This is a genomic window from Microbacterium sp. NPDC058345, from assembly GCF_042723855.1.
Lineage (GTDB): Bacteria > Actinomycetota > Actinomycetes > Actinomycetales > Microbacteriaceae > Microbacterium.
Genome location: NZ_JBHXIG010000001.1, coordinates 845457 through 959100, shown reverse-complemented (window position 1 = coordinate 959100; position 113644 = coordinate 845457). Strand labels below are relative to the sequence as shown.

The window sequence follows — 113644 nt, the reverse complement described above, 5'->3', positions numbered from 1 at the left end:
ACCACCTCGTGCTCATGGGGCACTTCCTGATCGTGGGCTGCCTGTTCACCGCGGCGATCGTGCCGGTCGACCCCAGCCCGCACCGCTCGTCCATCCGCATCCGCGTGGTCGTGCTCGTTCTCACGCTCGCCGCGCACGCCGTGCTGGCGAAGCTGATCTACGCGTATCCGCCGTCCGGTGTCGGCGTCGGCGAGGCCGAGACCGCCGCTCAGCTGATGTACTACGGCGGAGACGCCGTCGACCTCGTTCTCCTGTTCCTTCTGTTCGCTCAGTGGTACCGCGCGACGGGACGGCGGTTTCTCCGGCCGTCGATCTCGACGCCGGCGGAGAAGGCATGATGAGCGGGGCAGTCGACCACGACAGGGCGGATGCCGCGCGCCGCGGAGTCGTCTTTCGCAACCGATCGTTCTGGGCGGCCGTCCTTCTGGGTGTCGCCTCCATGGCGGCCATCGACGAGATCGTCTTCCATCAGATCCTCGGGTGGCATCACTTCTACGATCGATCCTCCTCTGAGATCGCCCTCGTATCCGACGGGCTCCTGCACGCCGGAGAGCTGCTCGCCTTCGCCGCCGGGTTCTTCCTCATGCTGGATGCCCGTCGCCGGGGCGTCTTCTCGCGCGGCATCGCCTGGAGCGGGTATCTGTGCGGACTCGGCACCTTCCAACTGTTCGACGGGGTGGTCGCTCACAAGGTGCTCCGTGTGCACCAGGTTCGCTACGGCGTGGAACTGCTGCCCTATGACCTCGCCTGGCTTCTCGCCGCGTGCGTTCTCATCGCCGCGGGACTCCTCATCGCCGTCTACTCCGTCCGCAGGGGTCGCCGTGCGCGAACGCTGACGCGAGACCAAAACGGCGGATTCTCGCCCTCTTGATCACAGATGCAACCGTAGGGTTGCATTCTGGCGAAGTAAGTGCAACACTGAAGTTGCAGATGGCCGATCGGCCACTGACATCCATTCAGAAAGGCACCATCATGGTGAACATGACAGACAGCTCCTCCTCGGTCGTCGACGAGGAGACCTTCTCCGTGCGGCGCACGATCCACATCGCGGCATCCGTCGACAAGGTCTGGCGCGCCGTCACCGAGCCCGAGTACATCTCGCGCTGGTTCGGCCGCACCGTCCTCGATGGGGCGGGCGTCGGTGCGTCGGGCACCATGACCTTCTCCAACGGGGCCGCGATCCCGCTGCGGGTCGAGGCGAAGGACGAGAACCGGCTCGTCGCCTACGCCTGGAGCAACGACGACGCGCTCGGCGACGTGCCGGCAGAGCTCGACGAAGCCACCGCGACGGTGTTCACCTTCACCCTCGACGAGGTCGACGGCGGCACCCGCCTCACGGTCGTCGAGTCCGGCTTCGAGCGCACCTCCGATCCCCTCGCCAACCTCGAGGATCACCGCACCGGCTGGGACTCCGAACTCGACAAGCTCGTCGCCCTCGTGGAAGGAGAGGCGTGACCGCAGGTGCTCTGATCCCCATGTTCGCTGCGCTCGCCGACGAGACGCGGTGGAGCATCCTGACGGCGCTCGGCGAGGGGGAGGCCTCGGCCTCGGCCCTCGCCGGGCGGCTGCCGGTCTCTCGCCAGGCGATCGCCAAGCACCTCGCGGTGCTTCAGGAGGTCGGGCTCGTGGAACCCGTGCGGGTCGGCCGCGAGGTGCGGTTCCGGGTGATCGGCGCGGAGCTCGCCGCCACCGCCCGGGCGCTCGACGCCATCGGCCGGAAGTGGGATCGCCGCCTGGCCGAGATCAAGGAGATCGCCGAGGGGCTGTAGGCCGGGTTGCCGGCTCAGCTGTCGTCCGGCTCGGGGACGTAACGCAGCAGGTCGCCTGGCTGGCAGTCCAGCGCCTCGCACAGGGCATCCAGCGTCGTGAAGCGCACCGCCTTGGCCCGTCCGTTCTTCAGCACCGCCAGGTTGGTGGGGGTGATGCCGATGCGCTCCGCCAGCTCGCCGACCGCCATCTTGCGGCGCGCGAGCATCACGTCGATGTCGACGATGACCGGCATGTCAGATCACCTCACCGAGCTCGTCGCGCAGAGTCCTCGCCTCGGTCTCACGGTCGATCGCCTGGCGCAGCAGCATCTTCATCACGACGACCAGCAGCGCCATGCCGCCGAGCACCAGCGAGCCGCCGCAGACCAGCCCCACGATGCCCGGCGCGACCCGCGTGGGTGCCAGGATCGCCGCGAACGCGAATGCGAGCAGGGCGGCTGCGGCGATCGCACCGATGATCACGTCGACGTACCGGAACGACGACGTCTGGAAGATCGAGCCGCGGCGCACCTTGGTGAGCAGCATCCACACGCAGACCGCGAACACCTGCATCGTCGCGACGCCCAGCACGGCGATCACGACGAAGCTCACGCGGAACCAGGTCGGCGCCTGATCGAGGTCGATCCACAGCAGCGGCACGATCACCGTCTGCACCACCAGTGACCCCGCGAGCGCCAGCGCGATCACCACGCGCAGCAGCAGAATCGTCGTCTTGCCCATATCCTCGCCTCTCGTCGTGTGACGATGACAATCTATCGTTAATCGTTCGATTTGAGAAGCGCCGCTGCCGAGGTAACTCAAGACAGCGGGTCGGAGACACACTGCAGGCATGAGGCGGCACGTCGTCGAGTGAACGGCGCCGATGGGTCTTGTCGAACGACATATAGCGACATATCGTTAACCATCGTTCGCCAACAGGAGGTCATCATGAACGGTTCGTTCCCCGGCGGCTTCGGCCACATCTTCGGCGACGGCGGCAAACCCGGCGCCGGCATCTGGGAGGCCATGGACAAGCTGCGTGCCGAGTTCGAACAGCGCAACGGCGGCTCGCGCATGGCCCGTGGCGACGTGCGGGCGGCGGTCATCGCCCTGCTCGCCGAGAAGCCCATGCACGGCTACCAGATCATCAGCGAGATCGGCGAGCGCTCCGGAGGCGCCTGGAAGCCGAGCGCCGGATCTGTCTACCCGACCCTGCAGCTGCTCGCCGACGAAGGGCTCATCACCTCTCAGGAGCAGGGCGGTCGCAAGACGTACTCGCTCACCGAGACCGGCATCCGCGAATCCGAGGCCGCCGCCGACAAGTCCGCCCCGTGGGAGAACCTCGGCGCGCGCTCGGGTAGCAACATGACGGCGATCCCGAAGGCCGGCATGGAACTCGCCAGCGCCGCCGCGCAGGTCGCTCGCACCGGCACGCCGGAGCAGGTGCAGCAGGCGGTGGAGGTGCTCGACGAGGCGCGTCGTAGGCTGTACTCGATCCTCGCCGACGGTTGACGCCGACGCCGAAAGAAGGGGCCTCGATGGCGGACCACGACTCCGAGGCCTCATGGCAGGCCGAGCGCCCCGCCGCGCGTGACGCGCGCACTGACGATGCCGCAGCCGGCTGGCGCGGAGGCCGCGCCCGGTACCGCCGCATCCTCAACTTCGCCGCCCGCGCCTTCGTGCAGACGTGGTGGTACGAGCTCGTGCTGCCGAAGCTCGGGATGTCGCGGATCGCCGAGAGCACAAGAGACGCACGGATGCTGCGCCTCGCCCGGCGCTTCCGCGACCTCGCGGTCGACCTCGGCGGCCTGATGATCAAGGTCGGCCAGTTCATGTCGTCCCGCCTCGACGTGCTGCCGCCGGAGATCACCGCCGAGCTCGCCGGCCTGCAGGACGAAGTGCCCGCCGTCCCGTTCGAGCAGATCCGCGCGCTCGCCGAGGCACAGCTCGGCGTGCCGCTCGAGCGCGCCTTCGCGTCGTTCGACCCGGTGCCCGTCGCCGCGGCATCCCTCGGGCAGGCGCACCGCGCGACCCTCTCGGAGACGGATGCCGCCGACACCGGGCTCGAGCGCGTCGTCGTCAAGGTGCAGCGCCCGGCGATCGACCAGATCGTCGCGGTCGACCTGGCCGCCCTGCGCCGGGTGGCGGGCTGGCTGCGCCGGGTGCGCGTGGTCTCCGACCGCGTCGACGCTCCGGCGCTCGTGGAGGAGTTCGCGCAGACCTGCCATGAGGAGATCGACTACCTGCACGAGGCGGCGAGTGCCGAGCGGTTCGCCGAGTGCTTCGCCGACGAACCGCGGGTGAGCGCGCCGGCCGTGGTGTGGGAGCGCACCACCCGGCGGGTGCTGACGCTCGAAGACGTCACCGCGATCAAGATCAACGACACCCGGGGACTGCGCGCGGCCGGCATCGACCCCGCCGACGTCGCGCAGGTGTTCGCCGAGGTCATGCTCGACCAGGTGTTCACGCATTCCTTCGTGCATGCCGACCCGCATCCCGGCAACATCTTCGTCACACCGCACGACTCGGGCGCCGGGGGATGGCACCTGACCTTCGTCGACTTCGGCATGATGGCCGAGGTGCCCGACCGGCTGCGCGACGGTCTACGCAGCCTCATCATCGCCGTCGCCTCGCGCAACAGCCGCGGTCTCGTCGCCGCCGCGCAGGAGATCGGCGTGCTGCTGCCGTCGGCGAGCACGGCCGAGCTGGAGCGGGCGCTGACCGTGCTCTTCGCACGGTTCGGCGGCATGGGCTTCAACGAGCTCCGCGACGTCGACCCGCGCGAGTTCCAGGCCTTCGCCGTCGAGTTCGGCGACACTGTGCGCGCCCTGCCCGTGCAGCTGCCCGAGAAGCTGCTGCTGCTCATGCGCGCCGTCTCGCTCACGTCGGGAATGTGCAGCTCGCTCGATGCGACGTTCAACATCTGGGAGCCGGTCGAGCCCTATGCGACCCGGCTGCTGCGCGCCGAGAGCGGTAACTTCGCGCAGGATGTGGCAGGGCAGATGCTGTCGAACGCCGGCGTGCTGTGGCGGCTGCCCGCCGAGATCGACTCGGTGCTCACCCGCCTCGACCAGGGCGCGCTCACGTTCGACACCTCACGCCTGGAGCGCCGCCTGGACCGGCTCGTGCGCATCGGCAAGCGTGCGGTCTCGGCGGTGCTGTTCGCCGCGATGCTCATCGGCGGCATCCTGCTGCTCGGCCCGCTGCCCGTGCTGGGAACCATCCTCATGTCGGTATCCGCCATCCCCCTGCTGCACGCCGTGTTCAGCGGCGTCGGCGGGCGGTGAGCCGCACCGAAAGCATCCGTTCGGGTCGTTCCGGCGGCACGAATTCAGGACGCGTTCAACTCTGAAGGATGCTGTCGCGCTGAGCATCCTTCAGAGTTGCGATCGTCCTCCGAAGTTAAGCCCGTGGACGTATCCAGAGCTCGAGATCAGCTCATCGTGATTGGGACAAGGCATCAATCGTTGTCGTCCCGCTCGATCTCGACCGACAGCACGCCAGGAACGTCAGCAATGGATCCCAGGAGCTCGGAAGGGCTCACACCAGACCTGCTGCGGAGGCTGATCGCGGCCTGGAAGCGGGGCGATTTTCCGGGCTTCGATATGTCCTTCGTTTCGGTGACCAACGCCTCGAACCCCGCCTGACTCGCCGTCGACAAGGTGTTGCGCAACGCCCCGTTCCCTTCGCGATAACGGATGATGAACGTTGCATTGTGCGGCGCTCGCCGGACGAAGATACCCAGTCTCCCGAGCAGGGTCACTGTGAGAAGGTGGAGACCGGTAGCGAGCAACGCGAGGATAGGCGCGCCGGCCCCACACGCCATCCCGATGGCCGCAGTAAGCCATATGGAGGCCGCGGTCGTCAGTCCTGAGACGGCGTTTTGGCGTACGAAGATCACGCCGGCCCCGAGAAAGCCGATGCCCGAGACGATTTGAGCGGCGATCCGAGATGGATCGACGAGCGTGTCGGGTCCGACGACGCCCTGGAAGCCGTACGCCGACACGAGCGTGAAGACCGCAGAACCGACGCCCACGAGGGTGTGAGTGCGGATGCCCGCGCTCTTCAATTTTCGATGCCGCTCGATTCCGATAACCGCCGAGAGGACGAATGCGAGCACAAGAAGCGCGCTCTCAGTCAGTGTCGTCGGTGTCACCCATTGGATCTGCACTACGGCTCCACCCCACTCATCGAGTTCCACTGATCAATGCGTCGAGAACTCCAGGGCGACCCGGACGGATTCATCGCGGACATGATCGTCATCGACTGCTCAGGACTGATGAGCGGGCTGCCGCCAGCGCCGCGCAGATCAGTCGTTCATGCCCGAGACCGGTAGTCGAGGACGACTTGGAGGGCTGCCTGAGGAGACGTGTCCAGCATCTCGAACGCGCTAGGGGCGTTCTCGGCGGGCATCGTGTGCGTGATGAGCGACTGCAGGTCCAACTTGCCGTCGCGGGCAAGCTCGAGGGCCGTCGTGGACATGCGCAGCTCGTTCCAGCGGTGCTGGAGGGCGGGCGCGACCCCGGAGATTTGTGACCCGACGACGGACACCCGGTTGTGGTGGAATTCCTCGCCGAGCCGGATGGCCGTGGCAGGGCCCTGGAAGAATCCGGCCGCCACGACCCGCGAGCTATAGGCGGCCGTGCGGATCGCCTCGTTGAGCGCGTGATAGCTGCCGCTCATCTCGATCACGACGTCGGCGCCGCGGTTGTCGGTGAGCGCGCGGACGCGCTCAGCCACGTCGACCGCCGTCGGGTCGAGGGCGAGCGAGGCGCCGAGGGTTTCGGCGAGCTGCCGGCGTTCCCGAACAAGATCGACGCAGATGACCCGGGCGCCGTTGAGGCGTGCCAGCTGGGCGACGATCTGCCCCGGGACGCCCGCGCCGAAGACCACGGCCGTCTCACCGACGTGGATATCGGCGTCGAGGACGGCGTTCAACGCGATGGCGCCGATTTTGGCGAAGATGCCGAGGATGGGGTCGAGTCCTTCCGGCATGATGCGCTCGCGTACCCACTGAGCGGGGCGGACGATGGAGGAGCGGTGCCCCCAGGTTCCCCATACCAGCGCGCCCTCGAGGTCGGGGTCCACGCCGGCGCCGATCTCGACGACGCGTCCCACCTCTTCGTAGCCCCACGCATCGAGGGGGTAGGCGTGCGTCGACTCGCCGGGCACGAACAGGCGCCGCGCGGCATCCCATTCGTTGCTCAGGTAGGGATTGCTGCCTCGATAGGCCGTCAGCTCGGTCCCGGCGGAGATGCCTGAGAAGAGGGTCTCGAGGCGCACTTCGCCGTTCTCGACGGAAGGCTCGTCGAAGTCGACGACCTCGGCTGCACGGGGGGAGGAGAAACGAACAAGCCGTCCCATGGTCAGTTCCTTTCGGTGGTGCGCGAAGCGGAGTCGCCGTCCACGGCGACGAGGCGGAAGAGCAGTGCCTGCTCGGGGTACAGCATGGGGGCTTGAAGGCCGACCCGGTTCAGGACGCCCCCGGTCACGGTGAGCGATTCCGTCCACCATGACGGTGGACCGCCGGCCACGGGTACGAGCGCGGACGCGGACAGCTCGATCGGCTCGATGCGGTACGCGAGGTCGTCGCGCAACCCTGGGATGCGCATGCGGCCGGGGTGCACCGCGACGCCCGTGGCCATCGCAACGAACGAAATGATCGCGCGCTTCTGGTCGGGGGCGACGTAGCCGTGAGCCCAGTACGAGTCGTCGGGGTAGTCGATGTGGAAGGCGGTGCCGGAATGGATCAAGCGGCGCTCGGCCTTGTAAAGCTCGATCCAGGCGGCGAGCTCGTCGAGCTCGTCCGGCGACGCCGTACGCAGGTCCCACTCGATCCCGAAGTGACCGAAGAGGGCGGTGGCGGCCCGGAACGCCAGCGCGTGCGTGCGGTGCGTCGTGTGCGCGCGCGGCGCGCCCACGTGGGAGCCGACGAGTTCGGGCGGCAGCAGCAGGCCGGTCCACCGCTGGATCTGCTGTCGTTCGAGCGCGTCGATGCAATCACTGGCCCAGACACGCTGGGTGCGCTCCAGGATCGCCAGGTCGACGCGGCCACCTCCCGAGGAGCAGGACTCGATCTCGAGGTTCGGATGTCGCCGATGCAGCTCGTCCATCAACGCGTACGTTGCGAGAGTCTGGGCGTGAACACGCGGAGCTCCCGTCGCGCGATCGCCGGCCTCGACGAGGTCGCGATTGTGGTCCCACTTGACGTAGTCGATGTCGTACTCGGTGATGAGCGCGCTCATCGACTCGAGGATGTAGTCGAAGGCCTCCGGGATCGTGAGGTTCAGCACCTGCTGCCATCGGCCGCTGATCGGCAGCCGATCGCCCGGGGCGAGGATCCAGTCCGGGTGCGCCCGGGCGAGGTCCGAGTCCTCGTTGATCATCTCGGGTTCGAACCAGAGCCCGAAGTCCATGCCGAGAGACCGCACCGTATCGACCAGGGCGCCGAGACCATCCGGCCACACATCCCGTGCCACCCGCCAGTCGCCCAGGCCGGCTCGGTCACCGCGTCGGTGGGCGAACCAGCCGTCGTCGAGTACGAATCTCTCCACGCCAACGCGTGCTCCCAACCGCGCGAGCTCGGTCAGCGAATCGAGGTCCTGGTCGAAGTACACCGCCTCCCACGTGTTGAGCACGACCGGCCGTGGGGTCTTCGGATGGGCCGGGTTTGTGCGCAGGTGCCGATGGAATGCCGATGCGACCGCGTCGAGGCCGACCCCGTAAGCCGCGTACACAAACGGGGACATGTACGTCTCTCCCGGTTGCAGCACCACCTCGCCCGGCAGTAGGAGCTCTCCGGCGCCGAGAACCCGCGCCCCGGTGAGGCCCATCTCCGCGAAGGTCGCGTGATTGCCGCTCCACGCGTTGTGCACTGCCCATACCTCGCCCGAGCCGAAGCCGAATCCGGGCGTGCCGGCGGCGAGCAGAATGCTGGCGTCCGAGCCGGTCCGCCCCCGCCGTCCCTCGCGCAGGTGCGTCCCCGAGACGAACGGATGCCGTTGTGGACTGCGCTCGCGAAGATGCCGGCCGGTGAAGTCCAGCAGCTCGGCGGCCTCGGCCGGTACCGGCACCGTCAGACGCAGCGCATCCAGCTGATACGGACTGTCGGCGGCGGTGTTCGTCACCGCTGCAGCTAGGCGCAGAAGGCCGGACGGAAGTAGTTCGACGGTCGTAGTCAGAGCCAGCTTCGCCTCGGCATCCGTTCCGTCGACCGTGAGCAACTGCGCGCCGTCGACGCCGCGCTCCTGCCGCCAGTCCACGAGCGTGAACGACGACGAGAATGTCGTCCCATTGCGGTGACCCTCGAGGCCCGGCGTGCCCATCCACCCCGCGGACTGCTCGGGCAGCACCGAGGGCGATCGGCGCACCTCCAGGATGTCGGCGCCGCCCTGGGTCTGCGCAAGGGAAAGCAAGTATCCGTCGTCGTCCGGGGACGCGTCCACGCGTGCCCCCCAGTGCAGGATGCGCGGAATGCCGGAGGACACCTCCAGCACGACCGACGTTTGGCCGGCACTCAGCGTGATCGGCCGCGTTACTGGCTCCCGCGTCGGTACACTCATCCGAACTCCCTCGTCCTGCCGTTCATCTTTCGCGCTGAAACCAGTACAGTCAACCATGCGATATGCCGTTCCGGCCACTTCGGTCGTACCGCGCAACGTCGGGACGCGTTCGAAACAGATCGGAAGAGCCTATGAGCAACGGAAACGCAGAGAGGGAAACGCTGCTTTCGGAATCGTCCAAAGCGGTCGCGGTGGAGATCCTCGTGCACGGTGCGCAGTCGCGGGCGCGATTGGCGCAGCGCATGGGCTTGTCGCCCGCGACTCTTACGCGCTCCGTCCGTCCACTGGTCGACGCCGGCGTCCTGATAGAGGCCGACGCCGTCCGCAACCCGGGTCGTGGCCGTGCCTTCCTACCCCTCGATGTCGTGCCGGAGAGGTTCCGCTTCATCGGCGTCAAGCTCACCGACAAGGCGATCTACGCTGTCGTCACGGACGTCCGTTCACGCGTACTTGACCAAGTGACCGTCGAGCTCCGCTCGCTGCAGGTCGGCGATGTGGTCGACGCAGTCACGGCGGTCGTCGGCGACATCAGATCGCGCAGCGAGCAGCCGGTGACGGCGGTGGGCGTCACCGTCGGTGGCCGTGTCGAGGACGGTGAACTGGTTGCGAACTCGCCCTTTCTGCACTGGCGCGACGTCCCCTTGCGTTCCCTTCTCAGCACCGCGATAGGCCTCCCTGTGCATCTCGACAACGACGTGGTGGGGCTCACCAAGTCGCAGCAGTGGTTCGGGCATGGCAAGGGCTTCTCCAGCTTTGCGCTGCTCACCGTTGGAGCGGGCGTCGGATACGGCCTCGTGATCAACGACGTCATGGTGCCCACCTTCGTGACTCCCGTGAGCCACTACCCGGTGGACCCGTCCGGACCGCTGTGTCCCCTCGGACATCGCGGATGTATGACCGCCTTCCTCTCGTCCCAAAGCATCGCTTCGGCTGTGTCGGCTGCCCACGGTCGCATCATCGGCTACGACGACGTGCTGGAGATGGCCAAGGGCGGTGACCCGACCGCCGTCCGGGTCGTCCGCGAGGCTGCACGAGCCTTGGGTCGGGCCACATCCGCCATCACCGCGCTGACCGGAGTGAGTCGGATCATCCTCTCGGGAGAAGGCGTTCATCTCGTTGATGTCGCGTGGCCTAGCGTCGAGGAAGGCCGGGCGGAGTACGACATTGATCGCGCCCTGCACGGCGAGCTCATACTGCGTCCGATGGATTTCATCGAATGGGCGCGCGGCGCTGCCGTGATCGCCATCCAGCAGGAGTTCCCGGGGACGCAGATGGCGATTCAGTGAACTATGCCAGGAAGATCTTGACAGTTCACGTTTCAGGCTGAAATTATATCGGCGATGAAAGACGGCAGGTCATGACCCGCTTCGAACGCCGCGCCCGGCAACGGCGTACAGGTTCACCCCCGAGCTAAGGAATCGCAATGACGCACAACTCATCCCTCCGTCTGTCCATGGTCGCGGTCGGCGCCGCCACGGCTCTGCTTCTCGCCGGCTGCACAGGGGGCGCTCCCGCCTCCGGCGACGACGAGACGCTGCGTTACCTGATTGAACAGCCGGAGGATCCGGCAGCAGTGGAGGCTCTGCAGGCCCATCTTGACGAGTTCACCGAGGAGAGCGGCATCAAAGTGAAGGTCGAGGCGATGCCGTTCGACACCATGCGCACGGTGCTGCAGACGCAGTTGCGGTCGGGCGATGGGCCGGACGTCTTCAACTGGGGCTCCGGACCCGGGTTCGGTGGCGTTCTCGCCGAGGCCGGACTGCTCTACGACCTCACTGACGCCTACGCCGAGTATGAGTGGCCGATCTACGAGTTCGCCAAGGAGCGGGTCGATTTCGATGGGATGCTGTACGGCATCCCCGGCGAGATGGAAACGATCGGTCTGTTCTACAACAAGGACCTGTTCGCCGAGCTGGGCATCGCAGAGCCGCAGAATCTGGTCGACCTCGAGGAGGCCGCCGCTTTGGTCGCCGAGGCCGGGATCGTTCCCATCGCCGCGAGCGACCAGGAAGGCTGGCAGGGCGGACACCTCCTGAGCATGGCGCTGTCCAGCCGAGTCGGCTCGTCCGGCATGGAGTCTCTCGTCAGCGGCGAGACCTCGTGGAACTCGCCGGACGTCATCGCGTCCCTGCAACTGTGGAAGGACTTCCTCGATTCCGGGTACCTGCCGGAGTTCCCCACGTCGCTCAGCTACGACGGCGCCAACGCGCTGTTCTACTCCGGTGACGCCGCGATGGTGCCCACCGGCAGCTGGCTGGTCGCGGAGATCGACGACAACGTCGACTTCGAGGTGGGCTACATTCCGTTCCCCGCCGAGGACGGTCCGGGGATCTTCGCCGGCGGGCTGGGTTCCGGTCCGATGATCTCAGCCAACACCACCAAGCCTGAGGCCGCCCTCGAACTTGTGAACTACCTGGCTTCCTCCGAGCACGGGCAGTGGACGGTGGAGAACCTCAACGTCATCCCGCCGCAACCGATCGACGCGGAGAGCGTGGACGTGTCGCCCCTGTTCCGTCAGGTGCTCGACGACACCGCCAAGTTCTCCGAAGGCAGCGGCGACTTCGGATTCAACATCGACGTCCTCACGAGCGACGTCTTCAACGAGGCGATGCTCGACGGGATCGCGGCGATCCTCTCCGGTCAATCGACGGCTGAGGACGTGGCTTCGCAGATGCAGGCGGCGTCGGAAAAGTGACCGTTGGGATCTCGCTCGGGACTCAGGCGGTCGCGGAGCCGTCTGAGCCCGTCGCGAAGGCGAAGGGCCGCAGAACGCGCCGGCCGGCGCTCGACACTCCGCCGTCGACACGGCGCGCTCAGATGCGGCTGGGTATCCTGCTGATCGCGCCCCTGATGATCCTCGTCGTCACCTTCTTCATCGTGCCGCTGGGCAGCGCGATCTATTACGCGTTCGTGGACTTCAACGGCGTCAACCCCAATCCGCCGTTCGTCGGGCTCGCGAACTTCATCGAGCTGTTCCAGGACCCGAAGCTGTGGCCGGCGCTGCGGAACAACGCCATCTGGATCGTCATCGGCACGATCTCGCCGTTGCTGATCGGTCTCGCGCTGGCCCTGCTGATGTGGAACGTCGGCCGCGCCGGCGTACTGTACCGAGTCGCCTTCTTCCTCCCGTTCATCCTTCCTCAGGTCGCCGTCGGCGTGGTGTGGGGATGGATCTTCGACCCGGTCCGCGGCTGGCTCAACCAGGCCCTTGAGGCGGTCGGTCTCGGGTTCCTGCGCACGGGATGGCTCGGCAACCCGGACACGGCGCTCTATGCGGTGCTCGCCACGGCGGTGTGGGCGACGTCAGGGTTCATCTTCGTGATCCTCCTGGCGGCGCTGCGGAATGTCGACACGGAGCTCGTGGACGCCTCGCGTCTCGATGGCGCCAACGGCATGCAGCGACTCTGGTACATCATCCTTCCGCAGATCATGCCGGTCTTCCTCATGGTGACCACCATCACCCTCGTGGGCGGTTTCAGCGTGTTCGACATCATCTTCGTGATGACCGGCGGCGGTCCCGCCGGAGCCACCGATGTGCTGGGCACCCTCGCCTACAGCAACGCGTTCCAGCTGAACCGCATCAGCTACGGCACCACCATCGCCCTCGTCATGACGATTCTGGCCATCCCCTTCGCGGTGTGGCTCAACCGACTCCAGCGACGGCTCTCACTGCAGGGGATGGGCGCATGAGCATTCCTGACAACACAGCATCCCCGCGCGTCCGCGCGTGGCGCATGAGCAAGCACGGTCTGCTGATCATGCTGTCGCTGCTGGCGGTGTTCCCGATCATCCTCACCATCTCCACCGCGCTGAAGACGGATGCCGACGTGACGGTCAATCCGTTCGGCCTGTTCTCGTCGTTCTCGTCCGAGAACATCGAGACGGCTTGGGTCGAAGGCAACTTCAGCGACTACGTGCTGAACAGCTTCCTGATCTCGGTGCCGAGCACGATCCTGGTCGTGGTCATCTCCATGATGGCGGGGTACGCCTTCGCGCGCCTGCCGTTCCCCGGACGTGGCTTCGCCTTCTACCTCGTCATGCTGGGCCTGCTCGTCCCCTTCTTCACCTACATGATCCCGCTGTACTTCCAGCTGCGCAGCCTGGGCCTGCTGGACAGCCTGCTGGGTGTCAACCTCGTCCTCGCGACGTCGGGTCTCGCCTTCGGAACGTTTTTCATGAGGGCGTTCTTCTCCGACCTCCCGATCGAACTCGAGCAGGCCGCGCGGATCGACGGCGCCTCGGAATGGCAGATCTTCCTGAAGGTGATGGTGCCGCTGGTGTCGTCGGGCGCCGGAGCGCTGGCGGTGTTCACGTTCCTGCAGAACTGGAACAACTTCCTCGTCCCGCTGCTCTACGTCCCCGGTGGGCAATTCAGACCTCTCACCACCGGGCTCTACCTTTTCCTCGGCGGTCGTTCGATCGACATCGGTCCCCTCGCGGCCGGCACACTCATCACCATCATTCCGGTCATCGTGGTCTTCGTCGTGCTGCAGAAGCAGGTCACGCAGGGATTCCTCTCCGGTGCCGTCAAGGGCTGAGCGCCCGCCCGATCTGAAAGAGAGCTGATGCACGACGTTCTCGACCCCCGCGACTACGTCCCTGACGAAGCCGAGCAGCTGCGACTGAGCGGCTACGACGTCGGCGCGCTGGAAGCCGACGCGCGCGCCGCGGCTCAGCGCGACGACATCTCCGAGCTCCTCAGGATCGAGGAGCAGATGCGTCGGCTCGAACGCGCCGACGGATGGATGTACGAAGAGCCGGACGACGAAGCAGCCCTCGAGGCGCTTTTCGCTGCGGTGCCCAAAGTCGAAGTGGACGCGGGTCGGCTGCCGGATCGCGTGCGGGGCGCCTGGCTCGGCCGCACGGTGGGGAACACTCTGGGGAAACCCGTCGAGGGGCTGACCCGCACAGAGCTCGAGAAATACCTCAAGGCCGCAGGACACTGGCCGTTGCGCGGCTACCTGCCGCTGCTGGACCCGCTTCCCCAGGGCGTCGCCCGCCTTCACCCATCCGCGGCGTCCGCGACGGCGGGCCGCTTCACCGACGTGCCGCGAGATGACGACATCGACTGGACGATTCTCGCGATGCATCTGCTCGAGCGCTATGGCCGCCACCTCACCACCGAGCAGGTCGCCGCGGAGTGGCTCGACCGAGTGCCCTTCACGCAGACCTACACCGCGGAACGGGCGGCCTACCGAAATCTCATCCACGGGGTCAGGCCGCCTGAGACGGCCACCCGCAGCAATCCGTACCGGGAGTGGATCGGCGCCCTTATCCGGGGTGACGCGTTCGGTTTCGCTCTTCCCGGGGACCCCGGCGGCGCGGCTCGACTTGCGCTCGTCGATGCGCGGCTCACCCATACCGCGAACGGCCTGTATGGCGAACTGTGGGCCGCTGCGCTCCTCGCCGCTGCGCTCGCCGCAGTGGATCCCGAGGATGCGATCCGGCGTGCGACGGCGGTGGTACCGGGCACGGCACGACTCTCCGAGGCCATCCACGGGGTGCTGGAGCTGCGCGACCGCGGTGCGACCCGCACTGATGCGCTGGACTGGGTGGACGAGGCGCTGGGACAGTATCCGTGGGTCCACACCATCAACAACGCGGCGCTTATCGCGATCGGTTTGCTGTGGGGTGAAAGCTTCATCGACGCGGTCGGCATCACGATCAGCGGCGGCCGCGACACCGACTCCAACGGCGCCACGGTGGGCTCGGTCTTCGGCGCGCTCCACGGCGCGTCCAGCATTCCGGCGACGCTCGTAGGCACGACGCACGTGCACGTGCGCAGTGCGATCCGCGACTTCGACCGCATCACCATCGATGAACTCACCGAACGTACGATGCGGTTGGTCGAGACGTTCTCACTCGGAGTCGAGCGGGAGCTGAGGTAAGCAGATGCGGTATCCCCCCTTCTCCGTCGTCGGGCACCGTGGTGCCATGGCGCACGCTCCGGAGAACAGCGAGGAGTCCTTCCGTCGCGCTGAGGAAGCCATGGTCAGCGAGATCGAACTCGACGTACGATGCACGAGCGATGACGTCCTCATCGTCCTCCACGACGACACTCTGGACAGGGTGGCGGCGGACCCGCGGGACCGAGGGCTCGGTCCGGTCGCCCTACTGTCGTTCGACGATGTTCGCGCGGTGATCTTGAACTCCGGCCGACCCGTCCTCACGCTGGCGGAAGCATTCGCTGCCACGACCGTGCGCCTGCAGGTCGAGATCAAAGAGCGGCGCGCCGTGCCGGCGTTGGCAGAGTTCATGCGTGCCCACCCCGGCCACGCCGACCGCACGATCTTCACTACGTTCGACGCTACTGCCCTCGAAGAGGTCTCGCGCCTCGCCCCGGGCATCCCGCGCGGCATCATCGTGTCCGACTACCCCGACGGTGCTGAGGCCAGACATGCCATCGACGCGCTGCTGGCCCGTGCGGGCTGCGACATCTTCCACTGCGGCTGGCAGGGACTGACCGCAGAGGTCGTCGATCGTTTCCACGAGGCCGGCCTCGGTGTGCGGGGATGGCCCGTCCGCAACCAGGATGACATGCGCAGAGCCCTCGCTCTCGGGGTGGACGGCATCACGAGCGACGATCCTGAGCAGGCGTGGAGTTGGTACCGCGAAGAGGTGGAACTCGTTCAATAGTCGTACCCGGCGCAGCACATCCGGACCGGTGATCCTCGCCCCGCCGCCTCGAGAGCAGCTAGCTCCGATCTACGACTGGCTCTCGCACGCCGCGTCACTTCGTAGGCCGGTTGTGTCACCGCAACGCGTTCTCGACGAGAAAGTCCTTGACACCGGCATCCGCACGTCCTAACGTACAACCAAATGGTTGTACAAACAGAACTCAGCGAAGCGGAGATCGACCGTGTGTTCCATGCACTGGCGACGGCGACCCGGCGTGACATTCTGCGCCGGACGATCGATCGCGAGCAGTCCGTCTCCGAGCTGGCCCGCGACTACGAGATGTCGTTCGCCGCGGTCCAGAAGCACGTGGCCGTGCTCGAAGAGGCACGGCTCATCGTCAAGCGCGCCGAGGGACGCGAGCGGCTCGTCCGCGCGAACCCCGAGATGATCGCCCGCGCGCGGGCGCTCCTCGCCCGATACGAAGAGCTCTGGCGGGCACGCATCGCCCGGCTCGACGATCTGCTGGCCGAACCGCCGGCATCCGACAAACCACGCAATGAAGCACCGAAACAAGGAGACTGACATGCCTGTCACCGACGTCGCCACCGACACCGAGAACCTGACGATGACCGTCACGGCCGACTTCGCCGCCCCGGTCGAGCGCGTGTGGAGCGCCTACAGCGACCCGCGCCAACTGGAGCGGTTCTGGGGCCCTCCCGGATGGCCGGCGACCTTCACCGCCTGGGACCACACCGTCGGCGGCCGGGCGAACTACACGATGAACGGTCCGCGCGGTGAGCGCTCCTCGGGGTACTGGGAGTTCCTGGCCATCGAGGCGCCGCGGCGCTTCGAGGTGCTCGACGGCTTCACCGACGAGCAGGGCGCACCGAACGAGCAGTTTCCGCCGATGCGGATGGACTTCACCTTCGCACCCACCGCCGACGGCACCCGCATGGTCACCACCAGCCACTTCGTCTCGCTCGAGTCGCTCGAGCAGGTCGTCGCGATGGGCATGGTCGAGGGCACCAAGATGGCGATGGCACAGCTGGATGCCGTGCTGCAGGATCTGCGCGAATACGCCCAGGGCAAGGGCACCCGCGTCGAGCTGCTCGACGACACGCATGTGCGCATCACCCGCCTCGTCGAGGGGCCGCGCGAGCTGGTCTGGCGCGCGCACACCGAGCCCGAGCTCATCAAGCGGTGGATGCTCGGCCCCGACGGGTGGGAGATGACCGAGTGCGAGGTGGGGCTCGCCGCCGGCGATCGCTACCGCAACTCCTGGGCGCCCGTCGGCGACACCGAGGGCGAGCCGTTCGGCTTCGAGGGCGAGATGCTGCTCGTCGACGCCCCGCGTCGGGCGGTGCAGCTCGAGCGGATGCAGGGCACCGACGGCCCCGACGTGCTGAACGACGTGAACTTCTACGAGGAGGACGGCGCGACCCTCGTCACGGTGCTCATGGAGTTCCCCGACAAGGACACGCGTGACGAGATCCTCGCCACCGGCATGGCCGAGGGCATGGAGCAGTCGTTCCGCCGTCTCGAGTCGGCGGTGCTCACCGTCTGACACCGCGGCCAGGCAGAACTGCACAGCGTCGCAAAATCCACGCGGATTCCTGCGACGCTGTGCATTCCTGCGTTCGGGCGGCATCCGGGGGCCGCGAGAGGAGCACCCCTGGGGACGGGCGGCTTCAGGCCCGGCAGAGGTGCGGGTCATAAGGTGGGGCGATGGCCTTCGAATGGGACCCCTGGATCGAAACCGCGGTCGCGCTCGTGATCGCCGTCGTCATCGCCGTCGCCGTGCTCGTCGCGGTGAGACTGATCGTCGCCCTCGTCGGTCGCAGGGTCGAGTGGCTCCGCGACCTGGGCCGACGGGTGCGGACCGCCCTGTGGGCCGCCGCGCTCATCGTCGCCGTCTGGATCGCCTGCGCCGTGTCGGCCCCCGGCGAGCAGAGCTGGTGGCCGGGTGTCTCACGGCTGTTCCTCATCGCCACGATCACCGCCGGCGCCTGGCTGCTCGCCGCGCTCGTGTCGTTCGGATTCGAGACCATCATCGCCCGGGAGGATGCCAGTCTCGGCGTCGAGGGCCGTCGCCGGCGCACCCAGCTGCTCGTGATCCATCGTCTGGTGCTGGTGATCATCGCCGTGATCGCCGTCGGCGCTGCGCTGTTCAGCTTCCCCGAGATGCGGGCGGTCGGCACCAGCCTGCTCGCCTCCGCCGGAATCGCGAGCATCATCGCCGGTCTCGCCGCGCAGTCGATCCTCGGCAACCTCATCGCCGGCATCCAGGTCGCCTTCACCGACGCCATCCGCGTGGGCGACGTCGTGGTCATCGAGGGCGAGTGGGGCCGCATCGGCGAGATCAATCTCTCCTACGTCGTGGTCTACATCTGGGACGAACGCCGACTCGTGCTGCCGTGCAGCTACTTCACCACCAACCCCATCGAGACGTGGACCCGGCGCTCCGACCGGATCCTCGGCACCGTCTACATGGATCTCGACTGGCGGGTGCCGATGGACGCGCTGCGCGCCAAGTTTCAGGAGATCATCGAGGCATCCAGTGCGTGGGATCGCCGCAGCGCGAGCGTCGCGGTCACCGGCTCCGAGGGCGGGCACGTCACGGTGCGCTTCGTGATGTCGTCGAAGAACTCCGATGACCAGTGGACGCTGCGCGTGACCGTGCGCGAGCAGCTGATGACCTGGCTGCAGCGCGAGCATCCCGAGGCGCTGCCGCGCATGCGGGTGTCGACGGACGGGTAGCCGGCGGGTCAGTCGTCGCCGCTGGAGTGCAGGCCCCGTCGCGCCGACAGCAGGGTGATCTCGGGATGCTGCTCCGCCAGCATCCGCTCGGCCTGATCGAGCACGTCGCGCACGTGAGTCGCGTGTGTGGCGACCACCGACACGCCGATCGTGCTGCGTCGGTGCAGATCCTGCGCGCCGACCTCCGCCACGGCGGCCTCGGTGCGCCGGCTGAGGTCGGCGATGATCGGCCGGATCACACTGCGCTTCTGCTTGAGCGAATGCACGTCGCCGAGCAGGATGTCGAACTCGATCCACCCGATCCACACGCGGCCAGTCTGCCACCCCGTGCGTTCAGGTGGCGCGAATGGTCGCCTCAAAGGGGCGGAGGCGGCGAGATGCGCCACCTGAAGGAGCGGGCTTGCCGTGCGGTGCGTTCGGGTGGCGCGAATGATCGCCTCGCGAGGGGTGGATGCGGCGAAGTGCGCCACCTGACGGAGCGGGCTCGCCGTGCGGTGCGTTCGGGTGGCGCGAATGGTCGCGTCGCGGGGGGCGGATGCGGCGAGATGCGCCACCTGAAGGAGCGGACGCGCCGTCAGATCAGCCGGCGCAGCGCCTCCTCGAGCGAGATGCCCTGCGCGTCGGCGCGATCGCGCAGCCGCGCGTGCTCGGCGGCGGTCAGCGCGAGGCTCAGCTCGATGGGATCGGATGCGGCGCCGCCGTCGAGTCCGTCGAGCAGGTCGGAGGCCTCGGCCCAGAGCGGAGTGGATGCCGGATGCGGCGCCGCACCGGCGGGCTCGGCGACCCCGGTACCCGAAACCTCGCCGCCCGCGGCGGCGACCACGGCGGCGCCGGCGACGGCTGCCCCGGCATCCGAGGCGCTGAGGAAGCCGGGACCACGGCGCGGCTCCTCACCCTGCTGATACGCCTTCGCGGCGGCGTTCGCCCGTTCGTCGGCGGCTTCGTTCAGCGGATGTCCGGCGTGACCCTTCACCCACGAGAACGACACCGCGCGTCCGCGCATCGCCTCGTCGATGCCCTCGAGCAGGTCGCGGTTGAGCACCGGCCCGCCGTCGGACTTGCGCCAGCCCCGGCGCTTCCATCCCGGCATCCACTTCGTCACCGAATCGATCACGTAGCGGCTGTCGCACTCGATGACGAGCTCCTCGTCGGTGCCGGCGGTGGCGCGCAGCAGCTCGAGCACGGCCTTCAGCTCCCCCTGATTGTTGGTGCCGTGCGGTGATCCGCCTGCCGCCCAGCGGTCGTCGTCGATGTACCAGGCCCAGCCGTTCGGTCCCGGATTGCCGAGGGCGGAGCCGTCTGCGGCGGCGGTGATCGTCATCCCTCCACCGTACGGTGTCGCGCCGCCGTGTCCGTGCGAGTGCCGCGGCATCGGCGTTCCGCACCGGCTGCCTGTACCGTCGAGGGGTGACCGCCTTTCTCGTCAAGATCGCCCTGGTGCTGCTCGCGGTGGCGCTGGTCGTCGTGGTGGTCGCACGAGCGCGCAAACGGCCGAACCGCTCGAAGGAGCATCCCGACCGCATCCGCATGCCCCGGCTGGTCGTCATGATCGGCGCCGCCGTGCTCGTCGTCGGCTTCTTCATGGGGCTGATGGCGTTCACCGCCGAGGAGAACCCGCAGACGCCGGGCGCTCTGCTGCCGATGCGGATCGCCGCCGTCGTGATGTTCCTGGTGGGCGGGCTGTTCGTGGCGATGTACCTCAACTGGTACGTCTCGCCGGGGCTCGACGAGGTGCGATTCCGCAGCGTGCTCGGGCGTGAGAAGACGATCGCCTACGCCGACATCGTGGACTACCGGACGACGTCGGCGAACGGGCAGCCGAGGCTGCGCATCCGCGCCGCCGACGGAACGAGGCTGGCTCTCAACCCCGCGACGTTCGACATGTCGCCGCTGATGACGGCGATCGCCTTCAAGGAGCGCACCGGCCGCTGGCCGCTGCGCGGCGAAGCGCGCTGACGGCGCGGCCGGGGCGGCTCAGGCGGCGCGGAACGTGAAGAACGCCTCGACGCCGCCGTGGTTCACCACGCCTTCGCCTGTGCTGAAGATGCGCGCGGATGTCGTCGCGCCGCTCTCGACGAAGACGTATCCGGTGTGCTCGAGTCGCCAGCCGACCTTCTCGACCTCGCTGAGGAACCAGCCGACATGATCGTCGCGCAGCATGCGGTTGTCGGCAGACCCCCACGACGAGCTGTCGCCGGTGAGTTGGGCGATGTCGAACTGCAGGTGCAGCAGGGCGTCGCCGCGGGTGCGTGCCTCGCTCGCGAGCTGCAGCAGGCGGGCGGCTTCGTTCTGGGTGGGCATGGGGCGAGTGTAGAGGGTCAGCCCTCGGCATCCGCCTCGTCGGCATCCGCCTCGTCGGCATCCGGATCGCGGCCGGGCTCACCGTCGGTGGCATCGGCGGCCTCGGGCGCGGGCGGCGCGACCGGGAACACCATGGTGGAGTACTTCGCGCCGACGCCGATGTCCATCAGATCCATCGCGGGCGCGTCATCGAGCCGCTCGGCCGGGTTCTCGATGTCACGCGTCTCCGACGGCAGACCCGCCCACGCGTTCTGCTCTTCCTCCGGTCGCTGCTGGAACAGTCCCATACGTCCATTGTCGCGCTGGATGCCAGGTGCGCGGCACCGATGCCGGTCAGAAGTCGGCGATCACGAGCTTCTTCATCTGCAGCATGCGCTCGTAGGCGCCGGGCCGGGCCATCAGCTCGGCCATGTCGTCCGGCACGATCTGCCAGCTGACGCCGAAGCGGTCGGCCAGCCAGCCGCACTGCTCGGCCTCAGGGACGGCCGAGAGCGCATCCCAGAGCCGGTCGATCTCGGCCTGATCGCGGCAGCGCACCTCGAGCGAGACCCCGGGGGAGAAGCCGAAGTCGTGGGCGACGTTCGAGTCCATCATCGCGAACCACTGCTCACCGATGCGGAACTCCCCGAACATGACGCTTCCCGCGGCGGCGGTGCCGGTCTGCTGTGCGTAGTCGACCACCGTGCCGAGCGCCGCGTCGTCGAAGAGCGAGGTGTAGAACTCCGCGGCCTCACGCGCCCTGTCCTGCACGTCGCCGGCGAACATGATCTGCGGGATCACGAACGGGCGAGGCTCGCCAGAGGGGTCGGTCAGCATGAGCTGCCAGCTCACGCCGTAGCGATCCTGCACCCAGCCGTACCTCGGGCTGAACGGATACTCGTCGAGCGGCATCAGCGCCGCACCGCCGTCCGACAGGGCGGTCCATGCCGCATCGATCGCCGTGCGGGCGCCCTCCTCGCCGCCGAACGCCAGCGGATCGAAGTTCAGCAGGAACGAGATCGACGGATTCGGCCGGAACTCCGGGCCGGCGTTGATCAGGCTGATCCGCATCCCGTCCACGACGACGTCGACCACGAGCGGCTCGCCCGCGAAGCCGGCCTGCCAGTCGGGCACCTCGTCCGGATACCGGGCGACGACCTCGGTCGTCGTATGCGGCAGCGCGGAGGCGTAGAACGACCCGGCCTCCTCGGCGTTCCGGTCGAACCAGAGATTGGGCACGATCTTCTGCGACATGGTCGCTCCTTCCGTTCAGCTTCGGGGGACGTCCGGTTCGGCGTGGGGTCCGCCACGCGCGGTGCGCGGCTCACCGCCGCCACGCGAGGTTCGCGGCTCGTCGTCTCTGCTGCCGGCCTCGCGCACCGCCTCGACCAGCTCGCGCCACGCTCCGGTCAGCGCGGACTCGGGCAGTTCCCGCTCCAGATCGGCGGCGGGCGTGCGGGCGCGCACGGTCCAGATGAAGCGGTCGGCCCCGGCATCCGGATGCTCGGGCGGAGCGTCCCACGGGCAGCGATCGACGAGAGTGGTCCACCGTGATTCCTCGACCGGATCGGGCTCCACGCGCCAGCGCCGGCTGATCCCGGCGAAACCGCCCGAACGCACGACGATGATCAGCACCCCGGCGGCCTCGCCTCGCGGTGCCTCGCTGTCAGCGCTGTTCTCGTGCTCCGGCATCCTCGATCACTCCGACGGCGATCCACGCCTCGCGCACCGCCGACTCCACGGTAGACCCGAGACCACCCGCCGCCGCAAGAGTCGCCTCGGCGAACTCGGTGAACGTCGCCGTGGCGGAGAGCCCGCCGGTCAGCGCGCGGTACCACACCGTGCCGGCGTCGCCCCAGGCGTTGCCGCCGAGCGTGGTCGCGGTGAGGGCGAAGGCGCGGTTCGGGATGCCGGAGTTGATGTGCACCCCGCCGTTGTCGTCCTGCGTCTGGACGTAGTCGCGCATGTGTGCGGGCTGCGGGTCCTTGCCCAGTTCGTCGTCGTCGTAGGCGGTGCCCGGCTCGATCATCGAGCGAAGCGCGCGGCCCTGCACGGCTTCGGTGAAGATCCCCTCGCCGACCAGCCAGCTCGCCTGGTCGGCCGTCTGCCCTTTGAGGTGCTGTTCGGTGAGCGCGCCCAGCACGTCGGCGATCGACTCGTTCAGGGCGCCGGACTGCCCGCGGTACTCGAGACCGGCGGTGCTCTGGATGACGCCATGCCCGAGCTCGTGCCCGATCACCGACACCGACCCGGTGAAACCGCGGAACACCTCGCCGTCGCCGTCCCCGAACACCATGCGGGAGCCGTCCCAGAAGGCGTTGTCGTAGTCCTCGCCGTAGTGCACGACCGCGTTCAGCGGGGCTCCGGCGCCGTCGAGCGAGTCGCGCTGAAAGGCCTCGAGCAGCATCGCGAAGGTCGCGCCGAGCCCGTCGAACGCCTCGTTGACGGCGGTGTCCGTCACGGGCGGATCATCTTCGGCGCGCACGATCACGCCCGGCAGCTGCTCGGTGTTCTGCGCATCGAAGATCGTGCGGGTGGGCGCGGCCTGCACCTCGGCGACGAGGTCTCCGTTCTCGTCGATCGACAGCTCGAGCGTGGAGTGGAACACCGGGCGGCCGGCGATCAGCGTCTGCCGCGCCGCCTCGGCCGCGCGGGGGAACCGGCCCGACTCGGCCAGCCGTGCGAGCAGGTAGCCGGGCACGATGCCCTGGATCTCGTGTGTGCCTGCCATCATGCCCGCCCTCCGGTCTCGCCTGCCTGCGACCCTACGCCGGGGCGCCGACAAAGTCACAGGGGCGCGAGCCCGGGTGACGCGACACACGCGTGGGGCGCCGCTTTCGTCGGTGATAGGACTATCTTTACGTCACCACCGAAATAAGACCCGCGAGGACACCGTGCGCACGTTGACCCAGGCCCCCCATTCCGCCGGTGAGCTCTTCCGGCTGGTCCGCACCGGTCAGGCGCGCTCCCGCGCGGATCTCGCCCGGCTCACGGGCCTGTCACCGTCGACCGTCGCGTTGCGGGTGGAGGAGCTGGTCGCGCACGGCTACGTCGAAGAGGTCGGGCACGGCGAATCGAGCGGTGGGCGTCGACCGCGAGCCCTCGGCGTCCGGGCCGACGAGAGCGTCGTCGCCGGCGTCGACCTGGGCGAGAGCCACGCCACCATCGCGCTGCTCGACCGACGAGGCGAGATCGTGGCGTCGACCGTCGACAGCGTGACGCTGCTCGACGGTGTGCGCAGCGTCGTGGTGCAGGTCTGGGAGAGCATCGTCCGCTTGGCCGAGCAGCACGGTGGGGTACGCGTGGAGGGCATCGCGATGAGCCTCCCCGGCCCGGTCGACGCGCGGACGTCTCGGCTGCTGGCGCCGATGCGGATGCCGGGGTGGAACGGTGTCGACGTGGGCGAGGTGCTCGGTTCGGTGACCGGACTGCCCTTCCTCATCGACAACGACGCGAACGCCATGGCGGTGGGGGAGTACGTCGAGCGCGGAGGAGTCCACGAGCAGCTGGTCTTCGTCAAGGCCGGCAGCGGGATCGGCTGCGGCATCGTCGTCGACGGATCGGTGTACCGCGGCTTCCGCGGCGTCGCCGGCGACATCAGCCACGTCGCACTGCACGGCGCACCGCCGGTGAGCTGCTCCTGCGGCAGGGTCGGCTGCCTGGACGTGGTGGCCAGCGGCACGGCGATCGTGGACGCGTTGAAAGAGGCCGGCGAGCCGATCGACAGTCTCGAGCAGGTGCTCGAGCTCGCTCAGAACGCCCATCCGAAGGCGACGGGTCTGCTGCGCGAGGCGGGGGCGCGTACCGGCGAGGTGCTCGCCACCATCATCAACTTCTTCAACCCGCAGGCGCTGATCGTGGGCGGTCGGCTGGCGACCGCAGACGCCTTCGTCGCCGGCATCCGTCAGGCCCTGTTCACGCTGTGCCTGCCCATGTCGACCGACACGCTCGAGATCGAGGTGAGCCGCGCCGGGGTGCTGGCGGGTGCACGCGGCGTCGGCTGGGAGCTGCTGGACAGCATTCTCGATCCGGCCCGGATCGACGCCGCGCTACGGATCGCATAGCGCCCGCCTGGGCCACTGCCGCCCGTCAGCGCACCGGAGCATTCTTCGCCGTCGAAGCAAGTGTGTTATCTAAACGTGATTGCCGTGCCTTTGTAGCACTACTTCATTCGGAGATAATTCAAAGTACGTCACAATCCGAAGGAACGATCCTTCGGCGCGACGTCCTTACAAGGAGGTTTTGATGCGCACTCAGACGCTGCGCGGCCGGATGCTCGCCCCTCTCGGCGCGCTCGCGGTGGCCGCGATCGCTCTGACCGGCTGCCAGGCCGCTCAGGGAGGCGGCGGTTCCGCCGCGGAGAAGGACACGGTCAGCTACGCCCTTCCCGTCGGCACCGGCCCGAACTGGATCCTGCCGATCTCGGCTCCCGACAAGATGGCGACCCACAACAGTGCCATCAAGGCGACCATGTGGCCGCGCCTGTTCGAGTACAACGGCCAGTCCGGCGACATGGGCTGGGACAAGGAGGGCTCGGCCGCCGAGTCCTACGAGTTCTCCGAAGACGGCAAGACCATCACCATCACGCTCGGCGACCTCACCTGGTCCGACGGCAAGCCCGTCAGCACGCGCGACGTCGAGTTCTGGTTCAACCTCGTCAAGGCGAACGCGGAGCGCACCGGCGGATACTCCGAGGGGAACATCCCCGACAACGTGACCGAGTTCACCACGATCGACGAGAAGAAGTTCTCGCTGACGATGGACAAGGTCTACAACCAGGACTTCCTCGTCGGCAACCAGCTGACCCTCGTCTACCCCATGCCTCAGCACGTCTGGGACAAGACCAGCGACGACGGCGAGATCGGCGACCACGACCGCGACCCCGAGGGTGCCGTGCAGGTCTTCGACTACCTGTTCTCGCAGGCCGAGGACATGAAGACCTACGCCACCAACCCGCTGTGGAAGACGGTCTCCGGTCCCTACACGGTCAAGAGCTGGTCGGACTCCGGACTCGTCGAGCTCACGGCGAACGACAAGTACACCGGTGAAGACGAGGCGCAGATCGAGAACGTGCGCTTCCTGCCGTTCACCTCGGCCGACGCCGAGATGAACGTCGTGCGCTCGGGCGAGGTCGACTACGGGTACATCACCGCGTCGCAGCTGACCAACGAGAAGCAGTTCACCGACCTCGGCTACGACATCCAGCCCTGGGCCGGATGGTCGATCACCTACATGCCCTACAACTTCGCCGGCCCGCACAAGGAGCTGTTCAGCCAGCTCTACGTGCGTCAGGCTCTGCAGCACGCCGTCGACCAGGAGACCATCTCCGACGCGATCTGGCACGGCGCAGCGACGCCCGACTACGGACCCATCCCGCAGACGGTGCCGTCGGACCAGCTCTCCGACGCGCAGGCCGACAACCCGTACCCGTTCGACCTGAAGAAGGCCGAGCAGCTGTTCACCGACCACGGCTGGGAGAAGAACTCCGACGGCGTGTTCGAGTGCGCCTCGGCCGGCACGGGCGACGACCAGTGCGGTGAGGGCATCGAGACCGGCGATCTCGCCGAGTTCGTGATCACCACGCAGAACGGCTCGCAGGAGACCGACAACACCATGGCCGAGATCCAGTCGTCGCTGGCGAAGGTCGGCGTCAAGGTGACCGTCGACGCCAAGCCGCTCGACAGCGTGCTCACGCAGGCGCAGGAGTGCAAGACCGGCTCGACCTGCACATGGGACCTCGTCTTCTTCGGCACCGCCGGCAGCTGGTACTTCAGCCCCTACGCGACCGGCGAGCGCCTGTTCGCCAAGGAGACGAAGTGGAACGCGGGTCAGTACTTCAACGCCGAGGCGGAGGAGCTCATCCAGGAGATGATGTTCTCGTCCGACCCCGAGATCAGCAAGCAGTACTCCGAGCTGCTCGCGAAAGATCTGCCGGTGATGTGGATGCCGAACCCGGTGTACCAGGTCTCGGTCGTGCGTGACGGCCTCGAGATCGGCACGCAGGACCCGGGTGGCAACTTCATGCCGCAGCGCTGGTCCTGGAAGTAAGCAGGAAGAGGACATGAGCGTGGTGGATGCAGCGCAGCCGACAGCTGCGAAGAAGAAGACGGACAGCCGATTCTGGTGGTACCTGCTGCGGCGGGTCGGCCAGGGGGTGATCGTCATCCTCATCGTGACGCTGATCGTGTTCGCGCTGCTCCACCTCGCCATGCCCAACGGGCCCGCCACCGGCGTGCTCGGCATGCAGGCCACCCAGGCTCAGATCGACGCCTTCAACCGTGAGAACGGCTTCGATTTGCCGGTCTGGCAGCAGTACCTCAACTTCCTCGGTCAGGTGGCCACCGGAGATCTGGGCGACTCGTTCAAGCTGAACCGCCCGGTCTCGGACGCCATCTCGCAGCGTCTGCCCAAGACGCTGATCCTCGCGCTCATCTCGATGCTGGTCGCGCTGATCGTCGCGATCCCGATGGGCATCTTCCAGGCCGTGCGCCGCGGCAGGACCGCGGACTACGTCCTGACCACGTGGAACTTCATCGTCTACTCGACCCCGTCGTTCTTCCTCGGCCTCATCCTCGTGATCGTCTTCTCGCAGATGCTGCGCATCGTCCCCGCGCAGGCACCGCAGGGCGAGACGGTCGCCGCCGTGCTGGCGAACCCGGCGGGCCTGGTGCTGCCGGTGCTCACCGCCGCCCTCGGCATCATCGCCACCTTCTCGCGATACATGCGCTCCGCCACCATCGACAACCTCTCCGAGGACTACGTGCGCACCGCCCGTGCCAAGGGCACGTCGGTGCCCGTGGTCGTCGCGCGCCACGTCGTGCGCAACTCGCTCACCCCGGTGATCGCGATGCTCGGCTACTACCTGCCGGTGATGTTCGGCGGCATGATCGTGGTCGAGTCCCTCTTCAACTACCCGGGCATGGGGCTGCTGTTCTGGACCTCGGCGCAGACGTCCGACTACCCGGTGCTGCTGGGCTGCATCCTCGTCATCGCCGTCGCCACCGTGGTCGGCTCCCTGCTGGCCGACATCATCCAGGCGTTGCTCGATCCGCGCACCCGGGAGGAGCTCTCGTGAACACCTCGTCCCCCGACGTCGCCCCCACCTCGACCATGGCGATCGTCCAGCGCACGCTGACGCCGCGCCAGCGCGGCATGCGCCGATTCCTGAAGAACAAGCTGGCGCTGTTCGGGATCGTCACGATCGCGCTGTTCCTGCTGTTCTGCTTCGTCGGCCCGTTGCTGTACCCAACCGACCAGGTGCACACCGATCTGCGCAGCACCATGCTGCCGCCGGGGAGCCCCGGCCACCCGCTGGGCACGGACGATGTCGGATACGACATCCTGGGTCGTCTGATGGTCGGCGGTCAGGTCTCGATCCTCATCGGCCTCGCCGCCGGTGTGCTCGCCACCGTGATCGGCACGTTGTGGGGTGCGATCGCGGGTTACGTGGGCGGCATCGTCGACACCGTCATGATGCGCATCGTGGATGCCGGCATCGCCATCCCCGCCACGTTCCTGCTGCTCATCCTCTCGGCGGTGCTGCGGCCCAGCGTGCCGCTGATGATCTGCGTCATCGGCCTGGTCTCATGGCTGGTGCCGGCGCGACTGGTGCGCGCCGAGTCGATCTCGCTGAAGTCACGGGAGTACGTGCTGGCGCTGCGCGCCATGGGTGGATCGCACTCGCGGGCAGTGCTCAAGCACGTCGTGCCCAACACGGTCGGCACGATCGTCGTGAACGCCACCTTCCAGGTCGCCGACGCCATCCTGCTCGTCGCCTACATCTCGTTCCTCGGCATGGGCCTGCAGAAGCCCGCGACCGACTGGGGCGCGATGCTGACCAGCGGCATGACCTACACCTACGCCGGCGCCTGGTGGCTGATCTTCCCGGCCGGATTCTGCATCGTGCTCACGGTCTGCGCCTTCAACAGCATCGGCGACGGGCTCCGTGACTTCTTCGACGTGAAGGGGCGTGCCGCATGAGCGACGCACTGCTGTCGATCGCCGGCCTGACGGTCGCCTTCCGCACCGAGGACGGCCCGGTCGAGGCCGTGAAGGGCATCGACCTCGAGGTGCGCGCCGGCGAGGTCCTCGCCCTGGTGGGCGAATCGGGCTCGGGCAAGTCCGTCACGGCGATGGCCGTGCTGGGCCTGCTGCCGCGCACCGCGCAGGTGGGCGGTTCGGTCCGCCTGGCGGGCCGCGAGCTCCTCGGCCTCGCCGAGGATGAGATGAACTCCGTGCGCGGCGCGGAGATCTCGATGGTCTTCCAGGAGCCGATGACGGCGCTCAACCCGAGCATGCGCATCGGCGACCAGATCACCGAGGCCATCCACAACCACCGCACCGTGAGCAAGGATGCCGCGTGGCAGCGCGCCGTCGAACTGCTCGCCCGGGTCGGCATCCCCGAACCGGAGCGCCGGGCGAAGAGCTACCCGCACGAGCTGTCCGGCGGCCAGCGCCAGCGGGTGGTCATCGCGATCGCGCTCGCCTGTGAGCCGCAGCTGATCATCGCGGACGAGCCGACCACCGCGCTCGACGTGACCGTGCAGGCCGAGATCCTCGATCTCATCCGCCGGCTCGCCGCCGAGTCGGGCACGGCGTTCCTGCTGGTCACGCACAACATGGGCGTCGTCGCCGACATCGCCGACCGGGTGGCCGTGATGTTCCGCGGCACGATGGTCGAGGTCGGCTCATCGCGCGATGTGCTCACCGCACCGCGCGAGAACTACACGAAGAAGCTCCTCGGCGCCGTGCCGACGCTTCCCGACGTCGCCTCGCAGGTCGTCGCACGCGAGGAGGCCGATGTGCCCTCCGCCGTGCTCGAGATCGTGGACGCCAGTGTGACCTACCGCCGTGGCGGACGATCCTTCAAGGCCCTCGACGGCGTCAGCCTGAGCATCGAGCCCGGTGAGATCGTCGGCCTGGTCGGCGAGTCCGGATCGGGCAAGTCGACTCTCGGTCGCGCGGCGCTCGGCCTGCTGCCCCTCTCGGAGGGCACCATGACGCTGTTCGGTGAGCAGATCGGCCGGCATCGCCTGACCGGCACCCGAGGCGTTTCACGCCGTCGCGAGCGCGTGCTGCGCGGACGCGTGGGCGCGATCTTCCAGGACCCCGGATCCAGCCTCAACCCGCGCATGACGGTCGGCGAGGCCATCATGGAGCCGATGCTCGTGCAGCGCCGCCGTCTGCCCACCAGCGCGAAAGAGCGTCAGGCGCGTGTCGCCGAACTGCTCGACGCCGTCGAGCTGCCCGCGAACTACGCCGTGCGCTACCCGCACGAGCTGTCCGGGGGGCAGCGTCAGCGCATCGGACTGGCGAGGGCGATCGCGCTCGAGCCCGAGCTGATCATCGCCGACGAGCCGACCTCTGCCCTCGACGTGTCGGTGCAGGCGGCGGTGCTCGACGTGCTGCGCAATCTGCAGCAGCGCATGCACTTCGCCTGCCTGTTCATCAGCCACGACCTCGCGGTGGTGCATGAGATCTCCGATCGTGTCGCGGTCATGCTGAAGGGTGAGATCGTCGAGACGGGCTCCTCGGACGAGGTGCTGCTCGCCCCGCAGCATCCGTACAGCCGCCGACTGCTGGCATCGGTACCCGTGCCCGACCCCGACAAGCAGGCGATGCGCCGCGAGGCCAGAGCGGCGGCACTGCACGCATGAGCACGCCTGCTGTACTCGGGCTGGACGTCGGCGGCTCGAGCGTGAAGAGCCTGCTCGCCCTGGCCGATTCCTCGCTGTCGTCACCGCCCGAGATCCTCTCCCGCGCGCGGACGATCACACCACTCGCCGACCCCGTCGACGGCCTGGTCGAGATCGCGCAGTCCGTCCCGCAGCAGCATCCCGTCTCGCGCGTCGTGGTGTCGATCCCCGGCATCGTCGATGAGACCAGGGGTGTCGTCGTGCGCTCCGCGAACATCCCCGCGCTCGACGGGTGCCCGCTCGCCGAACGGCTGGGTGCGCGCCTGGGCGTGCCGGTCAGCGTGATCAACGACGGCCACGCCGCAGCGGTCGCCGAAGCGGCCTGGGGTGCAGGCGCGGGCAGTGACGACAGCTTCGTGCTGGCGCTGGGCACGGGCATCGCCGGTGCCCACGTCGTGGACGGCGAGGTGGTGCCCGGTGCGCACGGCTCCGCCGGAGAACTGGGGCACATCACCATCGACCCGGCGGGAGCCGTCTGCTCGTGCGGCCGGCACGGCTGCCTCGAGACGATCATCGGCGCTCCGGCGCTGAGCGCGGCATGGAACACCGCGGGCGGATCGGGCGGACCGGAGACCCTGCTGCCCGCCTACGCCGACGGCGATCCCCGCGCCGTTCCGGTGGTGCAGCGAGCCGCGTCGGCCCTGGCGGAGGCGCTGCTCACCCTGTGCGCGCTCGTCGATCCGGGCCGGATCGTGATCGGCGGCGGGATCGCGCGCGAGCCGCACGATCTCGTGCTGCTCGCCGCGCAGTACGCGCGTCAGCGCGCGACGTTCCACCATGTTCCCCCGATCGTGCCGGCGACGCTGGGCGAATGGGCGGGCGCGAACGGCGCGGTGCGCATCGGAATGCAACACGAGCGTCTGGCCACCGCCGCTCGCTGACCCTCGCGAAAGACGGATGGGCTTCATCCGTGTCGCAGCGGGAACCGCACCTCGACCACGAGACCGCCGTCGGCGCGTGCGGCGAAGTGCAGCGTCGCGTCGTGGGCGCGGGGATGCTCTGCACGATCGCCAGGCCCAGACCCACACCGGCGTGATCGCCGCGGCGCGCGCGGCCCGAGCCGCGCTGGAAAGGCTCGGCGATCGTGTCGAGCGTCTCCGGCGTGAGCACGTCGCCCGTGTTCGAGACGGTCAGCGCGAGAGCATCCGTCTTCCTCGCCGTGTGCACCCAGATCGTTCCGCCGTGCGGCCGGTTGTGCACGATGCCGTTGTGCACGAGGTTCGCCGTGAGCTGCTGCAGCAGCGCGGGCGAGCCGATGACCTCGGTCCGCTCACCGGTCACGTGCAGTGCCACGCCGTGCTTCTCGGCCAGCGGCAGCAGGTTCTCGGCCGCCTCCTCGGCGACCAGCGAGAGATCCACGGCCTGGGTCTCGAACGCTCGCCCGTCGGCCCGCGCGAGCAGCAGCAGGGCCTCGGTGAGCTCGATCGCGCGGCCGTTGACGTGCTGCAGCCGTTGGATCAGCGCGTCGACGTCGCGGTCGGGGTCGGCCCGCGCCACGTCGAGCAGCGTCTGCGAGATCGCCAGCGGCGTGCGCAGCTCGTGCGAGGCGTTCGCGGCGAATCGCTGCTGCTCGGCGACGTGCGCCTCGAGCCGGTCGAGCATCGTGTCGAAGACGTCGGCCAGGTCGCGGAACTCGTCCCGCCGCCCCTCGAGCGCCACGCGGTGCGACAGCGAGCCCTGCCCGGCGAGTCGCGCGGCGTCGCCGATGCGGTTCAGGGGCGCCAGCATCCGTCCGGCGAGGAACCAGCCGCCCACCAGCCCGCTCACGAGCAGCGCCACCATCGCCGCGGCCGCCGGTGGGGTGAACGCGCGCAGCAGGTCGGACTGGTTCGGCACGAAGAGGTCAGAGCGGATGTTGCTGTTCGGCACGTACCTCAGCAGGAACAGCCAGACCACCGTGAGCAGCAGGGCGCCGGTGAGCACCACCACCCCGGCATAGCTCAGTGTCAGCTTCATGCGCGCGCTGAGCCCGCGCGCCCTATGCGACGGCATCCGGTTCCGCATCGATCCGGTACCCGACGCCGGGCACGGTGGCGATCACCCACGGCTCACCCAGCCGCTTGCGCAGGGCCGAGACCGTGATGCGCACGGCGTTCGTGAACGGGTCGGCGTTCTCATCCCACGCCCGCTCCAGCAGCTCTTCGGCGCTGACCACCCCTCCGCCGGCGCCGACGAGCACCTCGAGCACGGCGAACTGCTTGCGCGTCAGGGCGACGTACCGTCCGTCGCGGAACACCTCGCGCCGGAACGGATCGACCCGCAGCCCGGCCAGCTCCTGCACCGGTGGACGCGTGTGTGCGCGCCGCCGGTCGAGCGCGCGCAGCCGCAACACGAGCTCGCGCAGCTCGAACGGCTTGGTCAGGTAGTCGTCGGCGCCCAGTGCGAAGCCGCTCGCCTTGTCGTCGAGACGATCGGCGGCGGTGAGCATGAGGATCGGGATGCCGCTGCCCGACGAGACGATCCAGGCGGCGACCTCGTCGCCCGACGGGCCGGGGATGTCACGGTCGAGCACCGCGAGATCGTAGGAGTTGACCGCCAGCAGCTCGAGAGCGGTGTCGCCGTCGCCGGCGATGTCGGCGGCCATCGCCTCCAGCCGCAGCCCGTCGCGGATCGCCTCGGCGAGGTAGGGCTCGTCCTCGACGATCAGCACGCGCATGGGCAGAATCCTACGCAGGCGGGCATATCGCGGGTGTATGGAAAACGGCATACGCCCCTGCAACACGCGCTCGCATGGGATGGGTGGCATGCACTCGAGATCCGCCCGTACCCGTGACCGCCGCCTGGCCGCCGTGGTCGCCACTGTCGTCACCGCCCTGGTCGCGCTCGTCTTCGCCGCGCTGCAGGCGCTGAGCGCGGTGTCGGCCGTCGCCCCCGCAAAAAGCCCCCGCGGCGGCGAGTCCGTGAACGCCGCCGCGGACGGCCGCATCGACGCCGCCGACGGCTACATCACGTCCGGCCACCCGCTCACCGTCTTCGACGATGCGCCGGCGGTGGCGAATCTCGATCCGCAACTGCGCGACGCCCTCAGAGCCGCCGCGACGGATGCTGCGCAGCAGGGCATCGAGTTCGAGGTGAACGGCGGCTGGCGCTCGGCCGAGCTGCAGCAGAAGCTGCTGCGCGACGCCGAGGCGAAGTACGGCTCCGCCGAGGAGGCGGCGCGCTGGGTCGCGACGGCCGAGACGTCGGAGCACGTCACCGGAGACGCGGTCGACATCGGCCCGTGGAAGGCGCTCGACTGGCTGGTCGCACACGGCGCGGGGTACGGCCTGTGTCAGGTGTACGGCAACGAGGCCTGGCACTACGAGTTCCGCCCCGAGGCGTCGAGCGCCGGATGCCCGTCGATGTACCGCGATCCCACCGAGCGTGACCAGTGAGCCTCTGTCATCATGGGTGCGTGGCCCAACCATCCGTTTCGCCGGCGGGGCGGATCAGCTGGCGGCCGGTCACCGCGTCCGACTTCCCACTGCTCGCCGACTGGCTCGCGCGTCCCCACGTGCATCGCTACTGGCACCACGATTTCTCACCCGAGGGCGTGGCGCGGGACTTCGGCCCCGGCACCCGCGGTGAGGAACCGGGGGAGGATCTGCTGGTGTCGCTGAACGACCAGCCGATCGCGCTGGTGCAGCGGTCGCTCATCGCCGACTACACCGAGGACTTCACCGAGCTCAGCCGCATCGTCGACGTGCCGCCGGCAGCGCTGACCATCGACTACCTCGTCGCCGACGCGTCCAGAATCGGCCGCGGACTCGGCACCGCGATCATTCGCGCCGTCGTCGCCGACTCGTGGCGCGCCTACCCGCGATCGCCCGCCATCATCGTGGCCGTGGTGGCGGGTAACATCGCGTCGTGGCGGGCGCTGGAGAAGGCCGGTTTCCACCGAGTGGGCGAGGGCGACATGGAGCCCGACAACCCGGTCGATCCTCCGTTGCATGTCGTCTACCGGTTCGATCGCCCGGCGACCCCGGTGCCGCCCTCGAGCTGACGCCGCCCGCCCGAGCGGGTCTCGACATCGTGGTGCGATCGGCGGATGCTGGATGCATGACAGCTTTCACGGTGGACGGTGCGTACAGCGGCTTCAGCGTCGACGACATCGACGCGGCACGGGAGTTCTACGGAACGACGCTCGGTCTCGACGTCGAGACCAACCCGATGGGCTTCCTCGACCTGCGGCTGTCGAGCGGCGGGTCGATCCTGGTGTACTCGAAGCCGAACCACGAGCCGGCGAGCTTCACGATCCTGAACTTCCCCGTCGACGACATCGACGCGGCGGTCGACGAGCTGATCTCGCGCGGCGTGCAGACCAAGATCTACGATGACGCCGATTTCCCGTCCGATGATCGTGGCATCGTGCGGGGCTCCGGCGGACCCGACATCGCCTGGTTCCGCGACCCGGCGGGCAACGTGCTCGCCGTGATGCAGGCCTGAGCCGGCTCAGAGCCGGTTCACCGCGGTCACCGTGATCACCGCCTCGCCCGCCTCGTCGGACGCGGCGAGGTCGACGACCGCCGCGATCCCCCAGTCATGGTCTCCGGCGGGGTCGTCGATGATCTGACGCACGGACCACTGCGTCGCGCCTTCGTCGATGAGCAGGAGTGCCGCGCTGCGGGCGTCGGCGCCGGTGAGGATCTCGTCGTGCTCGGCGAAGTAGGCGTCCAGCGCCGCATCCCACCTCTCCTGACCGAAGTCCGGGTCGAGCGCGGCCAGCGCATCGACGTCCTCACGCGCGGTGAGCTGCACCCGACGGAACAGCTCGTTGCGCACGAGGATGCGGAACGCGCGGACGTTGGCGGTGAGCCGTTTGGGCGCGGGCGGCACCACCGGCTCGTCGTCGTGATCGACCGGATGCCCCGCGACGAGCTCCTCCCACTCGTCGAGCAGGCTCGAGTCGACCTGGCGCACGAGCTCTCCGAGCCACTCGATGAGATCGCGCAGCTCTTCGGTCTTGAGGTGCTCCGGAATGGTCTGGGAGGCGGCTCGGTACGCGTCGGAGAGGTAGCGCAGCACCACGCCCTCGGAGCGCGCGGTCTTATAGAAGGCGACATATTCCCCGAACGACATGGCTCGTTCGTACATGTCGCGCACCACCGATTTCGGATGCAGCTCGAAGTCGCGGATCCACGGCTGCGCCGCGCTGAAGGTCTCGAACGCCGCCGACAGCAGCTCCTCGAGCGGCTTCGGGTAGGTGATCTGCTCGAGCAGCTCCATGCGCTCGTCGTACTCGATGCCCTCGGCCTTCATCGCCGCCACGGCCCCGCCGCGGGCGACGAACTCCTGCTGCGACAGGATCGCCCTCGGGTCGTCGAGTGTCGCCTCCACGATCGAGATCATGTCGAGCGCGTACGACCCGGTTCCCGCACTTGACGCAGAGTCCGGGTCGAGCAGCTCGAAGGCGGCGAGCGCGAACGGCGACAGCGGCTGGTTCAGCGCGAAGTTCGGCTGCAGATCGACGGTCAGCCGCGCCGAACCATCGCCGGTGCGTTCCACGACCCCGGATTCGAGCAAGGTGCGATAGATCCCCAGCGCGCGCAGGGCCAGCATCCGCTGCCGCGACCTCGGCTCATGATTGTCGTATACCAGTGCGCGCATATTCCCGAAGACGTCACCGCCGCGCCCGATCACGTTGAGCATCATCGCGCTCGTGATCTGCATGTGCGGCACGAGTGTCTCGGGTTCCGCGTCGACGAGCTTGCGGAACGACGGCTCACCCCACGACACGAATCCGTCCGGTGCCTTCTTGCGGATGATCTTGCGCTTCTTCTTCGGGTCGTCGCCGGCCTTGCGGATCGCCGCGAAGTTCTCGGTCTCGTGCTCGGGCGCCTGCGCGACCACCGTGCCGGCCGTGTCGAAGCCGGCGCGACCGGCTCGGCCGGCGATCTGATGGAACTCCCGAGCATTCAGCTGGCGCATGCGCTGTCCGTCGAACTTCGTCAGCGCCGTGAGCAGCACCGTCCGGATCGGCACGTTGATGCCGACACCCAGAGTGTCCGTTCCACAGATCACGCGCAGCAGACCGCGCTGGGCGAGCTGCTCGACCAGCCGCCGGTACTTCGGCAGCATCCCCGCATGGTGCACGCCTATTCCGAGCCGCAGCAGCCGCGACAGCGTCTTTCCGAACGCCGTGGTGAACCGGAACCCTCCGATCAGCTCGGCGATCGCATCCCGCTGCTCGCGGGTCGCCACCTTCGCGCTCGCGAGTGCCTGCGCCCGCTCCATCGCCGCCGACTGCGAGAAGTGCACGATGTACACCGGCGCCTGCCCGGTCGACAGCAGCTCCTCGATGGTCTCGTGGATCGGCGTGCTCTCGTAGTAGAAGTGCAGCGGCACCGGGCGCTCGACACCCGTCACGACCGCCGTCTCCCGACGCGTGCGGCGGGTGAGGTCGGCGGAGAGCTCGGTCACGTCGCCGAGCGTCGCCGACATGAGCACGAACTGCGCCTGCGGCAGGGTGAGCAGCGGCACCTGCCAGGCCCACCCGCGGTCGGAGTCGCCGTAGAAGTGGAACTCGTCCATCACGACCTGACCGACGTCGGCGTCCGTGCCTTCGCGCAGCGCGAGATTCGCCAGGATCTCGGCCGTGCAGCACACGATCGGGGCGTCGGCGTTGACCGCCGAGTCGCCGGTGACCATGCCGACGTTCGCAGCGCCGAAGACGTCGACCAGGGCGAAGAACTTCTCACTCACGAGCGCCTTGATCGGTGCGGTGTAGTAGGTGCGGCGACCATCGGCGAGAGCGGCGAAGTGCGCGGCGATCGCCACCAGCGACTTGCCGGTGCCGGTCGGGGTGCTGAGGATCAGGTTCTGCCCCGAGAAGATCTCGATGACCGCCTCGTCCTGCGCGGGGTACAGGGCGATGCCGGTGGACTCGACCCACTCCACGAACGCCGTGTACACGGCATCCGCGTCGGTGTCGCGGACGGAGGAGGGATCGAGAGGCATGATCCCTCGATCCTTTCACCTCGAGCCTGCGCCCCCGGCGGACAGGACGAGAATGGGGCTATGACCTCGGAACTCGCGGCCGTGCTGCGCGCGCTCGGCGACGGTGCGGACGTCGATCCGGAGCGGATGCGAGCGGCGCTGCCGCACGACACCGCAGCGGCGGACGCGCTGGTCGAGCTGGCGCACCGCACGGCGGCGCTGCGCACCCGCAGCGCCGAGCTGCGGGTCATGATGTCGTCGACGAGGGAACTGCTGGCCGAGCCCGACGCCGCCCTCATGCTGCAGCGCATCGTCGACAGGGCGCACGAGCTGATCGCCGGCGACGTGGCGTACCTCTCGGTGTACGACCCCGAGCAGGACCAGCTGCACGTGCGCGCGGCGAGCGGCACGATCTCGTCGCGGTTCCTGGGCATGGTGGTGCCGGCCGGCGTCGGGCTCGCGAGCCGGGCCGTGCGCACCCGGCATCCGCAGTGGGTGCAGGACTACGCCGCGCTCACCTCGGTGCCGCACGACCCGATCATCGACGCCATCCTGCGCGAGGAGCAGCTGCGCGCCATGCTGGGCGCGCCGCTCGTGGTCAAGGGTGAGGTGCTCGGCGTGCTGTTCACCGCGAGCCGCGAAGCACGGGTGTACCGGCCCGAGGAGATCTCGCTGCTCTCGGCGTTCGCCGGACATGCCGCGCTGGTGCTGCACGTCGCCCGGCTGCTCGCCGCCGCGACCGCGGCGACGACCGAGGCGGCGATCCGGCAGCAGCAGGCGGAGTGGGCCGCCGGCCTGCACGCCGAGCTCACCCGGCTGGCGGTGATCGGCCACGACGCGGACGCCATCGTCGGCGCGCTGTCGGACGCGCTCGGACGACGGGTGACCTTCGCCGATGGTCAGAGCGGCCGCGACGCGCTGGGGAGCGCGATCCAGGATGCCGGGGAGAGCGGGCGGGCGGTGGTGCTCGACGAAGGGCCGATCGAACTGGTCGCGCCCGTCATCGACGCCACGGAGACACCGGGCGCGCTGATCGTGGAGCGCGCCGACACACCGCTGACACCGGTGGAGCGACGCACGGTCGAACGCTCCGCATTGACCGCGGCGCTGGTGCTGCTGCGCCGCGACGCGCTCGCCGATGCCGAGGAGCGGGTGCGCGGAGAGCTCGCGACCGAGCTGCTCTCGGGAACAGCCCGCCGTGAGCCGGCGCTGATGCGCGCCGCCGCCCGCGGTTACCCGGTCGCCGAGACATGGACGGCCGCCGCCGTACGCTGCCCGCCGGAATCCCGCCCCCGCCTGCTGAGCCGCTTCCGGCGGCGTGCCGACTGGCTCGTCACCGCCGACGGCGACGGCATCGCCGTGCTCGCCCCCGGCCGGCCGGAGCGGGCGGCGGGCGCCGTCCGCGAGGCGGCAGGGCAGGAGCGCCTGCTGCTCGTGATCGCCTCGGGCGGCGATCTCGGCGACGCGGCGGATGCGCTGCGCGGCGCCTGGCCGGCGGCCCGGCTCGCGCACGGGCTCGGCATCACCGAGGGAGTGATGGATGCCGCCGTGCTCGCGCCGTACGCGCTGCTCTTCGACGGCGACGGCACCCGCCTCGCGCAGTTCGTCGACCGCATGCTGCACCCCGTCGTGCGATGGGATGCCGCGAAGGGCACCACGCTGTTCGCCACGCTCGTCGCGCTGTTCGACGCGCAGTGGTCGCTGGCATCGGCCGCCAGGGTGCTGCACGTGCACGTGAACACCCTCAAGCAGCGGGTCGGTCGGCTGCGAGAGCTGCTCGGCACGGCACTCGACCCCGGCGAGGCGCGGTTCCGGCTGGAGATGGCTGTGCGGGTCGAGCGGGCTCGACGAGAACTCGATCAGACATAGCCTCGCGGTGAACAGTGGCCGGAACGGACGTTCCGAGTCGGTGCGCGGACTGGTTGGCTGTCGATCTGGCAGGCGGCCCACCCGAATGGCCGCCGCAGATCCCGGCAGCGGCGCCACCCACGTCCGCTCCGGCCACACGGAAGGACGACGACGTGGCCACCACATCCCGGCTCAGCGGACTGCGCAACCTCACCATCGCCGACAGGCGCGCCGCCGTCACCGACGCTCTCGACGCGCATCCCGACCTGCTCGACGCGCTCGACCCGCAGTCGACGGCGAGCCTGACGATGGAGCAGGCCGACCGCATGGTCGAGAACGTGATCGGCCAGATCGGCATCCCCGTCGGCGTCGCGACGAACGTCATCGTCAACGGGCGCGAGGTGCTCGTGCCGATGGCGACGGAAGAGCCGTCGGTCGTCGCCGCGGCATCCAACATCGCTCGCATGTCGCGCGGTCTCGGCGGCATCCGCACCACCTCGTCGGACCCGATCATGCAGGCCCAGATCCAGCTGCTCGACGTCGCCGACCCGCACGGTGCCCGCGCCCGCATCCTCGAGCGCAAGGCCGAAGTGCTCGCCCTCGCGGACGCCCAGGACCCCAAGCTCGTGCAGATCGGCGGCGGAGCGCGCGACCTGCTGGTGCGCACCGTGCACGGACTGCTCGACGACCACCTCGTCGTGCACCTCGTCGTCGACGTCGGCGACGCCATGGGGGCGAACGCCGTCAACACCATGGCCGAAGCCGTCGCACCGCTGCTCGCCGAGATCGCCGGCGGGCGCTCGCTGCTGCGCATCCTCACCAACCTCGCCGACATGCGCCTCACCCGCGCGCGGCTGGTCATCAGCCCCGACGAACTCGGTGGGCCCGAGATCGTGTCGAACATGATCGCCGGGGCAGCGCTCGCCTACGACGACCCCTACCGGGCCGCGACGCACAACAAGGGCATCATGAACGGCATCTCGGCCGTGGTGCTCGCCACCGGCAACGACACCAGGGCCGTCGAGTCGGGTGCGCACGCGTACGCCGCCCGTGACGGCCAGTACCGCGCCCTGTCGCGGTTCGAGCAGGACGGCGACGGCAACCTCGTCGCCACCCTGGAACTGCCCATGGCGGTCGGCCTCGTCGGCGGCGCCACGAAGTCGCACCCGGCCGCCAGGGCCGCCGTGGCGATGACCGAGGTCACCACGGCCCGCGAGCTCGGTGAGATCGTCTGCGCCGTCGGCCTGGCGCAGAACGTCGCGGCGGTGCGCGCCCTCGCCGCCGAGGGCATCCAGCGCGGGCACATGGGCCTGCACGCGCGCAACGTGGCCGTCGCCGCCGGGGCGAACGCCGACGAGATCGACGCCGTCGCCGCCGCACTCGTGCAGCGCGGTGCCGTCCGCGCCGACGTCGCCGAGACCGTGCTCGCCGAACTGCGCGGCGCGCGATGAGCACCACGCGCGAGCTCGGGCTGCCGACGGCGGTGCCGTCACCGGCGTTCCAGGCCGACACGGTCGAGATCTGGGAGGTCGGGCCGCGGGACGGCCTGCAGGCCGAGAAGACGGTTCTCGACGTCGACACGAAGGTCGAGCTCATCGAGCGACTCGCCCGCGCCGGCGCGCGCATCATCGAGGCCGGCAGCTTCGTGCGCGCCGACCGGGTGCCGCAGATGGCCGACTCCGCGGCCGTGATGGCGCGCGTCGCGGACATCGACGCGCGCACCCCGGTGCTCGTGCCGAACCTGCGCGGTTACGAGCTGGCGCGCGACGCCGGTGCCGACGACATCGCCTTCTTCCTCAGCGTCACCGAGTCGTTCTCGCAGCAGAACCTCGGCGCGTCGCGCGAACGCATGGAGCAGGCGGCCGAGGCCGTCGTCGCCCGCGCGGTGGCCGACGGTGTGCGCGTGCGCGGCTACCTCTCGATGGTGTTCGGCGACCCGTGGGAGGGCGCGGTCGACGTCGCCGATGTGGTGCGTCTCGCCTCGGTCATGCGCGGCTGGGGCATCGAGCAGCTGTCGCTCGGTGACACGATCGGCGTCGCCACCCCCGGTCAGGTGCGCGCCGTCGTGCGCACGCTCGCGGCACACGGCATCCCGGTCGGCTCCCTCGCACTGCACATGCACGACACCTACGGCATGGCCGTGGCCAACGTGTACGCAGGTCTCGAGGAGGGCGTGCGCGTCTTCGACGCCGCCGCCGGCGGGGTGGGCGGATGCCCGTTCGCGAAGTCCGCCACCGGCAACCTCGCCACCGACGACCTCGTCTGGATGCTGGAGGGCCTCGGCATCCGCACCGGCATCGACCTCGATGCCCTCACCGAGACGAGCATCTGGCTCACCCGAGCGCTGGGCAAGACCCCGGCATCCCGAGTCGCAACGGCGCTGACCCGATAGAGAGGAACTTCCCGTGCAACAGCGAAGACTGCTGGAGGTGTGGGGCGATACGGTCGACGGCCGTCATCTGCTCGGCGCCATCGGACTGGGCGTCGGCATCGCCGTGCCCGTCTACCTGATCGCCGAATGGGGCTTCGGCCAGCTCACCGGCGGCGACGCCCTCGGCCGCTCGTACGCCCTGGTCACCGGCCTCGCCGCCTGCGTGATCGCCGCGGTGGTCGCGGCCAACCTGTTCAAGCCCAAGCGCATCGTCACCGTCGGCGAGGCGCCGTCGGGCTCGCGCGCGGAGGCGATGGATGCTATCGAGGCCGAACTCGGCCCGCTCGGCGACCCCGACGAGCTGCCGGCCGCCGCGCTCGCCGAGGTGAAGGAACTCGGCCTGTACGACGACCTCGTGGCGCAGCACCGCAAGAACCAGCGCGCCGAGGCCGCCGGGGGTGAGCGCTGATGGAGGCTCTCCTCGAACCCACCCTGTGGGCGATCGGCATGGCGCTGATCGGCACGATCGTCTTCGCGCTCATCGGTCTGGTCTCGGGTACCGACGAGACCGCGACGATCGCCCCGCTCACCCTGCTGGTGATCCTGCTCGGCGTCCCGCCGGCCGGCGTGTTCGCGTTCTTCATGGCATCCATCGCCGCGAAGCACATCACCCACGCCATCCCCACCACGCTGCTCGGCATCCCCGGCGACACGATGGCGGCCCCGCTGCTGCGCGACGCGCAGATGCTGCGCGAGCTGGGCGTGCCGCACATCGCGCTGCGCAAGGCGATCTCGGGCGGCGCGGTCGCCGCGGTCATCGCCGTGCCCATGGCGGTGTTCTTCGCCTGGGTGCTCACGCCGTTCTCCGCCGCCATCAGCGCGGTCGCTCCGTGGCTGTTCCTCGCCGCGGCCCTGCTCATCGCGGTGCTGTCGAAGGGGCGCTGGGCGGCGCTGATCGCGCTCATCCCGTTCGTGCTCATCGTGGTCGGCCTGCAGAACTTCGCCGTCGGGGCGCTGGGCAAGGGGCTGTCGATCAGCTTCTTCCTCGGCATCGCGATCGGCCCGCTGATCGCCGACCTGTTCCTCGCCGCGAGCCCCGCGGGCCGCGCCTCGCTGCTGCGCGATGCGCCGCGATCGTTCGAACTGGCCGCCGACGTGCGCACCTGGAAGGGGCGCATGCCGAACCCGGTCGGCGTGCTGGATCGCACTCAGCTGGGCGGCACCGCCGGTGCGGCCGTGGTCTCCAGCGCGACGTTCGTGTTCTCTCCCGTCGCGATGACCGTGCTCATGGGCGAGCTGTTCGGCGGCCGCATCAAGAACGGCTACCGGCGCTTGACGACCATGATGGCCGTCAAGAACGGCACCACCGAGTCGACGTACATCGCCGAGACCCTCATCCCGCTGATCGCGATCGGCCTGCCGCTGTCGCCGATGGCGGCGGGGCCGGCGAACCCGCTGTTCAACGCTCCGCCGGTGTACACCATCGACGCCGAGGCCGGCACGAGCAACAACCTGCACGATCTGCTCGATCCGTGGCAGTTCCTGGTGTTCGGTCTGGCCGCGGTGCTGATCGCACTGATCATCACGTATCCGTTCGCGATGACGCAGGCGCACCGCGCGGCATCCTGGATCATGAAGAAGGTCTCGCACGAGGCGATCATCGGGGCGTTCGCCGGCCTCATCGCCGTGATCTGCCTGTACGAGGGCGGCGTGATCGCCCTTCTGGTGGCCATCACCGTCGGACTGGTGGGTGGACTGTTGAACAAGCTGTTCCACATGCACACCGGCGTGCAGTTCATGGGCTACTACGTGGCCGCGCTCACGGTGCCCGCGATCACGGCGCTGTTCGCCTGACCCGCATCCGCACGGGGCCGTCTGCCGACCGGCAGGCGGCCCTTCGCGTTCCCCCGATGCGGGCACGGGCTCGGCCTGGCACAGTGGGCGCATGGCCGCATCCCTCGAACTGGAGTACCCGTTCGCCGGCCGGTGGCTCGTGCGCAACAGCCCCGCCGACCGCGTTCCCAGCCACGGCACGACGAGGTTCGCGAGTTCCCATGCGATCGACTTCGTGCCCGTCGACGACGCCGGGCGCACGGCGCCCTTCACGTTCGCCTCGCTGCTGAGCCCCGAGCGCCCGCAGCGGTTCCCGGGGTTCGGACGCGCGATCGTCGCCCCGGTCGCGGGCCTGATCGTCGCCGTCCACGACTCCGAGCCCGACCACGCCGCGCATCGCGGCGTGCCGTCGATCGGCTACGCGTTCACTCAGTCGCGGCGCGCAGCACAGGGGTGGATCGCGCTCGCCGGCAACCATGCGCTGATCGACGCAGGCGGGGTGATCGTGGCGCTGTGCCACCTGCAGCAGGGGAGCGTGGCGGTGCGCGTCGGGCAGCAGGTGCGGCCCGGCGAGGCGATCGGACGCTGCGGCAACTCGGGCAACAGCATGCAGCCGCACCTGCACGTTCAGGCGGTCGACCGTGCCGACATCGACCGCGCGCGGGCGGTGCCCATGACGTTTTCGGGCGGGATGCCGCGGAACGGCCAGATCGTCGACGCCGGCGCATCCTGAGTCCGGCGCGCGCTCGCCGGCGCGCCGATCCGACGCGCCGGCGGCGCAGGATCAGATCGTGACGTCGCCCAGCCGCTGGGGGTCGGCGAGCACCTGCAGGCCGACGATGCGCCCGTCGCTGATCTCGAAGCGCATCAGCGAGACGATGCGGTCGGCGAAGGTCGCTGCGACGCCGGGCCTGCCGTCGATGAGCACGGGCGTCGAGTGCGCCGCCAGTCGCGCCGAGAGCACCGCCTGCGCCGCGATCTCGGCCGCACCGGACAGGTCGGTGGTGCTCGTGCCGTAATCGGCGTGCAGAGTCGCGTCGTCGTGCAGCAGCGCCAACAGCGCGGCGAGGTCGCCGTGCTGTGCGGCGCGCAGCCAGGCGTCGACCAGCGCACGCTCGCGCCGGCGGTCGTCCCGCGCCGGAGCGGATGCCGCCCGCAGCCGCCGGCGGGCACGCGAGGCCAGCTGCCGTGCCGCGTCGGGGGAACGTTCGACGACGCCCGCCACCTCCTCGAACGGCTGGCCGAAGACGTCATGCAGCACGAACGCGATCCGCTCCGCCGGGGCCAGCGTGTCGAGCACCACGAGCAGGGCGACGTTGACCTGGTCGGCCCGCGCCACGGTGTCTGCCGGATCGCCCGCAGGATCGACCGGCTCGTCGCGCCACGGCTCGACCTGCCACGACCGTTCCCTCGTCGTGCGTGGCGCGCGCAGCATGTCGAGACTGATGCGCGACACCACGGTCGTGCACCACGCGTCGAAGTTCTCAATGGCGGCGGCCTCCGACCGCGCCAGACGCAGCCAGGTCTCCTGCACCGCGTCGTCGGCGTCGGCCCGCGAGCCGAGCAGTCGCGCGGCGATCGCATGCAGCCTCGGCCGCGCGGCTTCGAAGCGCTGGGCGAGTTCTTCGTCGGTCATGTCACATCTCCTCGGTGTCGTTCGTCATGGTGTCGACGAATGCACGGGCCGGGATGTGACCGGCCGGTGCGAGAAAAGGAGAGGACGACGTTCATGAACACCACCATTCTCGTCACAGGAGGAACCGGAACCATCGGACGCCGCACCGTGCCGCTGCTGCATGCTGCCGGTCGCCCGGTGCGCATCCTCACCCGGCATCCGAAGACATCGGAGCCGGGGATCGAGCACGTCGCGGGCGACACCGTGCGCGACCGCGGTCTCGACGAGGCGCTCGACGGCGTGGGAACCGTGCTGCACCTGGCCGGTGGCGCCAAGGGCGACGACGTCGCCGCACGCAACCTCGTCGCCGCCGCGCAACGCGCCGGGGTGGGCCATCTCGTGCTCATCTCGGTGATCGGCGCCGACCGCATGCCGATCGGCTACTTCCGGATGAAGGCGGCCGCGGAGCAGGCGTTCGAGACCAGCGGCATCCCGTTCACGATCCTGCGCGTCGCGCAGCTGCACGAGTTCGCGGTGCCGATCGTGAAATCCCTCTCCGGCATGCGGATCGCGCCGCGCGGACTGCGGTTCGAGTCGGTCGGCGTCGACGACGTCGCCGCGCGGCTCGCCGAGCTCACCCTCGGCGAGCCGGCGGGACGGGTCGCCGACCTGGCCGGCCCCGAGGTGCGCGACATCGCCGATATGGTGCGATCCTTCGACGCCGCGCGCGGCACGACGCGACGCAGTCTCGGCATCCGCATCCCGGGTGCCGTCGGGCGCGCGTACCGTGCCGGCGACAACCTCGCCGCCGACGCCGCGACGCGCGGCACGGTCACGTGGGAGGACTTCCTCGCCGCATGACCCGCGGCGCTCACCGCGACGGGGCGGGACATCACGCCTCGTCGCGGAGCTCGTCGTGGATGCGGCGCAGATCCTCCATCAGCGAGCCGACCAGGATCCAGTGGTCGGATGCCGGAGGCCGAACGACCAGCGGGGCGGTGAGCGCGGGGATCGCCGAGGTCATGGCATCGGGCTCCGGCGTGGCATCCGCCGACTGCACCGCCAGGCGCACATCGTGGCCCGCGCGGCGCAGCTGCTCGGCGATCGCCCGCACCGTGGGGTCGTCGGCGAGGGAATCCTCGTAGTGGTCGAAGTACGCCCTGGTCATGCCGATCACCTGCGTGACGACCGGCGAGAGGCGGTCGAACAGCGCGCGCAGCTCGACCAGGTCGTCGCGGTGCCGCGAGCGACGCGGGTTCAGCGCGAGGGAGTCCTCGCCCGCCGCGATCGACGCCTCTGCGGCATCCTTCATCGGCCGCAGCAGCCGTACCTCGAGCATCAGTTCCTGTAGCTGCGGCGGCGTGTGGGCGGTCGGCAGGGCGTCGGCGAGCCGGTCGAGGGATGCGGCGACCTCGCGGCCGAGCATGCCGACGTCGCGCCGCGCCGGCGCGGTGAGCACCGGCGGCACGATGACGATATTGACGACGAAGCCGATCGCGGCGCCGATCAGCGTCTCGATGATCCGGTTCACCGCGTAATCAGGGCTCGACGAGCCGAGGGCCAGCACCAGCACGGCCGAGATGGCGACCTGATTGCCGGTGCCGGGTGAGGCGCGCAGCGCCCACGCGATCAGCATCGCCACCACCACCGCGGCGAGCACGACCCAGCTCTGCGCACCCAGCAGCACGCTCAACAGCACGGCGATGATGACACCGGCGATCACGCCGATGCTGCGCTCGAGGGCCTTCGACAGCGACTGGTTGACGCTCGGCTGCACGACCAGCAGCGCGGCGATGGCGGCGAACACCGGCAGCGGTCCCGGAACCAGCCAGCCTGCGATCAGCCAGGCCGCGATCGTCGCCGCGGCCGACTTCAGCACCTGCAGCAGTGGGGCACGCCGTGCGACGCGGAGTGCGGCGGGGATGCGCATGGCTCCACGGTAGCCCGGTGCCGCGACGGCTTCACCGGGTGTGCAGGAGATCACCGCGCATGCAGGATCCGAATCCGGCAATCCCTCCTGCATGCCGGGTGATCTCCGCCAGCTCGCGCGCTGCCTCCGCGGGTGCGCCGCCGCTGCGGCGTCGGCCGGGCGTGCTTCGATGGGAGCGTGGACGAGAGCACCGAGGCGCGGCTGCGCGAGCAGAAGCGGATGCTGTGGGCGACCGCGATCTGCTTCGCGGCGGGTGCGCTTGCCGGAACCCTCGTGCTCTGGGGCGCAGCCCGACCGTTCAGCGGCGACGGCTCGGTGATCATCCCGGTGGCCCTGATCGCGGGCGCCATCGCCGCGGCCGCCTTCGTCGTCAGCACCCGCATTCACCGCGCGGGCGAAACCGCGCCCATGCCCCGCTGGCAGGCGCTGGTCTCCCACATCAGCGCCGTCGCGGTGACGATCGCGCTCGCCGCCGTCACCGGGGTCGGCGTGCTGCTCGCCGGCGAGGTGCTGGCCACCGGCCTGCAGGGTCTCGAGCTGCCGGCCGTCGGCGGCGGCGTCTTCACCGGTGTGGCGTCGGCGTTCGGCGGCCGACTGGCGTTCCGCGCCGGCATCCGGCTGCGCACCGGCGATCTGGCCGGGCTGCTGTTCTCCTTCCTCGTGATCGGCACGCTGTTCGCGATGATCACCGCCCGTGATCCGGCGTGGTGGGAGCGCAGCTTCTCGCAGCTGGGCATCGGCGCGGGCGGCTGGGCGTTCAACGGCACGGTGGTCGTCGCGGGGCTGCTCATCGCCACGTGCGGCTCGTACCTCGGCCGCGACCTGCACCGGATGCTGGGCGACAGCGCGCTGCGCGGAATCGCGGTGGTGGTGCTCACCTGGGTCGGCGCCGGTGTCGCGCTCGCCGCGGTCGGCCTGCTGCCCATCGACCGGGTGCCCGTGCCGCATGCGGTCGCGGCGTTCGCCGCCCTGGGGCTGATCCTCGCGGCCACCGTCGTCACGACGGTGCTGATGGCGCAGCGGGGGATGCTGCGGGTGCTCACGGTCGTGCTGGTCGTGCTCGTCGTGATCGCGGTGGTGCTCACCTTCGGGCCGCGTCTGCTCTCGGTCGCCGCCCTGGAGGGCGTCGTCGTCGGCCTCGTGCTGCTCTGGCTGTCGACCGTGGTGCAGCTGCTCGCGATCCTCGCCCCGGACGTGTCGCGTCCCTCGGCGCGCCGTTCGCCGCTGCGCTGAGACCGTCTCGCGGAACCGCAGTGCTCCGAACCGCGCTGCTTCGAGCCGCGAGGGATGGACCTCAGCCTTCGCGGCGGCGCACCATCTCGGCGATCCAGGCCGGCGCGTACGGCGAGGTGCAGTTCGGCGACGTCGGGTAGTCGGCGAGCACCTGCAGCCGCTCGCCGATCTCCAGTGCCCTGGCGCGGCGGGACGGGTCATGGATGCCGATGTGCGCCAGCGTCTCGTTCATCGCCCACTGCTCGCGCGCCGGAGCATCCGTGAGCTCCCGCTCGATCCGGTCGAGCAGGGCGTCGAGGTCGAGACTCCCCGGCTCCTTCACGATCCGCGCGGTGGTCAGCGACCACGCGGCGGCGCGCGCATCCGGGTCACCGTCATCGAACCAGCGCTCGCGAAGCTCAGCGGCGAGCGGCGACTTCTTCGCGATGTAGTTCACCAGCCAGTCGTGCGCCTTGGCGCTGCGCGTGCTGCGCAGCATCCCGTCGATCTCGTCGGCCGACAGCTCTCGCGGCTTCGCGACGAGCAGTCCGAGCAGCTGACCCGCCACATCACCGCTCTGCCAGAGGGCGCGAGTCAGTTCGGTCGACAGGCCGATCTCCTTCGCGAGGGCGCGCATCTGCGAGAGGTTCACGCCGTGCGCGTCACCGTGCCGTTCGTTGACGGCGCGGGCCTTGGGATCCTCGAGCGCGGCGAGATCGGCGAGGGCCTCGGCGACGGTGATCGACGGCATGCACCCAGGGTACGCGGTCGCTGGCAGCGTGAGATGGCCTGGCGTGACGTACGTCGCGTTTGGCATCATCGGTCGCAGGCGGTGGCCGTCACCGCCGGGAGGGACGACCATGTCGGACCAGATCTTCATCTACGTCGCACTCGGGCTTTACTTCGCCGCGATGCTGCTCATCGGCTATCTGGCCTATCGGCGTACGACCGATCATGAGGACTACATGCTGGGCGGGCGCAACCTGCCGCCCTGGGTCGCCGCGCTCAGCGCCGGCGCGTCGGACATGTCGGGTTGGCTCGTGATGGGTCTGCCCGGCGCCATCTACCTGTCCGGTCTCATCGAGGCCTGGATCGCCGTCGGCCTCACCATCGGCGCGTATCTGAACTGGCTGCTGGTCGCACCGCGGCTGCGCGCCTACACCGAGGTCTCGCGCAACTCGATCACCGTACCGAGCTTCTTCGAGAACCGGCTGCGTGACACCAGCCGGATGCTGCGGGTGCTCGCCGGCCTCGTCATCCTGGTGTTCTTCACCCTCTACATCTCCTCGGGCATGGTCGCGGGCGGCAAGTTCTTCGAGAGCTCCTTCAACGGCGACTACCTCACCGGGATGCTGCTCGTCGGCGGCATCACCTTGCTGTACACGCTGTTCGGCGGGTTCCTCGGAGCATCCCTCACCGATGTGGTGCAGGGCCTGATGATGGTCGTCGCCCTGATCATCGTGCCCATCTTCGCCGTGATCGCGATCGGCGACCTCGGCGAGACCGGCCGGCTGATCTCCGAGAACGCCGGCCCTGCGCACCTGTCGTTCCTCGGCGGCACGGCCGTGACCGGCGGCACGATCCTCGCGATCATCTCCGCGCTCGCCTGGGGACTCGGGTACTTCGGTCAGCCGCACATCATCGTGCGCTTCATGGCGTTGCGCTCGCCGCAGGAGGCGAAGAGCGCCCGCCGGATCGGCATCTCCTGGATGGTCATCTCGATGTTCGGGGCGATCATCTCCGGCCTCGTCGGCATCGCCTACATCGCGGCGCAGGGCATCGATCTGGGCGATCCCGAAACAGTGGTGCTGATCATGTCGACGACATTGCTGCATCCGTTCGTCGCCGGTCTGATTCTCGCGGCCGTGCTCGCCGCGATCATGAGCACGATCTCCAGTCAGCTGATCGTGAGCTCGTCGGCGCTGGTCGAGGATCTGTACCGGGTGTTCCGTCGTACCCCGCCGTCGCAGAAGCGGCTGGTGCTGATGGGGCGCCTCGCGGTGCTCGTCGTCGCCGTGATCGCGATCGTGCTGGCGATCACCCCGAACGACACGATCCTCGGCCTGGTGTCGTTCGCGTGGGCCGGCTTCGGCGCGGCGTTCGGTCCGATCATCCTGCTGAGCCTGTTCTGGCGGAAGCTCACGAACTGGGGCGCGCTGGCGGGGATGTTCGTCGGCGCGGTGACCGTGTTCATCTGGAAGGCGCTGAACACCGGTCTCTACGAACTGCTGCCCGCCTTCGTCCTCGCGACCATCACCGCAGTCGTGGTGAGCCTGGTCACCTACCGCCACAACGAAGAGATCCAGCAGGAGTTCACCGACACCGGCACCATGCTCACCCTGCCGCGTCCGCACGCGGTCGGCGACACCCCCTGAGTCGCAGACCGCGCGTGCCGCTCAACCGCAGACGAGCTGGGCTGCGGCCCAATCGGCGCGATCCCACCACTCGGCCTGTCCGGCGGGCGAGCCGGCGGCGTTCGGATCCACCACCAGCGTGAGAGTCTCTGCGCCGGTGACGTCGACGGATGCCTCGTCGGAGAGGCCCTTGGTCATCGCACCGCTCTCGTACCGCAGCACGTCGTCGACGAGGACCCGGAAGACGACGTTCGGATTCGCACCCACCTTGTTCATGATGTCGTCGATGCCCACCGTCGCGGTGAATCGCGAGCACTGCCCACCGAGATGGAAGGACATCGTGGTGGGCGAGTTGACGCCGAGCCCCTTCTCGTACTGCACGCCGGCGACCCGGATCGGCCGGCCGTCGCCAGCCGCCGCTTCGCCGATCTCCGTGTCGCGCTCGATCGGGCCGTACGACGGGTTGATGTCAATGGAGGCGAACGGCAGGTCGGACACGAAATGGGTGCCGGCCGTCGGCGGCGCGGGCAGCTCACGTGCCGTGGCGTCGTGCGCGACCTGTGCCTGCCCCGCCAGTTCGACGATGTCGCCATCGGGCTCCGTCAGGAACGGTGAGCGATCCGTCGACGTGGTGAACTCCGCGCCCACCGCGTACCAGTCGATGGGTGCGGGCGGTCTTCCGGTGTCGAACGATGTCTGGATGCTGTCGAACAAGCGCTTCCAGCGATCCTTGTAGTAGGTGCCGACGAGCCCCTGCCATTCGCGGTTCGCATAGTCGTTCAGTCCCGCATTCACCGCGTTCCGGTCGCCCCAGGTGGTGACGATCGCCCTGGCGTCGAACTCGAGCAGGTCGGCCTCGGCGGAGTCTTCAGCGGCCGCGCGGGCGTCGGCGATCCAGCGTCCCAGAAGCATCTGCGGCTGCGTGCCCGCGATGGCGTCGAGCAGATCCATGTTCGCCAGCCACTTCTCACTGAGTCGTGTGAACGCGTCGCGGTCGCGCATGCCGTACGCCTCCTGCAGCTGCGGAAGCAGCAGCCGCGAAGTGTTGGATGTCACCTGTCGTGCGACGTCCATGAGGTCGTAGCGATAGGTCGCGCTGTCACCGACGGCCGGTGCGGCGGCGAGCAGGTGGTCCAGCGCCTCGGCGAAGCGATCCGGGTCGTACGAGAAGGAGCCCGGTGACCAGGTCGCGGCGCGCGACGCGCTCAGGGACGGCGTCGCACCGAACAGCCCGTCGTGCGCCTCACTGTACGAGTCGTTTTCGGGCAGCGTGTACGCCGTCTCGGCGAGGATGCGCCATGCCGCCTTGAGCTCGGCAGCGTGCACGCCGTAGCGGCGCTCGGTCCAGGCGTCGAACCATGCACCCACGTCGACCGGGCCCTCCCGCCAGGCGAGACCGGCGAAGAAGTCGAGGGCGGCCGGGTTGTTCAGTCCGCCCTCCGGCATGGCGGCGATGCCCTCGACGCGGCTGCCGTCCTTGTTCCGCCACTCGTCGTAGCGCTGGTTCCAGGTGGTGAGTTCGGCGCCCATCGTCGTGTGACCGCCGAAGTTCCAGATCGTGCCGAAGGCGTACGGCACGCCGCTCCACTGCCGCTCCAGGTCAGACCGGTCGTCGTAACGATCCGAGAGTCCGTCCACGATGAAGGTCGTCGCCGGGTCGACCGCGGCCGCGACGTCGGCGGGCGGGTTGTTCTGCCAGCCGAGCAGCACCCAGGTCGCCCCGGGATGCGCGGCCTGCAGAGCGGCCTCGATGGCCCGGGTGGCCGCAGGGACATCCACCGAGCCGCGTCGGCCGCCCTCGTGAAGCACATCCATCTTGTACGCGCCGGAGGCGCCGAGCATCCGCTCGGAGGTCTCGTAGAACGCCGAGGCGATCCGAGGGAACGCGCCGGTGTTCGGGTCGAGCCAACCCGGACGCCGGAAGCCGACCCAGTCGCCCTGCGGCTCCACTCGGGCGTCGGGGTTGCGCTCGGCGAAGTCGGTCGGCACGGTGCCGAAGTACCCGGGCAGCACGGGCGTCATCCCGAGCTCTCGCATCCGGTCGGCGATCTTCCGGCCGAGGTCGCCGCGTTTCTCGAGGAGCGCTTCGCTCGTTCCGGCCGGATATCCCGACATGTTCTGCAGCAGCCACCACGGCTGGTGCGAGGGCAGCGGAATCCATTCCCGCGCCTCCTCGGCCGTGTACCCGAACTGCTGCAGCACCTCGACGTACACCGCCTCCGATCCCACCGGCATGAACACCTCGTTGAAGCCCAGCGCGGCGAGTTCGTCGATCTCGCGCTGCCATTGCTCCCAGGAGCGGTATGCACCCGTGTAGCCGTCCTCCGTGTCGTTGCCGTAGAAGCGATGAGCGACGTTCGCCGTGGCTCGGATCGGCTCGTCGGGCAGTGGCAAACGCGCGTCGGTGTCGACGTTGCGCACGTTCGACGAGACCGACTGGCCGACCGTTCCCAGGTAGGCGTTGGCGGCCGCGACGGCCGTGGCGGGATCGGTGGCGGCGATGCGCACGTGATTGCGCTTGGCGGTGACCTCGTACCGATCGGCGCCGTCGTCGGGCAGCGCCACCAGATCGAATGCGCCGGCATTGTCGCCGAGGATGCGCTCCAGCGCGTCACGGGCGGGTTCGAGGACCTTGTCGGTCTTCGCGGGAACCCGCAGATTCGCATACTTCACACGATCACCGGCATGCGCTGCGGAACTGGCTCCGAACGCCACGAGAACGACGGTGGCGACGGATGCGGTCAGCGCGAGCACTGCTCTGCGCGGCGATGGAGACATCTTCGGTCCTTTCGCCCGGGAGACCCGGTGTTTGCGTTCCCATAGTCTGATCATCTCGGCGTCTTCGCGCAAGAGTCAGAGATCCGGATGGCTGTCAAAAGCCAGCTACGGCCAGGGGCCATCGTGAGGTCGAACCTTGTTTCCGCAAACATTTTCTGCGACTATCGTCACGAGCTCGCCGATTCGAAGGAGAACAGGGTGAAGACAATGCAGAGACGCTGGACGGGGATGGGATTGACCTGCGCCGTCGTCGCAGCCGGCCTTTCGGCCTTCAGCGCGGCCCCCGCACTGGCGGCGGACGAGGGCGAGGTGGTGCTGCGCACCGGCGCGCTCGAGGTGCACGCCTCCACCGGCTTCCCCCAGGTCGTGCAGTACACCGACCGCGCCACTGGCGCCCAGATGCGTGGCAACGACACGGTGCTGACCTCGATCGAGATCAACGGCACGGCGCAGCCGGTCGATGTCACGCACACCGAGATCGACTCGCACACCGTTGAGTACGTGCTCACTCCGACCGGCGTGGACGATGTGCGCCTCACCGCCCGGCTGAGCGTGAAGAAGAACGTCGTCACCCTGGCCTTCACCGACATCCACGATCCCAGCACGCAGGTCACCACCCTGCGCATCCCCGGTCAGAACCTGGTCACCGTGTCGTCGGCCGATGAGGGATCCGCCGTCGCCGCCGCCAACCTGTCGGTCGACCGAGCGGTCTCCGGAGACACGTTCATCCCCGTCACCGCCGAGACGCCGCTGGACGCGAAGCCGGTCTCGTCGAACACGATCCTGGCGAACACCGGCGAGCTCGCCGCCGCGTTCACCACCAACGCGCTCTACGACTCGTCTTCCGGGCCGGCGAACAAGGACTCCGGCAACTTCTGGCGCCAGGCCGTCAAGGACGGCGATGACGTCGAAGTCGGCATCTCCAGCGGCCAGTGGCTGCATCGCGCCGCGGAGTCGGATGACACCGAAGACCTGCCCTGGGTCAAAGTGGCCATCACGCCCGACGCCAACGCCGACGGCGCCGTCGACTGGCAGGACGGCGCGATCGCCCTGCGCGACCTGCGCGTCGCCCCGTTCAAGGGCGATCAGACGCCCGACAACGTCATCACCCACATCCCGTTCAACTTCGCCTCGCAGGCCACTCATCCCTTCCTGCGCACCCTCGACGACGTCAAGCGCATCGCGTTGAACACCGACGGTCTCGGCCAGGTGGCCATGCTCAAGGGCTACACCAGCGAAGGACACGACTCGGCGAACACCGACTACGGCGACAACTTCAACGAACGCGCCGGAGGCCTCGACGAGCTCAACGACGCGCTCAAGGCCGGCGAGAAGTGGAACGCCTCGTTCGGCGTGCACATCAACGCCACCGAGATCTACCCCGAGGCGAACTCGTTCAGCGACGAGATCATGAACCCGAAGGCGCCGGGCTGGAACTGGCTCGACCAGTCGTACTACATCGACCAGCGCTACGACCGGCTCTCGGGTCAGCTCGACGAGCGCATCGGCGAACTCGCCGACGCCACCCACGACAACCTCGACTTCGTCTACGTCGACGTGTACTACGAGTACGGCTGGCTGGCGAAGACCCTGCAGGACTCCCTGATCGACCACGGCTTCCGCATCGGGTCGGAGTGGGCCGACAAGCTCTCGGCCAACAACACCTGGTCGCACTGGGCGAACGACGAGAAGTACGGCGGCTCGACGAACAAGGGCGTCAACTCGAAGATCCTGCGGTTCGTGAACAACACCCAGGCCGATGTCTGGAACCCGGATCCTCGTCTGGGCACCAGCCACATCGTCGAGTTCGAAGGCTGGACGGGTCAGAACGACTTCGACGCCTTCCTCACGAACGTGTGGCAGGCCAACGTCCCCGCGAAGTTCCTGCAGCACCACGAGATCACCCGCTGGACGGATGAGGCCATCGACTTCGAGGGCGGTGTGCAGGCCACCGGCACCACGGCCGCGAACCGCTCGATCACGGTCGACGGCGCCGAGGTGCTGCGCGGCGGCAGCTACCTGCTGCCGTGGGCGTCGAAGGACGGCGGCAAGATCGACAAGCTCTACCACTACAACCCTGCGGGCGGCGAGACCACCTGGACCCTCACCGACGACTTCCGCAAGAACCGCACGCTGCAGCTGTTCACCCTCGACGATGCAGGGCGCACGAAGGTCTCCGACATCCGTGTGGTCGACGGCGCGGTGACCATCGACGCCGAGCCGGGACAGCCGTACGTGCTCGTCGCCGGCAAGAACGCCCACGCGGGCAGCGCACTGCCGAAGAAGGTCTCGTTCGGCGAGGCCACTCCTGTCAGCGACCCCGGGTTCAATGGCACCGACCTCGACGCCTGGAACCCGAAGGGCGACGTGGCGGTCGAACGCGACGACCTCGGACGCCGCTCGGCCCTGTTCGGCGAGGGAACCGCATCCCTCTCGCAGCGACTGGACGGCCTGCCCGCCGGCGAGTACACCGCCAGCGCCTGGGTCGGCATCGCCAGGGACAAGACCCGTGTCACGACGCTCGGCGTCGACACCGGCAGGAAGGGGGCGGATGCCGAGATCACGGTCGACTCGTCGAACGCCGTCAACTACATGGCATCCGACGAGTGGCACGGCACCACGCTGCAACGCCTGAAGGTGCCGTTCACGGTGCCGAAGGGCGGCGCAAAGCCGGTTCTGAGCATTACGGTCGGCGAGGGTGACGCCCCGGTGCGCGTCGACGACGTCCGCATCGTGAAGGCCACGGCCCCCCAGCTCGGGGACGGAGTGATCGCCCGCGAGGACTTCGAAGACGTGGATGCCGGATGGGGCCCGTTCATCAAGGGCAACGCCGGTGGCACCACCGACCCGCGCACCCACATCGCCAAGCGCAACGACTTCACCCAGAAGGGCTGGAACGGACGGCTGATCGACAACATCCTGAACGGCGAGTGGTCGCTGATGGCTCACCAGGAGAACTCGGGCCTGGTGTACCGCACCTCCGAGTACACGGTTCCCTTCGAACCCGGTCACCGTTACCGCGTGTCGTTCGACCACCAGTCCACGGCCGCGGGACAGTACGCCTGGGTCGCCGGGTACGACTCGACGACCGGTCCGCGCGTGACGTCCCGCACACCGTTCGGCGCGGTGCACGAGACCACCCGGTTCGAGCAGATCATCGACGCCAGCCTGTGCGGCGACACATTCGTCGGCCTGGAGAGGATCGCCGGCGGGGCCGCCGACCTGATCGTGGACGACTTCCTCGTCGAGGATCTCGGGCCGTCCGAGAGCATCCCTGCCTGTGCGCAGCTGAGCGGCAAGCTCGGTGCCGATGTCGTGCAGCAGGGCACGCCGACGACGTTCACGACCACGTTCGTGTCGGACGAGCCCGCGCCGATCGCCGATGTCGAGGTGACGCTCGAGGTGCCCGAGGGCTGGACGGCCGAGGCCGTGACGCCCGCGACCGCAGCGAGCATCGCGCCGAAGGGCACGCTGGCCACGCAGTGGCGGATCACCGCCCCCGCCGAAGCGGACGGCTCGTACGACATCGCCGCCACCGCGACGTACACCACGACCGTCGATCCGATCGGCACCCGGACGGTGCAGAGCATCACCGCGGTGAAGACCCTGCCCACGCCGCCGGTCACCACCGTGTACGCGAGCGACCACGACTGGGTCAGCGCGACGAACGGCTGGGGTCCCGTCGAGCGCGACCTGTCGAACGGCGAGCAGGGTGCCGGCGACGGGACGCCGCTGACGCTGAACGGCCAGGTGTTCGAGAAGGGGATCGGTGCGCACGCGGCCAGCACCGTGAAGTACTTCCTCGGCGGCCAGTGCACGGCGTTCACCGCGAGCGTCGGGATCGACGATGCGCAGCCCAGCCGCGGCTCGGTGGTCTTCTCGGTGAAGGTCGACGGACGCACCGTGGTCACCTCACCGCTGATGAAGGCCACCAGCACCACCTTCCCCCTCACCGCCGATGTCACCGGCGGCCGGTTCGTCGAGCTCGTCGCCGGTGACGGCGGCGACGGCAACGGCAATGACCACGCCGACTGGGCCGACGCGAAGTTCACCTGCGGCGACGTGGCGAACCCGGACCCCGGCGGTCCGACCGCGCCGAAGGGCACCGCCTACGTCAGCGACCTGCCGTTCCTCAGCGAGACCAACGGCTGGGGCCCCGTCGAGCGCGACATGTCGAACGGGGAGGACGCCGCCGGCGACGGCTCGCCGCTCACCATCGGCGGGGTCACCTTCGACAAGGGTCTCGGCACGCACGCCGATTCCTCGGTGACGGTGTTCCTGGGCGGGCAGTGCTCGACACTGACCGCCACGGTCGGGCTCGACGACTCGAAGGACGAGAAGGGCGAGGGCGATGTCATCTTCCGGGTGATCGGCGACGGCGACGTGCTGCACGACACCGGATCGATCACGTGGGACGACCCCGGCACCCCGATCTCCGTCGACGTGTCCGGTGTCGAAGTGCTCGAGCTCGCCGTCGACACCAACGGCGTGAACTACCGCGATCACGCGAACTGGGCCGACGCGAAGCTCGCCTGCGCGGCGTAGTCGCAAGAGCGAGGGGCGGATGCTGCGCACGCGGCATCCGCCCCTCGCGCATTTCGCCGACGCGGTTGGCGCGGGTCAGCGGGAGGGCGGCGGCGCGGTCGACGCGCGGACGACGAGCTCGGGATGCAGGTCCGAGACGCTCTCTTCGGGATCGCGTCCCTCGATGTGGGCGATCAGGCGCAGCGCCGCGGCATGGCCCATCTCCTCGAACGGCTGGCGCACCGTGGTGAGCGCCGGAGAGGCGAACGCCGCGAGCGCGATGTCGTCGACGCTGACCACCGAGACGTCCTCCGGCACCCGGCGGCCGGCCTCATGCAGCGCGCGGATCAGCCCGAACGCCATCTCGTCGCTGGAGACGAACACCGCCGTCGCATCGGGGATCGCGGCGATCGTGCGCCCCGCCCGGTACCCGGACTCCGGTGTCCAGTCACCGGGGATCACGGGCGGCGGCACGATGCCGCGCTCGCGCAGCGCCTCCTCCCACGCGTCACGGCGACGGCGGCCCTCGAGCCAGTACTCGTCGCCGGAGACGTGCCAGACCGTCGGATGCCCGAGGTCGAGCAGGTGCTCGACCGCCAGCCGGCCGATCGCATGCTGATCGACGATGAGCGGCGCATCCGGCTGCATCGACGCGCGCTCGCTGCGCGTCGAGGGCGTGCGATCCGCACGGACGCGCATCGCGGGGGTGTCGAGCTCGACCGGCACTCCGAGGACGATCCCCTCCGCGCCCTGCCGCTCGAGCCGGTCGAAGGCCTCCAGGAACGCGGCGGTGGAGGCGTGATCGGCCACCGCCGCGGTGGTGACGGTGTAGCCGTTCGCTGCTGCGGCCCTCTCCACGCCCGCACCGAGCGCGGCCGACGAGTAGCGGTCGGTGGAGACGACGATCATGCCCAGGATGCGCGTCCGCCCGGACGCCAGCGAGGCCGCGGCGGCGTGGATGCGGTAGCCGAGCGCCTCGACGGCGGCGTGAACCTTGCGTGCGGTGTCGGGGCGCACGTTCGGGTGGCCGGAGAGCACGCGCGAGACCGTCTGCGTGCTGACTCCGGCGGCCCGCGCCACGTCCATCTGATTGGGCGCGCGGTCCGGGCCGGGGCGACGGGGAGACATGAGGTCATGGTAGCGGTCCACCCGCGTCGATCCGGGGATGTCGGCGACCGGACGTGGGGTAATGTGAACGCAAACATCGATTCTCTGGAGCCGCATGCCCACCCCCGCTTCCCCCGCGCTCACCTGGCGCGACGGTCAGATCTTCCGCGACGGCAGACCGCACCGCATCCTGTCGGGTGCGGTGCACTACTTCCGCATCCACCCCGACCAGTGGGAGGACCGGCTGCGCCGCCTGGCGGCCATGGGAGCGAACACGGTCGACACCTACGTCGCCTGGAACTTCCACGAGCGCACCGAGGGCGAGGTCGACTTCACCGGCTGGCGGGATCTCGCACGGTTCATCCGCCTGGCCGGTGAGATCGGCCTCGACGTCTTCGTGCGGCCCAGCCCGTACATCTGCGCGGAATGGTCCAACGGCGGCATCCCGTCCTGGCTCTCCGGCCGCACGCGTGCCCTGCGCACCAGCGATCCGGTGTTCCTCGCCGCGGTGGACGCCTGGTACGACGCCCTCATCCCGCAACTCGAACCGCTGCAGGCGGTGCACGGCGGGCCGATCCGGCTCATCCAGGTCGAGAACGAGTACGGCTCGTTCGGCAGCGACGCCGCGTACCTCGCGCACCTGCGCGACGGGCTGCGCTCGCGCGGCATGGTCGAGATGCTCACCACCGCCGACGGCACCACGGCCGACATGGTCGAGCACGGCAGCATCCCCGGCACGATGGGCACCTTCACCTTCGGCACCGGCGTGCCCCTCGCCGTCGAGCTGCGCCGCGACGATCACCACCTCATGTGCAGCGAGCTGTGGGGCGGATGGTTCGACCACTGGGGTGAGAAGCACCATGTGCGCTCGGCCGACAGCATGATCGCGACGGTCCACGAGCTGCTCGAGGCGGGCGGCTCGGTGAGTCTCTATATGGCGCACGGCGGCACCAACTTCGGGCTCTGGAACGGCGCCAACCACGACGGAAGGCTGCTGCAGCCCACCGTCACCAGCTACGACTCGGATGCTCCGATCGGCGAGGATGGAACGCTGAACGACAAGTTCCACGCGCTGCGCGCCGCCTTCGCGCCGTTCCACGACGGGGATCTGCCGCCGATTCCGGATGCTCCGCGGCGCCAGCCGGCGGCATCCGCTCCGCTCCTGCCGACCGCCTCGCTGCTCGACGTCGTGCGCGCGCAGCCCATGGTGGCGACCGCGCCGCAGCCGCTCAGCTACGAGCAGCTGGGGGCGGAGGACGGCCTGGTCGCCTACGAGGCGCAGGTCTCGTTCCCTGCCGACACGACGCTGCAGCTGCTCGAACTGCGCGATCGCGCCACCGTCTTCCTCGACGACGTGCGGCTCGGCACGATCGAGCACGACGGCACGGCGACTCTGGCGCTCCCCGCCGCGGGCGGCGCGGGCCGGCTCACGGTCGTGACCGAGAGCCTCGGACGCATCAACTACGGCGCCCTCACCGGCGAGCACAAGGGCGTCCTCGGCGGCGTGCTCGTCGGCCGGCGATTCGTGCACGGATGGGAGCACCGGATGCTGCCCCGGGATGCCGTGCCCGCCGCGGATGCCGCAGCGGCCGGCGCGGACGGCTTCGCCGCAGCATCCTTCGACATCGACGAGCCCGCTGACGCCTGGCTCGCCTTTCCCGGCGGCGCGAGGGGCATGGTGTGGCTGAACGGGTTCCTGCTCGGGCGATACTGGCAGCGGGGGCCGCAGGTCACCCTGTACGCACCGGCACCGCTGTGGCGTGCGGGACGCAACGAGATCATGGTGCTCGACACCGACCGGCTCGGTGCGACCGTCGAGATCTGCGAGCAACCCGACTTCGGCGAGGTGGAGGAGTTCATCGGATCATGAGCGCAGTGCTTCGGCCATCGGCCGCACAGCTGGCCTGGCAACGCGCCGGCCTCGGCGTGTTCTTCCACTTCGGTCTCAACACCTTCGCGGGCGTCGAGTGGAGCGACGGAACGCTCTCCCCTGAGATCTTCGACCCGACCGCCTTCGACGCCGACCAGTGGGTCGACGTCGCCGCCGACCTCGGCGCCGCCTACGTGGTGCTCACCGCCAAGCACCACGACGGGTTCTGCCTCTGGCCCACGAAGACCACCGACTACTCCGTCGCCTCGTCGCCGTGGCGTGCCGGCCGCGGCGATGTCGTGGCCGAGGTCGCGGCGGCGTGCCGGCGAAGGGGCATCGGCTTCGGCGTCTACCTGTCGCCCTGGGACAGGCATGCGCCGGAGTATGCGGATGCCGATGCCTACGATGCCCTCTACTCCGCGCAGCTCACCGAGCTCATGACCGGATATGGCGACCTGACCGAAGTGTGGTTCGACGGGGCCGGCTCCGATGGGCGTGTCTACGACTGGCCACGGTACATGCGGATCGTGCAGCAGCATCAGCCCGACGCCATGATCTTCAACATGGGCGCGCCGACGATCCGCTGGGTCGGCAACGAGGACGGCCTGGCGGCCGACCCGGTCGAGTACGTCACCGACGCGCTGGCGCTGAACCAGTACGTGACCGGGGCCGACGCGCTCACCGAGCACATCTACGCCCCGCCGGAGTGCGACGTCTCGATCCGGCGCGGGTGGTTCTGGCATCCGGATGACGAGCCGAAGAGCATCGCGCACCTGATGGCGATCTACCTGCAGTCCGTCGGCATGGGGGCTGGTCTGCTGCTGAACCTGCCACCCGACGTCTCGGGGAGGATCGATGCGGCGGATGCGGAGCGGGTGCGCGAGCTGCGGGCCGAGCTCGACCGGAGGTTCGCGCGGCCCATCCGCGCCGAGGTCGTGAAGGGTGCGCCTGGACGGTGGGACGTCCGGCTGCCCGAGGAGATCGAGGTGGGGCAGATCGAGCTGTGCGAGGCGCTCGAGCACGGCCAGCGGATCTCCGGGCATGCGATCACGGATGCCGGGCGGGACATCGTCCGAGCCGGAACCGTCGGCGTGCGCCGCATCCACGTGATCGAGCCGGTCACCCTCTCGTCGTTCCGACTGGAGGCGGACGACGGCGCCGGGGTGGAGGCCGTGATCGTCTACCGCGCGAACGCGGAGCTCGTCGACCCGGAGCTTCCCGACGGGTACGAGGCGTCCACCGAGCCGCCCGACCCGGTGACCGGACTCGTCGCTCACTGACGGTCCGCACATCTGAGGCGCCGCCGTCCGCAAGATAGGGAATCCTTCCGATGCCCGCCCACCACCTCAGCGAGGAGTGTAGGGATGCACCGGAAGAGGAGAATCCCATGTACGAGCACCCGTACCTCGCATACCGCGTCACTGCCTTCGAGCAGGAGCAGGCGGCGCAGCTGGCCGAGCGCCGCCGCGTGTTGTCGGAGAACACCGACCGCATCCGACCGCGAACCGGCGTGATCGCCCGGATGATGAGGGCGATCGCCCCGCGGCGGCCGCAGACGGACGCGGCGCCGATCACGACGATCGCCCCGGCCCGCGTGCCGGCGGAGCGCCGTCCGGCCGGCGCCGAGTGCGAGACCGCCGCGGCGTGACCGTCGCGCGCGAACGCGCATCGGCATCAGGCGGCCCGGATGTCGGTGGTGAGTGGCACGATGAGAGCATGTCCCTCATCGCGTCGACCGCCGACATGGTGGGCCGCGACGCCGAGCTCGAGCTGCTCGAGGCGGCGCTGCAGCGCGCCTCGGCCGGCGAGGTCGCGTCCGTGCTCGTGGCGGGGGAGGCGGGCATCGGCAAGTCACGTCTGCTGCGCGAGTTCCGCGAGCGGGCGTCTCGATCGGCGCTCGTGCTGAGCGGCTGGAGCCTCGACTACGGTTCCACGCCGGCGCCGTACACCCCGTTGCCGTCGATCGTGCGCGGGGCACTCGCCGACCTGGGCGACACCGCCGCCGAGTCCGCCGGCCCGGCCCGTGAGGCGCTGCGCCTGCTGCTGCCCGAACTCGGAGAGGCGCCGTTCGACCGCGCGAAGGCCGCACCCGAGAGCCTGCGCGAGGCCATCGCGAACGTTCTCGAGGCGGCGGCCGCACGGCGCCCTGTCGTCGTGCTCATCGAAGACCTGCACTGGGCCGACGACGCGACCCTCTCGACGCTGGCTTTCCTGCTGCGAGTGATCGCCGGGCACCGGGTGCTGTTCGTCATCACCTGCCGCGTCGACGAGGTGCGGCGCGGTGGCGCGGTGCGCTCCTTCCTCGTCGATGCGGAACGGGCGCGACTGCTCGAGCGGTTGACGCTCGCGCGGCTCGACGCCGTGCAGGTGCGCACGATGATCGAGGCGCTGAACGGCCCGATCGACGATGCCGTCTTCGCCCGGCTGCTCGATCGCTCGGAGGGCGTGCCCTTCTTCGTCGAAGAGCTGTCGTGCAACGCCGCGGGCCCACTGCCCGAGTCGCTGCGCGATCTGCTGCTGGTGCGCTTCGATGCACTGGGCGACGACGCGAAGCGCGTGGTGCGCACGGTGTCCGGTTCGGATGCCGCCGTCGGCCATGAGCTGCTCAGCGAGATCGCCGGCCTGCCCGACGAGCGCCTCGACGCCGGCATCCGCGAGGCGGCCGGTGCGGCGGTGCTCGCGGTGCGCTCGGACGACTCCTACGGGTTCCGTCACGCGCTGTTGCGCGAGGCGGTGCACGACGACCTGCTGCCCGGTGAGCGCGCCCGGCTGCACCGCGCCTATGCGGAGGCGCTCGACAGGCGCGCCGCCGACGGCGAGTGCTGCCACGAGGCGGCCCTCGCCTTCCACTGGCACCAGGCGCACGACGCCCGCCGCGCCCTGATCGCCGCGATCGGCGCGATGGAGCGGGCCAAGACCAGCTACGCGTTCTCGACCGCCGCGCGCTTCGGTGAACTCGCCCTCGAACTGTGGGAGCAGGTGCCGGATGCGGCGGAGGCCGCCGGCATCGAGAGAGTGACGCTGCTCGCGCGACTGGGGTCGATCCTGCGCAACGCCGGCGACGGCGAACGCGCCCTGTCCGTGGTGGGCCTCGCGCTCGACGAGGTCGATCCCGCCACGGCCGACGTGGGCGTGTACGCCCGGCTGCTGCGCGACAAGGCGCTCTACCTACAGAACCTCGGACGCCCGGGATCGATCGACCTGCTCCGGCAGGCCCTCGACGCGATGGCCGGCCGGCTCGACGATGACCGACTGCGGGCCACGCTGCTCAATCTGCTGGCCGGACGCCACATGGTGGCCGGGGAGTTCTCCGAGGCGATCGCCGCCGCCGACGAGGCCTATCGCCTGGCCGAGGCGGTGAAAGACCATGACCAGATGTCGATCGCCGCGAACACCCGGGCGGGCAGCCGCATGCACACCGGCGACGTGGCCGGCGGCCTGGCGGACTACCGCCTGGCGTGGGAGCGGGCCGAGGGCAGCACCGCGCAGATGCGCTATCGCGTGAACTACTCCGATTCGCTGTACCTGCTCGGCCGGCACCGCGAGGCCGTGCGCGTCGCCGAAGAGGGCATCGAGCACGCCCGCACGCTGGGGGTGGAGCGCACCAGCGGGTCGATCCTCACCCAGAACCTCGCCGAACCCCTGCTGCAGCTGGGCGAGATCGCCCGCACCGAGAGTCTGCTGGCCGGCGACCTGACCTTCCGCACTCACCGGGTGTTCCGCGTCTACACGACGATGACCCGCGTGCGTGCGCTCGCCTGGCGCGGACGCGTCGACGAGGCGAGAGCACTGCTCGACGAGTGGCTGCCGGTCGTGCGCCAGGTCGGAGTCATCGAGCGGCAGGTGCAGTACTCCCTGCTCGCCTCCGACATCGCGCTTCGGCTGGCCGCCGGCGACGCGCAAGGCGCGGCGGCGGTGCTCGCCGAGCTTCTCGACGGTGAAGGGGCCCAACTGGCCCACGCCGCCCGGCTGCTGCTCGACGGTGGGGCGGTCGTCGCCGCGCTGCGCGCGCAGGGATCCGCCGATGAGGCCGCGACGCTCGCCGATTCCGTGGCGCGGGCCTGGCGGCGGCTGCCCGAGGGTCTGCACCCGGCCGGGTGGTCGGAGGTGCTGCTCGCCCTGCTGCACGGCGATGCCGCCGCGCTGCGAGACGCCGAGCCCGTCGCCGGCGGCGACGACATGCCGGCCTCCCTCGCGGCACTCGTGCGCCTGGAGCTCGCCCGCCGGCTGATCGCCGACCGTGGCGACCGGCCGGAGGCGGCCACAGCGCTCGCCGAGGCGGCGCTGATCGCCGAGCGCATCGGCCACGCGCGCCTGCAGCACGACATCGCGGAGTTCGCCGAGGCCACCGGCCTGAGCGCCTCCGCGCTCCGCCGCGACGGCGCCGAGTCGCCGGACAGGCTGACCGCCCGCGAGCAGCAGGTGCTCGAGCTGCTCGCCGAGGGCCTCAGTAACCGCCAGATCGCCGAGCGGCTCTTCATCAGCATCAAGACGGTGAGCGTGCACGTCTCCGCCGTGCTGCGCAAGCTGGGCGCCGCCACGCGCACCGAGGCCGCCGCCCGGCACCGCTCGCTCGTCGACGCCTGACCGGCGATTCGCGCCGGTCTGGGTAGAGTGATCGCCAGGGCTGGGGAGCTGGGGCGGAGAGGATGATGTGAACCGGTTCTTCCAGCGTACGGTCGGCCTGGCGGTCATCGTGCTCGTGCTCGCCGCCGCCGGTCTGCTCTGGTGGGGCATCGCCGTCACCGATCCGCCGGCGCTGTGGCATCCGGTGCGCGTCACGCTGGCCGGCGCGTGGCAGGTGATGTACAGCGCCGAGCTGCCCCACGTCGGCGTGCTCGCCGCCGCCGTCGGCATCGCGCTGCTCATGGTCGCCCTCGTCGTGGTGAGCGAGCGGGTGGTCGCCGCCCGCTATCGCCGCGCCGGCGCCGAGGTCACCAACCTGCCGCTCGCACCCCGCGCCGTCATGACCCGCACGCGCGGGGAGTTCGCCGGCGACGTGACCGTGACCGTTCTCATTCCCGCGCACAACGAGGAGCAGTCGCTGCCGCACACCCTCACCTCGCTGCAGCAGCAGGCGCGCCCGCCGCAGCGGGTGATCGTCGTGGCCGACAACTGCACCGACGGCACGGTCGCCGTCGCCCGCGCGCACGGCGCGGAGGTGTTCGAGACCGTCGGCAACGTCCACAAGAAGGGCGGTGCCCTCAACCAGGCGCTGGCCAACCTGCTGCCCGAGCTCGGCGACAACGACACCGTGATGGTGATGGACGCCGACAGTCAGATCGGGGGCGACTTCCTCGCCGAGGCGGCGCGGCGCTTCACCGACGACAGGGCACTGATGGCGGTCGGCGGGCTGTTCGAAGGAGAAGAGGGGCACGGGCTCCTCGGCCAGTTCCAGCGCAACGAGTACACCCGGTACCAGCGTGAGATCCGCCGCCGCGACGGGCGCGTCTTCGTGCTCACCGGCACGGCGTCGGTGTTCCGCTCGGCCGCACTGCGCGCCGTCGCCGAGGCGCGGGGCGACCAGATCCCCGGCATCCGCGGTGAGGTCTACGACACTCTCGCGCTCACCGAGGACAACGAGCTGACCATCGCCATCAAGTCGCTCGGCGGGCTCACCACCTCGCCGACGCCGTGCAGCGTCGTCACCGAGCTCATGCCCACCTGGCGGATGCTGTGGGCGCAGCGCCTGCGCTGGCAGCGCGGCGCACTCGAGAACCTCGGCGCGTACGGCGTCACCCCGCAGACGCTGCGGTACTGGGGCCAGCAGATCGGCATCGGCTACGGCGTGCTGGCCCTGTTCGCGTACTTCGCGCTGCTCGCTCTCATGCTGCTGGCGATGGACACCTGGGTGTGGTTCCCGTTCTGGCTCGGCATCGGGGCGCTGTTCGCCGTGGAACGCGTCGTCACCGCCTGGCGCGGAGGCTGGCGCGCCCGACTGGTCGCCGCGCTCGTGTTCCCCGAGCTGGTCTACGACTGCTTCCTGAACCTCGCCTTCCTCAAGGGCGTGTTCGAGATCGCCTTCGGCAGACGTGCAACCTGGAAGCACGTCGATCACAGCAAGGCGGAGGTCCGCTCATGATCGGCATCGTCTCCGGGGCGGCGCACGTCGTGCCCGCCGGCATCCTGCTGCCCGAGTCGCTGCTGTACACCGACTGGTTCGGCGTACTGGCGACCTTCGTGGCGATCAACACGATCATCTACGTCGTGCTGGGCATGATCAAGGTGCTGCCCAAGTGGCGCCGTCGCGGGCACACCGGGGCGAGCCGGCGGTCAGAGACCCGCAGCATCCACCCCGACGCGCCGCTGTAGATCGGCGAGCATCTGGGGCACATCCTCGACCGGCGTCGGCCGGCCCAGGTGATACCCCTGCGCGAAGTCGACGCCGAGGGCCCTGGCCGCGTCGAGCTGGCCGGCGTCTTCCACACCCTCGACGAGGGTGCGGGCGCCGGCGGCATCCGCGGCGGCGAGGATGCCATCGAGACGTTCACGCCCGGCGGCATCCGCGAGCGACTCCCAGAACAGACCGCGATCGATCTTCACGATGTCGGGGCGCAGATCGCGGATGCGCTTCTCATCGGCGAAGTCGGCACCGGCGTCGTCGATGAGCAGGAACCCACCCAGACGGTCGACCTGCTCGCGCACCGCCACACATTCCTCAGGGGGAGAGCCCTCGAAGAGCTCCAGCCCCCACGAGCGCTCACCGCGCTGCAACAGCTCGGCGAGGAACGGGTCGATCATCGTCCGACCCGAGGCGTTCAGCGTGACGAACGCCTCGCGCGGCAGAGCCGACGCGTCGGTCACGGCGCCCTCGATCAGGCGCAACTCGAGCTGCGCGCGGGCGCCCGCTCTCTCGGCGGCCTGCAGATGCTCCAACGGCGAGACGCCGTCGTCGAACCGGGCGAGCGCCTCGAATCCGGCCAGGCGCATCAGGCGCAGATCGACGATCGGCTGGAAGTGCGCTCGTGCGCCGATCGGGTGCGTCATCGAGCCTCGGCGATCCTCAGGGGGCAGGTCACGGTTCAGTGTATGCCCGGCGATGCTCTGAGGACCGCAGTGAACGGCTCGTCGCGACGGGCGGGGTAGCCTGGCAGCGGGGACGCGCACCGTATCGGGGACGGAAGGGGAGCACGACGTGGTCGAGCAGGGGATTCGCGCCGCCGACGCGCAGGACCTCGCCTGGTTGAGGCTGGGGTGGCTGCAGAGGGCCCGCAAGCGCACATCGATCTACTCGGTGGTCACGGCGATCATCTGCATCTTCTTCGCGATGCTGTTCGTGCTCGAGCTGACCGAGCACGACATCTCGACGTTCGAGATCCTGCTCTCGGCCGGACTGATGCTCGTGTGCCTCGCCGTCGCCGCAGCCGTGTTGCTCGCCGGCGTGCGCCTGCCGCAGTGGTTCGGGCTCGTGATGGTCGTCGCGCATGCGGCGATCGCCGTGTACTACCTCGGGTTCTCCGACGAACGGCAGAACGCCGTGGCGAGCATCCAGGAGCTGCCGGTGATGGCGATGTACCTGGCATGGTTCTACGGCGCGCGGATCGGGCGGATCGTCGAGCTGATCATCGTCGTCTCCGTGAGCGTGGCGATGGGCGCGGGACCGTTCGGCGGGCCCGCCGTCGACGGCGTCGCGGGGCCGGGACTGCTGGGTCCTGCGAACATCATCGGCGCGGTGCTGCTGACCTGGATGTGCCTCGAGATGGGGCTCTTCCTGCGCCACCGCGTGCGCATCGAGACGCACACCGACGAACTGACCGGGGCGCTGAACCGCCGCGGCTTCGCGTTCCACATCCAGGACGCGGTGCGCCGCGCGGCACGCAAGGGCCGTCCGCTGTCGATCGCGGTGCTCGATCTCGACGACTTCAAGGCGGTGAACGACGGCGAGGGGCATGACGCGGGCGACGCGGTGCTGAAGAGCGTCGTCGCGCAGTGGATGTCGCTGTCGCGCCAGAGCGATCTGGTCGGCCGGCTCGGCGGCGACGAGTTCGCCATGCTGCTGCCCGAGACCTCGGCGGCCGAGGCGGCGGAGATGCTGCGCCGGATGCGGCTCATCGCCAGCCACCCGTGGTCGTGGGGCATCGCCGAGTGGAGTGCCGGCGACACCGCGGACGCCGTGCTGCGCCGGGCGGACGCGGCGATGTACCGCGACAAGCGCGGCGTCTGACCGCATCCCGTCGACGGATGCGGCCGTTCCGCCACTTCTCCGACGATCACGATCTCCCGGGAATACCCCCAGGGGGTACCCTGTTGTATGCTCGTAAGTACCCCGCCCGGGTACGTGAACGTGAGGAGACACCATGACCACGACCCAGTTCCAGGTGACCGGGATGACCTGCGGCCACTGCGAGATGTCCGTCCGCGAGGAGGTGGCGAAAGTCGCCGGTGTCGACGGCATCGACGTCAGCGCGCAGACCGGGATGCTCGTCGTGAGCTCGACCGCATCCGTCGACCCGAACGCCATCATCGCGGCCGTCGACGAGGCCGGATACCAGGCGGTGCCGGCCTGATGAATGCCGCGGCACGCCTGGGCCTGTTCGGCCTGGGATTGGTGGCGGTGTTCGGCGTCGCCGCAGCCGCCTCGGGGGCGATCGCGCCCGAGGGCATCGCCGCCGGTTGGACCACAGAGGAGGGCACCACCATGGCCGATCACACGCAGGCACCCGCGCACTCACCCGCGCCGTCGACGCAGAGCGAGCACGGCGGCCATGATCCCTCGGCGCAGGCCGGACACCTCGGCGGACTCGCCCTCGCCGAGGCCGGCTACGCGCTCGATGCGATCACCGCACCGACGGCCGTCGACGAGAGCGGCGTGCTGAGCTTCCGCATCGTCGACGCGCACGGTGAGCCCGTCGTCGACTACACCCCGGAGCATGACAAGGAACTGCACCTCATCGTGGTGCGCACCGACGGCGCCGAATTCCGTCACGTTCACCCCGAACGGGATGCACAGGGACGCTGGTCCATCGACTGGTCGTGGACTGAAGCCGGCTCGTACCGGGTGTTCGCGGATTTCGCGGCCTCCGGCGCCGAGGGTGTCACCCTCTCGCGAACCCTTGATGTCGCGGGTGAGTTCCGTCCCGTCGCTCCGGCGCCGACCCGCGATGCGGAAATCGCCGGATACGAGGTGCGGCTGAGTGGTGATCTCGTCGCGGGCTCGGCATCCGACCTCACCGTGTCGGTCATCCGGGACGGAGCACCGGTCACCACCCTCGAGCCGTACCTCGGCGCTTTCGGGCACCTTGTGGCGCTCCGACAGGGCGACCTCGGCTACGCACACGTGCACCCCGAGGGTGCCGCCCCGCATGACGGCGACGCCGCCGGGCCCGACGTGTCGTTCACCGCATCCGTGCCGACGGCGGGACGCTACCTGCTCTACTTCGACTTCCGGGTCGACGGCACCGTGCACTCCGTGCCGTTCGTCGTCGACACCACGCCTTGACGCCACGCCGTGACACCACGCACCGACCAGGAGCCATGACCATGAGCACCACTGCCCTGCCGGACGGCACGGCACAGACCCGGATCGATCTCGAGATCGGCGGGATGACCTGCGCCTCGTGCGCGATGCGCATCGAGAAGAAGCTCAACAAGCTCGACGGCGTCACCGCGACGGTGAACTACGCGACCGAGAAGGCGCAGGTCACGGTCGAAGGGCGGATCGACCCCGCGGTGCTGATCACCGAGGTCGAGAACGCCGGGTACTCGGCGGCCCTGCCCGCCCCGCCCGACGGCCCTCGCGGCGATGGCGGCGAGACGGCGGAGGACCGCGAACTGCGCTCGCTGCGTCACCGGCTGGTCGGATCGATCGTGCTGTCGGTGCCGGTGATCCTGCTGGCGATGATCCCGGCGCTGCAGTTCACCTTCTGGCAGTGGGCATCGCTGACGCTCGCCGCGCCGGTGATCGTCTGGGCGGCGTGGCCGTTCCACCGCGCCGCGTGGGTGAATCTGCGCCACGGCGCCGCCACCATGGACACGCTGATCAGTCTCGGCACCACGGCGGCGTTCCTGTGGTCGCTGTATGCACTGTTCCTCGGCACCGCCGGCGAGCCGGGCATGACGCACGGCTTCTCGCTGGCGATCGCGCCCAGCGACGGTGCCGCCAACATCTACCTCGAGGTCGCCGCGGGCGTGACCATGTTCGTGCTCGCCGGGCGCTACTTCGAGAAGCGGGCCAAGCGTCGCGCCGGAGCCGCCCTGCGTGCGCTGCTCGAGCTCGGCGCGAAAGATGTCGCGGTGCTGCGCGGCGGCGTCGAGACCCGCATCCCGACGTCCGAGCTGCGCGTCGGCGACGAGTTCGTGGTGCGCCCCGGCGAGAAGATCGCCACCGACGGCGTGGTCGTCTCGGGCTCGTCTGCGGTGGACAGGTCGATGATCACCGGCGAGTCGGTACCGGTCGAGACCGGTGAGGGCGACGCGGTGACCGGTGCGACCGTGAACGCCGGCGGCCGACTGGTCGTGCGCGCGACCCGGGTGGGGGCGGACACCCAGCTCGCGCAGATGGCCCGCATGGTCGAGGACGCCCAGACCGGCAAGGCCGAGGTGCAGCGCCTCGCCGACCGCATCTCCGGCGTCTTCGTGCCGATCGTCATCACGATCGCGGTGGCGACGCTCGGCGCGTGGCTGGGGGCGGGATTCCCGGCATCCGCCGCCTTCACCGCCGCGGTCGCCGTGCTCATCATCGCCTGCCCGTGCGCCCTCGGCCTCGCCACGCCCACCGCGCTGCTGGTGGGCACCGGCCGCGGCGCCCAGATGGGCGTTCTCATCAAGGGACCCGAGGTGCTCGAGTCCACCCGCCGCGTCGACACCGTCGTGCTCGACAAGACGGGCACCGTGACCGAGGGTCGGATGAGCGTCGCCGCGGTCGTGCCCGCGGAGGGGACGGATGCCGCGGTGCTGCTGCGCGTGGCCGGTGCCCTCGAACACGCCAGCGAGCATCCGATCGCCCGTGCGATCGCGGCACGCGCGCTGTCGGCCGCGCCGCCCGCCGAGGGGTCGCAGAACGTCGTGTCCGGGGGTCCGGATGCGGCCGTTTCTGACCCCTCGCGGGACGTGGCGGATGCTGCGCTGCGGGACTCCCACGGTGAGGGGTCGCAGAACGTCGTGTTCGAGGGCTTGGATGCGGCCGTTTCTGACCCCTGGCGGGGGCTGCCCACCGTGGAGACGTTCCAGAACGTCGAGGGGCGCGGTGTCACCGGCGTCGTCGAAGGGCGGGCGGTGCTCGTCGGCCGGCTCTCGCTGCTCGAGGACTGGGCGATCCACCCGTCAGCCGACCTGCTGGTCGCCAAGGCCGAGGCCGAGGCGGCCGGTCAGACGGCGGTGCTCGTCGCCTGGGATGGAGCGGCGCGCGGCGTGATCGTCGTGTCCGATGAGGTGAAGGCGACCAGTACCGGAGCCGTCGCCTCCCTGAAGGCGCTCGGGCTCACGCCCGTGCTGCTCACCGGCGACAACGAGGCGGCCGCGCGGCACATCGCCACGCAGGTCGGCATCGACGAGGTCATCGCCGAGGTGCTTCCGGCCGACAAGGTCGCCGTGGTCTCGCGACTGCAGTCCGAGGGAAGGGTCGTCGCCATGGTCGGCGACGGCGTCAACGACGCTCCCGCGCTCGCACAGGCCGATCTCGGCATGGCCATGGGCACCGGCACGGATGTCGCGATCGAAGCATCCGACGTCACCCTCGTGCGCGGCGACCTGCGCGCGGCGGCGGATGCGATCCGGCTGTCCCGCCGCACGCTGGGAACGATCAAGGGCAACCTCTTCTGGGCCTTCGGGTACAACGTCGCGGCGATCCCGCTCGCGGCGCTCGGGCTGCTGAACCCGATGCTCGCCGGCGCGGCGATGGCGTTCTCGAGCGTGTTCGTCGTGGGCAACAGCCTTCGACTGCGGTCGTTCCGCTGACACGACCACGGGCACGGCCACGGCCTAGAATTGCCGGTCGTGGGTGAACAGCTGTTCCTGGGCGCGATCGCGATCGGCATCGGCCTGGTCGCCGGCGTGGCGTTGTTCGTTCCGTTCGTGGCGATCAGCTACCGCAGACGCGGTCGTCTGAGCCTGCCCCGCCTGCTGTTGTGGTTCGCTGCGCTCGTCTACTTCTGGGCGATCTGGACGTATACCCTGTTGCCGCTGCCGGAGCCCGGCAGCATCCGCTGCGTGGGGATGATCACCGACCCCGTCGCGATCGTGCGCGACGTGCAGCGGGCGATCGCCGCTCCGGGCAGCACCCTCACGCATCCCGCCGTCCTGCAGCTGGCGTTCAACGTGCTGCTGTTCGTGCCGCTCGGCTTCTTCCTTCGCGTGCTGGGCGGGCGCGGCATCCTCGTGGCGCTGCTGGTGGGCCTCGGCCTGTCGCTGTTCGTCGAGACCACGCAGCTCACCGGCGTCTGGGGTCTGTACCCCTGCGCCTACCGCTTCTTCGATGTCGGCGACCTCCTCACCAACACGACGGGCTCGGTGCTCGGCTCGGTCTTCGGCCTCGTCGTGCCGCGCGCCCATCGCGGCCTCGCCACGGCGCCGGATGCCGCGATGCCGCGCCCGGTCACGCGCGGCCGACGCGCGGTGGCGATGCTGTGCGACGGCATCGCGTTCTTCCTGATCTCGGGCATCGTGAGCGTCGCGACGCAGCTGTTCCTGCAATACGTGCGCCACGACCGCGCAGCGGTCCTCGACGGAGCATGGGCCGCGCTCGCCGGCACCGGCGGAGCGGCATCCCTCTGGCTGATCGTGATCGCGATCAGCGGGCGGTCGATCGGCGACCTCGCCGTGCAGCTGCGCTACACGGGCGGGCCGGTGCCGATGCCGCTCGCCCGGTTGCTGCGCTGGGCCGGCGGAGTGGCCGGTCTCTCCGCGCTCGGTCTGCTCGGTGGCCTCTTCGGCCCGCTGTCGAGTGCGCTGCTGTTCGCCGCCTGCGTCATGCTGTTCTTCACGCGGGCGGGCCGTGGGCTGCCCGGCGTTCTCTCCGGCCAGCATCTGACCGACGCGCGCGCTCCAGGTGCCGGCGACGGATCAGGTCGAGCGACTCACAGTGTGGGCCACTCCTCGGCCAGGAGCGCGTAGTTCAGGCCGTCGAGCCATTCACCCGAGCGATGCAGGCCGGTCTTGCGGCTGCCCTCCTCGCGCCGCATCCCGAGACGCTCCATCAGCCGCCAGGAGCGCTCGTTGACGGTGAAGCATCCGGCGTGCACCCGGCGCAGCCCGAGGGCTCCGAAGCAGGTGTCGATCACGGCCCGGACCGCCTCGGTCGCGTATCCGTTGCCCGCGTGTGCCGGATGCAGCACCCAGCCGAGCTCCGCCTGAACCCCCTTGGCCTGATCGGCGACTTCGGCCTGCGCCCAGCCGTCTTCGATGCGCACCATGATGTCGCCGATGATCGCCGGCAGCTCGGTGGGCGCCGCGAGCGTCTCGATCACGAACGTCGATGCGAGCCGATCACGCTCGGAGTACGTCTCGTGGAATGCCTCGCGCGTGGCGGGCGCGCGCCCCAGCCAGCGGTTCACGTCGGGAAGGCGGCGATACTCCCACACCGCGTCGAGATCGTCGACGGTGCAGCGGCGGATCTGCAGTCGCGGCGTCCGGACGGGCCAGGCGTCGGGTCGCTGTTCGTTCATCCCGTCAGCGTAGTTCCCTGAGATCAGGATGCCTCGGCGCGACCCTGCTTCCAGTAGCCCATGAACGCGATCGAGCGCCGGTCGATGCCGAGGTCGCGCACCAGGTGCCGGCGCAGCGCGGTGATGGTGCCGGCCTCTCCGGCGAGCCACGCGTACTCGCCGCCGTCGACCGCATCCGGCACCTCCCAGAGGATCTCGTCGGACGACGGATCGTCGAGATCCGCGGCGGCTGATGATGAGGCGCGCTGCCGCCCCCACGCGTGCACAGCCGCGCTCAAGCGCACTCCGTGCGCGGCGCCGCTGCGCGCGAGCCAGCTCACGCGCACGCCGTCGGGAGCGGTCAGAGGCAGGGCGTCGGCCTCGGTCGGCACCTCGATGCACACCTCGCCGACCGCGTCGGCGGGCAGCGCCTCCACGATGGAGCGGATCGCCGGAGCCGCGGTCTCGTCACCGGCGATCAGCACCGATGACGCCGAACCGGGCTTCCACTCGATCCCGCCGCCCTGCTCCTCGGAGCGCGAGTCGGGACCCACGACGAACATCGGATCCCCGACGCGTGCCGCGCTCGCCCAGGCGGATGCCGGACCTTCGGTGCCGTGCAGCACGAACTCGACATCGATCTCGCGGTCCTGCGGGCGCGGAGCCCGGATCGTGTAGGTGCGGATCGGATTGCGCTTCTCGTCGGGCAGCTCGCGCCAGCGCCGGTACCACTCGCCCATGCTCTGCGTCTCGTCGAACTGCCCGACGTCGGTGATCGTCCCGTCGGCGAACGGGATGATCAGCTTGATGCGCTGATCCAGGCCGTCGGTGCCGAAGTGCTGCAGGTCGTCGCCGGCGAGCGTGATGCGCGTGAAGTGCGGCGACAACGGGGTGATGCGCGAGACGGTCGTGCGGAACGTGCGGTAAGGATGGTGGCTCACGTCTCCATACTAGGTTAGGCTTTCCTAACGTGACCTCCACCGAGTCCCGCGAAACCCTTGCCGACGAGCTGCACGGCGAAGCCCTCGCCCTCAGCTACGGGCGGATGCGCGTCGTCCACGACGTGTCTCTGCACCTGCGCCCCGGCGTCGTCACCGCACTGATCGGACCCAACGGCAGCGGCAAGTCCACCGCGCTGCGCGCCCTCGCCCGGCTGCACAGAGTCGACTCCGGCGCCGTGCGCATCGACGGCGCGCACGGCGCGCGCGACGCGGCATCCCTGTCCGCCAAGGAGTTCGCCCGCACGGTCGCGATGCTGTCGCAGTCCCGACCGCATCCGTCCGGTCTCGAGGTGCGCGACGTGGTCGCGTACGGCCGGCACCCGCACCGCGGCCGGTTCGCCGGGCTCACGGATGCCGACCGCCAGGCGATCGCCCACGCCCTCGAGCTCACCGGTCTCGACGCCATGGCGCATCGGCCGGTCGACGAGCTCTCCGGCGGAGAGCTGCAGCGCGTCTGGCTGGCGACCGCGCTCGCCCAGAGCACCGGCATCCTGCTGCTCGACGAGCCCACCAACCACCTCGACCTGCGCTACCAGGTCGAGACCCTCGACCTCGTCTGCGACCTGGCCGACCGCGGCACGGCCGTCGGCGTCGTGCTGCACGATCTCGACCACGCCGCATCCGTCGCCGACGAGGTGGTGCTGATGCACCGCGGCCGCGTGCACGCCGCCGGCTCCCCGGCCGCCGTGCTGACGTCCGAGAACCTCACCGAGGTGTACGGCCTGCCGATCGACGCCGCCGTCGATCCGCGCACCGGGCGCGTGCACGTCACTCCGCGCGGCAGGCACCACGACCGTGCCCGCCGCGCCCTCACCGCTCTCTCCGCCTGAACCCTCACCCGAAAACCCCCGGAGCACCTTCATGAACAAGCCCTTCGCCGCCCTCGCGACCCTCGGCGCCCTCACCCTGGCCCTCACCGCCTGCGGCACCACGCAGGCCGCCCAGAAGCCCGCCGACGAGACGACCTCGACAGCGACCGGCATCGGCTGCGCCGACGACACCACGAAGACGTCCAGCGGACCGGTCGAGCTGACCGACGCCTTCGGACGCACCGTCGAGCTGGACGAGCCCGCCGAGAACGTGGCCGTGCTCGAGTGGCAGCAGATCGAAGATGTGCTCTCCCTGTGCTTGACCCCGGTGGCCGTGGCGGATGCCGAGGGCTACCGCACCTGGGACACCGCCGAGGAGCTGCCCGAGGACGTGAAGGACATCGGCACCCGTCAGGAGCCGAACCTCGATGCGCTGTTCGCGACCGAGCCCGACCTCGTCATCGTCGAGGCCTACACCCGCGATGACGCCATCATCGGTCAGCTCGAGAAGTACGGCGTGCCCGTGCTCGCCACGCTGGGCGCCAACGCCGAGGACCCCATCGCGCAGACCCTCGACACGTTCGACCTGATCGCCGAGGCCACCGGCCGCACTGAGCGCGCCGACGTGGTCAAGGACGAGTTCGAGCAGCACCTCGCCGACGCGAAGGAGAAGGTGGCGGATGCCGCCCCCGAGGTCAGCGATTTCGTGTTCTTCGACGGCTGGGTCGACGGCGGCAACGTCTCGCTGCGTCCCTTCGGACAGGGTTCGCTGATCGGTGAGATCGGCGAGGAGCTGGGCCTGACGAACGCCTGGACCGGTGAGGTCGATCCCGCCTACGGCCTCGGCCAGACCGACATCGAAGGCATGACGACGATCGGCGACGCCACCCTGCTGCACACCGGCACCGCCGACCCGGATTCCGAGAGCTTCGTCGCCGCTGCCGAGAAGAACCCGGCCTGGGCATCGATCCCGGCCGTGGCGGAGGGGCGAATCCACGCCTTCCCGGCCGGCATCTGGACCTTCGGCGGTCCGCGCTCCGCCGAGCAGATCATCGACGCGTACGTCGACGTCATCACGAAGTGACCCTGCAGGCTCCGGTCACCCGGTCGTCGGCCGACAGCGCCGCAGACCCCGCAGGGCGGCGCGGCGGCATCCTGTCCGCCGTCGCCGTGCTGCTCGGCCTGCTGCTGGTGCTGCTGGTCTCCGCCCTGTGGCACCTCACGCAGGGCACCAGCGGGCAGGTGTTCGCTGATCCGGACATCCTCTACGGCTCCCGGCTGCCCCGGCTCGCCGCCGGGGTGACCGTCGGCGTCGCTCTCGGCGTCGCGGGGCTGCTGATGCAGTCGCTGTCCCGCAACCCGATCGCGTCGCCCGACACCCTCGGCGTGACCGGCGGCGCGTACTTCGCCGTCACCGCGGTCACCGCATTCGGCGTCTCGATCCCGTTCTGGGCGTCGGGCATGGTCGCGTTCGCAGGCGGGCTCTTCGCCGCGGCGCTCGTGCTCGGCCTCGCCGGCGGCGCGGCATCCTCCACCACACGGCTCGTGCTCGCCGGCTCCGCCCTCGCCCTCGCGCTGCAGGCCGGCACCTCCGCGCTGCTGGTGCTGTTCGAGGAGGAGACCAAGGGGCTGTTCGCCTGGGGCAGCGGCAGCCTGTCGCAACTCGGCATCGAGAGCTTCCTGCGCGCGGCACCGATCGTGCTCGTCGCGACGGGGCTCGCACTCGCGCTCACCCGCCGACTCGACGTGCTCGCCCTCGGTGACGACACGGCCTCCTCGCTCGGGGTGCCGATCCGCTCGACGCGGGTTCTCGGCATCCTGCTCTCCGTCACGTTGACGGCGACCGCGGTGACCCTCGCCGGCCCCGTCGGCTTCGTCGGCCTGTGCGCGCCGGTGCTCGCCCGGCTGCTGTCGCGCCTCGTGCCCGCCCTCGGCCGGCACGTGCTGCTCATCCCGGCCACCGGGCTGATCGGCGGAATCGTCGTCGTCCTCGCCGACGCCGTGCTGCGCGCGCTGATCGGCGCCGAGGGGGCGATCGCCGTCCCCACCGGTGTCGCCACGACCCTGCTCGGAGCGATCGTGCTGGTCACCATGGCGAGACGCCTGCGCGATGCGGGCCCGACACGGCGTCCGCCGAGCATCCGGTTCGGGGTGCGCAGCGGTCGCCGGTTCGCGACGGTTCTCGTCGTCGGCGCGGCCGCACTCGCCGGGATCGTGCTGGTCGGCTTGCTCGTCGGCGCGACGCCGCTGCTCACCGGCGACATCATGCTGTGGCTGCAGCAGCAGGCTCCGCCCCTCGTGTCGTTCGCCCTCGACGAGCGCGCCCCGCGCGTGATCGCGGCCGTCGTCGCCGGCGCCGCGCTGGCCCTCGCCGGCACCATCACCCAGGCGGTCAGCCGCAACCCGCTGGCCGAACCGGGTCTGCTCGGCATCACCGGCGGTGCAGGTCTCGGTGCAGTGCTCGTGGTCACCAGCGCCACGGCATCCACCTTCGGGATGCTCGCCGCCGCGATCGCGGGCGCGCTGCTGGCGTTCGCGCTGGTGTACGCGCTGGCATGGCGCGGTGGGCTCAGCGCCGACCGCCTCGTGCTGATCGGCATCGGCGTCTGGTACGGCAGCACCGCACTGACCACCTTCGTACTGCTGCGCTCGAACCCGTGGGACACTCCGAAGATCTACACGTGGCTGTCGGGAACCACCTACGGGCGGATCTGGGAGCAGGTGATCCCGCTCGCGATCGTGCTCGCCGTCGCTCTGCCGTTCGTGGTCGCACAGCGCCGCGACCTCGACATCCTCGCGATGGACGAGGACACGCCGCGGCTGACCGGCATCCGCCTCGAGCGCACCCGACTCGGACTGCTCGTCGCGGCCGCGCTGCTCGCCGCCCTCTCGGTCGCGGCTGTCGGCGTGGTCGGCTTCGTGGGCCTCGTCGCGCCGCACGCGGCGCGGGCTCTCGTCGGGGCCCGGCACACCAGGGTGATCCCCGTGGCGGTCCTGCTGGGCGCCGTGCTCGTAGGCGTCGCGGATGCCGTGGGGCGCACCGTGCTCGCACCGGCGCAGTTGCCGGCGGGAATCGTCGTCGCCCTGCTCGGTGCACCGTACTTCGTGTGGCTGCTGTGGAGGTCGCGGGACGCATGACCGTGCGTGTCCGCCGAGGACCGCGCTGGTCCGCCGAGGACCGCGCTCGTCCGCCGAGGACGAACACACAGCCCCTTCCGAAACCATCCGCGTAACGTCGAGGGCATGACCACGGTTTCCGTCGACGACGCCGCGATCGCTGAGGCCAAGCAGCTGCGCGACGAGTTCCAGAGGTTTCTCCGGGAGTACGAGTTCGGCATGCGCGAGGTCGAGACGAAGATCTCGATCCTGCGCGACGAGTTCACCCACGATCACGCATACAACCCGATCGAGCACGTCAAGAGCCGGCTGAAGTCGCCCGACGGCATCGTCGAGAAGGTGGCGCGCAAGGGGATCGAGCCCGACTTCGACTCGATCCGCCGGCAGATCACCGACATCGCCGGCGTGCGCGTCACCTGCAGCTTCGTCAGCGACGTGTACCGGCTGTTCGAGCTGTTCACCCAGCAGGACGACATCACCGTCCGGCTTGTGAAGGACTACATCGCTGATCCGAAGCCCAACGGGTATCGCAGTCTGCACGTCATCGTCGAGGTGCCGGTGTTCCTCTCGGTCGGCACGGTGGCAGTGCCCGTGGAGGTGCAGTTCCGCACGATCGCGATGGACTTCTGGGCCAGCCTCGAGCACAAGATCCACTACAAGTTCGCAGGGCGCGTGCCGGCCCACCTCGTGCAGAGCCTGACCGACGCCGCGGATGCCGCCGGCGAACTCGACGTGCGCATGGAGCGCCTGCACCGCGAGGCGCACGAGATCAATCAGCGCGTGATCGAGGCGTGAGGCGGGCGCCGCGCGCCGGCATCCGTCGCCTGTCGCCGACACCTCTGACCGCCGCCGACACCCCGGCACCCCTGGCTGCCGCCGACACCGCTGCGGAGAGGCACCCGCAGGCGGGGGTCTTGGCGAGAAGCCGGGGTGTCAGCGGCTGACGGTTCCGGCTGCGCCGAGGAACGCGCGCGCCGCGACCGCCAGTGCCGTGACGCCGACGTCGATCGTCGGGTGGATGACGGGCGCGTAGAACGGGGAGTGGTTGGTCGGGATGTCGCGATCGACGGTGTCGTTCGCGATGGCCTGGGCGTAGGCGGCCGGATCGGCGCCGCCCCAGAACCAGAACACCAGCGGCACTCCGGCGTCGCGGGCGAACCAGGAGACGTCCTCACTGCCGGTGAACAGGCCGGGATCGATCACGGCATCCGGGCCGAACGCGGTCTGGAAGGCGGCGACGGCGCGGGCGGTGGCGTCGGCGTCGTTGATCGTGGCGGGCAGCGTGTGCAGGGTGGTGATCTCGGGCTCGCGTTCGGCTCCCGAGGCCATCGCCTCGGCGCGCACGATGCGCTCCACCTTCGCGAGCACCTTGTCGCGCAGCTGCTCGTCGGGATAGCGCAGGCTGAGCTGCAGCGTGGCATCCGCGGGGATGATGTTGTTCTTGGTGCCCGCGTGGATCGACCCGACGGTCACGACGGCGAGGTCGTGCGGGTCGACCTCGCGCGACACCACCGTCTGCAGCCGCATCACGGTCGCCGCCGCCATCACGACCGGATCGATGGTGGAATGCGGGCGCGAGCCGTGTCCGCCGCGACCGTGCATCACGACCTGAATGCCGTCGGATGCCGACATCTGCGGCCCCGGCCGCACTCCGATCACACCGGCGGGCAGCGGAGTGACGTGCTGGCCGAGCACCACGTCGGGCCGCGGGAAGCGGGCCAGCGCGCCGTCGTCGAGCATCGCCCTCGCGCCGGAGCCGTACTCCTCCGCGGGCTGGATCACGACCACCAGCGTGCCGCGCCACGCGCCGCGCTCGGCGACCAGCCGCTCGACAGCGCCGATCATGGCCGTCACGTGCATGTCGTGCCCGCACGCGTGCATGACCGACACCGTGTTGCCGTCAGGGTCGATGCCGGTGGCTGTCGACGCGTACGCCAGCCCGGTCTCCTCCTTGACGGGCAGGGCGTCCATGTCGGCGCGCAGCCAGACGACCGGCCCTGAGCCGTTCTCGAGCACGCCGATGACGCCGGTGACGCCGATGCCCTCGTGCACCTCCAGTCCCAGCTCGCGGAGGTGCGACGCGGCGATGCCCGCAGTGCGGGTCTCCTGGAACGACAGCTCGGGATGCCGGTGCAGATCGATGTACAGCGCTTCGAGGTCGATGCTCATGCGCCGAGCATAACGACGTCGGCGCGCGTTCGTTCAGTGCTCGCCGCCGAGCCCCCCGGTCAGGCGATCGCGGAAGGCGGCGGCGGTCTCGTTGAGCCCGGTGATCTCGACGGCGATTCCGTGTGCCGCGTACTTGGTGACCACGGCGTCCAGCGCGGCGACGGTCGACGCGTCCCAGATGTGCGACCGCGACATGTCGATGACGACCCGACCGGGATCGGCGGCGTAGTCGAACTGGGTGGTGAGGTCGTTGCTCGAGGCGAAGAACAGCTCTCCGTCGACGGCGTACCTGGCCTCCTCGCCGTCGTCGGACACACTGCGGGTGACGGTCACGAAGTGCGCCACACGACGGGCGAACATCACCATCGCCGCGATGACGCCCAGCACGACGCCGACCGCCAGGTTGTGCGTCCAGACGGTGGCGATCACCGTGATCAGCATCACGGCGGTCTCGCTCTTCGGCATCCGGCGCAGGGTGGAAGGGCGGATGCTGTGCCAGTCGAAGGTCGCGACCGAGACGAAGATCATCACCGCGACGAGCGCCGCCATAGGGATGATCGCGACCACGTCGCCGAGCACGAGCACGAGGATCAGCAGGAACGTGCCGGCGAGGAACGTCGAGATGCGCGTGCGCGCCCCTGACGCCTTCACGTTGATCATGGTCTGGCCGATCATCGCGCAGCCGCCCATGCCGCCGAACAGCCCGGAGACGATGTTCGCCCCGCCCTGACCGAAGGATTCGCGGGTCTTGCGGGAGTGGGTGTCGGTGATGTCGTCGACGAGCTTCGCCGTCATGAGCGACTCCATCAGGCCGACCAGCGCCATGGCCAGCGCGTACGGGCCGATGATGCCGAGCGTCTCGAGGGTGAGGGGCACGTTCGGGATGAAGAGCGTCGGCAGGCTGTCGGGCAGCCGGCCCTGGTCGCCCACGTTCGGCACGGCGACGCCGAGGAGGACGACCGCCGCGGTGAGGACGACGATCGCGACCAGCGGCGCCGGCACGACCTTCGTGAGCCGGGGGAACAGGAAGACGATGGCGAGGCCGATGACGGTGAGCGGGTACACCGCCCACGGCACGCCGAGCAGCTGCGGCACCTGCGCCGAGAAGATGAGGATCGCGAGGGCGTTCACGAAGCCGACCATCACCGAGCGGGGGATGAAGCGCATGAGCTTGGCGACCCCGAGAGCGGCGAGCACGAGCTGGATCACCCCGGCGAGGATGACCGTGGCGATGAAGTACTGCATCCCGTGCTCGCGCACCACCGGCGCGATCACCAGGGCGACGGCTCCGGTCGCCGCCGTGATCATCGCGGGCCTGCCGCCGAGGAAGGCGATGACGACCGCCATGATGAACGACGAGAACAGCCCCACCCGGGGATCGACCCCGGCGATGATCGAGAACGCGATGGCCTCGGGGATCAGGGCCAGGGCGACGACGAGGCCCGCCAGCACCTCGCGCGTGAGCAGTCGCGGGCTGCGCAGCGCCTGCCAGACCGTGGGTTCGATCCGGTATCTGGAAGCGCTGTCGCGTGCGGGGGAGACCGCGGTCATGGATGCTCCGTAGTGTCTCGAGGGTTCGGGGGTGAGTGCGACCGGCGCAGCAGCGAGGCGGGTGATCGTCGCCTCCTAGGTTCTCACAGCCGGCGCGTGGTACCGTTGTGTGTCCCTCCACCGGAGGCTTCACTCTCATCCTGGCCCGCGATCTCTTCGTGTGCGGCCCCTTTCCGATCGTCCTTCCCGCGTGTGAGTGCCGCGGACGACGATCCACCGCCCGCCGCTTCCGCGCATCCGCGTGCCGCGGCCGGCTTTCACCCCAGATCGTGCCCACCGGAAGACTCGGTGCGGCGCCCAGGTCGCTTCGGCGGCCATATCAACAGAAAGAAGAAACACATGGCCACTGGCACTGTGAAATGGTTCAACTCCGAGAAGGGCTTCGGCTTCATCGCGCCCGACGACGGCACCGATGACCTGTTCGCCCACTTCTCGGCGATCACCGGTTCGGGCTTCAAGGAGCTCACCGAGAACCAGAAGGTCGAGTTCGAGCCGGAGCGGGGCCCCAAGGGCATGCAGGCAGCGAACATCCGCCCGCTCTGAGCGCGGCGCACTGCGACTCGAACCGGCCGGAGCCCTGTGCTCCGGCCGGTTCTTCGTTTCCCGGCGCCGGCGGAAGATCGGCATTCGAATCGGTTCGAAACTCTGATTGGATGTTCTGGTGCACAAGAGCGATGAGTCGAAGGCCGCCGGGTTCGGAGCCCTGCTGTGGCTCTTTCTGGCGACGTTCTCGATGGGCATCGACGGGTACGTCCTGGCCGGTCTGCTGCCGCAGATCGCGGACGATCTCAACGTGACCGATGCCGCCGCCGGCCAGCTCGTGGCGGTGTTCGCCCTGACGGCCGCGATCGCCGGCCCCGTGCTCAGCGCGCTGACCGGCGCCTGGGAGCGCAAGGGCGTGATCGCCGCATCCCTCGCGGTGTTCGTGCTCGGCAATCTCATGATCGCCCTCGCACCCGACTACTTCTGGGCCATCGCCGGACGTGTCATCTCTGCGCTCGGCGGCGCGCTGCTCAGCGCGGTGGTGAGTGCGTACGTGGTCGCGAAGACCCCTGTCGAGCGCCGCGGTCGTGCCCTGTCGTTCGTGCTCGGCGGCTTCCTCGCCGCCACCGCGCTGGGCGTGCCGATCGGGCTCGTCATCGGTCAGGACGACTGGCGTCTGCCGCTGTTCCTGGTCACCGGCGTGGGGCTCGTCTCGCTCATCGGCATCCTGATCAAGGTGCCGCGCCTGCACCTGCCCTCGCGCACCCTCATCGAGACGCTGCGGCCGCTGCGCCAGCCGGCACTGATCGGCGGCATCCTCGTCGCCACCGGCATCATGTGCGCCAGCTACCTGTGCTTCACCTACGCCACCCTGATCTTCGGCCCGCGCATCGGCGACGGGCTGGCGATGATCGGCGCGATGTTCGGCTACGGCGTGGTCAGCCTGATCGGCAACCTCGTCTCGGGGCGGATGATCGACCGCTTCGCTCCCGTGCACGTCGTCACGGTGATCGTCGGCGTGCTGATCGGCGTCGCCCTGCTGGGCGCGGCGGGCCTGCTGCTGCCCGGCCTGGCCGGTGCGCTCGCCGCCTTCGCCTGGTTCTTCGCGTGCGCGTTCTTCAACGGCGGATCAGGCGTGGCGCTGCAGTCGCGGCTGAGCACGCTCGCCCCCGACTCGATCGCGCTCGTGCTCGCGCTGAACGGCAGCGGCATGCAGCTGGGTTCGGCGCTCGGCGGGATGCTCGGCGGCGCGCTGCTGGTCGCAGGGCTGCCCGCCGACGGGCTGCTGCCCGCGTCTGCGGTGGTGCTCACGATCACGATGGCCCTGCACCTGACCGTGGCAAGGTCCACCCCGCGCCACGCGGTGCTCGCACCCGTCGCCTGAGCCTCAGCGGCGGTGCGCCTCGAGCGCCGGTCCCGGGTGCAGCACGCCGTTGACGATGGCGCGGATGGCGAACTCGCTCGCCGTGCCCAGGTCGATGATGTCGGGATGCAGCAGCCACTGCAGCTGCAGCCCGTCCATGACCGCGAGGATCGCCGCCGACGCGGCGGCGATCGCCTCGGTGTCGGCCACGCCCTCGTTCGCGCACAGCTCCTGGAACGCTTCGGAGACCTCGCGCCGAAGCGTGGTGTACCGCTCTTCGAAGTACTCGCGTCCCGGATGCCGATCGGTGACGGACTCGGAGGAGAGCACGGTGTACGCCTGCACGATACCCGGACGCTGCGCGTTGACGTAGGCGGTGCGGACCAGATGCAGGAAGAGCTCGAGGCCGCCGGGGATGTGACGCTCTGCGAGCTCGGCGACGTCCGCCTGGTCGCGGTACGCCAGCACCTCGAGGAGCAGCTTCTGCTTCGAGCCGAAGTGGTGCAGCACGCCGGCATGCGTCATGCCGACCTGTTCTGCGACATCGGCCAGGGTCCCGTTCGCCGAGCCCTTGTTGCCGAAGATCTCGACGGCGGCCTTGAGTATCTGCTCGCGCTTCTCCAGCGTGCCGGGGCGATGCTGGGTCGCCGGGCTGCGGCTGTTCGCCATCGGATCCGCTCTCTCGTGTCCGTTTCGGGATGTCCTTGCCATACTACTGACTGGTCAGTAAGCTCCACAACGCGGTTACTTTCCCGACAGTAAGTTTCCGCATGAGCGGTGACGCTCGCATCCCCCGCACAAGGACCCGTGCCCTAGGAGAAGCAATGAAGCTCAGAAGATCACTGATCGGCGCCGTCGCGCTCGCCGCGATCGGCGTCACCGCACTCGCCGGATGCTCGGCGGGCGGCGACCCGGCCGAGGCGGAGGCCGGCAGCGGCGCGGCCCTCACCATCGCCAAACCCGACGGTGCGATCACCACGGAGTCGCACAACCCGTACCTCGGTGATTCCTCGGCATCCAAGTACGGCTATGCCAAGGTCATCTTCGAACCTCTCGCGCTCGTGAACCCGACCGGAGATCTCGGCACCACCCCGTGGCTGGCCGAGTCGGTCGAATGGAACGACGACTACACCGAGCTCACCGTCGTTCCCCGCAGCGACGTCAGCTGGAGCGATGGCGAGCCGTTCACCGGCGACGACATCGTGTTCACCTTCGACCAGTTCCTGAACGGCAAGCTCGCCGACGCGTCCGGCCTGCACTACGAAGGGGCCACGGTCGACGGCGACCGCATCACCCTCACCTTCGCCGACTCGAAGTACACCGCCCAGGCGCGCGTGCTGCACACCCCGATCGTGCCGAAGCACATCTGGGAGAACATCGAAGACCCCAACACCGACCCGCTCACCGGGGAGGGACTCGTCGTCGGCACCGGGCCCTATGTGCTCTCCAACTGGACGACCGAGTCCGTCACCCTCACGGCGAACGAGGACTACTGGGGCGGCGACCTGGTCGTACCGGAGCTGCACTACGTCTCCTACGGCGACAACGCCGCACTGACCACCGCGCTCGCGTCCGGCGAAGCCGACTGGGCGCAGGCGTTCATCCCGCAGATCGAGTCGAGCTACCTCTCCGCCGACGAGGATAACCACTTCCTCGTCTCGCCCACCGCCGGCGCAGGCACGCTGTTCTTCAACCTGCAGGCCGAGCCCTTCGACGACCCCGCGCTGCGTGAGGCGCTGGCCTGGACGATCGACCGCCAGGCCTACGTCGACATCGCGCGCGAGGGTGCCAGCGAGCCCGTCTGGAACGTCACCGGCCTGGGCACACTGCTCGAGGACGAGATCATCCCCGAGTACAAGGACCAGAACTACTCCGTCGACATCGACAAGGCCAAGCAGATCCTCACCGACGCCGGCTACAGCTGGAAGGACGAGAACCTGATCGATCCCGACGGCACGCCGGTCTCGTTCTCGATCTCGGTTCCCGCCGGATGGAGCGACTGGAACACCGAGCAGGCGCTCATCGCCGAGGAGCTCGATGAGGCGCTCGGCATCGAGGTCAAGGTCGACCAGCCCGACTGGGGCGGCTGGGATGCCGCACGACAGGAGGGCACCTTCCAGGCGATCATCCACTGGCTCGAGGACACCGGGAACGCCTACGGCTTGTACACCTCGACCATGGACCCGAAGTGGATCGTCGACGGCAAGGCGCAGTACAACTTCGGCCGCTTCGACGACCCGGCCGTGACCGAGGCGCTGAACACGTACGCGAACGCCGCCAGCGACGACGACCGCGCAGCCGCCTCGGCGGTGCTGCAGAAGGCGTTCGCCGAGAACGTGCCGGCGATCCCGCTGGGTGCCCACCCGCTGCTCGGCGAGTTCAACACCCGCAACTACGTCGGATGGCCTTCCGAGGACGACCAGTACGCGTCGGCCGACCCGACCCAGCCCGGCATCGTCCAGATCCTCACGAAGCTGACGCCCGCCGGGTGACCCCGCCACCCCGTCGTCGAGCGAGTTCGCTGTGCCTCGCTCGACGACGGGGGTGCCTGTCGGCATCCGTCACCGCACGAAAGCGAAACCCATGCCAGATCCACTCCTCACCGTGCGCGATTTCTCGGTCGTGTACGACGTCGACCCGCCTGTGGCGGCGGTGAAGAACGTCGATCTCGAGCTGCGACGCGGCGAGATCCTCGGTCTCGCCGGCGAATCGGGATGCGGCAAGACCACACTCGCCTACGGCATCCAGCGTCTGCTCAAGGCGCCGGCCGTCATCACCGGCGGATCCGTGGTCTTCCACGATGCCGGCGGTGACGACATCGACATCGGCGCACTCGGCGCGGAGCAGATGCGCCGGTTCCGGTGGGACAAGATCTCGATGGTGTTCCAGGGCGCGATGAACGCGCTGAACCCGGTGGCCACCATCGGCGCACAGCTCGAGGACGTGTTCGAGGTGCACCGTCCGGGCATGAGCCGGCGGCAGCGGCGTGAGGCCGTCCGCGAGCTGCTCGAGATCGTCAGGGTCGGTGCGCAGCGCAGCCGCTCGTTCCCCCATGAACTCTCCGGCGGTATGCGCCAGCGCGTGATGATCGCCATGGCACTGGCGCTGCGACCGCAGTTGATGGTGATGGACGAGCCGACGACGGCCCTGGACGTGCTCGTGCAGCGCGAGATCCTCCGCCAGATCTCGCAGCTGCGGCGCGAGTTCGGCTTCTCGGTCATCTTCATCACCCACGACCTGCCGCTGCTGCTGGAGATCAGCGATCGCATCGCGATCATGCGCGACGGCGAGATCGTCGAACTCGACACCGCCGAGCGCATCTGGCGCTCACCGCAGGACGACTACACGCAGACGCTGCTCTCGTCGTTCCCGCGGCTGACCGGCGAGAAGGGGGTGGTGGTGCGATGACCATCCTCGAAGTGCGCCATCTCACCAAGGTTTACAACGTCCGCGGGGCGGGGCGGATCACCGCCCTCGACGACGTGAGCTTCGCGCTGCGCTCGGGCATGACCCTTGGCCTGGTCGGTCAGTCGGGCAGCGGCAAGTCCACCATCGCGAGGATCCTCACCCAGCTCGAGACGCCGACGAGCGGCGAGGTGCTGCTGGACGGCAGGCCCATCCCGCATCGCGGGCGCGGGCTGCGCACGTACCGCCAGCAGCTGCGCATGGTCTTCCAGGACCCGTTCGCCTCACTGAACCCCTACCACTCGATCCGGTACCACCTGGAGCGCCCACTGCGCCTGGACGACGTCGTGCCGAAGGACGACACCGAGAACGAGGTGCGCCGTCTGCTGCAGCGCGTACGGCTGGAACCGGATGCCGTGATCGACCGCCGGCCGCATGAGCTCTCCGGCGGTCAGCGGCAGAGGGTCGCGATCGCCCGCGCCCTCGCATCGCGGCCCGCGATCCTCGTCGCCGACGAGCCGGTCTCGATGCTCGATGTCTCGATCCGGCTCGGGGTGCTCAACCTGCTCGCGGATCTGCAGCGCGAGGAGGGCCTCGGCGTGCTGTACATCACGCACGACCTCGCCACCGCCCGCCACTTCAGCGACGAGATCATGGTGCTCAACCAGGGCAGGGTCGTCGAGCACGGTCCGGCGGATGACGTCATCCTGAGGCCGCAGGACCCCTACACCCAGGAGCTGCGCGCCGCCTCCCCCGACCCGGAACGGCATTTCGCGACGACATCAGGAGGCGCAGCATGACCGCGGTCGAACCCCAGCCCGTCGATGCGGTCGAGGCGGGCACCACGGCGACGAGAGTGACGGCGGGCCGGTCACGGGTGCCATGGCGCTTCCTCGGCGGTCGCGCCGCGTTCTACCTGTTCACCCTCTGGGCCGCACTGACCATCAACTTCTTCCTGCCGCGCATGATGAAGGGCGACGCGGTCACGCAGTACCTCGCGCGCAACCGCAACGTCTCGCCCGAGGCGGCGGATGCGCTGCGCGCGCTGCTGGGTCTCGACACCGACAAGAGCCTCTTCCAGCAGTACCTCGACTACTGGGCACTGCTGCTGCAGGGCGACCTGGGCGTCTCGCTGCTGCACGGTCTGCGTCCGGTCACCGAGGTGATCAGCCAGGCTCTGCCGTGGACGGTGGGGCTGGTCGGCTTCGCCACGATCGTGTCGTTCGCGATCGGGACGATCGGCGGCGCCGTGATCGGATGGCGCCGGGGCAGCAAGCTCGATGTCTTCATCCCGATCACCACCTTCCTCAGCACCATCCCGTACTTCTGGCTCGGGCTGCTCGCGATCGCCGTGTTCTCGGTGAACCTGCGTCTGTTCCCCATCGGTAAGGCGTACGGCGTGGGCATGAAACCCGGATGGGACGCGGAGTTCATCGGGCAGGTCATCCATCACGGCACGCTGCCCGCGGCGACCATCGTGATCGCCTCGCTCGGCGGATGGATGCTCGGCATGCGCAACATGATGCTCACGGTGCTCGACGAGGACTACATCACCGTCGCACAGGCGAAGGGCATGACCAACAGGCGCGTGCTGTGGCGGTACGCGGCGCGCAACGCGGTGCTGCCGCAGATCCAGAGCTTCGCCCTGTCGATCGGCTTCATCGTCGGCGGCACGATCGTGATGGAGATGGTGTTCAGCTACCCCGGTGTGGGCAAGCTGCTGCTCGATGCGACCAACGCCAAGGACTATGCGCTGATGCAGGGCGTGTTCCTCGTCATCACGCTCTCGGTTCTCGTGGCGAACATCCTCGCCGACATCGCCTACGCATTCCTCGACCCGCGCACGCGCCAGACGGAGGCCTGACATGACTCTCTCTCCCTCGGCAGACGCCACCGCAGCCACCACCGAGCCGTCCGCCTCCCGAGCCGGGGTGCCCGAGACGGCGACCCTGCGCACCGCACCGGCGCACAGGCCGCCACGCCAGACCCTCTGGGCGAGGGTCGCCGGTGCGTTCGCCATGTTCCGCAACGGCAAGTCGATCACCGGTCTCGTGGTCCTGGGCTTCTTCGTGCTGGTCGCGGTCTTCGCCGATGTGCTCGCCCCGTACTCGCCGACCAAGATCGACAATTCCGCGCGGCTGCAGCCGCCGTCGGCCGCCCATTGGCTCGGCACCACTCACATCGGCGAGGACGTTCTGAGCCAGGTCATCCACGGCACCCGCGGCATCATCGTCGTCGGGTTCCTGGCCGCGGTGATGGCCACGGTCATCGCCATCATCATCGGCGTGATCGCCGGGTACCTGTCCGGGTGGAAGAGCGAGGCGCTCTCGGCGCTCACGAACGTCTTCCTGGTGATCCCGGGTCTTCCGCTCATCATCATCGTCGCGTCGCTGTTCGAGGAGCCGCCGCTGGTGCTCATCGCCGCGGTGCTGGGGCTCACCGGCTGGGCGTGGGGTGCGCGGGTGCTGCGGGCGCAGACGATGTCGCTGCGCAACCGCGACTTCATCCAGGCCGCGCGTGCCAACGGAGAGCCGCTGCGCCGCATCATCACGATGGAGATGCTGCCGAACCTGATGGCCCTGATCGCGGCGAGCTTCGTCGGCACCGTGACCGCAGCCATCCTGGGACTCACGACGCTGTCGTACATCGGCGTCATCCCCGTGACCACCTACAACTGGGGCACCATCCTGAACTGGGCGTCGGCTCAGGGGGCATTCGCGCAGAACCAGTGGTGGTGGTACCTGCCGCCGGGATTGTGCATCGCCGCCATCGGCGTGGCGCTGGCGCTGATCAACTTCGGCATCGACGAGTACGTGAACCCGCGGCTGCGTTCGGCGGGCGAGCGGGCACGTGCCATGAGGAAGAAGGGGCTCGACGTCAACGATGCCGTGACGGCGGTGCGCCCCGATACGAGAGACACGAACGAGAACACGAAGTGATGAGCTCTGAGACCCTGACCCTGCCGTACCTGGACACCTCCCTCCCGACCGCCGAGCGCGTCGCCGACCTGCTCGCGCGCATGACGCTCGAGGAGAAGGTCGGGCAGATGCTGCAGCTCGACGCGAGGGACGACCTCGACGACCACATCCTGCGCCGCCACGCCGGATCGATCCTGCACACCTCGCCCGAGCGCATCGTGCGCGCCAATGAGCTCACCGCGCGAACCCGGCTGCGCATTCCGCTGCTGGTCGGTGAGGACTGCATCCACGGGCACTCCTTCTGGCCGGGAGCGACCATCTACCCGACCCAGCTCGGCATGGCGGCCTCGTGGGACGCGGCGCTGGTGGAACGGGTCGCGCGCGCCACCGCGGTCGAGGTCGCGGCCACCGGCATCCACTTGACGTTCTCGCCCGTGCTGTGCATCGCCCGCGACCTTCGCTGGGGCCGGGTGAACGAGAGCTTCGGCGAAGACCCGCATCTGATCGGCGAACTCGCCGCGGCGATGGTGCGCGGCTACCAGGGCGAGGGCCTCGACGACCCCACCGCGATCCTCGCCACCGCGAAGCACTTCGCGGGGTACTCCGAGACGCAGGGAGGCAGGGATGCCAGCGAGGCGGACATCTCCCGCCGAAAGCTGCGGGCGTGGTTCCTGCCGCCGTTCGAGCGCGTCGCGCGGGAGGGATGCCGGTCGTTCATGCTCGGCTACCAGACGATGGACGGCGTGCCGATCACGACGAACGGCTGGCTCCTCGACGACGTGCTGCGGGGCGAGTGGGGCTACACCGGCACCCTCATCACGGACTGGGACAACGTCGGCCGCATGGTCTGGGAGCAGCACGTGCAGCCCGACTACGCGCACGCCGCCGCAGCCGCCGTGCGCGCAGGCAACGACATGATCATGACCACTCCCGGCTTCTTCGAGGGCGCCCTGGATGCGGTGGCGCAGGGCCTGATCGAGCACACCGCCTTCGACCGCGCCGTCGGACGCATCCTCACCCTGAAGTTCGACCTCGGCCTCTTCGAGGATCCGCGTCTGCCACAGGACGGACTCGAGAAGGTCGTCGGCTCGGCCGAGCATGCGGCGCTGAATCTCGAGATCGCGCGGCGCTCCGTGGTGCTGCTGGAGAACGACGGCACACTGCCGCTCGCACCCGTGCCCGAGACCCGCGTCGCTGTCGTGGGTCCGCTGGCCGACGACGCGCAGGAGCACCTCGGCGACTGGGCCGGGGGATCCGGCCAGGCGGGATGGCTCGACGGGCAGCCGCGCGAGATGATCACCACCGTGCTCGACGGGATGCGAGAGGTCGCACCGTGGCAGGTCGTGCACGCCAGAGGCGCCGACATCTGCACGCTGGAGCAGGACCCACGCGGGGCGACGTTCCCCGACGGGCAGCCCCGGCCGCCGGTGGTGCGCGCCTGTCAGCCGGACGAGTCGCTGATCGCCGAGGCCGTCGCCGCAGCATCCGGCGCCGATGCGGTCGTCGCGGTGGTGGGCGACCGGGTCGGACTCTACGGAGAGGGGCGCTCGACGGCGACACTCGAACTCGTCGGCGGGCAGGTCGCGCTGCTCGATGCGCTCGTCGAGACCGGCACGCCGGTCATCGTGGTGCTGCTCGCGTCCAAGCCGCTCGTGCTGCCGCCATCGGTCGAGCGCGCCGCCGCGGTGCTGTGGGTCGCCAACCCCGGGATGCAGGGCGGACGTGCGCTCGCCGAGATCGTCGCCGGCGTCGTCGAGCCATCGGGGCGCCTGCCGATCTCGTTCGCCCGGCACGCCGGCCAGCAGCCTACGTACTACAACCAGATCCGGGGGCAGCACGGCGACCGCTACGCGGACCTCACCCAGTCGCCCGCCTGGGCGTTCGGCGAGGGACGGTCGTACACGACCGTGGAGTACCGCGACCTCGAGATCGAGCAGGCCGCGCTCACGGCATCCGACACGGTCGTGGCGCACGTCACCGTCGCGAACACGGGGCATCGGCCGGCGGTCGAGACCGTCCAGGTCTATGTGCGTGACAGCGTCACCAGCGTGAGCTGGGCTGACAGAGAGCTCAAGACCTTCCGGCAGGTGACGGTCGCGCCGGGTGCGTCCGTTCGGGTGCGGCTGGAGCTGCCGGTCTCCGCATGCACGATCGTCGACGCGTCAGGCGATCGGGTCGTCGAGGCGGGCTCGTTCGCGCTGCTCGTGGGCCCGTCATCGCGGCAGGAGGCGCTGCTCAGCGCATCGTTCGACGTGCACTGAGTACGCGGCATTCGGGATGCCGTGCACCCCCGATGCCGCGAGACCCGGAGGCCGCGAGACGTGCCTTGGCGCACGAGACGGCACGTTCTGACGCGTGTCTCATGCGGAAAGGCACGTCTCGCGGATCGCTGACGGGCGAACGGCGGCTCAGGCCCGGGTGAACCAGGCTGCCGTGTTGGGCGGCAGGGCGGTGCCGTCGAAGTTCTCGCTCTGCACGACGAAGGTCACGCCCTCGCCGAGCTCGATCGGCGTCTCGCCGAGGTTCGCGATGACGTGCAGGTCGCCACGGCGGAACGCGACGGCATCCGCTCCGGCATCCTCCCAGACCAGCGAGCCGGTGCCCAGTGACCGCTCGCGGCGGAGCTCGATGAGCCTGCGGTACAGGTTCAGCGTCGAGTCGGCGTCCGTCTCCTCGACGTCGCGCGCGAACGTCGCCCACTCCGCCGGCTGCGGCAGCCAGGAGGCGCCGGTGTCGTTGAACCCGAACGCCGGAGCATCCGCCGACCAGGGCAGCGGCACGCGGCATCCGTCGCGGCCGTAGCGCTCGCCGTGGGTGCGGAACCACGTCGGATCCTGCCGGAACTCGTCGGGGATCGCCATCGCCTCGGGCAGGCCCAGCTCCTCGCCCTGGTAAAGGTACGCCGAGCCGGGCAGCGACAGCATCAGCGTCGTGGCCGCGCGGCCGCGTGAGAGCCCCACGACGGGGTCGGGCTTGCCGGCCGACTTCGGGCCGATGCCCTCGCCCTGCGGGTTGTCGGCCGTGAGCGCCAGCCGCGAGGCGTGCCGCACCACGTCGTGGTTCGACAGCACCCAGGTGCTCGGTGCGCCGACCTTGCCGAACTGCTCGAGCGACTCGCGGATGACCTCGCGCAGCTCGGCAGCGTCCCACGGGGTCATCAGGTACGGGAAGTTGAAGGTCTGGTGCATCTCGTCCGGCCGCACCCACAGGGCGGTCTTCGCGAGCGTCGGCAGCCACGCCTCGCCGCACAGCGCGCGGTCGCCGTCGTACTCGGCGAGCACCTGATGCCAGTCGCGGTAGATGTCGTGCACACCGTCCTGACCCCAGTACGGCACGTACTCCTCGCCGCCGCCCATCGAGTCGGCGTCGGCGACGGGGGCGTAATCGGGCAGGCCCGCCTCCTTGACCATGCCGTGCGCCACGTCGACGCGGAAGCCGTCGACGCCGCGGTCGAGCCAGAAGCGCAGGATGCTGCGGAACTCCTCCTGCACCTCCTCGTTGGTCCAGTCGAAGTCGGGCTGGGTCGCATCGAAGATGTGCAGATACCACTGGCCCGGAGTGCCGTCGGCCTCGGTCACGCGCTCCCACATGCCGCCGCCGAACACGCTCTCCCAGTTGTTCGGAGGCAGCTCGCCGTTCTCGCCCTTGCCGTCACGGAACACGTAGCGGGCGCGCTCGGGGCTGCCCGGGCCGGCCTGCAGCGCCTGCTGGAACCAGGCGTGCTGGTCGCTGGAGTGGTTGGGCACGAGGTCGACGATCACCCGGATGCCGCGGGCGTGCGCCTGCGCGAGCATCTCGTCGAAGTCGGCGAGGGTGCCGAACAGCGGGTCGACGTCGCGGTAGTCGGCGACGTCGTAACCGGCATCCTTCTGCGGGCTGGTCATGAACGGGCTCAGCCAGATCGCGTCGATGCCCAGGCTCTTCAGGTCGTCGAGGCGGGCCGTGATCCCCGGGAGGTCGCCGATCCCGTCGCCGGATGCGTCCGCGAACGAGCGGGGATAGATCTGGTAGATGACGGCGGTGCGCCACCATTCCGAGCCGGGTGCCGCGGACTGTTCGAGTTGTTCGAGCTGTGCCATGCGACCAGGCTAATGCACGCGCTCACCGCTCGACGGCGCGGATCGAATCGGTTCGATCAGGATGCGGGCAGCACGACGTTCAGCGGCGGCTCGCCGGCCAGCATCCGCTCGATCTGGCGACGGACGAGACGTGCGATCCGCGGGTTCATCGCCGTCGACGCCCCGCCGCCGTGCGGGCTGATCAGCAGGCCGGGGGCGGTCCAGAGCGGATGCTGCGGCGGGATCGGCTCCTGCTCGAACACGTCGAGTGCCGCGCGGATGCGGCCCTCGCCCAGCGCGGCGACCAGGGCATCCGTGTCGACCAGCGACCCGCGGCCGACGTTCACCAGCAGGGCACCCGGCGCCATGCGGGCGATCTGCTCGGCACCGAACAGATGCTCTGTCTCGGCGCCGCCCGGCAGGCTCAGCACCACGATCTCGGCTTGGGGCAGCAGATCGGGCAGCTCGTCGATGCCGTGCACATCGACGGAGCCGATTCCCTCGACCTGCTCGGTGCGGGCGCTGCGGGCCACCGCGGTCACCGACGTCTCGAAGGGGATCAGCCGCCGGGCGATGGCCGTGCCGACGCCGCCGAAGCCCACCAGCAGCACGCGCCGGTCGGCCAGGCTGTCGGCGAACACGGGCTCCCACTCACCGCGCGCCTGTGCCCGCACGAACCGCGGCAGCTCTCGCTGCGCCGCGAGGATCAGTGCGAGCGCGAGCTCAGCGGTCGAGGCCTCGTGCACGCTCGCGGCGTTCGCGAACGTCAGGCCCGACGGCAGGTGATCGGCGACCCCGTCGTAGCCGATCGACTGACTCTGCACCAGGCCGACCTCGAGGCCTTCGAGCGCGCTCAGCGCATCCGATCCGCCCATGTACGGAGGCACGACGATGTCGATCCGCCTCGAGGGCGCAGGGGAGGAGAAGTCCCAGATCTTCAGCTCGACGCCGTCGGGCACATCGCCCAGGTTCGCGGCGAGACGGTCGGTGGGAACGGTGACGAGAAGGCTCACACCTCGACCCTATCGGCGGCGGCACCGCGCGGCATCGCCTGAGGACGTGACGGCGTTCAGTCCGTGCGGATGCTGAGCACGGTCGTGCGCTGCCCGCCCGCCTCGAAGCGCACCGGCATGCCGGGGTGCGCCAGGGCGAACCAGAACGTCGCCGAGGGTTCCTCCTCGGTCGCCTGTCGGTCGTAGCGCAGGCATTCGAGCCGCCCCATCGGCAGATCGATGTGCTCCGTCGACACCCGGGTGCCGTCGATCGGGAAGGCCGCGTGCTGCTGCAGTTCGCGCCAGGTGACACGATTCGAGGAGATCTGCTCGGGGGCGTCCGCGCGCCACTGTTCGAGGGTCGCGCCCTCGTCATCGCCGTCGCGGAAGCGGTTCAGCCGCTCGAAGCTCGTGCCGTCGGCAGACTCGACGAGAAGGCGGATCGTCTTGCCGCCGCGACTGGACGCGCGGATCTCCGCCGCGGTGAACGGGGTGGGCAGCAGTCCGGGCCCCAGCACGCGGTCGTCGTCGGCATCCGATGCGCTCATGCCACCATTCTGCGCGGGCGACGTCGCGCCTGCCACGCCGGATAGAGGACGTGCCGGATGCTGTCAACCGCGCTGCCTTCCCCACGGCTCACCGATACGGTCGCGACATGGAACGACGGGCGCGCGACATCATCAGGCAGACAGCGGTCATCTCGTCGGCGGGCTTCATGCTCGTCGCCGCACTCTTCGGCTCGGGCGTGTTCGGCCATGACGCGGTCAGCGAGCAGCAGAACGGGTCGCTGTCCGACCAGGGGTCGTATCTCGCCCCGGCCGGACCGGCGTTCTCGATCTGGTCGGTGATCTACCTGGGTCTCATCGTGTACGTGATCTGGCAGGCGCTGCCCGGTCAGCGCGACGACGAGCGGCAGCGCGCCGCCGGCTGGTGGATCGCGGCGTCGATGGTGCTGAACGGGCTCTGGCTGGTGGCCGCCCGCTTCGGGCCGTTCTGGTCGACGGTGCTCGTGATCGTGCTGCTGCTGGTCGTGCTCGCACGGGTGATGATCCTGCTCGGGCGGGCGAGCCCATCCAGCTTCGCCCAGCGGGTGCTCCTCGACGGCGTCAACGGGCTGCACTTCGGTTGGGTAACCATCGCCACCGTCGCCAACACCGCCGCCTGGCTGACCTCGATCGCGCCCGACGCGTGGGGGCGGCAGGCCGACATCTGGGGCGTGGGCGTGCTCGTCGCGGTGGCGGTGATCTGCTCGGCGAGTGCGTGGGTGCTGAGGCGCATCGTGCCCGCCCTGGCCTCGGCGTGGGGCCTGGTCTGGCTGGCGGTGGGGCGCTTCACCGATGAGCCGCGGAGCACGGTGATCGGCGTGACGGCCATCGTCGTCGCCGGCGTCATCGTGCTCGTCGCCGCCGTCGCCGCACTCCGGCGGTCGCGGCGCGGAGCCGCCGTGCGCCGCTGATACCGCATCCGGAACGTGATCGGGCGTACTCTGGCGGCACGGAGCAAGGAGGCATCATGACGATTCCCGAGATCAACTACTGGGCCGTGCTGCTCGCGATGGCGTCGACCATGGTCGTCGGATCGATCTGGTACACGCCGAAAGTGTTCGGAACGCGCTGGGCGAAGCTCGCGAACGTCGACATGGACCGGCCAGGATCGACCGCGGTCATCCCGATCATCACGACCGTGATCGTCAGCTTCATCACGGCCTGGGTGCTCGCCGGCGCGACATCCATCGCCTGGCACTTCTATGAGGGCGCGTACTTCTGGGCCGCCGTGGTGACCGGTGTCACGCTGTGGGCCGGCTTCACGGCGGCGCGCTTCATCACGCACGACGCCTTCGAGGGGCGCTCCACCAAGCTGACCACGCTCAACATCGCGCACGAGCTCGTGACGGTCCTGGTGATGGCGATCATCATCGGCGTCTGGCCGCCCGCCGGCATCTGACCCTCGCCCCACCATCACGCGCCGCCGAGACCCACGCTCGCCGAGACCCCCCGGTATGGACGTCGATACCCGGGGGTGTCGGCGGAAACCCGGGGTGTCGGCGAAACGGGTGACGCGTCGAGCGCCGAACGCGGCGGGCGGCGGCTACGCGGCGACGCGTGCGATCGCGGCGACAGCGCTCTCGAAGAAGCCGAGGCCGTCGACGCCGGAGCGCATGGCGACGCGGGTGTCGGGACCGAAGCCGGGCTCGGTGGCGTGCTCGGGATGCGGCATGAGGCCGACGACGTTGCCGCGCTCGTTGGTGATCCCGGCGATGTCGCGCAGCGATCCGTTCGGGTTGACGCCGGCGTAGCGGAAGGCGACCAGCCCCTCGCCTTCGAGCCGGTCGAGCGTCTCTTCGGACGCGATGTAGCCGCCCTCGCCGTTCTTCAGCGGGATCACGATCTCCTGCCCCTGCTCGAACGCGCTCGTCCAGGCGGTGTCGGCGTTCTCGACCGTCAGCTTCTGGTCGCGGCGCACGAAGTGCTGGTGGTCATTGCGGATGAGGCCGCCGGGCAGCAGGTGCGCCTCGACGAGCATCTGGAAGCCGTTGCAGATCCCGAGGATCGGCATGCCGGATGCCGCGGCATCCTTCACCTCGGCCATGATCGGCGAGAGAGCCGCTATCGCGCCCGAGCGCAGGTAGTCGCCGTAGCTGAAGCCGCCGGGCAGCACCAGCGCGTCCACGCCCTCGAGGTCGTGTGATCCGTGCCAGAGGGCGACGGGCTCGGCGCCGGCGAGGCGGACCGCGCGCTGTGCGTCGCGGTCGTCGAGCGAGCCGGGAAAGGTGATGACCCCGATGCGTGCGGTCACTGCGCCACCTCGACACCCACGACGTCCTCGATGACCGAGTTCGAGAGCACGTCCTCGGCGACGCGGCGGGCCTCGGCGAGTAGCTCGTCGGTGACCTCTCCGTCGACGGTGAGTTCGAAGCGCTTGCCGATGCGCACCTGGCTGAAGCCCTCCACGCCCAGTCGGGCGAAGGCGCCCGAGACGGCCTTTCCCTGCGGGTCGAGCAGTTCGGCCTTGGGCATGACGTCGACGACGATGGTGGGCATAGCGGGCTCCGTATGTCGCGGGCGGGATCGGTGTCAAGTCTACCCGGCACGGAGGTCATGCCCGGACGGATGCCGCCCCCTCTGCGAGCACCCATCCGGACACGTCGAGCGATCCCCATCACGCTCGAAAGCCACGCGTCCGCAGGTCCGGGCGCGCGGCAGGGCCCTTCACGAGAAGGTTAGAGTCATCGGGCGGGGGCGTGCATCGTGGAGAGTGGAGGCGGTGCCGACTCTCCAACACAGGCGACCGGGCATCAGGGGGAACAGGATGAAGCTCAGCGAGCTGGCCGCGCAGAGCGGTGTGCGCACGTCGACGCTCAAGCACTGGATACGCGTGGGCATCCTTCCGCCGGGGGAGCTGCGCAACAAGACCACCGCGGTCTACGAGCAGCACCATGTCGACCGGGCGCAGCTGATCCTGCTGATGCGCGACGACTTCCGCGCCTCGGTGGCGGACATCCGTGCCCTCACCTCGCTCATCGACGACAAGGACGCCGACACGCTCGAGGTGATGAACGCCTGCCAGGCGTTCGCGCTGGGCACCCCGGCGGACATCGCGGACGCGCCGGAGCTCGCGCCGTTCCGCGAGCGCACCCATGAGCTGATGCGGCGGCGAGATTGGCGCGGGTACCCCGGCGCCGCCGAGCAGGGGCTCGCCCATGCGCTGTGGCAGGCGGCCGCCGTCGGGCTCGACTACGACGTGGATGAGCTCATGGAGTACGCGGACGCCCTCGAGCCGCTCGCCGGACGCAACGTGGCGGCTCTCGGTCCCACGGGCTCACGCGATCAGATCGCGCGGCGGATGCTGCTCGCGGTGCACGCCCGCGCCCGGCAGCTGCAGGCGGTGAGCAGTCTCGCGCACGCCGCGGCATCCATCCGCGCCGCGATCGAACGCGAGCACGCTCCGGCCGACATCGCGAGGCCGCCCGCCGCGCGGTGAGCCTCGGTCAGGCGGAGTGGAAGACGGTGTGCAGGTCGCCGATCAGATCGCGGCCGCCGAGGCCGTCGATCTCGAACAGCACGCTGATGCCGGCGACGGAGTGGCCGAGCCGCTCGACGAGGTGCACTCCGGCGGCGAGCGTGCCGCCGGTGGCGAGCACGTCGTCGATCAACAGGATGCGGGTGCCGGCGGGCAGGTCGTCGTGCATCTCGATGGTCGCCGTGCCGTACTCCAGGGCGTAGTCGACGGATGCGGCGGGGCGGGGCAGCTTGCCCGCCTTGCGGATCGGCACGAGCCCCACGCCGGCGGCGATCGCGGCGGCACCGGCGAGGATGAACCCGCGCGCCTCGATGCCGGCGACGACGTCGAAGGTGCCGGCGAACGGCTCGAGCAGGGCGTCGGTCGTGGCCTTCAGGGCATCGGCGTCGGCGAGCAGGGGAGTGATGTCGCGGAACAGGATGCCGGGCTCGGGATAATCGGCGACGGAGCGGATCAGTGCGGCGGCACGAGCAAGTTCGGGATTCACCCGCCAAGGCTACCCGACCCGGATGGACGTCTCCGGTCTGCCGTCCGCGGCAGCATCCGCGAGCGCGGCGCAGCGGGCGACGGCATCCCCGAGCCTGGTGGGAGCGCTCTCAAGCGATCATGGCATCATGAGAGCATGACCCGATCCTTCCCCGACGACTTCCTGTTCGGCACCGCGACGGCGGCGTACCAGATCGAGGGCGCCGCCTTCGAAGACGGCCGCACCGCATCCATCTGGGATGCGTTCGCGCGCGTGCCCGGTGCGGTCGTGAACGGCGAGACCGGCGACGTCGCGTGCGATCACTATCACCGCTACCGCGACGACGTCGCCCTGATGAAGGACCTCGGGCTGCAGACGTACCGCTTCTCGACCTCGTGGTCGCGGGTGCGACCCGACGGCGGCCCGGTGAACGCGAAGGGCCTCGACTTCTACAGCCGGCTCGTCGACGACCTGCTCTCGGCCGATATCGTGCCGTGGCTCACCCTGCACCACTGGGACATGCCGCAGGCCCTCGAGGAGCGCGGTGGCTGGACGAACCGCGACGTGGTCGATCGGTTCGTCGACTACGCGCTCAGCGTGCACGACGCGCTCGGCGACCGGGTGCAGCACTGGACGACCATGAACGAACCGTGGTGCTCGTCGTTCCTCTCCTACACGGCCGGGGTGCACGCGCCGGGGCGCACCAGCGTCCGCGACGGCCTGCTCGCGTCGCACCATCTGCTGCTCTCCCACGGCCGGGCGGTGCAGGCGCTGCGCGAGCGGGCGCCGGAACTCGATCTCGGCATCACGCTGAATCTCACGGTGGCCGAAGCCGCCGACATCGCCGACCCGGTGGACGTCGACGCCGCCCGCCGCATCGACGGCCAGTTCAACCGCTGGTTCCTCGACCCGATCTTCCGCGGCAGCTATCCGGCGGACATCGTGCGCGACATCCGCGATGTGGATGCCGAGGCGGTCGCCGCCTGGCAGGACGCCGTGCACGACGGTGACCTCGAGGCCATCTCGACTCCGCTGGACGCGCTGGGTGTCAACTACTACCACGGCGAGCTGCTGTCGGGGCACCCGCAGCAGGGGCAGGGCGACCCGCATCAGACCGAGGGGCAGCAGCGCGAGACCGCGTCGCCGTTCCCGTCGCACGAGGGCATCCACTGGGTCGAGCGGGGCCTGCCCCGGACCGGCATGGACTGGGAGGTGCAGCCCGAGGGGCTCACCCGGCTGCTCGTGCGCCTCAGCGAGGACTACGTCGCGGGTGTGCCGATGTACGTCACCGAGAACGGCGCAGCGTACGACGACGTCGTGACCGAGGACGGCGAGGTGGCGGATGCCGAGCGCGCCGAGTTCCTGCACGCGCATGTCGCGGCGACGCTCGATGCGATCGAACAGGGTGTCGACGTGCGCGGCTACTTCTACTGGTCGCTGATGGACAACTACGAGTGGGCGTGGGGCTACGCGAAGCGCTTCGGCATCGTGCGGGTCGACTACGACACCCAGCAGCGCACCGTGAAGCAGAGCGGCCGGGAGTACGCCCGCATCATCGCCGAGCGCGCGGTGCGCCCGTCGACCTTCGCGGCCGGCTGAGCGAGGCGCGGCGACGCGACGAGGCGCCGGCAGGAACAGAGCATCCGATGATCCGCCCGACGATCGAAGAGGTGGCCGCCCTCGCCGGCGTCTCACGGTCCACCGTGTCGCGTGTGGTGAACGGGGCGACCGCTGTCAGCCCCGCGGCGCTCGAGGCGGTGCAGCGGGCGATCGCCGAGCTCAACTACGCCCCGAACCGCGCGGCGCGCTCTTTGGCCAGCAGACAGGCCCACGCCATCGGGCTCGTCATCCCCGAGGACGTCGCGCGCTTCTTCGGCGACCCGTTCCTGGCGGAGGTCGTAACCGGCGTCAACGGCAGGCTGGCCGACTCGGACCACGTGCTGAACCTGCTGATCGCCAGCGACGACGGTGACAAGATGACGCGCTTCGTGCGCGATGGCGGCGTCGACGGCGCCATCATCGTCTCGCACCACACCAGCGACACGTTCATCGACCGGATCATGGACGCCGTGCCCGTGGTGTTCGGAGGGCGGCGCGCCGACGGCCGCGTGACCGATTGCGTCGTGGATGTCGACAACCTGCAGGGCGGCCGGACCGCGACCGAGCACCTGCTCGCGCTGGGCCGGCGCCGCATCGCGACGATCACGGGCCCGCTCACGATGGCCGTCGGCCTCGACCGACGTGACGGCTACCGGGCCGCGCTCGCCGCGGCAGGGCTCGAGCCGGCGGGGGAGATCGACGGCGACTTCCGCGCGCAAGGAGGGGCGGACGCTGCGCGCGCGCTGCTCGCGCAGCCGGAGCGGCCCGACGCGATCTTCGCGGCCAGCGATCTGATGGCGCGCGGCGCCCTCGACGTGCTGCAGTCCGCGGGCCTGCGCGTGCCGGACGACGTCGCCGTCGTGGGCTTCGACGATTCCGCGGTGGCCGCGGCGTCGGCGTTGACGAGCGTGCGGCAGCCGATGCTCCGACAGGGGGAGGTGCTGGCCGAACTCATGCTCGATCTGCTGGCCGGGCGCCCCACCCCGGCGCTGACGGTTCTGCCCACCGAGCTGATCGTGCGGGAGTCCGCTCCGGCGCTGTGAGCCGCCGCGGGGGTTCTGCGCGCACGCTGGAGCGGCGCTTGCCCCAGAGCCGTGCGGGCCGCACGTGGTTCGTCAGCCGGATGCTACGCCTTCCCCATCCGCGCGAAGGCGCCGAGCACGGTGCGCTCGGAGGTGGTGAGGTAGCGCTCGAGCTCGCCGGCAGCGGCCTCGGGGCCGTGCTCGAGCAGGGCGGTGAGTACGGCACGGTTCTTGCGCACGAAGGGCTCGTGCAGCGCACGGGGATCGTCGATCTCGAGGAACACGAGCCGCAGTTCTGCGGCCACGTCGCGGTAGGTGCGGGCCAGACGCGGACTGTCGGCGAGAGAGACGATCGCGACATGGAACGCCATGTTCGCGCTGCCCACGCGGCGCCAGTCCTCGGCGGGCAGGTGGGCCTCGGCTTCCGCGAGCGAATCGCGCATGAGCTGCACCGACGGATGCTCCGGCTCGGAGTGCCGCAGCGCCGTGCACTCGATCACCCGCCGAGCACGGTAGATGTCGATGACGTCGGCGATGGTCGGCGAGGCCACCGACACTCCGCGGTGCGGGATGTGCTCCACCAGCCCCTGCTCGGCGAGCACGCGGAACGCCTCGCGCAGCGTGTTGCGTGACACCTCGAATCGCTCGGCGAGCGCCGACTCCGACAGGCGCGAGCCGGGCGCGAAATCGCCGTCGATGATGCGTTCGCGCAGCACATGGGCGAGCGGGATGCGGGTGGGCATGGCACCAGCGTATGCGTTCGGCGCGGTCGACGTCATGGCAAATCGTTGAACAATTCCGACTGCTATGTTCTACACTCGGTGTCATCCGACGCCCCACCAACGACGATGGGAACACCCCTCATGTCCGAGCAGACCCCTGCATCCCTCTCCGCCGAGGACGAAGCCCGACTCACCGCCGCGAAGAAACGGGTCGGTCGCAGTGCCGTCATCGGCGCGATCTTCCTGATGGCGACCAGCGCCATCGGCCCCGGCTTCATCACCCAGACGGCGACCTTCACCCAGACCCTCGGCGCGTCGTTCGCGTTCGCGATCCTCGTCTCGGTGCTCATCGACATCGCCGTGCAGCTGAACGTCTGGCGCATGATCACCTCGTCGGGCAAGCGCGCCGGCGAGCTGGCCAACAGTGCCATCCCGTTCTCCGGTCATGTCATCGCAGTGCTCGTCATCATCGGCGGCCTCGCGTTCAACATCGGCAACATCGCCGGCGGCGGGCTCGGCCTCAACGCCCTGCTCGGCATCGACCCGAAGCTCGGCGGCCTGATCACCGGTGCCCTCGCGATCGTGCTCTTCCTCATCAAGAAGGCCGGCCGGGTGATGGACATCGTGCTCATCGTGCTGGGGCTCGGCATGATCGTGATGACGGTGATCGTCGCCTTCATCTCACAGCCGCCCGTCGGCGACGCTCTGCGCCAGACGATCCTGCCCGACACGCTGGACTTCGCGACGATCACCACGATCGTGGGCGGCACCGTCGGCGGGTACATCACGTACTCGGGCGCACACCGCTACCTCGACTCGGGTCAGACCGGCCCCGAGCACGCGGGCCCGGTCATGCGCGCCGCCGCGAACGGAATCTTCGTCACCGGCATCATGCGCTACGTGCTGTTCCTCGCGATCCTGGGCGTCGTGGCCTCGGGCGTGACGCTGGATCTGACGACCGACGCGGCGAACCCGGCCGGCCAGGCCTTCGGCGCCGCGCTCGGCGAAGCCGGCCTGCGCATCTTCGGCGCCATCTTCTGGGCTGCCGCCATCAGCTCCGTGATCGGCGCCGCGTACACCTCGGCGTCGTTCCTGTCGACGTTCCACAAGCGCTTCTTCGGCGGCTGGTCGCTGCAGCTGGCCACCGTCGTGTTCATCGTCGTCTCGCTGATCGTGTACCTGCTGATCGGCACGGCCCCGGCGGCGATCCTGGTGTTCGTCGGCGGGTTCAACGGCCTGATCCTGCCCATCGGTCTCACGGTGTTCATGTACATCGGCTGGTTCCGCCGTGACCTGCTCGGTGCGAAGAAGTACCCGCTGTGGCTGCTCATCGCCGGCACGCTCGTGACGATCCTCACCTGGTACATGGGCATCGTCTCGGTCGGCCCGATCTTCGCCTTCCTCGGCATCGGAGCGTGAGAATCGATCGGAGCGCACCCACACGGAACGGAGCATGACATGGCGACCATCGACCTGAACTCGGACCTCGGCGAGAACACACCCGAACGCGTCGTCGGCGACGACGCGGCGATGCTCGAGATCGTGACCAGCGCGAACGTGTCGTGCGGGTTCCACGCGGGCAGCCCCGAGGGCATCCGCCAGACCCTCGCCGCGGCCGTCGCGAACGGTGTCGTCATCGGTGCGCACCCCGGTTACCGCGACTACGAGAACTTCGGTCGCACCAACGTGGAGATCGATTCGAAGACCCTGCAGGCGCACGTGGAGTACCAGCTCGGTGCTCTCGCCGGGCTCGCCGCGGCGGTCGGCGGCGCGGTCGCCTACGTCAAACCGCACGGCGCCCTGTACAACACGATCGCCCGCGACGAGCGGCAGGCGAAGGACGTGGTCGCGGCGATCACGGCGATCGACCAGGGTCTGGTGCTGCTCGGCCTGGCCGGCGGTGTCGTGCTCGACGTCGCCGAGAAGGCGGGTCTGCAGGTGGCCGCCGAGGCGTTCGCCGACCGCGCCTACCAGCCCGACGGGCAGCTCGTCTCGCGCACCCAGGAGGGCGCGGTGCTGCACGACGCCTCATCCGTCGCCGAACGCATGGTGCGCCTCGCCGAGAGCGGTGTGATCCGCGCGATCGACGGCAGCGACGTGCGCGTCGAGGCGCAGTCGATCTGCGTGCACGGAGACAGCGCCGGCGCGATCGCGATGGCGGCCGAGACCAAGCGGATGCTGCAGGCCGCCGGTGTCACGATCGCACCGTTCGCCACGCGGGAGGCCTGACATGCCCGTCGTCGCGACCCCCGACCAGCTCAGCGCCGCGCGAGCCGCCCGCACGGCCTACCGGGAGGGGCTGGCCGAACCCACCAGCGGCGTGGCGGCGGGTCTGACCCAGGCGAACCTCATCGCCGTGCCGGCCGACTGGGCGTTCGAGACGCTGCTGTACGCGCAGCGCAACCCGAAACCGTGCCCGGTGCTCGAGGTCATCGAGCAGGGGCGGGTGGAATCCTCGCTCGCCGCCGGCAGTGACATCCGCACCGACATCGGCCGGTACCGCATCTGGCGCGACGGCGAGCTCGCCGGAGAAGTCGGCGATGCCCGCGACGCGTGGGAGGAGCATCCCGACCTCGTCGCCTTCCTGATCGGATGCAGCTTCACCTTCGAGACGGGTCTCGCCGAGGCCGGCATCCCGATCCGCCACCAGCAGCTGGGACGCAACGTGCCGATGTACCGCACGAACGTCGAGTGCGCGCCCGCCGGGCGCCTGCGCGGCGAGATGGTCGTCTCGATGCGGCCGATCCCCGCCACGCGCGTGGCGGATGCCGTGCAGATCTCGGGCCGCACCCCGGCGGTGCACGGCGCCCCCGTGCACATCGGCGACCCCGCATCGCTGGGCATCGCCGACCTGAGCAGGCCCGACTTCGGCGACGCGCCGGAGGTGCGCGACGGCGAGATCCCCGTCTTCTGGGCGTGCGGCGTCACTCCCCAGGCGGCGATCATGGCATCGAAGCCGCCGTTCGCGGTGACGCACGCCCCCGGCTACATGTTCGTCACCGACGTGCCGGACGCGGAGTACGTCGTCTGATGCGCATCCTCACCGCCTCCGATCGTGCGCTGCTCGTCGAGGCCGCCGACCTCGACGAGGCGATGCGCCTCAACCTGGCGTGGGACCCGGTGCCCGGAGTGGTCGAGCGCATCCCCGGAGCGCGCACCGTGCTGGTGCGCTTCGACCCGTCGCGGGTCTCGGCGCAGGCACTCGCCGAGACACTCGCGGCGACCACGGTGGATGCCGAGCACGTACCGCACACGCGCGAGGTGACCATCCCGGTGCACTACGACGGCGAGGACCTCGACGACGTCGCAGCGCTGCTGGCCGTCTCCGCGGAGGAGGTCGTGAACCGCCACCTGGCCGCAGAATGGCAGGTCGCGTTCTCGGGCTTCGCGCCCGGCTTCGGGTACACCGTCAGCGACGATCCGCTGTTCGACGTTCCGCGCCGGTCGTCGCCGCGTACCCGGGTGCCCGCGGGCTCGGTGGCTCTCGCCGGCCACTTCACCGGCGTCTACCCGCGCGAGAGCCCCGGCGGGTGGCAGCTGATCGGGCGCACGGACGCGGTGATGTGGGACATCGATCGCGATCCGCCCGCGCTGCTGTCCCCCGGCACCCTCGTGCGCTTCGAGCGGGCCGAGCGGGAGACGGCGTCGGGGGGCGGCGATTCCGGGACAGCAGACGCCGTGCGCCCCGGTTCGGCTCGCACGAGCGCGGACGCGGCCGCGAACACCGCCGCGAGCACGTCCGCGAACACGGGCGCGGATGCGGGCGCGCGCGGGGTGGAGGTCGCCCGGGGGGCGCTGCAGCTGCTCGTGCAGGACCTCGGGCGCTTCGGGCATGCCGCCCTCGGCGTCTCGGCATCCGGGGCGGCGGACCGGGTCGCGCTGCGCGATGCCAACCGCGCCGTCGGGAACGATCAGGGCGCCGCCGTGCTCGAGATCGTCGGGGGCGCCGTGCTGCGGTTCCACGGTGACGGTGTCGCCGCCGTGACCGGCGCCGGGGGCGAGCTGACGCTGACGGATGCTGCCGGTGTTGCACGGAACGCTCCGCACGGCGCTCCGTTCGCCACGGTCGACGGCGACGAGCTGCATCTCGGCAGCCCCACCCACGGCCTGCGGTACGTCGTCGCCGTGCGCGGCGGCGTGCTCGCCCCGACCGCCCTCGGCAGCCGGTCCGCCGACACGCTCGCCGGGCTCGGGCCCGCACCGCTCACCCAGGGCGACGTCGTCGGCATCGGGACGGCGGCCCCGTACGCCGTCGACCCCCACCCGCTGTCCCGCATGCTGCCGGCATCCGGCGATCTCGTCGAGCTCGACATCACCCTCGGCCCGCGCGACGACTGGTTCACCCGGGCGGCGCTGCGCACCCTCACCGAGCAGGAATGGCTGGTCACCCCGCGATCCGACCGCGTCGGCATCCGGCTGCACGGCGACGTGCCGCTGGAGCGCGAGACCACCGGTGAGCTGCCCAGCGAAGGCGCGGTGAACGGCGCGATCCAGGTGCCGCCGGAAGGCCAGCCCGTGCTGTTCCTGCCCGACCACCCGCTCACCGGCGGCTACCCGATCATCGGCGCGCTCACCGACCGCTGCCTCGACCTCGCCGGGCAGCTGCCGCCGGGCGCCCGCATCCGCTTCCGCATCGCCACCGAGAAGAGCCCGTCATGAAGAAGATCCTGATCGCCAACCGCGGCGAGATCGCCGTGCGCGTGATCCGCGCGTGCGCCGATGCCGGGTACGCCTCGGTCGCCGTCTACGCCGACCAGGATGCCGACGCGATGCACGTGCGGCTGGCCGATGAAGCCGTCGGACTGGGCGCGGCGACCGCCGCCGAGACCTACCTCTCCGTCGATGCCCTGCTGCGCGCCGCCTCGATGTCCGGCGCGGATGCCGTGCATCCGGGCTACGGGTTCCTCTCCGAGAGCGCGGCCTTCGCACGCGCCGTCGAGGAGGCGGGGCTGGTCTGGATCGGACCGAGCCCGGCGAGCATCGACGCACTCGGCGACAAGATGACCGCCCGGCGCATCGCGCAGAAGGTCGGCGCGCCGCTCGCCGCCGGCACCGACCAGCCGCTCGCCGGTGCCGGCGAGGCCGTCGCGTTCGCCGAGCAGCACGGGCTTCCCATCGCCATCAAGGCGGCGTTCGGCGGAGGAGGACGCGGCCTCAAGGTGGTGCGCGAGCTCGCCGAGGTCGCCGAGGCGTTCGACGCCGCAACCCGCGAGGCGATCGTCGCCTTCGGGCGCGGCGAGTGCTTCGTGGAGCGCTTCCTCGAGAGCCCCCGGCACATCGAGGTGCAGGTCCTCGGCGACGGCCGTGGCGGTGTGGTCGCGGTCGGCGACCGCGACTGCTCGATGCAGCGCCGCAACCAGAAGCTCATCGAGGAGGCGCCGGCGCCGGGGCTGACACCCGAGCAGCGGAACACGATCCACGACGCCGCCCGGCGCATCTGCGCCGAGGTCGACTACCGCGGCGCCGGTACGGTCGAGTTCCTGCTCGCCGCCGACGGCACGATCTCGTTCCTCGAGGTGAACACCCGGCTGCAGGTCGAGCATCCGGTCACCGAAGAGGTCACCGGAGTCGACCTGGTGCGCGAGCAGTTCCGCATCGCCTTCGACGACGGCCCCTCGATCAGCGAGACTCCCGAGCCGCGCGGGCACGCCTTCGAGTTCCGCATCAACGCCGAGGATCCCGGTCGCGGCTTTCTGCCCAGCCCCGCCGAGGTCACGGTGCTGCGGGTGCCCGGCGGTCCGGGCGTGCGCTGGGACAGCGGCATCGAGGCGGCGGATGCCGTGCAGCCGGCGTTCGACTCGATGATCGCGAAGCTCATCGTGCACGCCGTGTCGCGCGACGCCGCCCTGGTGCGCGCGCGTCGCGCGCTGCGCGAGCTCTCCGTCGAGGGTCCCGCGACGGTGATCGGGTTCGACCGGCTGGCGATCGACGCTCCGGAGTTCTCGACCGACGGCTTCGCGGTGCACACCCAGTGGATCGAGAGCACGCTGCTGCCGCGGCTCGAGCCGCAGCTGCGGCCGGCGCCGGTGACGGATGCCGCGCTGCAGCGCTTCCCCGTAGAGATCGACGGGCGGCGCGTGATGCTCGGCCTGCCGAGCGCGCTGCTCGCCGGCTTCGCGGCCGGTGCCGGAGCACCCGCCCCCCTGATGGACGTGGCGGACGCCGCCGAGCTGCACGCCCCCGTGCCCGGGACGCTGGTGCGCTGGCTCGCCGAAGACGGCGCCGAGGTCGCCGAGGGTGACACCGTCGCCGTGCTCGACGCCATGAAGATGGAGACCCCGGTCACCGCGCACCGGGCCGGTGCGCTGGCGCATGGCGCCGACGTGGGGGAGATGGTCGCGGCGGACGCCGTGATCGGGCGGATCGGCTGACTCCCGCATCCGCCGCGTCGCGTGCACGTCCTTCGGATGCCGGCGCTCAGGCCTCCGCGGCGTGGAAGGCGAGCATCCGCACCGCAGCCTCGATCGTCGCCGACAGCACCTCGTCGGGGTCGCCGTCGAGGTCGAGTCGCCGGTGACCGGTCGCGGAGCGGGTGGCCCAGCCGAGGTAGACGGTTCCCGGCGGGTGCCCGTCCTGAGGATCCGGACCGCCCACGCCCGTGGTCGAGACGGCGAGGTCGACGTCGAAGAGCTCGCGCGCGCCGCGGGCGAGCTGCTCGGCGCACTCCGCGGAGCAGGGATCGGTGCCCGGTCTGAGGCCGAGCACGCGCTCCTTCACCTCGGTCATGTAGGCGGTGATGCCGCCGGCGAACCATTCACTGGCGCTCTCGCCCTCGCCCACGGCGCCGGCCAGAGTGCCCGATGTCAGCGACTCCGCCACCGCGACCCGGATGCCCCGGGAGCGGGCGAGGTCGCTGAGCTGCGTCACGTCGTCCATGTCGCCCGAGGCTACCCGGACGCCGGTCGACGGAGCCAGGGCTTGACACCCGGCGGCGTGGCTGCGCACCGCGGGGAGCTTTCGCACCGCTCAGCGCTTCTCAAGAGCGGGATCCTTCTCGCAGCCGGCAAGGCGAAGGTCCCGGATGCCGCAGCATCCGGGACCTTCGGAACTCACTCGGGGTCGCCGCCGAGCGGGCCGACGGCGGGAATCGGCCCGCCGTCGTCGGCGCCGGTCCGGCGCGCCCGGGCGATCGCGTTGCCCAGGTGGTAGATGAGGAGCGCCGCGACCGTTCCGAGCACGATCGCGCCGAGCTGGAACGCGCCCCAGCTCATCGCGAAGCCGCCGACGGCGATCACGAACGACACCGCGACGGTGTACTGGTTCACCGGGCGGGAGAAGTCGACGCGGTTGTCGACCCAGATCTTGATGCCGATGACCCCGATCAGGCCGTACAGCGCGGTGGTGACACCGCCGAGCACGCCGGCCGGGATCGTGTTGAAGATGAAGCCGACCTTCGGCGAGAAGGCCAGCAGGATCGCCGCGGCGCCGGCCACCCAGTAGGCGGCCGTGGAGTACACGCGCGTGGCGGCCATGACGCCGATGTTCTCGCCGTAGGTGGTGGTGGCGGAGCCGCCGAACCCGCCCGCGAGCGTGGTGGCGAGGCCGTCGGCGACGAGGGCGCGGCCGGTGTGCTCGTTGATCGACGGGTCGTTCGTCATGGTGGCGACGCCGCGCACGTGACCGACGTTCTCGGCGATGAGCACGAGGACGACCGGCAGGAACATCGGCACGTACAGCCAGGCGGCCGGGTCGGTGACGGCGGCGAGATGGAAGTCGGGCAGACCGACCCAGGCGGCGTCCTCGATGCCGTCGAACGTCACCTGGCCGGTGAAGATCGCCACCAGATAGCCGACGATCACGCCCAGGAAGATCGAGATGCGCCCGAGGAACCCGCGGAACAGCACACTGAACAGAACGACGGCGACCAGTGTCACGGAGGCGAGCTCGGGCTGGAGCGTGAAGTTGTTCCAGGCGGCGGGGGCCAGGTTGAAGCCGATCAGAGCGACGATGGAGCCGGCCACGACGGGTGGCATGAACCGGTCGATCCAGCGCACGCCGACGGCCTGCACGAGGAAGCCGACACCGGCGAGCAGCACGCCGACGACGACCACGCCCAGCAGCGCCTGGGTGATCTGCTGCGCCGTCTCGAGGGCCTGGCCGGCGTTGATCGCGGTGATCGGCGCGAGGAACGCGAACGACGAGCCGAGATAGCTGGGCAGGCGGTTGCGGGTGAGCAGCAGGAACAGCAGCGTGCCGATGCCCGAGAACAGCAGCGTGGTCGAGACCGGGAAGCCCGTGATGATCGGCACCAGGAACGTGGCGCCGAACATCGCGACGACGTGCTGTGCGCCGATCGCGAAGGTGGCGGGCCAGTTCAGCCGCTCCTCAGGACGGACGACCTGGTCGGGGGCGACGTTGCGGCCGTCGCCATGGATCTTCCACACCGGCATGCGGGCTCCTCGGGAGTCGGGATCAGGGCCGAGGAAACACTATCGGTTCGGACCGGCCGCGCCGGCCCGGAAGGGATCGGATGCGGTTAGCTGCGGTCAGCTGCGCAGGCGGTCGATCAGCTCGCGGTAGCGGTCGGCGGTGCGGGCGACGATCTCGTCGGGCAGCGCCGGCGGCTCACCCTGCTTGTCCCAGTTCGCCGCGAGCCAGTCGCGCACGATTTGCTTGTCGAAGCTCGCCATGCGCTCGTCCGGCGTGCTGCCGCTTCGCCACGCCGCGGCATCCCAGTAGCGGGAGGAGTCGCTGGTCAGCGCCTCGTCGGCCAGACGCAGGATGCCGTCGGCATCCGTGCCGAACTCGAACTTCGTGTCGGCGAGGATCAGGCCCTTCTCGGCGGCGTAGTCGGCGGCCCGCCGGTAGACGTCGATCGAGACGTCGCGTAACTGGGTGGCCCGCTCTTCGCCGACGAGCTCGACGACCCGCTGGAAGGTGATGTTCTCATCGTGCTCGCCCATCGGCGCCTTGTATGCGGGGGTGAACAGAGGCTCAGGCAGCCGATCGCCGTTCTTGAGCCCGGCAGGGAGCGGGATGCCGCACACCGTGCCGCGCTCGACGTACTCCGCCCAGCCCGATCCCGTGAGGTAGCCGCGCACGACGCACTCGATCGGCAGCATCTCCAGCGCCATGGCCAGCATGGCGCGCCCGGCCACCGCATCCGGGATGTTCCCTTCGGCAAGGTGATTCGGCACGTCGGCGAGCTTGCCGAACCACCATGTGCTCAGTGTGGTGAGCAGCTCGCCCTTCTCGGGGATGCCGGGGGAGAGCACGACGTCGAAGGCGCTCACCCGATCGGATGCCACCACGAGGATGCGCGTGTCGGCGGGATCCTCCGAGGCGTACAGGTCGCGGACCTTGCCGGAGTAGATGTGTCGCCAGCCGGGGATCTGAAGAGGGGAGCTCACGC

At 69.8% G+C, this 113644-nt stretch carries 103 protein-coding genes and 1 pseudogene (1 of these 104 running past the window's edge); 68 read left to right on the top strand and 36 right to left on the bottom strand.

The features are described from left to right. From ACFWH5_RS04505 to ACFWH5_RS04490, 4 genes are all read left to right on the top strand, one after another. A protein-coding gene (locus tag ACFWH5_RS04505; RefSeq protein WP_378832229.1) for a cytochrome c oxidase assembly protein crosses the window boundary here: on the top strand, positions 1–338 show its 3' end. Its footprint begins 472 nt before the window's first position; the window shows 338 of its 810 coding nt (coding positions 473–810); the start codon falls outside the window, past its left edge; it ends in the stop codon at positions 336–338. Next, positions 338–871: a DUF2243 domain-containing protein gene (locus ACFWH5_RS04500; RefSeq protein ID WP_378832227.1), complete on the top strand. Its 534-nt coding sequence runs from the start codon at positions 338–340 to the stop codon at positions 869–871. Before ACFWH5_RS04505 ends, ACFWH5_RS04500 begins: the two co-directional genes overlap by 1 nt. A gap of 110 nt (positions 872–981) precedes the next feature. Beyond that, positions 982–1455, top strand: a complete 474-nt coding sequence (locus ACFWH5_RS04495) for an SRPBCC domain-containing protein (RefSeq protein WP_378832224.1) — start codon at positions 982–984, stop codon at positions 1453–1455. After that, positions 1452–1769, top strand: coding sequence for an ArsR/SmtB family transcription factor (locus ACFWH5_RS04490; protein WP_378832222.1), 318 nt, complete (start codon positions 1452–1454; stop codon positions 1767–1769). Before ACFWH5_RS04495 ends, ACFWH5_RS04490 begins: the two co-directional genes overlap by 4 nt. A gap of 14 nt (positions 1770–1783) precedes the next feature. Here the strand turns inward: ACFWH5_RS04490 and ACFWH5_RS04485 are convergent, their stop codons facing one another. Together ACFWH5_RS04485 and ACFWH5_RS04480 are read right to left on the bottom strand one after the other, a co-directional pair. Further along, complete coding sequence (locus ACFWH5_RS04485) at positions 1784–2002, bottom strand: helix-turn-helix domain-containing protein (protein ID WP_378832220.1); 219 nt, start codon at positions 2000–2002, stop codon at positions 1784–1786. 1 nt (position 2003) lies between these two features. Further along, positions 2004–2489 carry a DUF2975 domain-containing protein gene (locus ACFWH5_RS04480; RefSeq protein WP_378832217.1) on the bottom strand — a complete coding sequence of 162 codons (486 nt, stop codon included), beginning with the start codon at positions 2487–2489 and terminating at the stop codon, positions 2004–2006. 207 nt (positions 2490–2696) lie between these two features. On the opposite strand from ACFWH5_RS04480, the gene ACFWH5_RS04475 reads away from it, so the two are divergent. Then, positions 2697–3260, top strand: coding sequence for a PadR family transcriptional regulator (locus ACFWH5_RS04475; protein ID WP_378832215.1), 564 nt, complete (start codon positions 2697–2699; stop codon positions 3258–3260). A 26-nt stretch (positions 3261–3286) separates the two neighbouring features. Continuing rightward, positions 3287–5035 (top strand): ABC1 kinase family protein, encoded by a 1749-nt coding sequence (locus tag ACFWH5_RS04470; protein WP_378832214.1) that lies wholly within the window; start codon positions 3287–3289, stop codon positions 5033–5035. Positions 5036–5208: 173 nt separating this feature from the next. On the opposite strand, the gene ACFWH5_RS04465 is transcribed toward ACFWH5_RS04470, so the two are convergent. The 3 genes from ACFWH5_RS04465 to ACFWH5_RS04455 form a co-directional block, all read right to left on the bottom strand. Then, positions 5209–5949, bottom strand: coding sequence for an MgtC/SapB family protein (locus ACFWH5_RS04465; RefSeq protein WP_378832211.1), 741 nt, complete (start codon positions 5947–5949; stop codon positions 5209–5211). Between the two features lie 116 nt (positions 5950–6065). Continuing rightward, complete coding sequence (locus tag ACFWH5_RS04460; RefSeq protein WP_378832210.1) at positions 6066–7112, bottom strand: zinc-binding alcohol dehydrogenase; 1047 nt, start codon at positions 7110–7112, stop codon at positions 6066–6068. A gap of 2 nt (positions 7113–7114) precedes the next feature. Beyond that, entirely contained in the window at positions 7115–9310 is a 2196-nt protein-coding gene (locus ACFWH5_RS04455) for an alpha-galactosidase (RefSeq protein ID WP_378832208.1), read from the bottom strand. A 131-nt stretch (positions 9311–9441) separates the two neighbouring features. On the opposite strand from ACFWH5_RS04455, the gene ACFWH5_RS04450 reads away from it, so the two are divergent. From ACFWH5_RS04450 to ACFWH5_RS04410, 9 genes are all read left to right on the top strand, one after another. Beyond that, on the top strand, positions 9442–10596 hold the full coding sequence (locus ACFWH5_RS04450) for an ROK family protein (RefSeq protein ID WP_378832206.1): 1155 nt from the start codon (positions 9442–9444) through the stop codon (positions 10594–10596). A 137-nt stretch (positions 10597–10733) separates the two neighbouring features. After that, entirely contained in the window at positions 10734–12005 is a 1272-nt protein-coding gene (locus tag ACFWH5_RS04445) for an ABC transporter substrate-binding protein (protein ID WP_378832204.1), read from the top strand. Further along, complete coding sequence (locus ACFWH5_RS04440; protein ID WP_378832201.1) at positions 12002–13000, top strand: carbohydrate ABC transporter permease; 999 nt, start codon at positions 12002–12004, stop codon at positions 12998–13000. Before ACFWH5_RS04445 ends, ACFWH5_RS04440 begins: the two co-directional genes overlap by 4 nt. Then, positions 12997–13848, top strand: coding sequence for a carbohydrate ABC transporter permease (locus ACFWH5_RS04435; RefSeq protein WP_378832199.1), 852 nt, complete (start codon positions 12997–12999; stop codon positions 13846–13848). The genes ACFWH5_RS04440 and ACFWH5_RS04435 overlap by 4 nt, the downstream gene beginning before the upstream one ends. A gap of 27 nt (positions 13849–13875) precedes the next feature. Continuing rightward, the gene (locus tag ACFWH5_RS04430; RefSeq protein WP_378832197.1) at positions 13876–15198 is read left to right on the top strand and encodes an ADP-ribosylglycohydrolase family protein; all 1323 of its coding nucleotides are present in this window, start codon (positions 13876–13878) and stop codon (positions 15196–15198) included. Between the two features lie 46 nt (positions 15199–15244). Beyond that, a complete protein-coding gene (locus ACFWH5_RS04425) occupies positions 15245–15946 on the top strand; it encodes a glycerophosphodiester phosphodiesterase (RefSeq protein WP_378832195.1) in 702 nt (233 codons plus the stop codon). A 183-nt stretch (positions 15947–16129) separates the two neighbouring features. Further along, a complete protein-coding gene (locus ACFWH5_RS04420) occupies positions 16130–16510 on the top strand; it encodes an ArsR/SmtB family transcription factor (RefSeq protein ID WP_378832193.1) in 381 nt (126 codons plus the stop codon). A 1-nt stretch (position 16511) separates the two neighbouring features. Continuing rightward, positions 16512–17492 carry an SRPBCC domain-containing protein gene (locus ACFWH5_RS04415; protein WP_378832190.1) on the top strand — a complete coding sequence of 327 codons (981 nt, stop codon included), beginning with the start codon at positions 16512–16514 and terminating at the stop codon, positions 17490–17492. A gap of 161 nt (positions 17493–17653) precedes the next feature. Then, positions 17654–18685, top strand: coding sequence for a mechanosensitive ion channel family protein (locus ACFWH5_RS04410; protein ID WP_378832187.1), 1032 nt, complete (start codon positions 17654–17656; stop codon positions 18683–18685). Between the two features lie 8 nt (positions 18686–18693). Here the strand turns inward: ACFWH5_RS04410 and ACFWH5_RS04405 are convergent, their stop codons facing one another. Both ACFWH5_RS04405 and ACFWH5_RS04400 read right to left on the bottom strand, forming a co-directional pair. Beyond that, positions 18694–18993 carry a DUF503 domain-containing protein gene (locus tag ACFWH5_RS04405; protein ID WP_378832185.1) on the bottom strand — a complete coding sequence of 100 codons (300 nt, stop codon included), beginning with the start codon at positions 18991–18993 and terminating at the stop codon, positions 18694–18696. 266 nt (positions 18994–19259) lie between these two features. Beyond that, the gene (locus ACFWH5_RS04400) at positions 19260–20006 is read right to left on the bottom strand and encodes a ribonuclease H (protein ID WP_378832183.1); all 747 of its coding nucleotides are present in this window, start codon (positions 20004–20006) and stop codon (positions 19260–19262) included. A gap of 86 nt (positions 20007–20092) precedes the next feature. On the opposite strand from ACFWH5_RS04400, the gene ACFWH5_RS04395 reads away from it, so the two are divergent. After that, entirely contained in the window at positions 20093–20641 is a 549-nt protein-coding gene (locus ACFWH5_RS04395; protein WP_378832180.1) for a hypothetical protein, read from the top strand. Between the two features lie 18 nt (positions 20642–20659). Here ACFWH5_RS04395 and ACFWH5_RS04390 read toward each other — a convergent pair whose 3' ends face one another. Genes ACFWH5_RS04390 through ACFWH5_RS04370 form a run of 5 tightly spaced genes read right to left on the bottom strand, consistent with a single transcriptional unit; the run spans position 20660 to position 23696 of the window. Beyond that, positions 20660–20986, bottom strand: a complete 327-nt coding sequence (locus ACFWH5_RS04390; protein ID WP_378832179.1) for a hypothetical protein — start codon at positions 20984–20986, stop codon at positions 20660–20662. Between the two features lie 17 nt (positions 20987–21003). Continuing rightward, positions 21004–21273 (bottom strand): hypothetical protein, encoded by a 270-nt coding sequence (locus tag ACFWH5_RS04385; protein ID WP_378832178.1) that lies wholly within the window; start codon positions 21271–21273, stop codon positions 21004–21006. Between the two features lie 46 nt (positions 21274–21319). Then, the gene (locus ACFWH5_RS04380; RefSeq protein WP_378832176.1) at positions 21320–22219 is read right to left on the bottom strand and encodes a VOC family protein; all 900 of its coding nucleotides are present in this window, start codon (positions 22217–22219) and stop codon (positions 21320–21322) included. A gap of 15 nt (positions 22220–22234) precedes the next feature. Beyond that, entirely contained in the window at positions 22235–22657 is a 423-nt protein-coding gene (locus ACFWH5_RS04375) for a protealysin inhibitor emfourin (protein ID WP_378832174.1), read from the bottom strand. Then, positions 22632–23696, bottom strand: a complete 1065-nt coding sequence (locus ACFWH5_RS04370) for a M4 family metallopeptidase (protein ID WP_378832171.1) — start codon at positions 23694–23696, stop codon at positions 22632–22634. The genes ACFWH5_RS04375 and ACFWH5_RS04370 overlap by 26 nt, the downstream gene beginning before the upstream one ends. 163 nt (positions 23697–23859) lie before the next feature. On the opposite strand from ACFWH5_RS04370, the gene ACFWH5_RS04365 reads away from it, so the two are divergent. The 6 genes from ACFWH5_RS04365 to ACFWH5_RS04340 all read left to right on the top strand — a co-directional run bounded on the left by ACFWH5_RS04365 (position 23860) and on the right by ACFWH5_RS04340 (position 31541). Beyond that, entirely contained in the window at positions 23860–25029 is a 1170-nt protein-coding gene (locus ACFWH5_RS04365) for an ROK family transcriptional regulator (protein WP_378832168.1), read from the top strand. Between the two features lie 181 nt (positions 25030–25210). Further along, positions 25211–27013: a peptide ABC transporter substrate-binding protein gene (locus ACFWH5_RS04360; RefSeq protein WP_378832166.1), complete on the top strand. Its 1803-nt coding sequence runs from the start codon at positions 25211–25213 to the stop codon at positions 27011–27013. Positions 27014–27026: 13 nt separating this feature from the next. Then, complete coding sequence (locus ACFWH5_RS04355; protein ID WP_378832164.1) at positions 27027–28040, top strand: ABC transporter permease; 1014 nt, start codon at positions 27027–27029, stop codon at positions 28038–28040. Continuing rightward, positions 28037–28945 (top strand): ABC transporter permease, encoded by a 909-nt coding sequence (locus ACFWH5_RS04350; RefSeq protein ID WP_378832162.1) that lies wholly within the window; start codon positions 28037–28039, stop codon positions 28943–28945. Before ACFWH5_RS04355 ends, ACFWH5_RS04350 begins: the two co-directional genes overlap by 4 nt. Further along, positions 28942–30621, top strand: coding sequence for an ABC transporter ATP-binding protein (locus tag ACFWH5_RS04345; RefSeq protein ID WP_378832160.1), 1680 nt, complete (start codon positions 28942–28944; stop codon positions 30619–30621). Before ACFWH5_RS04350 ends, ACFWH5_RS04345 begins: the two co-directional genes overlap by 4 nt. Next, positions 30618–31541: an ROK family protein gene (locus ACFWH5_RS04340; RefSeq protein WP_378832158.1), complete on the top strand. Its 924-nt coding sequence runs from the start codon at positions 30618–30620 to the stop codon at positions 31539–31541. The genes ACFWH5_RS04345 and ACFWH5_RS04340 overlap by 4 nt, the downstream gene beginning before the upstream one ends. Positions 31542–31713: 172 nt before the next feature. Here ACFWH5_RS04340 and ACFWH5_RS04335 read toward each other — a convergent pair. Both ACFWH5_RS04335 and ACFWH5_RS04330 read right to left on the bottom strand, forming a co-directional pair. Continuing rightward, positions 31714–32388: pseudogene (locus ACFWH5_RS04335) on the bottom strand (sensor histidine kinase); the annotation flags it as partial. Positions 32389–32638: 250 nt separating this feature from the next. Then, positions 32639–33316 (bottom strand): response regulator transcription factor, encoded by a 678-nt coding sequence (locus tag ACFWH5_RS04330; RefSeq protein WP_378832157.1) that lies wholly within the window; start codon positions 33314–33316, stop codon positions 32639–32641. 88 nt (positions 33317–33404) lie between these two features. Between ACFWH5_RS04330 and ACFWH5_RS04325 the strand changes: the two genes are divergently transcribed. Genes ACFWH5_RS04325 through ACFWH5_RS04315 form a run of 3 tightly spaced genes read left to right on the top strand, consistent with a single transcriptional unit; the run spans position 33405 to position 35085 of the window. Then, on the top strand, positions 33405–34034 hold the full coding sequence (locus ACFWH5_RS04325) for a M15 family metallopeptidase (protein ID WP_378832155.1): 630 nt from the start codon (positions 33405–33407) through the stop codon (positions 34032–34034). A gap of 20 nt (positions 34035–34054) precedes the next feature. Further along, the gene (locus ACFWH5_RS04320; RefSeq protein WP_378832153.1) at positions 34055–34642 is read left to right on the top strand and encodes a GNAT family N-acetyltransferase; all 588 of its coding nucleotides are present in this window, start codon (positions 34055–34057) and stop codon (positions 34640–34642) included. A 56-nt stretch (positions 34643–34698) separates the two neighbouring features. Then, complete coding sequence (locus tag ACFWH5_RS04315) at positions 34699–35085, top strand: VOC family protein (RefSeq protein ID WP_378832151.1); 387 nt, start codon at positions 34699–34701, stop codon at positions 35083–35085. 6 nt (positions 35086–35091) lie between these two features. Here the strand turns inward: ACFWH5_RS04315 and ACFWH5_RS04310 are convergent, their stop codons facing one another. Next, positions 35092–37596 (bottom strand): DEAD/DEAH box helicase, encoded by a 2505-nt coding sequence (locus tag ACFWH5_RS04310; protein WP_378832148.1) that lies wholly within the window; start codon positions 37594–37596, stop codon positions 35092–35094. Positions 37597–37656: 60 nt separating this feature from the next. Between ACFWH5_RS04310 and ACFWH5_RS04305 the strand changes: the two genes are divergently transcribed. From ACFWH5_RS04305 to ACFWH5_RS04280, 6 genes are all read left to right on the top strand, one after another. Continuing rightward, entirely contained in the window at positions 37657–39444 is a 1788-nt protein-coding gene (locus tag ACFWH5_RS04305; protein WP_378832146.1) for a helix-turn-helix domain-containing protein, read from the top strand. A gap of 152 nt (positions 39445–39596) precedes the next feature. Beyond that, a complete protein-coding gene (locus ACFWH5_RS04300) occupies positions 39597–40874 on the top strand; it encodes a hydroxymethylglutaryl-CoA reductase, degradative (protein WP_378832143.1) in 1278 nt (425 codons plus the stop codon). Continuing rightward, positions 40871–41815, top strand: a complete 945-nt coding sequence (locus ACFWH5_RS04295; protein WP_378832141.1) for a hydroxymethylglutaryl-CoA lyase — start codon at positions 40871–40873, stop codon at positions 41813–41815. Before ACFWH5_RS04300 ends, ACFWH5_RS04295 begins: the two co-directional genes overlap by 4 nt. Before the next feature lie 13 nt (positions 41816–41828). Further along, on the top strand, positions 41829–42263 hold the full coding sequence (locus ACFWH5_RS04290; RefSeq protein ID WP_378832139.1) for a hypothetical protein: 435 nt from the start codon (positions 41829–41831) through the stop codon (positions 42261–42263). Continuing rightward, positions 42263–43648: a tripartite tricarboxylate transporter permease gene (locus ACFWH5_RS04285; protein WP_378832137.1), complete on the top strand. Its 1386-nt coding sequence runs from the start codon at positions 42263–42265 to the stop codon at positions 43646–43648. The genes ACFWH5_RS04290 and ACFWH5_RS04285 overlap by 1 nt, the downstream gene beginning before the upstream one ends. Positions 43649–43739: 91 nt before the next feature. Next, positions 43740–44360: a M23 family metallopeptidase gene (locus tag ACFWH5_RS04280; protein ID WP_378832135.1), complete on the top strand. Its 621-nt coding sequence runs from the start codon at positions 43740–43742 to the stop codon at positions 44358–44360. A 51-nt stretch (positions 44361–44411) separates the two neighbouring features. On the opposite strand, the gene ACFWH5_RS04275 is transcribed toward ACFWH5_RS04280, so the two are convergent. After that, a complete protein-coding gene (locus tag ACFWH5_RS04275) occupies positions 44412–45263 on the bottom strand; it encodes a sigma-70 family RNA polymerase sigma factor (RefSeq protein ID WP_378832133.1) in 852 nt (283 codons plus the stop codon). Positions 45264–45356: 93 nt separating this feature from the next. Between ACFWH5_RS04275 and ACFWH5_RS04270 the strand changes: the two genes are divergently transcribed. Further along, positions 45357–46103, top strand: coding sequence for an SDR family oxidoreductase (locus ACFWH5_RS04270; protein WP_378832131.1), 747 nt, complete (start codon positions 45357–45359; stop codon positions 46101–46103). A gap of 31 nt (positions 46104–46134) precedes the next feature. Here ACFWH5_RS04270 and ACFWH5_RS04265 read toward each other — a convergent pair whose 3' ends face one another. After that, on the bottom strand, positions 46135–47172 hold the full coding sequence (locus tag ACFWH5_RS04265) for an aromatic acid exporter family protein (protein ID WP_378832129.1): 1038 nt from the start codon (positions 47170–47172) through the stop codon (positions 46135–46137). 177 nt (positions 47173–47349) lie between these two features. On the opposite strand from ACFWH5_RS04265, the gene ACFWH5_RS04260 reads away from it, so the two are divergent. Beyond that, positions 47350–48405 (top strand): DUF998 domain-containing protein, encoded by a 1056-nt coding sequence (locus tag ACFWH5_RS04260; RefSeq protein WP_378832127.1) that lies wholly within the window; start codon positions 47350–47352, stop codon positions 48403–48405. 61 nt (positions 48406–48466) lie between these two features. On the opposite strand, the gene ACFWH5_RS04255 is transcribed toward ACFWH5_RS04260, so the two are convergent. After that, the gene (locus tag ACFWH5_RS04255; protein ID WP_378832125.1) at positions 48467–49135 is read right to left on the bottom strand and encodes a DNA alkylation repair protein; all 669 of its coding nucleotides are present in this window, start codon (positions 49133–49135) and stop codon (positions 48467–48469) included. Between the two features lie 109 nt (positions 49136–49244). Here ACFWH5_RS04255 and putP point away from each other — a divergent pair, with 109 nt between their 5' ends. Further along, complete coding sequence (gene putP, locus ACFWH5_RS04250; protein WP_378832123.1) at positions 49245–50759, top strand: sodium/proline symporter PutP; 1515 nt, start codon at positions 49245–49247, stop codon at positions 50757–50759. A 21-nt stretch (positions 50760–50780) separates the two neighbouring features. Here putP and ACFWH5_RS04245 read toward each other — a convergent pair whose 3' ends face one another. After that, a complete protein-coding gene (locus tag ACFWH5_RS04245) occupies positions 50781–53516 on the bottom strand; it encodes an alpha-N-acetylglucosaminidase TIM-barrel domain-containing protein (RefSeq protein ID WP_378832121.1) in 2736 nt (911 codons plus the stop codon). Positions 53517–53723: 207 nt separating this feature from the next. Here ACFWH5_RS04245 and ACFWH5_RS04240 point away from each other — a divergent pair, with 207 nt between their 5' ends. After that, positions 53724–58061, top strand: coding sequence for an endo-alpha-N-acetylgalactosaminidase family protein (locus ACFWH5_RS04240; protein WP_378833541.1), 4338 nt, complete (start codon positions 53724–53726; stop codon positions 58059–58061). Between the two features lie 75 nt (positions 58062–58136). Here the strand turns inward: ACFWH5_RS04240 and ACFWH5_RS04235 are convergent, their stop codons facing one another. After that, complete coding sequence (locus tag ACFWH5_RS04235; protein WP_378832120.1) at positions 58137–59168, bottom strand: LacI family DNA-binding transcriptional regulator; 1032 nt, start codon at positions 59166–59168, stop codon at positions 58137–58139. 94 nt (positions 59169–59262) lie between these two features. Between ACFWH5_RS04235 and ACFWH5_RS04230 the strand changes: the two genes are divergently transcribed. From ACFWH5_RS04230 to ACFWH5_RS04205, 6 genes are all read left to right on the top strand, one after another. Continuing rightward, positions 59263–61017 (top strand): beta-galactosidase family protein, encoded by a 1755-nt coding sequence (locus ACFWH5_RS04230; protein ID WP_378832119.1) that lies wholly within the window; start codon positions 59263–59265, stop codon positions 61015–61017. Then, positions 61014–62297, top strand: coding sequence for an alpha-L-fucosidase (locus ACFWH5_RS04225; RefSeq protein ID WP_378832117.1), 1284 nt, complete (start codon positions 61014–61016; stop codon positions 62295–62297). The genes ACFWH5_RS04230 and ACFWH5_RS04225 overlap by 4 nt, the downstream gene beginning before the upstream one ends. A gap of 107 nt (positions 62298–62404) precedes the next feature. Beyond that, positions 62405–62665: a hypothetical protein gene (locus ACFWH5_RS04220; RefSeq protein ID WP_378832116.1), complete on the top strand. Its 261-nt coding sequence runs from the start codon at positions 62405–62407 to the stop codon at positions 62663–62665. 68 nt (positions 62666–62733) lie between these two features. After that, positions 62734–65604: an ATP-binding protein gene (locus tag ACFWH5_RS04215; RefSeq protein WP_378832114.1), complete on the top strand. Its 2871-nt coding sequence runs from the start codon at positions 62734–62736 to the stop codon at positions 65602–65604. Between the two features lie 67 nt (positions 65605–65671). Continuing rightward, a complete protein-coding gene (locus tag ACFWH5_RS04210; RefSeq protein WP_378832113.1) occupies positions 65672–67099 on the top strand; it encodes a glycosyltransferase in 1428 nt (475 codons plus the stop codon). After that, the gene (locus tag ACFWH5_RS04205; RefSeq protein WP_378832111.1) at positions 67096–67329 is read left to right on the top strand and encodes a hypothetical protein; all 234 of its coding nucleotides are present in this window, start codon (positions 67096–67098) and stop codon (positions 67327–67329) included. Before ACFWH5_RS04210 ends, ACFWH5_RS04205 begins: the two co-directional genes overlap by 4 nt. On the opposite strand, the gene ACFWH5_RS04200 is transcribed toward ACFWH5_RS04205, so the two are convergent. Then, positions 67291–68004, bottom strand: a complete 714-nt coding sequence (locus tag ACFWH5_RS04200) for an EAL domain-containing protein (protein ID WP_378832109.1) — start codon at positions 68002–68004, stop codon at positions 67291–67293. The genes ACFWH5_RS04205 and ACFWH5_RS04200 overlap by 39 nt on opposite strands. A gap of 148 nt (positions 68005–68152) precedes the next feature. On the opposite strand from ACFWH5_RS04200, the gene ACFWH5_RS04195 reads away from it, so the two are divergent. The 5 genes from ACFWH5_RS04195 (at position 68153) to ACFWH5_RS04175 (ending at position 74067) form a co-directional block, all read left to right on the top strand. Beyond that, positions 68153–69181, top strand: a complete 1029-nt coding sequence (locus tag ACFWH5_RS04195; protein WP_378832106.1) for a diguanylate cyclase domain-containing protein — start codon at positions 68153–68155, stop codon at positions 69179–69181. 133 nt (positions 69182–69314) lie between these two features. Continuing rightward, entirely contained in the window at positions 69315–69524 is a 210-nt protein-coding gene (locus ACFWH5_RS04190; protein WP_378832104.1) for a heavy-metal-associated domain-containing protein, read from the top strand. Continuing rightward, positions 69524–70456, top strand: a complete 933-nt coding sequence (locus ACFWH5_RS04185; protein ID WP_378832101.1) for a heavy-metal-associated domain-containing protein — start codon at positions 69524–69526, stop codon at positions 70454–70456. The genes ACFWH5_RS04190 and ACFWH5_RS04185 overlap by 1 nt, the downstream gene beginning before the upstream one ends. A 41-nt stretch (positions 70457–70497) precedes the next feature. Further along, entirely contained in the window at positions 70498–72912 is a 2415-nt protein-coding gene (locus ACFWH5_RS04180) for a heavy metal translocating P-type ATPase (RefSeq protein WP_378832099.1), read from the top strand. A 39-nt stretch (positions 72913–72951) separates the two neighbouring features. After that, a complete protein-coding gene (locus tag ACFWH5_RS04175) occupies positions 72952–74067 on the top strand; it encodes a VanZ family protein (RefSeq protein WP_378832096.1) in 1116 nt (371 codons plus the stop codon). Here the strand turns inward: ACFWH5_RS04175 and ACFWH5_RS04170 are convergent. Together ACFWH5_RS04170 and ACFWH5_RS04165 are read right to left on the bottom strand one after the other, a co-directional pair. Next, positions 74031–74618, bottom strand: coding sequence for a GNAT family N-acetyltransferase (locus ACFWH5_RS04170; RefSeq protein WP_378832094.1), 588 nt, complete (start codon positions 74616–74618; stop codon positions 74031–74033). The two genes, ACFWH5_RS04175 and ACFWH5_RS04170, sit on opposite strands and share 37 nt — an antisense overlap. 23 nt (positions 74619–74641) lie before the next feature. Further along, positions 74642–75538, bottom strand: a complete 897-nt coding sequence (locus tag ACFWH5_RS04165) for a siderophore-interacting protein (protein ID WP_378832091.1) — start codon at positions 75536–75538, stop codon at positions 74642–74644. A gap of 104 nt (positions 75539–75642) precedes the next feature. Between ACFWH5_RS04165 and ACFWH5_RS04160 the strand changes: the two genes are divergently transcribed. The 4 genes from ACFWH5_RS04160 (at position 75643) to ACFWH5_RS04145 (ending at position 80319) form a co-directional block, all read left to right on the top strand. After that, complete coding sequence (locus ACFWH5_RS04160; RefSeq protein WP_378833538.1) at positions 75643–76428, top strand: ABC transporter ATP-binding protein; 786 nt, start codon at positions 75643–75645, stop codon at positions 76426–76428. A 31-nt stretch (positions 76429–76459) separates the two neighbouring features. Continuing rightward, on the top strand, positions 76460–77491 hold the full coding sequence (locus tag ACFWH5_RS04155) for an ABC transporter substrate-binding protein (protein ID WP_378832089.1): 1032 nt from the start codon (positions 76460–76462) through the stop codon (positions 77489–77491). A gap of 2 nt (positions 77492–77493) precedes the next feature. Beyond that, positions 77494–79545, top strand: a complete 2052-nt coding sequence (locus tag ACFWH5_RS04150; RefSeq protein ID WP_378833535.1) for an iron ABC transporter permease — start codon at positions 77494–77496, stop codon at positions 79543–79545. Positions 79546–79650: 105 nt separating this feature from the next. Further along, a complete protein-coding gene (locus tag ACFWH5_RS04145; protein ID WP_378832087.1) occupies positions 79651–80319 on the top strand; it encodes a GTP pyrophosphokinase family protein in 669 nt (222 codons plus the stop codon). Positions 80320–80457: 138 nt separating this feature from the next. Here ACFWH5_RS04145 and ACFWH5_RS04140 read toward each other — a convergent pair whose 3' ends face one another. Together ACFWH5_RS04140 and ACFWH5_RS04135 are read right to left on the bottom strand one after the other, a co-directional pair. Further along, complete coding sequence (locus ACFWH5_RS04140; RefSeq protein WP_378832085.1) at positions 80458–81693, bottom strand: amidohydrolase; 1236 nt, start codon at positions 81691–81693, stop codon at positions 80458–80460. 33 nt (positions 81694–81726) lie between these two features. After that, complete coding sequence (locus ACFWH5_RS04135) at positions 81727–83244, bottom strand: SulP family inorganic anion transporter (RefSeq protein ID WP_378832083.1); 1518 nt, start codon at positions 83242–83244, stop codon at positions 81727–81729. 339 nt (positions 83245–83583) lie between these two features. Between ACFWH5_RS04135 and ACFWH5_RS04130 the strand changes: the two genes are divergently transcribed. Both ACFWH5_RS04130 and ACFWH5_RS04125 read left to right on the top strand, forming a co-directional pair. Beyond that, the gene (locus ACFWH5_RS04130) at positions 83584–83787 is read left to right on the top strand and encodes a cold-shock protein (protein ID WP_309128815.1); all 204 of its coding nucleotides are present in this window, start codon (positions 83584–83586) and stop codon (positions 83785–83787) included. A 118-nt stretch (positions 83788–83905) separates the two neighbouring features. Further along, positions 83906–85111, top strand: coding sequence for an MFS transporter (locus ACFWH5_RS04125; RefSeq protein ID WP_378832080.1), 1206 nt, complete (start codon positions 83906–83908; stop codon positions 85109–85111). Positions 85112–85114: 3 nt separating this feature from the next. Here ACFWH5_RS04125 and ACFWH5_RS04120 read toward each other — a convergent pair whose 3' ends face one another. Then, positions 85115–85759, bottom strand: coding sequence for a TetR/AcrR family transcriptional regulator (locus ACFWH5_RS04120; protein WP_378832078.1), 645 nt, complete (start codon positions 85757–85759; stop codon positions 85115–85117). Positions 85760–85914: 155 nt separating this feature from the next. On the opposite strand from ACFWH5_RS04120, the gene ACFWH5_RS04115 reads away from it, so the two are divergent. The 6 genes from ACFWH5_RS04115 to ACFWH5_RS04090 all read left to right on the top strand — a co-directional run bounded on the left by ACFWH5_RS04115 (position 85915) and on the right by ACFWH5_RS04090 (position 93674). Then, positions 85915–87582: an ABC transporter substrate-binding protein gene (locus ACFWH5_RS04115; RefSeq protein WP_378832077.1), complete on the top strand. Its 1668-nt coding sequence runs from the start codon at positions 85915–85917 to the stop codon at positions 87580–87582. 91 nt (positions 87583–87673) lie between these two features. Then, positions 87674–88498 carry an ABC transporter ATP-binding protein gene (locus ACFWH5_RS04110; protein ID WP_378832076.1) on the top strand — a complete coding sequence of 275 codons (825 nt, stop codon included), beginning with the start codon at positions 87674–87676 and terminating at the stop codon, positions 88496–88498. Further along, a complete protein-coding gene (locus tag ACFWH5_RS04105; RefSeq protein WP_378832074.1) occupies positions 88495–89295 on the top strand; it encodes an ABC transporter ATP-binding protein in 801 nt (266 codons plus the stop codon). Before ACFWH5_RS04110 ends, ACFWH5_RS04105 begins: the two co-directional genes overlap by 4 nt. Continuing rightward, positions 89292–90359 (top strand): ABC transporter permease, encoded by a 1068-nt coding sequence (locus tag ACFWH5_RS04100; protein WP_378832072.1) that lies wholly within the window; start codon positions 89292–89294, stop codon positions 90357–90359. Before ACFWH5_RS04105 ends, ACFWH5_RS04100 begins: the two co-directional genes overlap by 4 nt. 67 nt (positions 90360–90426) lie before the next feature. Then, a complete protein-coding gene (locus ACFWH5_RS04095; RefSeq protein WP_378833533.1) occupies positions 90427–91434 on the top strand; it encodes an ABC transporter permease in 1008 nt (335 codons plus the stop codon). Further along, positions 91434–93674: a glycoside hydrolase family 3 N-terminal domain-containing protein gene (locus ACFWH5_RS04090; protein ID WP_378832069.1), complete on the top strand. Its 2241-nt coding sequence runs from the start codon at positions 91434–91436 to the stop codon at positions 93672–93674. Before ACFWH5_RS04095 ends, ACFWH5_RS04090 begins: the two co-directional genes overlap by 1 nt. A 147-nt stretch (positions 93675–93821) precedes the next feature. On the opposite strand, the gene ACFWH5_RS04085 is transcribed toward ACFWH5_RS04090, so the two are convergent. Genes ACFWH5_RS04085 through ACFWH5_RS04075 form a run of 3 tightly spaced genes read right to left on the bottom strand, consistent with a single transcriptional unit; the run spans position 93822 to position 97011 of the window. Next, entirely contained in the window at positions 93822–95492 is a 1671-nt protein-coding gene (locus ACFWH5_RS04085) for a glycoside hydrolase family 13 protein (protein WP_378832067.1), read from the bottom strand. A 56-nt stretch (positions 95493–95548) separates the two neighbouring features. Further along, entirely contained in the window at positions 95549–96484 is a 936-nt protein-coding gene (locus ACFWH5_RS04080; RefSeq protein WP_378832064.1) for a 2-hydroxyacid dehydrogenase, read from the bottom strand. Positions 96485–96540: 56 nt separating this feature from the next. Beyond that, the gene (locus ACFWH5_RS04075; protein ID WP_378832063.1) at positions 96541–97011 is read right to left on the bottom strand and encodes a hypothetical protein; all 471 of its coding nucleotides are present in this window, start codon (positions 97009–97011) and stop codon (positions 96541–96543) included. Positions 97012–97118: 107 nt separating this feature from the next. On the opposite strand from ACFWH5_RS04075, the gene ACFWH5_RS04070 reads away from it, so the two are divergent. Together ACFWH5_RS04070 and ACFWH5_RS04065 are read left to right on the top strand one after the other, a co-directional pair. Beyond that, positions 97119–97919 carry a tryptophan-rich sensory protein gene (locus ACFWH5_RS04070; protein WP_378832060.1) on the top strand — a complete coding sequence of 267 codons (801 nt, stop codon included), beginning with the start codon at positions 97119–97121 and terminating at the stop codon, positions 97917–97919. A gap of 56 nt (positions 97920–97975) precedes the next feature. Beyond that, on the top strand, positions 97976–98407 hold the full coding sequence (locus ACFWH5_RS04065) for a DUF1761 domain-containing protein (protein ID WP_378832058.1): 432 nt from the start codon (positions 97976–97978) through the stop codon (positions 98405–98407). A gap of 144 nt (positions 98408–98551) precedes the next feature. Here the strand turns inward: ACFWH5_RS04065 and purQ are convergent, their stop codons facing one another. After that, positions 98552–99259, bottom strand: a complete 708-nt coding sequence (gene purQ, locus ACFWH5_RS04060) for a phosphoribosylformylglycinamidine synthase subunit PurQ (RefSeq protein WP_378832056.1) — start codon at positions 99257–99259, stop codon at positions 98552–98554. Then, positions 99256–99504, bottom strand: coding sequence for a phosphoribosylformylglycinamidine synthase subunit PurS (purS, locus tag ACFWH5_RS04055; RefSeq protein ID WP_285629749.1), 249 nt, complete (start codon positions 99502–99504; stop codon positions 99256–99258). Before purS ends, purQ begins: the two co-directional genes overlap by 4 nt. A 268-nt stretch (positions 99505–99772) precedes the next feature. Here purS and ACFWH5_RS04050 point away from each other — a divergent pair, with 268 nt between their 5' ends. Next, positions 99773–100444 carry a MerR family transcriptional regulator gene (locus ACFWH5_RS04050; protein ID WP_378832054.1) on the top strand — a complete coding sequence of 224 codons (672 nt, stop codon included), beginning with the start codon at positions 99773–99775 and terminating at the stop codon, positions 100442–100444. Between the two features lie 7 nt (positions 100445–100451). Here the strand turns inward: ACFWH5_RS04050 and ACFWH5_RS04045 are convergent, their stop codons facing one another. Then, positions 100452–100970: an adenine phosphoribosyltransferase gene (locus tag ACFWH5_RS04045; protein WP_378832052.1), complete on the bottom strand. Its 519-nt coding sequence runs from the start codon at positions 100968–100970 to the stop codon at positions 100452–100454. A 135-nt stretch (positions 100971–101105) separates the two neighbouring features. On the opposite strand from ACFWH5_RS04045, the gene ACFWH5_RS04040 reads away from it, so the two are divergent. Together ACFWH5_RS04040 and ACFWH5_RS04035 are read left to right on the top strand one after the other, a co-directional pair. Further along, entirely contained in the window at positions 101106–102548 is a 1443-nt protein-coding gene (locus ACFWH5_RS04040; protein ID WP_378832049.1) for a GH1 family beta-glucosidase, read from the top strand. Between the two features lie 47 nt (positions 102549–102595). Next, positions 102596–103591, top strand: a complete 996-nt coding sequence (locus ACFWH5_RS04035) for a LacI family DNA-binding transcriptional regulator (RefSeq protein ID WP_378832046.1) — start codon at positions 102596–102598, stop codon at positions 103589–103591. Between the two features lie 83 nt (positions 103592–103674). Here the strand turns inward: ACFWH5_RS04035 and ACFWH5_RS04030 are convergent, their stop codons facing one another. Then, positions 103675–104313: a GntR family transcriptional regulator gene (locus ACFWH5_RS04030; RefSeq protein WP_378832044.1), complete on the bottom strand. Its 639-nt coding sequence runs from the start codon at positions 104311–104313 to the stop codon at positions 103675–103677. Between the two features lie 120 nt (positions 104314–104433). Here ACFWH5_RS04030 and ACFWH5_RS04025 point away from each other — a divergent pair, with 120 nt between their 5' ends. From ACFWH5_RS04025 to ACFWH5_RS04005, 5 genes are read left to right on the top strand one after another with little or no spacing between them, the layout of a single operon-like run. After that, positions 104434–105711 (top strand): NRAMP family divalent metal transporter, encoded by a 1278-nt coding sequence (locus ACFWH5_RS04025; RefSeq protein ID WP_378832042.1) that lies wholly within the window; start codon positions 104434–104436, stop codon positions 105709–105711. Positions 105712–105750: 39 nt separating this feature from the next. Next, on the top strand, positions 105751–106521 hold the full coding sequence (locus tag ACFWH5_RS04020; protein WP_378832039.1) for a LamB/YcsF family protein: 771 nt from the start codon (positions 105751–105753) through the stop codon (positions 106519–106521). A 1-nt stretch (position 106522) separates the two neighbouring features. Next, entirely contained in the window at positions 106523–107323 is an 801-nt protein-coding gene (locus tag ACFWH5_RS04015) for a putative hydro-lyase (protein ID WP_378832037.1), read from the top strand. After that, positions 107323–108951, top strand: a complete 1629-nt coding sequence (locus ACFWH5_RS04010; RefSeq protein ID WP_378832035.1) for a carboxyltransferase domain-containing protein — start codon at positions 107323–107325, stop codon at positions 108949–108951. The genes ACFWH5_RS04015 and ACFWH5_RS04010 overlap by 1 nt, the downstream gene beginning before the upstream one ends. Next, on the top strand, positions 108948–110663 hold the full coding sequence (locus ACFWH5_RS04005; protein ID WP_378832033.1) for an acetyl/propionyl/methylcrotonyl-CoA carboxylase subunit alpha: 1716 nt from the start codon (positions 108948–108950) through the stop codon (positions 110661–110663). The genes ACFWH5_RS04010 and ACFWH5_RS04005 overlap by 4 nt, the downstream gene beginning before the upstream one ends. A gap of 46 nt (positions 110664–110709) precedes the next feature. Here the strand turns inward: ACFWH5_RS04005 and ACFWH5_RS04000 are convergent, their stop codons facing one another. The 3 genes from ACFWH5_RS04000 to ACFWH5_RS03990 all read right to left on the bottom strand — a co-directional run bounded on the left by ACFWH5_RS04000 (position 110710) and on the right by ACFWH5_RS03990 (position 113642). After that, entirely contained in the window at positions 110710–111168 is a 459-nt protein-coding gene (locus ACFWH5_RS04000; RefSeq protein WP_378832030.1) for a CinA family protein, read from the bottom strand. Between the two features lie 173 nt (positions 111169–111341). Continuing rightward, positions 111342–112682, bottom strand: coding sequence for a uracil-xanthine permease family protein (locus ACFWH5_RS03995; RefSeq protein WP_378832028.1), 1341 nt, complete (start codon positions 112680–112682; stop codon positions 111342–111344). A gap of 96 nt (positions 112683–112778) precedes the next feature. Further along, entirely contained in the window at positions 112779–113642 is an 864-nt protein-coding gene (locus tag ACFWH5_RS03990; protein WP_378832026.1) for a phosphoribosylaminoimidazolesuccinocarboxamide synthase, read from the bottom strand. Between the last annotated feature and the right edge of the window lie 2 nt (positions 113643–113644).

Coding starts and splice junctions, on each gene's coding strand:
- ACFWH5_RS04500 (WP_378832227.1), top strand. CDS start 338: ATGAGCGGGGCAGTCGACCACGACAGGGCGGATGCCGCGCGCCGCGGA.
- ACFWH5_RS04495 (WP_378832224.1), top strand. CDS start 982: ATGACAGACAGCTCCTCCTCGGTCGTCGACGAGGAGACCTTCTCCGTG.
- ACFWH5_RS04485 (WP_378832220.1), bottom strand. CDS start 2,002: ATGCCGGTCATCGTCGACATCGACGTGATGCTCGCGCGCCGCAAGATG.
- ACFWH5_RS04480 (WP_378832217.1), bottom strand. CDS start 2,489: ATGGGCAAGACGACGATTCTGCTGCTGCGCGTGGTGATCGCGCTGGCG.
- ACFWH5_RS04475 (WP_378832215.1), top strand. CDS start 2,697: ATGAACGGTTCGTTCCCCGGCGGCTTCGGCCACATCTTCGGCGACGGC.
- ACFWH5_RS04470 (WP_378832214.1), top strand. CDS start 3,287: ATGGCGGACCACGACTCCGAGGCCTCATGGCAGGCCGAGCGCCCCGCC.
- ACFWH5_RS04460 (WP_378832210.1), bottom strand. CDS start 7,112: ATGGGACGGCTTGTTCGTTTCTCCTCCCCCCGTGCAGCCGAGGTCGTC.
- ACFWH5_RS04455 (WP_378832208.1), bottom strand. CDS start 9,310: ATGAGTGTACCGACGCGGGAGCCAGTAACGCGGCCGATCACGCTGAGT.
- ACFWH5_RS04450 (WP_378832206.1), top strand. CDS start 9,442: ATGAGCAACGGAAACGCAGAGAGGGAAACGCTGCTTTCGGAATCGTCC.
- ACFWH5_RS04445 (WP_378832204.1), top strand. CDS start 10,734: ATGACGCACAACTCATCCCTCCGTCTGTCCATGGTCGCGGTCGGCGCC.
- ACFWH5_RS04435 (WP_378832199.1), top strand. CDS start 12,997: ATGAGCATTCCTGACAACACAGCATCCCCGCGCGTCCGCGCGTGGCGC.
- ACFWH5_RS04430 (WP_378832197.1), top strand. CDS start 13,876: ATGCACGACGTTCTCGACCCCCGCGACTACGTCCCTGACGAAGCCGAG.
- ACFWH5_RS04425 (WP_378832195.1), top strand. CDS start 15,245: ATGGCGCACGCTCCGGAGAACAGCGAGGAGTCCTTCCGTCGCGCTGAG.
- ACFWH5_RS04420 (WP_378832193.1), top strand. CDS start 16,130: ATGGTTGTACAAACAGAACTCAGCGAAGCGGAGATCGACCGTGTGTTC.
- ACFWH5_RS04415 (WP_378832190.1), top strand. CDS start 16,512: ATGCCTGTCACCGACGTCGCCACCGACACCGAGAACCTGACGATGACC.
- ACFWH5_RS04410 (WP_378832187.1), top strand. CDS start 17,654: ATGGCCTTCGAATGGGACCCCTGGATCGAAACCGCGGTCGCGCTCGTG.
- ACFWH5_RS04400 (WP_378832183.1), bottom strand. CDS start 20,006: ATGACGATCACCGCCGCCGCAGACGGCTCCGCCCTCGGCAATCCGGGA.
- ACFWH5_RS04390 (WP_378832179.1), bottom strand. CDS start 20,986: ATGCCCACCCAGAACGAAGCCGCCCGCCTGCTGCAGCTCGCGAGCGAG.
- ACFWH5_RS04385 (WP_378832178.1), bottom strand. CDS start 21,273: ATGGGACTGTTCCAGCAGCGACCGGAGGAAGAGCAGAACGCGTGGGCG.
- ACFWH5_RS04380 (WP_378832176.1), bottom strand. CDS start 22,219: ATGTCGCAGAAGATCGTGCCCAATCTCTGGTTCGACCGGAACGCCGAG.
- ACFWH5_RS04375 (WP_378832174.1), bottom strand. CDS start 22,657: ATGCCGGAGCACGAGAACAGCGCTGACAGCGAGGCACCGCGAGGCGAG.
- ACFWH5_RS04370 (WP_378832171.1), bottom strand. CDS start 23,696: ATGGCAGGCACACACGAGATCCAGGGCATCGTGCCCGGCTACCTGCTC.
- ACFWH5_RS04360 (WP_378832166.1), top strand. CDS start 25,211: ATGCGCACTCAGACGCTGCGCGGCCGGATGCTCGCCCCTCTCGGCGCG.
- ACFWH5_RS04355 (WP_378832164.1), top strand. CDS start 27,027: ATGAGCGTGGTGGATGCAGCGCAGCCGACAGCTGCGAAGAAGAAGACG.
- ACFWH5_RS04345 (WP_378832160.1), top strand. CDS start 28,942: ATGAGCGACGCACTGCTGTCGATCGCCGGCCTGACGGTCGCCTTCCGC.
- ACFWH5_RS04340 (WP_378832158.1), top strand. CDS start 30,618: ATGAGCACGCCTGCTGTACTCGGGCTGGACGTCGGCGGCTCGAGCGTG.
- ACFWH5_RS04330 (WP_378832157.1), bottom strand. CDS start 33,316: ATGCGCGTGCTGATCGTCGAGGACGAGCCCTACCTCGCCGAGGCGATC.
- ACFWH5_RS04325 (WP_378832155.1), top strand. CDS start 33,405: ATGCACTCGAGATCCGCCCGTACCCGTGACCGCCGCCTGGCCGCCGTG.
- ACFWH5_RS04315 (WP_378832151.1), top strand. CDS start 34,699: ATGACAGCTTTCACGGTGGACGGTGCGTACAGCGGCTTCAGCGTCGAC.
- ACFWH5_RS04310 (WP_378832148.1), bottom strand. CDS start 37,596: ATGCCTCTCGATCCCTCCTCCGTCCGCGACACCGACGCGGATGCCGTG.
- ACFWH5_RS04305 (WP_378832146.1), top strand. CDS start 37,657: ATGACCTCGGAACTCGCGGCCGTGCTGCGCGCGCTCGGCGACGGTGCG.
- ACFWH5_RS04295 (WP_378832141.1), top strand. CDS start 40,871: ATGAGCACCACGCGCGAGCTCGGGCTGCCGACGGCGGTGCCGTCACCG.
- ACFWH5_RS04285 (WP_378832137.1), top strand. CDS start 42,263: ATGGAGGCTCTCCTCGAACCCACCCTGTGGGCGATCGGCATGGCGCTG.
- ACFWH5_RS04280 (WP_378832135.1), top strand. CDS start 43,740: ATGGCCGCATCCCTCGAACTGGAGTACCCGTTCGCCGGCCGGTGGCTC.
- ACFWH5_RS04275 (WP_378832133.1), bottom strand. CDS start 45,263: ATGACCGACGAAGAACTCGCCCAGCGCTTCGAAGCCGCGCGGCCGAGG.
- ACFWH5_RS04270 (WP_378832131.1), top strand. CDS start 45,357: ATGAACACCACCATTCTCGTCACAGGAGGAACCGGAACCATCGGACGC.
- ACFWH5_RS04265 (WP_378832129.1), bottom strand. CDS start 47,172: ATGCGCATCCCCGCCGCACTCCGCGTCGCACGGCGTGCCCCACTGCTG.
- ACFWH5_RS04255 (WP_378832125.1), bottom strand. CDS start 49,135: ATGCCGTCGATCACCGTCGCCGAGGCCCTCGCCGATCTCGCCGCGCTC.
- putP (WP_378832123.1), top strand. CDS start 49,245: ATGTCGGACCAGATCTTCATCTACGTCGCACTCGGGCTTTACTTCGCC.
- ACFWH5_RS04245 (WP_378832121.1), bottom strand. CDS start 53,516: ATGTCTCCATCGCCGCGCAGAGCAGTGCTCGCGCTGACCGCATCCGTC.
- ACFWH5_RS04240 (WP_378833541.1), top strand. CDS start 53,724: ATGCAGAGACGCTGGACGGGGATGGGATTGACCTGCGCCGTCGTCGCA.
- ACFWH5_RS04235 (WP_378832120.1), bottom strand. CDS start 59,168: ATGTCTCCCCGTCGCCCCGGCCCGGACCGCGCGCCCAATCAGATGGAC.
- ACFWH5_RS04230 (WP_378832119.1), top strand. CDS start 59,263: ATGCCCACCCCCGCTTCCCCCGCGCTCACCTGGCGCGACGGTCAGATC.
- ACFWH5_RS04225 (WP_378832117.1), top strand. CDS start 61,014: ATGAGCGCAGTGCTTCGGCCATCGGCCGCACAGCTGGCCTGGCAACGC.
- ACFWH5_RS04220 (WP_378832116.1), top strand. CDS start 62,405: ATGTACGAGCACCCGTACCTCGCATACCGCGTCACTGCCTTCGAGCAG.
- ACFWH5_RS04215 (WP_378832114.1), top strand. CDS start 62,734: ATGTCCCTCATCGCGTCGACCGCCGACATGGTGGGCCGCGACGCCGAG.
- ACFWH5_RS04205 (WP_378832111.1), top strand. CDS start 67,096: ATGATCGGCATCGTCTCCGGGGCGGCGCACGTCGTGCCCGCCGGCATC.
- ACFWH5_RS04200 (WP_378832109.1), bottom strand. CDS start 68,004: ATGACGCACCCGATCGGCGCACGAGCGCACTTCCAGCCGATCGTCGAT.
- ACFWH5_RS04190 (WP_378832104.1), top strand. CDS start 69,315: ATGACCACGACCCAGTTCCAGGTGACCGGGATGACCTGCGGCCACTGC.
- ACFWH5_RS04185 (WP_378832101.1), top strand. CDS start 69,524: ATGAATGCCGCGGCACGCCTGGGCCTGTTCGGCCTGGGATTGGTGGCG.
- ACFWH5_RS04180 (WP_378832099.1), top strand. CDS start 70,498: ATGAGCACCACTGCCCTGCCGGACGGCACGGCACAGACCCGGATCGAT.
- ACFWH5_RS04170 (WP_378832094.1), bottom strand. CDS start 74,618: ATGAACGAACAGCGACCCGACGCCTGGCCCGTCCGGACGCCGCGACTG.
- ACFWH5_RS04160 (WP_378833538.1), top strand. CDS start 75,643: ATGCGCGTCGTCCACGACGTGTCTCTGCACCTGCGCCCCGGCGTCGTC.
- ACFWH5_RS04155 (WP_378832089.1), top strand. CDS start 76,460: ATGAACAAGCCCTTCGCCGCCCTCGCGACCCTCGGCGCCCTCACCCTG.
- ACFWH5_RS04145 (WP_378832087.1), top strand. CDS start 79,651: ATGACCACGGTTTCCGTCGACGACGCCGCGATCGCTGAGGCCAAGCAG.
- ACFWH5_RS04140 (WP_378832085.1), bottom strand. CDS start 81,693: ATGAGCATCGACCTCGAAGCGCTGTACATCGATCTGCACCGGCATCCC.
- ACFWH5_RS04135 (WP_378832083.1), bottom strand. CDS start 83,244: ATGACCGCGGTCTCCCCCGCACGCGACAGCGCTTCCAGATACCGGATC.
- ACFWH5_RS04130 (WP_309128815.1), top strand. CDS start 83,584: ATGGCCACTGGCACTGTGAAATGGTTCAACTCCGAGAAGGGCTTCGGC.
- ACFWH5_RS04120 (WP_378832078.1), bottom strand. CDS start 85,759: ATGGCGAACAGCCGCAGCCCGGCGACCCAGCATCGCCCCGGCACGCTG.
- ACFWH5_RS04115 (WP_378832077.1), top strand. CDS start 85,915: ATGAAGCTCAGAAGATCACTGATCGGCGCCGTCGCGCTCGCCGCGATC.
- ACFWH5_RS04110 (WP_378832076.1), top strand. CDS start 87,674: ATGCCAGATCCACTCCTCACCGTGCGCGATTTCTCGGTCGTGTACGAC.
- ACFWH5_RS04105 (WP_378832074.1), top strand. CDS start 88,495: ATGACCATCCTCGAAGTGCGCCATCTCACCAAGGTTTACAACGTCCGC.
- ACFWH5_RS04100 (WP_378832072.1), top strand. CDS start 89,292: ATGACCGCGGTCGAACCCCAGCCCGTCGATGCGGTCGAGGCGGGCACC.
- ACFWH5_RS04090 (WP_378832069.1), top strand. CDS start 91,434: ATGAGCTCTGAGACCCTGACCCTGCCGTACCTGGACACCTCCCTCCCG.
- ACFWH5_RS04085 (WP_378832067.1), bottom strand. CDS start 95,492: ATGGCACAGCTCGAACAACTCGAACAGTCCGCGGCACCCGGCTCGGAA.
- ACFWH5_RS04075 (WP_378832063.1), bottom strand. CDS start 97,011: ATGAGCGCATCGGATGCCGACGACGACCGCGTGCTGGGGCCCGGACTG.
- ACFWH5_RS04070 (WP_378832060.1), top strand. CDS start 97,119: ATGGAACGACGGGCGCGCGACATCATCAGGCAGACAGCGGTCATCTCG.
- ACFWH5_RS04065 (WP_378832058.1), top strand. CDS start 97,976: ATGACGATTCCCGAGATCAACTACTGGGCCGTGCTGCTCGCGATGGCG.
- purS (WP_285629749.1), bottom strand. CDS start 99,504: ATGCCCACCATCGTCGTCGACGTCATGCCCAAGGCCGAACTGCTCGAC.
- ACFWH5_RS04050 (WP_378832054.1), top strand. CDS start 99,773: ATGAAGCTCAGCGAGCTGGCCGCGCAGAGCGGTGTGCGCACGTCGACG.
- ACFWH5_RS04040 (WP_378832049.1), top strand. CDS start 101,106: ATGACCCGATCCTTCCCCGACGACTTCCTGTTCGGCACCGCGACGGCG.
- ACFWH5_RS04035 (WP_378832046.1), top strand. CDS start 102,596: ATGATCCGCCCGACGATCGAAGAGGTGGCCGCCCTCGCCGGCGTCTCA.
- ACFWH5_RS04030 (WP_378832044.1), bottom strand. CDS start 104,313: ATGCCCACCCGCATCCCGCTCGCCCATGTGCTGCGCGAACGCATCATC.
- ACFWH5_RS04025 (WP_378832042.1), top strand. CDS start 104,434: ATGTCCGAGCAGACCCCTGCATCCCTCTCCGCCGAGGACGAAGCCCGA.
- ACFWH5_RS04020 (WP_378832039.1), top strand. CDS start 105,751: ATGGCGACCATCGACCTGAACTCGGACCTCGGCGAGAACACACCCGAA.
- ACFWH5_RS04015 (WP_378832037.1), top strand. CDS start 106,523: ATGCCCGTCGTCGCGACCCCCGACCAGCTCAGCGCCGCGCGAGCCGCC.
- ACFWH5_RS04010 (WP_378832035.1), top strand. CDS start 107,323: ATGCGCATCCTCACCGCCTCCGATCGTGCGCTGCTCGTCGAGGCCGCC.
- ACFWH5_RS04005 (WP_378832033.1), top strand. CDS start 108,948: ATGAAGAAGATCCTGATCGCCAACCGCGGCGAGATCGCCGTGCGCGTG.
- ACFWH5_RS04000 (WP_378832030.1), bottom strand. CDS start 111,168: ATGGACGACGTGACGCAGCTCAGCGACCTCGCCCGCTCCCGGGGCATC.
- ACFWH5_RS03995 (WP_378832028.1), bottom strand. CDS start 112,682: ATGCCGGTGTGGAAGATCCATGGCGACGGCCGCAACGTCGCCCCCGAC.